This window comes from Kaistella polysaccharea, from assembly GCF_020410745.1.
GTDB lineage: Bacteria > Bacteroidota > Bacteroidia > Flavobacteriales > Weeksellaceae > Kaistella > Kaistella polysaccharea.
In genome coordinates, this window is the sequence record NZ_CP084528.1 from 2,364,530 (window position 1) to 2,479,872 (window position 115,343).

Below are 115,343 nucleotides of genomic sequence, written 5' to 3' on the forward strand. Positions count from 1 at the left end.
GCCATAATTATCCCATATTTTAAACTAACTTTTTTTAGAAAAACCCTCCATTCGCTCGCTGAGCAAACAAATAAGAGATTTCATGTCTACATTGGTAACGATGCCAGTCTGGAAAACCCAGAAAAATTGCTGAAAGAATTTACAGGCAAATTTAATTTTACTTACAAATCATTTGACACAAATCTTGGGGGTACCTCGCTTGTAAAACAATGGGAAAGATGCATTGCTCTAAGCAACGATGAAAAATGGTTGATGATCTTAGGTGATGACGATGTTATGGGTAACAATGTGGTAGAGGAATTTTATGAAGCAATAGCCACTTTTGGAGGTAGTTGTAATGTTGTAAGAAATGCAAGCGTTTTAATTAATGAAAATGAGGAGACCATTTCTAAAATATATAAAAACCCCCTTTATGAAGATGCAATTGCTTCCTATTGTAAAAAGTTAAAAGGAGATAGCAGAGGTTCTTTATCAGAATATATCTATAGAATGAAATCCTACAAAAAATACGGATTTAGGGCGTATGATATGGCCTGGGGAAGTGATGATAGAGCTGTAATTGATTTTTCCGAGGGTAAACCAATATATTCTACTGATGCCGTAGTATATGTTCGAATGTCTGCCATCAATATTTCTGGAAATACGGAGAATGTACAGGAAAAAATAGATGCCCGTCTTGAAGTTACAAAAGATCTTTTGCAAGACTATAGGCATGTAATGACTCAGGACCAAATAAAAACATTTGTCGATCTTTATGAATTTTTAATTTATAAATCTAATAAATTAAATATTGAGCATTTTTTCTATTTTATGAAGATATCAATAAAATATTTTGGACTTCCTTATTCTATTAAAATTCTGAAATCTTCGATTCATAAATTGTACAGTAGAAAATAGTTACTATGGCAGAGGAAAAATTGATTTCAGTAATAGTCCCCGTTTATAATGCTGATAAATATCTGATAAAATGTTTAGATTCTATTATTTATCAATCCTATCAAAATCTTGAAATAATTATTATAGACGATGGTTCCCGCGATGGTTCTGGGGAAATTTGCGATAGATATGCACAGCTTGACAATAGAATTAAAGTGTACCATATTCACAATTCAGGGGTCTCAGCTGCCAGAAATTTGGCTCTTGATTTGGCAACTGGGACTTATATCGCATTTATTGACTCGGATGATACCGTTCATCCTGATTATATTCTAGAATTATATAAAGTAGCAGAGAAAAAACAGGCTGACATTGTTTGCTGTGGTTATGAGTATATGGATCAATACACAACCTACAGCCATAATGATTTTAAAGATCTTGATAATACACGTGAAAGTTTTGTTGAGCGTGTTTTGAGTAATACGGGAGGTACGATCTGCTCAAAATTATTTAGATTCGCAATAATCACAGATCATGACTTAAGGTTTGATACAAACTTAAAAATGCGGGAAGATTTAATTTTTAGTTTAGAATTTGCCTTTTTGTCTAAAAATTTTTTTTACGTTGAAAGCTATTATTACAACTATAACGGTATGAATGAAGTGAGTTTAAGTAAAGTAGATCATACTGAAACTAGAATAGATGTACATAAAATAATTTTAAAAATTCTTAATAAAAATAACTTTTCGCCAAGTCTTCAAGAGGACATCATAAATAACAGAATAAAAGAAATTTTACTGGGTGGAATACGGGAAAATATGCGGTCGGAAAATCCTATTCATGGTTTAAATATTTTTTATAAACACAGGGAAATTGCCAATTTACTTTCGGAATTAAAAATCGATGGATTTAAAGAGGCGTTGTTATATGGACCTGCAAAACTTAGATCTTCATCTGTAACCTATATTATATATAAAATTATTTATGGAAGAAAATAGATTTGCTGGTGAAGTTCCAGTAGCAACTAGCGCACCACTTATAACAGTAATAGTTCCTATTTATAATGTAGAACCATATCTCTCTAAATGTATAGCTTCCATTATAAATCAGATTTACACAAATCTTCAAATTTTACTGGTTAATGATGGTTCCACTGATCGTTGCGGTAAAATATGTGATGACTTTGCTGCCAAAGATCCAAGAATTACAGTATTTCATACTAGCAACCAAGGGCAAAGCAATGCCAGAAATGTCGGCTTGGATACAGCTCAAGGAAAATATGTAAGTTTCATAGATGCAGATGACTGGATTGACAGTGACTTTTACGAAAAAATGTTAGCTTATGGAGAGCATCATCAATTAGATATGTGTGTTTGTTCTCGGAAAAGTGTGGATGAAGAAGGAAATGTAAGTTTACTTTCTGTAAAAGATTCTGCAGATGTATTTCAATCCATAAATCATTATTTTTCTAATTATTTTTTTCAACCATTTACCCCAAGCTCTTGTAATAAACTGTATTTGAGAAAACATATTATTGATCATTCAATCCGTTTTCAATCCGTCAGTTATGTAGGTACAGAAGATACGTTATTTAACTTCGCTTTTTTATTGTATGGAACCAAAATTGGCTCTGTGGATAAGGTATATTATAATCAGTTTATCAGAAGAGGGTCCACAGCGTTAACTTATAAAAAGGGCATTATGCTCAGAACAAAAAATTTAGTAGCTGAATGTTATACATTACTTAAACAAGAAAATAAAAACGATGAGGCACATAACGCCGCCATTGCCTACCTCTTTTTATTTTTTTTTAATTATAATATCAAGCAGATTAAAGATCATTTCAACACAGATGAAATGGAAATCGTAAAAAATGAGATCCAACTGATAAAAAACTCGCCCATCATTCGTAGATTTGCATTGGAAATTCTTAAAAATAAAAAACTAACCGAACTGCTTAAACGGAAAGGATATCAACAAAGCGGCCTTGTTGCCACCAAAGTGCTATACGCTTCAATATATTGCGGTCTGTATCATCTTACATTCAAACTCTTACAAAAAACTTTTAAACTTAATTAGACATCAACTTGTCAAAAAAATCCAATTCTAAATAAAATGCTGCTCTTAAAAATAATAGACATTTCAAAATTTTCTCTCGCTTACTTGCTCTCATATGTAATGCGATTTTTTGGTCTAAGCAAAAACATTTGGATCATTACGGAACGCCCAGCTGAATGTAAAGATAATGGTTATCATTTTTTTAAATACATTCGAGAAAAATACCCAAATCAAAAAACCTATTATGCCATTGATAGGCAGGCTCCTGATTTGAAAAAAATTACAGATCTTGGTCAAGCACTTTATTTTAATAGCTTTAAACATTATCTTTTTTCTTTTCTAGCTACCAGACTCATAGGTGCTTTCAATCCTGTAGGTATTCCGAATTCTTTTTCTTTCTACAAATTTCCCCACCTGGTAAAAGGTAAAAAAGTGTTTTTACAACATGGGATTACAAAGGAATATATAAAATCCCTAACCTACTCTAGTACGCTAGTGGATCTGTTTTGCTGTGGCGCTTTACCAGAATACGATTATGTGCAAGAGTTTTTTGGATATCCAAAAAATGTAGTACAATATGTGGGATTTTGCAGGTATGATAATTTGAATGACTATACCCTAAAAAAACAAATTTTACTTATGCCCACCTGGCGTCAGTTTTTACCCTCCCAAACGTGGAAAATGAAAGGGGTGAAAAATTTTAATGAACTTGAACGTGAGTTTTTAAATAGTGATTATTATGCCCACTATTCTTACTTACTTAAAAATCAAGACTTGTTAGATTTTCTTGAGCGAAACGATTATCTATTAATATTTTATCTGCATCATGAACTTCAGCAATTTACATCACTATTTGAAACCAGCAACAAAAATATTGTTATGGCTAATAATAGTGATTATGATGTTCAACTTCTTTTAAAAGAATCTGAATTTTTAATTACGGATTACTCAAGTGTAGCCTTTGATTTTGCTTATATGAATAAACCAATGGTTTATTATCAATTTGACGAAGAAGAATATTATAAATCACATTACAATAAAGGATATTTTGATTATGAGAGTATGGGATTTGGTGCGGTCGCAAGACAAGAGACTGATTTAGTTAAAGCTCTTATTAATAGTTTTGACACTCAGAAAATGCAATTTTATAATGATGAGATGTTTACTAAAAGGACTCATGATTTTTTCACACTCAGAGATACTTTAAACTGTAAACGAACTTTTGATGCTGTTTTGTATTTATAGTTCTTCAAAATGTCTTGAAAACAAAATTAAGTGTCCTAAAATTTCTTTTTATATAATTTATTATTACCCACAATATTTTGTGATTCTAATGTATATTAGCGGTTGATTTTAATATCATTAGAATGAAAATACTTTTACTGTTTGGCAATAATTTGTTTCGATACCAAAAGCAAATTTTGTCAGAACTTTCTCTTCTTGACGATCTGGAAATTTACGCGATATGTAATAACTACAGTGCAAAAATCCCAAAAGATTCAAAATTTATAAAATTAATTAATGAGCGATTTCCCGTCATTAAAGTCAATCCCCATTTATTTGAAAGTACTGCTCAATTTATTGCAGCTTCAAAATCAATAAAAAGGTATGAAGAGAATCTGATTTATGATTATGTGATAAATTTTTGTAATCTATCAGTATTTAATGACTTACAGGTTAAGTACGCGTGCGTGATAAAATTAGATATTGATATTAAAAATTGGTATTCTGCAAGTATAAACAAATCAGATTATACAACGATCAATATTTTAAAATCTAGTGATAATCAAAATTTTTCCCCTTTTAAATCAATGTCGTTTACTACACAAATTGGCATTTACAATAATCGGGATAAAGCGTTTTATTATTTTTCTTATTTAATAAAAAGTGTTTTTAATGGCAACAGGTATCCAGATAAAGGAGCGATAAAAACTGATTATAACTTTTTTAAAAGAATAAATCATCATATTGATCATTTAAAGATTATTTATTTAAGGAAATTTTCAAACGTTCACTTTAACTGGAAATTAGCGATATTGAAGAATAACGAACCAGTTGTAATAACGGACGAAATCAATGCTTTTTGGGCAGATCCTTTTATCATAAATCACTCGGATAATAATTGGATATTTTTTGAAGAATTAGATCATAAAAAAAAATTAGGTAAAATTTCTCTGATAAATTTAAAAGAAAATAAGCCTTTTAAAAAGGAAGTCGTATTAGAAAAGCCCTACCACCTCTCTTTTCCTAATGTCTTTGAAATAGGAGATCAATATTTTATGATGCCGGAAGAAAGTGCCAGTAATAACCAAAATATTTACAAGGCTGAAAAATTTCCCACTCAATGGGAACATTATAGAACTATTTTAAAAAATAAGAAAGTAGTTGATCCTGTTTTCATTTTACATAATCAGAAATATTGGCTTTTCTTTAATGAGATAGAGAATTTTGAATATGATAATAATGAAAGGTTAAATTTATATTATTCTGATGATTTGTTTTCTGACCATTGGGTGAGTCATCCACAAAATCCCATAATAATTGATAAAGCGAAGGCGCGAAATGCGGGGAAGATTATGAAGGAGAATGAAGAATACATTAGAGTTGCTCAGGATTGTAAAGATGGGTATGGCCAAAATATTTCTAAAAATAGAATTACAGAACTTTCTGAAAAAATATATACTGAAGAAAAGTTACCTACAACTTGGGATTTTGAAAAGTATAATGGATTTCATACAATTAATGTTGATGGTGATATTACAGTGATAGATTTATTGGTAAAAGAATGAAATTCTAGAAACTTACTATTATAATATCTTTAAAAATCTGTTGGTTATTGGTATAACCGAACCTTTATATTTAAGATTGGGCTTTAATGAATTCATTTTTATGTTAATTTTCTTAAATTTGCGATCGCAAAGATTAAAAAATAAGTGTGAATATGTTTGAGTATGCTATATATTTCCTTTTGATAAATCTTTTAGTTTATAAATTGTTCTTTTAATATAAATCTATATTAGTACAATAACTCCAGTGGCTACAATGTTTAGTAGGAGTAATTATTATCCGCTTTTTATTAGAGAAAATTCCAAAAATTTTTATGAAAATATTATATGTAACAAACGGCATTACCGGTTCTGGCGGACTTGAGAGAGTTCTATCAATTAAAGCCTCAAAGCTCGCGGATAATTTTGGCTATGAAGTACATATACTAACGTTAAATGAAAAAGGAAGACAACCTTTTTTTACTTTTTCAAAAAACATAAATTTTCATTCAATTGGAGTGGGGGGAAATCCTCTATTTTATTTTTTACAATATAGAAAGGGAATTCAAAAAACTATTGATGAGATAAAACCGGGTATTATTTCAGTGTGTGATGACGCTTTAAAAGGTTTTTTGCTACCACAGATCATTCATACCAAGGCAAAATGGATTCATGAAAGCCACGCCTCGATGGTCTTAGGAGATCAGGGGAAAGGTGTCCCTTTTACGAAGAAAATACAACATGAATTAAAGCAATTTTTAGGCAAGGCTTTTTCAAAAATTATATTATTAACGGAAGGAAATCAAAAAGAATGGGCAATAAATAATCTGGTCGTCATACCTAATCCCTTGCCTTTTCAAATGACTGTAACGTCAACACTTCAACATAAAAAAATCATAGCGGTTGGTAGTTACAGCTATAATAAAGGATATGACTTATTGTTAAACATTTGGGCGCCTCTCGAAAAAGACTTTCCAGATTGGGAACTCAATGTTTACGGAAGAGGTACCCATGAAAATCTACAGCCCGAAGCCGAAAAATTGGCTTTAGAAAACATTCACTTTAATGCGCCGGTTTCTTTTATAGAAAAAAAGTATTTGGAATCCTCATTGTTTGTTTTGCCTTCGCGCTCCGAAGGATTTGGTATGGTACTCATAGAAGCCATGACTTGCGGTTTACCTGTCGTCAGTTTCGATTGTCCGAATGGGCCGAAAGATATTATCACCAACAACGAAGATGGCTTCCTTATAGAGAATGGTAACATTGACCAGTTTGTTGAAAAAGTAAGATTTTTGATCTGCGATTTTGAACTTCGCCAAAGGATGAGTAAAGCAGCAAAAGAAAAAGCGAAAAAATACGAAGCGACCGCAATTGTGAAGCAATGGGATGCATTGTTCAGATCTCTCTGATACTTCTCGTAAAAAATTATTGATTTAGAAGCCATAAATTATAGCATTAATCTAAGTTGACGATTTGGATTCTTAAACTTCATTTAATTAAAACTTCTTCTGACATTCCTATAAATTTTAATTTCGAAACTTTTGAGAGGGTTCCAGAGTGATAAAAGTAGGATAAAGCATTAGTTTTACAGGAAGTTTTTTAGGTTAAAACCAGCCTTTTTAATCTTATAGAGTTGCGATCACCCAAAAATCTTAAATGTAGGCAATAAAAGCAACTCTTAATTAAAAAATCTTTATTTTTGTCCCCTACAGCCAACATTAACATCCAACTTCCATTGAAAATCCTCTACAATACAGATCAAATCTTTCTTCACGGTGGCATTGAAAAGGTCATGGCAACCAAAGCCAATTATTTTGCCAGCCAAAATGGGGTAGAGGTATATATCGTAACAACTGAGCAAGGTCAGAATGCGGGCTGCTATCCATTAGATGAGAAGATAAAGCTTATCGACTTAGGAGTTGATTATAATCGCTCTAAATCCTATTTTTCCGGTGAAAACCTACGGAAAGCATTTCTTCATTTTAAGAAGCAAAGAAAGCTGTTTAAAGAACTGCAACCGGACGTCATAATATCACCGAATTACAATTTTGACCATTACTGGCTGCCTTTTATTTTTTCAAGAGCTAAAGTAATTAAAGAAAGGCACAGTTCCCGATTCTTTGAAGCCAAACAAAGAAATAAAACCTCCTTAAAAACAAAACTCCTATTTTGGTTCAATGATTATATTGACGGTCTTTACGATCGAATCATCGTTTTGAATGAAGACGAAAAAACCTATGTTAATTCTGGCAATGCATTTGTAATTCCTAATCCTGTAGAGCACACAAATTTATATGCTGACCTTTCAAAAAAACAGGTATTAGCGGCAGGCCGAATTTCACCAGTGAAAGCTTTTGATCAGTTGATAGAGGCTTGGGCTTTGATTCAGCTCGATTTTCCCGACTGGCAACTGCATATTTACGGCCAGGATTACTTGGGTACACAGGAGAAATTGGAACAATTGGTCGCAAAACATGATTTGCATAGTGTGCTTAAATTTAAAGGGAGCGTAAATAATTTGCTCGAAACCATGACTGACTATAGTATTTACGCCATGACTTCTGATACCGAATGTTTTCCGATGGTTTTATTAGAAGCTCTTTCTGTTGGAATGCCCGTTGTTTCCTATGATTCTCCAAATGGTCCGCGGAATATTTTAATTGATGGTGAAGATTCATTTCTCACTCCTTCTAAAAATATACCTATTTTTGCTGAGAAATTAAAAATCCTGATGGAAAATGCAAATTTGCGCTGTGAAATGGGGGGAAAAGGTATGAAAAATGTAGAACGTTTTAGTCTCGAAAAAGTAATGCAGCAATGGAAGGATTTATTTCAATCATTAAGGTAAGGTGCGCATTTTTTTAAAATCAGAATCTCAAAATGAGATCATCGAGAAAAGTTTAATTTTGCAATCTAACATCTAACATCTAACATCTTTGTTCGACTGGATTCCCTTAAGCAGCTACACAGCAATTTATTATCACTTCATGTTTTTCCTGATGGTAATTATTTTGTGGCATTCAACTCAAAATGATATTTTCTCCGAAGATACGCGCAGATTTTCACAAATATTCGGTTTTTGCCTGCTTGCTTTAATTTGTTTTTACATGGGAAATAGACCCGTAAGTGGTAAATATTTTATTGATATGGGTACCTATGCTCAAATTTACAGGAAAGTACAATCTGGTGAGACTTTCATAATTACTTCAGACTATTTATTTAATTACTTCATGATTGCCTGTACGAAAATTATGAACGAGCGGTGGTTCTTTTTTCTATGTGCACTGATTTATACAATTCCTTGCTATATCTTTTCCAAAAAATATTGTGGCACTTATTGGTATTTTGTTTTTTTTATGTTTGTAGGGTCATTTTCATTTTGGGCTTATGGAACCAATGGCATTCGAAATGGAATGGCCACCGCAATATTTATTTTAGCACTATGTTTTTATAAAAAGAAAATAATATTATATATATTAATTATAATTTCTTATTTTATCCATAGTTCTCTAATCATTCCGATTGCAGGTTTTGCAGTTGCAGGATTTCACAAAAACCCTAAAACTTATTTGATTATATGGTTAGCGGCCATTCCGCTTTCTCTGGTCGGAGGGAGTTTTTGGGAAGGATTTTTTGGCGGATTAGGGTTTGGTGACGATACGCGTGCAGAAGACTATTTAACAAAAGGAAATATAAATAATGATACTTTTGCGTCAACAGGATTTAGGTGGGACTTTGTATTTTATTCTTCCTTCGCCGTTTTTGCAGGTTGGTATTTTATTTTTAAGAAGAAAATCACCGATACATTTTATATTCATCTCTGGGGAACCTTTATGATTGCAAATGCGTTCTGGATTTTAATCATTAGAGCTAATTTCTCCAATAGATTTGCCTATTTATCCTGGTTTCTTATGGCTCCCATAATTGCGTATCCACTTTTGAGATATAAAATGTTTCCAAATCAGTATCGTATTATTGGTGGCGTGATAGCACTGTATTACTTATTCACTTATTTAATGTTTATAAAAGGGTAATGAAAAAAATACTTTCTATAATTATACCATGTTATAATGTTGAAAAATATATAGTCACATGTCTAGAATCAGTTTATTCAACTGGGCTCCACGAAGAGAAGTTTGAGGTAATTCTTGTTGATGATGAGTCTCCGGATCAGGTGGTTAAAATTGCGTCTGATTATTTGGTGGAAAAGACAAATTATAAAATAATAAGACAAACAAATAGGGGTTTAGGTGGCGCTAGAAATACAGGCATTAAAAATGCTTCAGGCAAGTATATTATTTTTTTGGATCCCGATGATACCTTAGTTTTACGAAATTATAATTTTTTAGAAAATTGCAATGCCGACATTGTTCAACTTGCATCTGAAAATATATCAATTTATGGTGACGTTATCTCAGCATATAATCCTCCTGACATTAAAAATATTACAGGAAGAAAATTTTGGTTGAATAATTTGATTATGCCATCAGCATGTAATAAGATTTACCTAAGAAGTTTTCTTAATAAATATAGTTTGGAATTTAAAGACCATCTCTATAGTGAGGATATTGAATTTAACGCGCGTGCTTTTTTCTATGCTCAACATGTAACAGTCAAAGGTATTTTAATTCAGCGATTTTTGCAGTCACCTAATTCAATTACTAGAAATAAGAGTATCACAAGTAGGAAAAAGCTTTTTGATGATCTATTTAACATTATAAAATATCTTGTAATATTTAAAAAAGATAATTCAAAGTCATTAGAGGATAAAAAGTATTTTGATAAAATTATTAGTGATGTTGGTCTAGGTGTACTAAATTTGGGATTACGAAATTCAATCGAAAAATCTGAAATAATTAGAGTGAGACGTTTTCTATTAGATAATAAAATCCCTATTTTCACGATTGTATATGATAATAAAAATAAAAACCTGTTTAAATATATTTTGCGCATGCCATTCTCAATTAACTTATTAAAATTGATATTTACAAAATGAGAGTTCTCCAGGTGATAGATAGCCTACCATCCACTAGTGGTGGAGCGAGGTTTGTAGGTAAGTTGGTGCAAAAACTGGTTGAAAGAAAAATTGATTGCCACCTTTTACTTATTGATGGTGCCAATTCTCACTTTTTGGATGAGTTACATTTAGCAAATATAAAAATTATTTCTTTAGATATTAATGTGAAAAACAGATATCGTTTTACGTATGTTAGAAAAATCGCTGCTTTAATGGCGGAATATGACATAGTACATGTTCATATTTTTCCGGCTTCCTATTTAGTGGCTTTTGCATCTTTGTTTACAAAATATAATATACCAATCGTATTTACGGAACACAATGCCTATAATCGACGAGCGACACACAAGGTTTTTAAATTTGCAGAAAAATTTGTGTATAGTAGATTCTCCAAAATCGTGGGCATTTCTTCCGCAGTGGAGTTTTTCATTAAAAGCCATTTAGGTATTAGGGGAGATAAGATTGAAGTTATTGATAACGGTGTTGATTTCAATTCCATCAATAATAGTTCAATGGCCAATAGGTCGGATTTTAACCTTTCACCTACAGATATTATTTTGCTTATGTCGGCGAGATTTGCAGATCAAAAAGATCAAGGTACGGTAATAAGAGCGCTGGCAGGCTTGCCGGAAAATTATAAATTATTATTTGCCGGAGATGGGCCTAACCTCGAAAAATATAGAAAATACGCAGAGGACTTAGGTGTTCTTCCACGGGTGAGGTTCTTGGGATCAAGAAGTGATATATTTCAAATTATTAAGATGTCCGATGTTAATATCTTAAGTTCGCATTATGAGGGCTTTGGGCTCTCTGCGGTTGAGGCAATGTCAGCGGCAAAACCAATTATTGCCACAAATGTGCCTGGTGTAGCTGAGGTGGTGGAGGGCGCTGGTTTGCTTTTTAATGTAGGTGATCATGAGAAGTTAACATCGTTACTTTTTCACTTAGGTACTGATCGTCTTTTTTACAACGATATTGCGGAGCGGTGCTTTGAGAGATCTAAATTATATGATATAGAGATTATGACCGATAAATATATTAAAGTTTATGAAGCTGTTTTAAAAGAAAATAATGGTAATTAAAAAGAAATTATTTATCGTCACCACCGTCCCTATGTCTTTTGTTTTTTTTAAAGGGCAACTTCTGAAATTACGAGAGAAATTTGATGTTACCCTTATTTCATCTCCAGAGAGCGCTTTGTACGAAACAGCAGATTTTAACAAAGTAAAAAGTCATGGTATAAAGATGGCTAGAGAAATTTCTTTATTTTCTGATCTGGTAAGCCTTTTTAAATTATTGCTTTATTTTTATAAAAATCGGCCTGATCTGCTGCACGCAAATACTCCCAAAGGAAGTTTTTTGTCTCTTTCGGCAGCTTGGTTTTGCAAAGTTCCTACGAGAATTTATTATGTTCATGGATTACGGTATCAGGGAACGAACGGCCTTAAGAAAAAGCTACTGATGAGCATGGAGAGAATTTCATGTTTTTTTGCAACCGATATTATTGCAGTGAGTAAAGGGGTACGAGAGGTGCTGCATACCGACAAAATAACAAAGGAAAAAATCAAAGTAATTTGGAACGGCAGCGCAAATGGAATCGATCTTAATTATTTTGATCCAAACCATTCTGACGTTAAGAATATACGACCGACGTTCGCAATTGCAGAAGATGATTTTGTATTCGGCTTCTTAGGGAGACTGGTTCGTGATAAGGGCATCAATGAACTTGTAGAAGCATTTAATCAATTAAATGGGGAGTACTCGAAAATTAAATTACTGCTGGTGGGTAGTTATGAAGACCATTTGGATCCATTACGAGAAGAAACGATTTCAGTAATTAAAAGAAACAATAATATCATTGAAGCAGGCGTACAATATGATGTTCGGTCCTATTTAAATGCGATGGACCTATTTGTATTTCCATCGTATAGAGAAGGCTTCGGGATTGTTTTAATGGAAGCAGCCGCGATGAACGTTCCTGCAATCTCTTCTGATATTATAGGCTGTAACGAAATTATTGAAGATCATGTGAACGGGTTTTTAATTCCGCCAAAAAATCACACGGTGCTCTATGAAAAAATGAAATATGCACTTGAAAACAAAGATACGATTACTACCATGTCACAGGTACCCAGAGATCTAATAAGCGCCAAATTTGAACAACGCAGGCTCTGGGAAGAGCTCCTTAAATTTTACGATAAAATAGCTTATTAAATGTATAAAAACTTCTTCAAAAGACTTATTGATTTTACAGCGGCACTGGTGGGCTTCCTTCTCATCAGTCCTGTTTTTCTTTTTGTTCTCATCGGTCTTTCTGTTGCCAACAAAGGCAAACCTTTCTTTTTTCAACGTCGTCCCGGGAAAGAAGAGCGGCTCTTCAACATCATAAAGTTTAAAACCATGAACGATGACAAAGATTCAGCAGGTCAATTGCTGCCTGACGAACAACGGCTTACGGCTCTTGGTAACTTCGTGCGTAAAACCTCCCTCGATGAAATTCCCCAGCTTATAAATGTCGTCAAGGGTGATATGAGTCTGATCGGACCACGACCTTTATTGCCTGATTATTTGCCATACTACAATGATTTGCAAAAACGTAGACACGAAGTCCGACCAGGAATTTCCGGATGGGCACAGGTCAATGGACGAAACGCCATTAGTTGGGAGCAAAAATTCACCTATGACGTTTGGTACGTAGATCACCTTTCCTTTTTTATCGATGTGAAAATTATATTTCTAACTTTGAAGAAAATAGTAAAAACTGATGGTATCACAGCTGATGGACATGCAACAATGCCCCGTTTTGATAACCAAGATAAATATTAATTTAGAATAATATGGAAAAAAATATTTTAGTTACAGGTGCTGGAGCACTGTTAGGTCAAGGCATTCTACGTCTACTAAATATCGCCGATTTCCCCAAAAAAATTTACACTGCTGATCCAGATCCGAGATCTACTGGTCACTGGTTGGGAGATTTTGCCATCACCATTCCCAAAGTTTCAGACGCAAATTATATTGACGCGTTAAAAAAAGTAGTTGCTGCGTACAAAATTGACGCAATTCTGGTTGGAACTGATGTTGAACTTCCTATTCTGGCTCAATATAAAAAAGAATTTCAGGAATATTTCAATTGTAATGTGATCGTTAGTAGTGAAGAGGTCATTGAGATAGCAAATGATAAATTCCTCACAGCTGAATTTTTAGAACAAAATAATTTTCCTTTTCCATTCTCGGTAATGGCTGATAGTAAAGCTAAGCTCTCCGAAATCGAGGAAAAGCTCGGATTTCCTTTGTTTGCTAAACCTTTTGATGGTGCGCGCTCTTTAGGTATTAAAAAAATTCATGATCATGCAGAGTTAATGGAGATTTACGATCCTGAAAGTAATCTTGTTGTTCAGCAATATCTAGATGAAACTGAGGGCGAATTTACGTGTGGCTGTTTAGTACTTGGAGGCAAATGCGTTGCAATCGTTTCTTTAAAAAGAGACTTACGGGACGGCAATACGTATAGAGCTTACCGTGATGAGCACACGTCAAAATACGATGAGTTTATTATTCCCATAGCGGAAAAACTGAATCCCGACGGACCGGTAAACTTTCAGTTTAGAATCGCCAATGGTAAACCGGTTATTTTTGAGATCAACGGGCGTTTTAGCGGAACTACACCGATTAGACATTTTTTTGGGTTTAATGAAGTAGAAGCAGTTCTTAAATTTTATCTTTTCGATGAAAAGGTAGAACAGCCAAATTTGCGAAAGGGAATCGTAATGAGAACCTGGTCTGACCTTTTTATTGATGAAAACCAAATTGAGAGCCTCAAAGAAAACAATATTTTAGAAGATCCAAGAGCGGAATTCTTTAATTTTAATTTAGAGAAATAAAATATGAAAAATGCTGTAGTGGTTGGCGCAAATGGTTTTATAGGGAGTGTTATAGTTAATAAACTGATTGAACGCGGTTTGAAAGTTTATGCGGTGTACAATACTAATATTGATCGTATCAATTTAAAAGCAACGGTCATCACCAATGAAGAAGTTCTAAAATTATCGTTAATTCCTGATCTGATCTTCTTTCTAACAGGAAATTACGCCACACCCTATTCTGAGTTATTAGAAATGAATAACATGCTGTATACGTATGTTAAAAAATTTCCCAGTAGCAAATTAGTTTACGTATCTAGTGCCAATGTATATGGAGATGCGAATTGGTCAATTGTCGAAAATTCTCCTTTTGTCAATCCCGGAACTTATGCGCTATCAAAATTAGCAGGGGAATTTATAGTTCAGTCACTGGAGCGTTATTCAATTGTACGTTTAGCCTACGTATATGGCCCGAAAATGACCAATACATCTTTTATTCCAAGCCTAATTAAATCTGCAAGAAATCATAATAAAATCACCTTATTCGGCGAGGGCGAAAGAGAACAAGACTATATTTATGTTGATGATGCTGCCGACCTTTGCATAATGGCTGCAAACACTCATACTAATGATATTTACTTAGGTGCAACTGGAAAATCAACCTCCAATTTGGAAGTTGCTAATGAAATTAAAAAATTTATAAATTGTGAAATAGTATTAACAGGAACTGAGAATGCTTCTTCGTTTTATTTTGATCCTTCTTTGACATTTAAAAAATTAAACTGGAAGCCGGCAACATCTTTATCTCAAGGTATTAAAAATATTGTAGCATGATAGTAACGGTCTTTGGAGATGTTCATGGCAATTTAGTTGCTTTGGAAAAATTATTTCAAATAGAGAAGGATGATACCGATCTTTTTATTTCTCATGGCGATATTGTCAACTACGGTCCGTGGAGTAATGAATGTGTAGCGTTTTTGAATAAAATCCCTAATATTAAGCTATTAAAGGGCAATCATGAGGAGTTTTTTATTGCTGGAGAATATGAGGGTAAAAATGAGGTGGCACAAGCCTTCTTCCAATTTTGCTATCCGAAATTTGATGCTGAATTAATTAACAATATCTCTAATTTTGATGATCACATTTCAGTGGGAGATTATACCATTAGGCATACTTTAGGAAACCAATATATTTTCGCCGACACCAATATTGAAAATCTTGAAATAGAGACAAATTATATGTTCGGTCACTCACATCAGCAATTTAAAAGAGATAAGAACTCTTACTTCTTGTACAATACGGGAAGTATTGGTCAGAATAGAAGTCTGCTCAACTTGTCCTGTTATTTAAAATATGACACCGACAAAAACACGGTTGAAATGAAAAGTTTTGTTCATGATATTGGAAAAGTGATTCAGGAAATGGAAAGTCAAAACTATCCTCAAATTTGTCTTGATTATTATAAATCTAAGAAGTTATTTTGATAATCTTTACTACCGTCTAATTCCTCACAAAACCCATAAAATTCTCTAAATCGTTGATTTTAAAACGTCTCTTTGATATCCTCTTTTCTCTTCTCGGACTTCTTCTTGTAAGTCCGCTTCTTCTGGTGATGGTGCTCATTGCTGCGATCGATACGAAATCGAACGGCCTTTTTCTGCAACAGCGCATCGGACAATATGGAAAATCCTTTCGCATTGTCAAGTTGCGCAGCATGTGCGCTGAAACGCACTCCATCTCTACTTTCGGAAAATTCCTCCGCAAATCGAAAATAGATGAACTTCCCCAGCTCTACAATGTTTTAAGGGGTGACATGAGTTTCGTCGGTCCACGCCCTGATATTCCTGGGTATTATGATAACTTAAAGGGAGAAAACCGAAAGATATTAGAGTTAAAACCGGGACTCACTTCTGAGGCCAGTCTGAAATACTATGATGAAGATTCACTTCTCGCGCAACAGGAAGATCCTTTACGCTATAATGATACTATTCTTTTTCCGGATAAGGTGCGCATGAATCTGGAGTACTATTATACGCGCAGTTTCTTGGGTGATCTGCGCATCATCGCAAAGACTTTGTGGCGACAGTTCTAGTGCGACACTTCGAGTAGCGCAAAGCACGAATCAAGAAGTATTTTTGCTGAAGGTCTCGATATAATTTTCCTTCGCTGTGCTGCGGAAAACCACTCGACCTGACGCTGGAGCTTAATTGATAATGTCATCATTTCGAGTAGCGCAACGCGCGTATCGAGAAGTATTTTTAATAAAAAGGTCTCGATATAATTTTCCTTCGCTGTGCTCCAGAAAATCACTCGATCTGACGCTGGAGCTAAATTGATAATGTTATCATTTCGAGTAGCGCAACGCACGTATCGAGAAGTATTTTTAATAAAAAATCTCAATATAATTTTCCTTTGCTTCGCTTAGAAAATCACTCAAATTTTACCGAACAAACCTATAGAATTTCTTTATTTTACTTTTTATCTTGACATAAAAAGTAACAAAAAGGTCAAGACTGGATTTATTTACTAAAAAATTAAAATTTATTCTAACAAAATCTCCAAACTTGCGCGGATCGTTAGATTATATCTTGAATAGCGACTATTGCCGCGCTTCGGACACTGGAGATTTTTATGCCTTATCTATTGAAAATTTTAACAGGAATAAATTTCAATTTTTATTAACGTAAATAACTCCTAAGTCAATCTTAAAAGCTTAAAATTTGTTGTCGTATCATTTCGAGTAGCGCAACAAAGTGAAGCGTATCGAGAAGATAATTATATAAAGGTCTCGATACAATTTTCCTCCGCTTTGCTCCAGAAAACCACTCGACCTGACGCGTCGTTTTGACAAGCAACGTTCGTCACTTCGAGTAGCGCAACGCGCGTATCGAGAAGTGTTTCTATAAATTGGTCTCGATACAATTTTCCTTACTTTGCTTCGGAAAACCACTCAACCAGACGCTGCCACTTAATTAATAATGCCGTCACTTCGAGTAGCGCAACGCGCTTATCGAGAAGTATTTTTAATGAAAGGTCTCGATACAATTTTTCTCCGCTGTGCTGCGGAAAACCACCCGACCTGACGCGTTATTTTGACAAGTAACGTTCGTCACTTCGAGTAGCGCAACGCGCGTATCGAGAAGTATTTCTATAAAGAGGTCTCGATACAATTTTTCTCCGCTTTGCTACGCAAAACCACTCGACCTGACGAAAGATTGAGATCAGAAACATTCGTCACTTCGAGTGCGGCGCGCAGCGACGTATATCGAGAAGTACATTAAAATCCTACTTTTTAAAATTCTTTCTGGCCAGATTAGTCAGATCCTCAAATCGCCCCTCAATCAAAGCCTGTTTTTTAGCGTGGGACCACTTTTTAATTTTCTTTTCGAATTCGATTGCTAGATTGATATCCATAAATTGGCAGTAGAATACAAGTTCCACTGGAAGTCTTCTCGATGTATAAGATCCGTCGTATTTCCCCTGCTGATGCTCCGCCAATCGCTGCTCAATATTTGCTGTTACACCAACATAAAAAGTATGATCAGCACATTCTAAAATATAAACGAACGATGTTTGCATAGTCGTGGTGTTTGCATAAAATTAGCAAATAGTTTTAAAAGGTATCGATACAATTTTCCTCCGCTTTGCTGCGGAAAACCACTCTATCTGACGTGTCATTTTCAGAAACAACGTTCGTCACTTCAAGTAGCACAACGCCAGTATCGAGAAGTATTTTTGCTGAAGGTCTCGATCCAATTTTCCTATGCTTTTGCTACAGAAAACCACTCGATCTGACGCGTCGTTTTGACAAGCAGCGTTCGTCACTTGGAGTAGGGCAACGCGCGTATGGAGAAGTCTTTTTAATAAAGAGGTCTCGATATAATTTTCCTTCGCTTTGCTCCAGAAAACCACTCGACCTGACGCGTCATTTTGACATGCAATGTTCGTCACTTCGAGTGCGGCGCGCAGCGACGTGTATCGAGAAGTATTTTAATGAAAGATCTCGATACAATTTTCCTCCGCTTTGCTCCAGAAAACCACTCGACCTGACGAGTCATTTTGAGAAGTAACGTTCGTCACTTCGAGTGCGGCGCGCAGCGACGTGTATCGAGAAGTATATTAAGATCCTACTTTTTAAAATTCTTTCTGGCCAGATTAGGCAGATCCTCAAATCGACCCTCAATCAAAGCCTGTTTTTTAGCGTGGGACCACTTTTTAATTTTCTTTTCGAATTCGATAGCGAGATTGATATCCATAAATTGGCAGTAGAATACTAGTTCCACTGGAAGTCTTCTCGATGTATAAGATCCGTCGTATTTCCCCTGCTGATGCTCCTCTAATCGCTGCTCAATATTTACTGTTACACCAACATAAAAAGTATGATCAGCACATTCTAAAATATAAACGAAAGAAGTTTGCATAGTCGTGGTGTTTACATAAAATTAGGAAAAAGTTTTAAAAGATCTCGATACAATTTTCCTTCGCTTTGCGGCGGAAAACCACCCGACCTGACGCGTCTTTAGATAATTAGCATTCGTCACTTCGAGTAGCGCAACGCGTATCGAGAAGTATTTTTAATGAAAGGTCTCGATACAATTTTCCTCCGCTTTGCTCCAGAAAACCACTCGACCTGACGAACTTTTAATCACCACATTACCGAATCACCACATCACCACATCACCACATCAACATCAACCCATCATTTAAAAGCCTCCACCACTTCATCTACCGTTACTTTTCCAAAATATTCGGTCAAATCAACAGATTGCAAAAGTTTTTCAACCGCATCAGTTTCGTGTTTTTGGCCCACGAGTAAGGTTTCTAATTCTTCAAGGGGTTTGGATGCAAAGAAATCACCGAAGATTTTTGCTTTTTCGATAAGTCCGTGAACGACATCGAGGTGGACTTCAATAAAACCCGCCGGGATTTTAATCGCTTTCTTAAAATTATACTGCGGCGAAAATCCAAAGTTCCAGTCCCAGGTTTCGTATTTTTCTTTTTGGAGCTGCTCGATGCCCGCAATATCTTCTGGTGTTAAAGTGTAGGTTTCCGCCTTTGGATTGTTATTGCGAATTTCATCCAGGAGCCATATCTTCAGTTGATTGGTTGTCGTGTCGGCGGGCAGATAATCGATCAGATTCGTCACGCGCGACCGCGTAGATTTAATGGCTTTGTCAATGAATTTTAGGGGGTTTACTTTCAGCGCATCGCTCAAAACTGCCATTTCAGAATTGAGTAAAATAGTGCCGTGCTGGATTATCTTACCGTGGCGCGCCAGTTTGGCGTTGCCACTGAATTTCTTGCCGTTTACAAGAAGGTCGTTTCTTCCTTTGAGTTCTGCAGGCACGCCCAGTTTATTAAGCATCGTGAGAACCGGTTTTGTAAAGACAGAAAAATCCCCGAAATCATTTTTTCCCAATAGCGTGTGGAAGGAAAAGTTCAGGTTTCCCAGATCGTGGTAAACCGTTCCGCCACCCGACATGCGGCGCACGACTTTGATGTCTTTCTCCCGTACATAATCCAGATTGATTTCTGCCAGCGTATTCTGGAACTTCCCTACGATGATGGAAGGTGCATTTACATAGAGTAAGAAAATATCTTCGGTTGGAAAACGGGTGAGCAGATATTCTTCAGAAGCGATATTGAAATAGGCATTGGTGGAAGGCGAGTCGATGAGGAGCATAGGTTATTTTAATGCAAAAATAAAGAATCTGTGTGAAACCCTAAAATGATGATTAATATGCAAATTGTGGAAAAAAAGTTTTCAAATCTAAATTTTAAGGAGATGTAAATCTTAATACAAATTATATAATACTATTTATTCCTTATTATAAAACAATATAAATTAAATATTTGCCAATAAGTATGATTCATAGGGTAAGAATTTAATAAATCATGCATTAGTTGACCAAATATTTTGATATTAAAAAAAAATTGTTATACGAATGGAATTTATTTAATTATATTTGTAACCTTAAACAAATGTTATGAAATCAAAAATTATTTTTTTAAAAGACTTTCCTACCGGGAATAAGCTTTTTCTTTCTTTCGTCTTCACCTTATTTTTTGCACTTTTTTCCGCGCAGCAAATTGGTGATTATAAATCTATTACCTCCGGTAATTGGGAGACTACAACGACTTGGGGGGTTTGGAATGGGTCAAATTACGTGTTTAACAATACTTCTCCGAGTAATACTACGAAGTCGGTAACAATTGGTACTAATACAGTCGTGACGGTTGCAACAGAAACTATTGTGAGCATTGGAGAATTAATAGTAAATGGTAGACTGAAACTAAATGCAAATTTAAATTTAGTTAACGGGACTACACAAAATTTGACTATCAAGACTGAAAGTACTGCCTTTCCAAAAGCAGAGATTTATTGGGACGCTGCTGTTCGCCTTACGATTCCTGAAGGTGCTGGAGTTTTTATTGATCTTAACAGTAATGGAGGTGCCTTAGGGCTTACAAGCAGTGGGTCTAATGGATGTACTAATAATTCTGAATTTTACATTGGAACAGCCATCTATGCCAAATGTACAGGAAAGGGGAATACGCCACGTCTATTTAGCGATGTAAACACGGCTGGAGGAACACCGAAAGCGGCGCCTTCTTCTGATTTGTATCTCCTTTGTAAGGGAACAGTAGCAAATATTACTGGAGGACCTAATGGGATGACATCGTACACATGGACCTATCCAAAAAATGTAGCTACAGGACCAAATATCAATAATACAACCGGGACATCCTCAATTCAGAACTTGGGTGCAGTAACTTTTACAGCTGGTGGAAATCATACATTTACGCTAAAAATAACAACTCCTGCAATTGATGGAAATCCATCAGTTTCTAACACCCAATCAATTGTTATCAAAGTAGAAAATATTCGTACCTACACAGGTGGTGCATGGGATGGCGGCAGTACGCTTCCAAAATTTGAATCCATAATTATAAATGATAATTACGTAGTTTCAACTTCGATGGATGTTTGTAACTGTACGATCAATTCGGGAAAAACTTTAACGGTTAATGCCGCTAAACATATCAATATAAGTAATGATTTAATCAATAATGGGACTTTACACATCTCCCCTACAGCCTTTGTTGATGTTAAAAATAACGTAAATAATGCCGGTTTCCTTAATGTGACACCGAATAGTTATTTGAAAGTTAATAACAATATCACTAATACCGCACCGACTGAGCCGGGATTCAATATTCAGAACGATGGAAATTTAATCCAGGTACTAGATACAGGAACTTATACAGGAACAGGGAAGTTTATTGTATACCGTGACTCCCGGATGTCGAAAAATAATTACACCTATTGGAGCAGTCCCGTAAAAGCACAAAAATTAGTAGATTTCTCTCCGAATACTGCTACTAGTAGATTTTATCAGTACATTACTTCAACAGATCTATTCGCCACAGTGGGCAACGCAACTAATTTTAAGCTTGGAAAAGGGTATGCTATAATGGCACCAAGTACGTATACAGAAAAGCAAACCTTTACCGGTATTTTCAAGGGAGCTGCTCACACCGGAACTATTACGAGTGATGAAAATCTGTCCGCAGCAGGAAATGGTTATAACTTAGTTGGAAATCCTTACCCTTCAAATATTGATTTCGATTTATTGTATAGTCAAAACGATGATAGGATATATCATACTGCTTATTTCTGGACGAATGTAGATCCGTATAGAAAAGGAACAACCAATGGTGATACTGCTTACGCAGGAAATGGATATGCAATTTATAACGGAACAGGAGGTGTGGCTGCTACGTCTCCTGCTACCTCTCCAGTTCCTGGACCTGGTATGACCTCGCCTGTACCCACCAAATTTATTAAATTGGGGCAAGGATTTATCGTAAAAGCAAAAGTTGCACTACCACTTAAATTTAGTAACTCAATCCGGGTTGAAACTGACACTTACTTCTTCAACATGAGTAAAATGGCCTCTAAAGACCGTTTCTGGTTGAAATTAACAACACCAGCAGAAAATGTAAATACTATTTTAATAGGATATGTTCCTGAGGCGACCAATGGTTTTGAATGGGATTATGATTCGCCACTTTTTGCTGTAGGTTCAGATTCGTTCTACAGTATTTTAGATGACGAAAAGTTGGGAATTCAAGGCCGTGCTTATCCACTGGACACTCAAGATGTAGTGATGCTAGGAACCAAACATTTTGAAACGGGGAAATACACCATCAGTTTAAGTGAAAAAGAAGGTATTTTTGCCGGGGAACAAAGTATTTACCTAAAAGATAAAGACGCGAAAACATTAACTGATTTAAGCAAAGGTGATTATACCTTCACCGCAGCGGCCGGTGAGTACACCAACCGTTTTGAAATTGTATACTTAACAACTACCATGGGAGTAGGGAATGATGTTAAAAAAGGAGTAGAGGTTTACCGTGATGGTTCTGACTTCGTCATGAGATCTTCTGCGAAAAACATTACAACCTACGAATTGTATGATATGAGTGGCAGAATGATCATGAATCAGAAAACGAATGCAAAAGAAATTCGTTTCGGTGCAGATCAATTGCTGAAAGGTGCTTATATTCTAAATGCGCAGCTGGACGGTGGCGAACGCGTGGTTAGAAAAATAATCAAATAAACAATTTATTAAATAGTTGAAGAAAGGATGAGTGGTTGCTCATCCTTTTTTTGTGGGAATAATCGGTCTGTGTACCCAAAAGTCTAAATTATTTTGTTAATGCTTTAAATTTAGCGGACAGACAATTGAGTGGAGCAGGTGAAAAAAAAGAAAAATAACTGCAAATTTATATAAATGTGGAATTTCCTCATTTTTTTCGTTAAAAAATAGAGTAAGCTGAAAAGATTGCAGCTTTGCGTTGTGTTTTAATAAATATTTTAATAAAGGGCATGTGATAATGTACTTTCACACCTTTGAAGGTTTCAAAAATAAAAAGTATTTTTGCGACCTGAACAAATAAAAATCAATGTGGGGTCTTCACAATCGACGCCGTAATAAAATGCAATTATGATTAAAAAACAACTATTTTCTATAGTTCCCGTATTTTTGGGAATTATGGCTTTTTCCCAGACCAATTTGAATACTTCAGGTTGTAACACCATTCCTGTACTTACGGCCATAAATACTTTCGAAGGAGGAACTCAAAGTCTAGCGGCTACTGGTACTTTTACTAAGGTGAGTGGTAATAGTAAGGGTAATGGAAGTCTTCCAAATAATTTACCCGGCGGAAACGGAAATGGTGGGTTACGAATTTATGGTAAAGGTGGTGACAATGAAACACATCCTTTGTATACTTCTGCTCAGACCTCGTGGTACACAAGAGGAACAACTACGGCTGTTACATTCGGTAGTGTTAACGTTATCAATCGCACCAACAGAGTGATCACATTTAATCTTGCGGCATTCGGAACAACTACAGGTACGATATTCGGCGCAGCAGATTTAGTTAAATTGGAAGTAAGAATACCAGGTTCAACTGAATATTCCTCAGAAATCATAGTTACAGGGAATGGAGCTACGGGAGACGGTTCAAGATTTGACTTCGCAAGTGGTTCTACTTTTACTGAAACGTATGATGGAAATAAAATTCCTACAACCATAGCGGGTACTTACAATGTAATTAAGCTACAATTGCCAGATAATGTGAATTTTAACAATTTAGATTTCAGGATTACGGCAACATCTACTGACGATACCAAATTATGGTTAATCGATGACGTAAAAGTAACCGACGGTGCTTCTCCGGTAACAAAGACCTATTCAGCAGGAGTCTGGAAAAATGCTAATGGCACTACCGGTATTGCGCCTACATTTTATGAAAAGGCAATTATTGAAGGGGCGTTTACTGGAAGTTTTACCGCGTGCGAATGTGAAGTTAAAACAACTGGATCTGTAACGATACCTTCTAATGATATCGTTACGTTGAATAGCAAGTTGGTGAATAATGGAATATTCACTGTAGAAAGCGACGGTAACTTTATCCAGATTGACAATGCTGCAGTTAACACAGGGAATATTGTGGTGAAACGTAATTCATCCATGCAGAAGAATGATTATACGTACTGGAGTAGTCCGGTTGCAGGTCAGGAATTAAAAGGATTTTCCCCCAAGACCAGTGCTACCAGATTTTATAAATATGATGAGCCGACGAATTTGTTTGTAACGGTTCCATCTGCTGGAGTTAATTTTGTTCCCGGTCGAGGATATGCAATTATGGCACCGTCAGACTATACTACGACTCTACAGACTTTTGAAGGTAAGTTCACAGGAGTTGCGAATAATGGCGTAATCACGTCTCCAGTTACATTCAGCGGATCTGCTAATCAGGGCTATAATTTAGTTGGAAACCCTTATCCATCAAATATTGATTTTGAGAAATTGCATTCTTTAAACAGTGGCACTATTCCTTTAATTGCATATTTCTGGAGGAATACTGATCGCAACAGGAAGGGCTCTACCAATGGAAATACAGACTATCGTGGTAATGGTTATGCCATGTATAACGGTACAGGTGGAAATCCGGAAACAAACGGTGGCGCAGCACCTACCCAATTCATTAAAGTGGGACAGGGCTTCATCGTCAAGGCAGGGATTACCAAAGATCTAATTTTTAACAATACAGTTAGAAATGGAAAAGACACCAGTATCTTCTTTAGCAAAAATGCGGCTTCTGATAAGGACCGTTTCTGGCTAACGTTAACAAGTCCCTCTAATAATGTAAATACGGTATTGATTGGATATGTTCCAAATGCAACAAATGAGTTTGAATTGGGTTACGATGCACCTTTATTGGCTATAGGATCAGATTCTTTTTATACCATTTTGGGAGACGAAAAATTAGGAATTCAAGGTAAAAGTTATCCCTTAACGAAAGAAGATGTAGTTGCTTTAGGAACTAAACATTTTGAAAGTGGTAAGTATACTATCAGTTTAGGGAATAAAGAAGGGATATTTGCAACTGGGCAAAACATTTATTTAAAAGATAAAGAAACCAAGATTACAACAAATCTAAGTGAAGGCGATTATACTTTTAATGTTAATGCGGGTGAGTTTTCAAACCGTTTTGAAATCGTTTATTCAGCTAGTGCCGCTTTAGGAGTTGGGGTTGATGCAAAGGCAGGAACTCAACTATATAGAGAAGGTCAGGATTTTGTAGGTCGTTCAGCGAAAAAGATTACAGGCTTTGAATTGTTTGATATGAGTGGTAGAATGATTATGAATCAGAAGACGAATGCAAAAGAAATTCGATTTAGCGCTGCTGGTTTATTGAGTGGTACCTATATTTTGAATGCCCAATTAGAAGGTGGAGAACGCTTTTCTAAAAAGTTGATCAAATAACAGATTTTCTTTAATTTATAAAAAGGATGAGTGAAGGCTCATCCTTTTTTTTATTGCTTAAATAAAACAGGCACTAAATAAATTTATATTTTTATATAATCTAGTGATAGTCGGTATTATATAAATTATAACCATATTTATATAATTATTAATGCATATTAGTTTAAAATAAAATGAAAAAAGTGATTTAGTGATAAAAATAAATTTGTAGTTTTGTCTTCTAATTCACTGATTATGAAAACAATTCTATTTTTGACCTCATATCGTATTTTTCAAAAAACATCGCCAAATTTAGGAGACAAACTATGTAAAAAATACTTGTTTGGTATTCTTTTGCTTTTGACCTTTTTATTTAGCGGTGCATCGAATATTCATCCCAAATTCCGGATGGATATTCTCTCTTCTGAAAATGTGCACCAAGATTTACCATTAACAATCGTTGCACCTTCGGAAACTGTTATTTTAAAGTCGGTCAATGAATTTACCACAAATGATTACAAGACAGTGGGCGGTTCTGGACAATTGTGGTCTGATCCTGCGATCTGGCAAAAATATAATGGAAGTAATGGTTGGAATGCTGCAGGTGCAGATGGCATTCCACCTACGACTGCGAATGTCCATATCTTCGGGTCTGTAAATAGTGACGGTGTTCGCACAGCCAATCAAATCATCATCGAGACAGGTGGAATACTGACTGTTTCGGGTGCCATGGTTTCAGCAACTAAAACGCTTGTAAGGTCAGGCGGCTCATTGCGATTAAATGCGCCCCTGACGAATAACGGTATTTTTGAAATTGACGATCAGGGAACAGTCAATTTAAATTATACTACTGCGAGCGGGACATCGGCCCTCTGGAATGGAATAGAAAATTTTCATAACGGCTCAAAACTTACTATTCAAAACTGGAATTATACTGCGGCAAATGGGGCAAACCGTCTTATTCAGAATCCCAGTCAAATTTCGGCAAATTCAGACAGTTATTATTTCGGAAATTTGATCATTACGGGTGAAGTGGCTTCTAAATTTGTTCTCATCAATGGAGCACAAAACATTAATTTATGTCAAAATGATTTCACCGCTAACGGAATAGGGAAGAATATTATCTTTACAGAGGATGCAGCAAGGATCACTGTAGGTGGTGATGTGAATATTAAGGATGGACAGTTAAGCTTTGCAGCAACGGGCACAGGTGATCCTACTTTAACAATTGGAGGAAATCTTAATATCATTAAAGGTATATTTAATCTCAATCAAACAAACTCAGACACATCATTGGCGACGGTAAATGTTATGGGTAATTATTTCGTAGGTTTAGAAGGAGTGGTAACCAGTACAGACACTAACAGTACTTTTAATTTTGCAGGAAAAGCTAGAGGTAGTACCGATGAAAACATTCAGAGCATCGATTTTCATGGATCAGCACTTTCTTTAAATAACGCTATTAACTATTTTATCACCGATGGGGCTTACGTGAAATTGAAGAATCAAGATTTCATGGTGGGTAGTGGTTCAAAAGTATTTGTGCAAAGCAACGGCTCTCTAGATTTTGGCTTCAATAATTCCACCGCCTTAAATCTAACGAGAATTCCAACCCAAAGTAGTTTTACATCAGGTCAATTTTTTGAAGCGCAGACAGGAAGCACCTTGAAAATTTCTTCACCAGATGGTATTAATACGGGTGTAAGTAATTATTTAGGGAATGTGAAAATAGGAGCTACCAGTTCCGACAGAATATTTAGCTCCGGAGCAAACTATCACTTTCAAGGAAAATCTAATCCTGACCAGGTGCTGGCGGTAGGAGCCGATCAGCTTTCCGGCAACGGATTACCTACTGCCGAGTTGACTGGTAATATAATCATTGATCTTGATACCAAAAGTATAGGCAAAGATGATGTGAGTTTTCAGTCCATAGGAATTCATAAATTCATGTCGGCCGGAAGTTTAAAGATTATTAAAGGAAAAGTTATTGATAATGCCGGGAATGGTTTTGAGGATGAGCCAGGAAATAACGGGAATTTTGTTATGATGGGCGGTCGGTATAAAATATCGCGCGGTGGTACGCAACCTGGTTTAGGTGGTTCCTATAATTTAACTTGTGGTGTCATAGAATTCGCAGGCAATTCTTCCCTTTCAATAAGAGCTGGAAGTCCCAAATATTTGAATTTGGAAATTTCTGGAACAAATGTTTCGGCTGGTACTGGTTTGAATTCAGGTTTAACTTTTCAGCAGGGAGGTACCTTTACAATAAAAGAGGGTGGAGTACTAAAAGTTAGTAACCTTGAAGGTTTTGCAGGTAACACTTCTTCGGCAATTAAAAATAGCGGAGCGCTTTCATCTTTAATTCTCGCACCCAATTCTACGATCGACTACAACAGAAATATTTTGGATGAGGTGCAAAAAGTTACATCCCATCCTGTGACATTACCGGTAGGATTCCATTATCAAAATCTAACAATCTCTGGGAAAAGCAAAAAAATAGCAATCGCAAATACAAATATTAAGGGACCGGTTGTGGTGAAAACTGAAGGCATATTTGAGATCCCAACTCCAACTGTTATTACTGCACTTGATCAGATAAATGTGGAAAATGGCGGTACATTTATTTTAAATAATGATACTAACTTAATGCAATCCTCAGCTACTCTTCAAAACGATTATATTCAGAACACGGGAAATATTACGATGGTTCGTAATTCTCCAATGAAAAAGAATAATTATACCTATTGGAGCAGTCCTGTTTCGGGCGCTAATTTAAAAGAGTTCTCCCCAGATACAAGTATAGCTCGTTTTTACGAATACTCAGAACCTACTAATTTATTTCAAGCGGTATCGGCGGCCAGCAGCTTCATTCCTGCAAGAGGATATGCGATCATGGCTCCTAAACATTACACGTTGAATCAAATACAGATTTTTAACGGTGCTTTTAAAGGAGTGCCAAACAATGGTATTCAAGCTGATGGCAAAAATTTAGAATTCCCCCTTTCATTAAGTAGTGGTAGTAATCAAGGTTTCAATTTAGTTGGGAATCCCTACCCATCAAATATCGATTTTGAGAAACTTTTTGAATTGAATATGGATAAGATATACAATACAGTGTATTTTTGGACCAATGTGGATCCGAATAGACCAGGCTCTGAATATGGTAACACTAATTATAGTGGTAACGCTTATGCAATTTACAATGGAACTGGTGGAGTTTCGTCAACAGCAGCGATTGGGTATGCGGGACCGGAAGGGCCAATTCCTACACAATATATTAAAGTAGGTCAGGGTTTTATTGTCAAAGCTAAAAGAGATGGTCCGCTAATATTTAATAATTCCATAAGAAATACCTCAGGCGCCGGTCACTTTTTTAGCAAGAATGTGAGAGATAAAATTGAAAAAGACCGATTCTGGCTCAAATTGACCTCGCCAGCAAATAATGTGAGTATGCTACTGATTGGTTATGTTGAGGGAGCAACTCAGGAATTTGAATGGGATTATGATGCCCCTTTATTCACATTAGGTTCTGACTCGTTCTACAGTATTTTGGATGATAAAAAATTAGGTATTCAGGGAAGGTCTTTTCCTTTAACTGATAATGACGTAGTTAAACTGGGAACCAAACATTTTGAAGCGGGTGAGTATACGATTAGTTTAGGTACAAAAGAAGGTGTTTTTTCTACTGCTCAAAAAATTTATCTTAAGGATAACGATAAAAATATTATCATAGATCTTAGTGAGGGAGAATATTCTTTTAATTCTACTTCGGGAGAGTTTACGAGTCGTTTTGAAATTATATACCGAACGGAGAATATATTAAGTACCGAAAATCTAATGATCGAAAATTTAACGATATATAGAGATGGAGAAGATGTAGTCGTTCGACTCAATCCTAAAAATATTCAACGTGTTGAAGTCTTTGATATGAGTGGCAGATTAATTTTAAAAAATGATAATTGCAGGGACGATGTTCGTTTTAATGTGAGCAATATCATAAAAGGCACGTATATTGTAAAAGTGATTACCGATGCAGGGAGGACCTTGACCAAGAAATTTAGAAATGATTAATCAATACATTTCAATTTAAATAAATGTTATATCTTTGTAAAAATATTAAATGATGCGCAACCTATTTGCAATGTTCTCTCTCTTATTTTCAGTTTTATACTTTGCTCAGGCGGGTGCAAACCCTTTTGCTGGTGAAAATACGAACAATAATTCGTCTAACCGCTATTCCAGTCCTCAAGAATTAGGAAAAAATAATGGAAATGGTAACGGTAACGGAACTCCAGGTATTCCCAATGAACACGCGAGTGAAACGGGGAAAGAAAATGCTGCAGGAGGTCCTGCAGATCCTCCAAATCCCCTACCTATCGATGATTAATTCCCGTATTTATTTTGGTAGCCGTAGGAATGATCGTTTATCAAACCCGTTCAATGAAAAATGTGCAGTCTTAAGACTTATTTTTAAATCTTATTGGTCTTTCTCCTTCTTCTTTTCGTTTGGTGGTTAATATCAAGCCCACTTTTGGGCAAAAATAAATAATGAAAGAAAAAATATGGTTATCGTCTCCCCACATGGGTGGACGGGAAATGAAATATATAAAAGACGCCTTCGATGAAAATTGGATTGCGCCTTTAGGTCCTAATGTCAACGGTCTGGAAAATGACCTTGAAAAATTCTTTGATCAGGATGTTCACGTTGCCGCGCTGAGTTCCGGTACTGCTGCACTTCATCTTTCTCTTATTCTTTTAGGCGTAGAACCTGGTGATTATGTGATTTGCCAGAGTTTAACTTTTTCTGCCTCTGCGAACCCTATCGCTTATATCGGTGCTAAACCCATTTTCGTCGATAGTGAAAAAGATACCTGGAATCTTTGTCCCGACGCAGTGGAAGAGGCCATTAAATTTGGTATTTCTGAAGGTAAAAAACCAAAAGCCATTATCGCAGTAGCACTTTACGGGATTTCTTATAAAGTCGATGAAATTACAGCGCTTTCTAAAAAATACGATATTCCAGTGATTGAAGATGCCGCCGAAGCTTTGGGCAGTATGTACAAAAATCAAAAATGTGGAACGTTCGGTGATCTTGGTGTGATTAGTTTTAATGGAAATAAAATCATAACCACTTCTGGTGGTGGTGCATTAACTTTAAGAGACAAAGCATTCAAAAAGAAAGCGGTCTTCCTTTCTACTCAAGCCAAAGACGACGCACCTCACTATGAGCATACGACCATTGGTTATAATTACCGAATGAGTAATGTTTGCGCAGGAATTGGTCGCGGACAAATGGAGGTTTTGGAAGAAAGAGTTGCCCAAAGAAGAGCCAATCATGATTTTTACGAGAAACTTTTTAAAGACAATCCGCACGTTAGTTTACACAAAGAGCCTAACGAAGATTATTTTGCCAATTATTGGTTAAGTGTTGTTCAGATCAATCCTTCTTCGCCGGTGAGTGTAGAGGATATTATGGAACGATTCCAGGCAGAAAATATTGAAACGCGCCCGATCTGGAAACCCATGCACTTGCAGCCTGTATTTCAGGATGAAGCATATTTCGGTTCAGATTTAGCAGAAAAATTATTTAACAACGGAATGTGTTTGCCTTCCGCTTCAAATATGACTGATAACGACCGAAAACGAATTGCCGAAGTAATTCAGGAGATATTCGGTTAAAATTTCCTTCCTTTAAAAACTAATTTTACTCTTGCTACAAAAACAAATTAATAACCTAAATATGCTACTGATCACGTCGACGACAGGTCTTAATTTTTAATTGTTTTTCTCAATGAGCATTCGTAAAGTTCTACACAACAAAATTTACAGCGGAGACAATCTGGTTAACATTTCCGATATTCGGTATTTGCCTCGTTGGGTGATTTTGGTGTTGGATATTTGTATTTTAGCTGTAGCCATTTATTTTTCCTGCTATATTATTGAAAGGTTGAGCTTTGGTTCAACAAAAGTGTTCTATAACGATGTGCACATGTATCTTTTGATCATCAGCATTTCGGTATTTTTTATGTTTATGTTCCGTACGTACGCGGGAATTATTCGGCATTCCACTTTTATTGATTTATTCAAACTTTTTCTTGCTATTTTCTCTACAACGCTTGTCGTAGGACTTGTCAGTTTTGGCTACTTTCTCCTGGAGGGAAAACGGATGATTTATATGTCTATTCCCTTTTTGGTTTTATTTTCTGCCAGTTCGTTTATTCTGCTTTTTCTATTTAGATTAACGGTAAAAGAATTTTTTCATATTGTTCGGGAATTTCGCCGCAGCAGTTTAAAGAAAAGAATTTTAGTCCTTGGAATTGATGAACAGTCAGTGGCAATAGCGCGCGCAGTTTTAGACAATCCAAATCTTCCCTATCAAATTGCAGGATTTGTGACCCAAAGAACAGATTCAAAAAGAGCAAGTTTACTTGGGAAGCCCATCTATAGCAGAGAACGTATTGAAAACAGCACCAAACAGCAATTGGTGATCGACGGAATTTTGCTTATGAAAGAGATGCTGGGCAAAGAAGAAATGAATTCTTGGGTGAATCTTTTCTTAGAAAAAGATCTCCAGATTTTTAAAGCGCCCGCTTTGCAAAAACTTCGTAATAATGAAGATGGTAATCTGAAAGCGCTTCAAATTGAAGATTTACTGAACAGAAAACCGATCAAAATTGAAAATGAAGACGTGAAACAGCGCCACTTCGGAAAAACAATTTTGGTTACCGGTGGAGCTGGATCTATTGGAAGTGAAATAGTACGTCAGGTTGCGCTTTTCGAACCAGAATTAATTGTGGTACTAGATCAGGCAGAAACACCTTTGTACGAAATTGAAATGGAAATGCGCGAAGCTTTTCCCATGCTTTCTTTTAAATTTGTCTTGGCAGATATTTCTAATAAACACAGGATAGAGCCGCTATTCCAGAAATATCAGTTTTCAATGGTGTATCATGCGGCTGCGTATAAGCACGTTCCGCTGATTGAGGAAAATCCGCACGAAGCGATTTTGGTGAATATTTTAGGAACTAAAAATTTATCCACCTTAGCCTCGCAATATAAAGTCAATCGTTTTGTAATGATTTCGACGGATAAAGCCGTCAAACCCACGAACGTAATGGGCGCCAGTAAGCGGACCGCAGAGTTGTTTGTACAGGCATTACAAAATACACGCAACAACCAAACTAAATTTATCACCACCAGATTCGGAAATGTATTGGGGTCTAATGGATCTGTTATCCCACATTTTAAGCGCCAGATTGAAAACGGCGGTCCAGTAACCATTACACATCCTGAAATTGTCCGCTATTTTATGACGATTCCAGAAGCTTGTGATTTGGTTTTACAAGCGGGAACAATGGGTAAAGGAGGGGAGATTTTTGTTTTTGATATGGGTGAGCCCGTTAAAATTATCGACTTAGCAACCCGCATGATCAAACTTTCCGGATTTGAACCAAATATCGATATTAAAATTATTTATACAGGACTACGTCCAGGCGAAAAACTATATGAGGAATTGTTGAGTGACGATGCTAAAACATTGCCAACGCACCACGAGAAAATAATGATCTCGAAAGATCCGATTATGGATTTTGTAACCATAGAGCGGTATGCAAATCAAATTATTCGCGCAACCATGCGTCGGGAAAAAGTAGAAGTGGTGCAGATTTTAAAAGATATTGTTCCCGATTATAAAAGCAATAATTCCATTTACGAAGTCTTGGACAAGTAATATAGAATTGTATATTTGCAGAAATACATAATTTTGTAATGAGCAGGAAATTATTGGTAGCATTTGTGGGTGTCTTTTTCTTTTTAAGTTCGTGCAAGACGCGGGAGAAAGCAGACGATCTGAATTATATGCAGAATGCTGATCAGATTGCAACTGAAGCTTCTGCGGCTTCAAGATACTCAACCATCCAAAAAGGTGATCAGCTCGTAATTTTCGTAAGTGCAAAAAATATGGAAGTGGTTAAGCCTTTTAACCAGGCATACTATTCCTCTCAAAACTCAATTTCTACAACACCTTCTACTACTAATTCGACCGAAAAAACCTATTTGGTGAACTCCGATGGAGATATCGATTTCCCTATTCTTGGTACCATTAATACCACTGATAAAACTTTAGAAGAAGTAAAAAACGACCTTACACAGCGTATTACAGCTTATGTAAAAAATCCGACGGTAAGTCTCCGTTTGGCTAATTTCAAAGTTACCGTTTTAGGCGAAGTTGCGCGTCCCGGACAATATGCCATGCCTGAAGTTAATCCGACCTTGCTCAGCGCAATCGGTATTGCCGGTGATCTGACGATGTACGGGAAAAGAAATGATATTCTGATCGTACGGAATGTAGACGGTCAGCCGACGAAGGAAAGACTTAATTTGCTGGATTCCAATTTCATCAATTCTCCGTATTTTTATCTTAAACAAGGTGATGTGGTTTATGTCTCTTCCAACGAAACGAAGGAAAAAATCGCACGTCAGGATCCCAATACGAGTATTTATATTGCAGTAGCTGGTACTATCATTGGTCTGGCGGGTATTTTCATTACGATTTTCAAAAAATAAATAATGAGTCAAAGCACAAACGTCGACGTCGATGCTCCGAAAGATATCAATATTAATGAACTGATAAAACCCTATACCAGACGTTGGCTGTGGTTTTTGCTTTCTGTACTTGCAGTAGTTTTAGCAACCTATATTTATCTTAAAATCACGGAACCGTCTTATAAAATCGATTCTACGGTTCTCATTAAAGATGCTAAAAAATCGCCCGCTGGTGGATTAGGAGCGCTTTCTGATTTGTCTGGTTTTGGAAATATGGCCACGAACAGCATCGAAAATGAAATTGAGGTTTTCAAATCAAAAAAGTTGATGACTGATGCGGTGTCGCGTTTGGGATTACAAACAACTCTTTTTTCAAAGAAAAACTTCCGTACGACTGAATTATATGGAGAAACAGCTCCCGTTCTCATTCAGGTAATCAACGAAAAAGAATATGAAAAGCCCATTAACGAACCGGTTCAGATCATCATTAATGGCGACAAAATTGAACTGGTTTCGCCCGAACTTTCTACTAACATTGTAACTACTTTTAATAAAACGATAAGTCTGCCGTACGCCAATATTTTAATACGCAAAAATCCCGCAGCTGATCCCTCCAAGATTAAAGATTTGGGAGACCTAATGTTTAATTTTTCGACAATAGAACAGGCGGTCAATCGATTTCAGAAAGCGACTGAAGTTGATTTGGTAGATAAAGATGCGACAGTGATTGGCTTATCAATAAAATATCCAGCTAAGGAAAAAGCTAAAGATCTCCTCAATAAATTGATTGAAGCATATAATAACGACGCTACCAGTGATAAAAACTCCGAATCTAAGAAAACAAAAGATTTTATCGATGACCGAATTGCCATTATTGCAAGTGAACTGGGAGATGTTGAATCTCAAAAAGAAACGTTTAAAAGGGCGAACAACATTACTGATATTCCGACTGAAGCAACGTTAAGTCTGGAAACATCTGCGAAAGCCCGCCAACAACTTTTAGAAACAGAAACAGAACTAAGTTTAACAAACAATCTGATTTCTTATATGAAAGGATTAGGAAACAACCAAACTTTACCGTCTAGTGTGGGTTTGAGCAATCCAACGGCATCTGTAAATATTAATGCGTACAATCAATTAATCCTTGAACGAAACGGCCTTCTGGAAAATGCGACGCCTCAAAATCCTGTTGTGGCTGATCTGACGAAACAAATTAATAATCTACGCTCTTCGGTAATGGACGGTTTGGTGAAATCCCGAACGGCCTTACAGACGACCATTAATGACATTCAATCTGAACAAAATACAATAAGGGCGAAAATTTCCAAAATACCGGCGCAGGAAAAAATGTTCCGCAGTATCGAACGGCAACAGCAAATTAAGGAAAATCTCTATTTAATCCTCTTAGAAAAACGGGAAGAAACGGCCATTAATTTAGCCATGACGGCACCGAAAGCGCGCGTTTTGGATGCTGCCTACGCCTCGGAAAAACCAGTATCTCCACGAAAAATGCTGTTTTTAGGTGGTGCTGTTATTTTAGGACTTTTACTGCCATTTGCGTTTATTTATATTACAGAACTTTTGGACAATAAAGTCCGCTCCAAACATGATCTGGAAAAACTTTCTCCCGCTCCGATTGTTGGTGAACTGCCGCGCGTCGGTAAAGGAGAAAATGAAATTGTACAGGTTAATGATTTGTCGCCAATGTCTGAAGCCTTCCGAATTTTGATTACGAATATGAATTTCATGTTGCCGAAGAAAGAGAAGGGGAAAGTCGTTTTTGTAACTTCTACGATCAAGGGCGAAGGCAAAACTTTCACCTCTGTCAACCTAGCATTGACTTTGGCGTCACCAAAAAATAAAGTCATCATCATTGGTGCGGATATTCGAAATCCTCAGCTTCAACGGTATAATCCTGCCAGAAAAGGGCTGGATGGTTTAACAGAATTCCTTTATAATACTGAAGAAAAGCTGCAAGATATTGTTCATGTTTCTACCTTCAATCCTTATTTAGATGTGATTTATTCTGGAAGTATTCCGCCGAACCCGACAGAATTGCTCTCTAACGGTCGATACGAAATGCTCGTTGATTTGCTGAAAGTGCAATACGATTATATCATCATCGACACTGCTCCGCTTATGCTGGTGACCGATACTTTATTATCTTCTGACATGGCTGATGCAACGCTTTACGTAACGCGATCTGGCTTTACTGATAAACCGCTTATTGATTTTGCCAATAAGCAAATTGAAACCAAAAAAATTAGAAATGTCGGCTTTGTATTAAACGATGTTGACAAGAATAATTTTGGATATGGTAATAAATATGGGTACGGATATCAGGCGGAAGAAAAGGGTTTTTTCGGAAAACTTAAGGATAAGTTTTAAGTAAGATGGCGATTGTAAGAACTTAGTAATTTATTTCGATAGAATTTATCAACTCACCCCTTCTGGAATATTGTAGAATATTATGAAACCTACGCTTATTAATTTACCGAAAATAGTCGATCCTAGGGGAAATTTATCTTTTTTTGAAAATTCCCATCAAGTGCCTTTTCAAATTGAGCGCACCTACTGGATATATGATGTGCCAGGTGGAGAGAAAAGAGGAAGTCATGCTTTCAAAGAACAACAGGAATTTATTATCGCTCTTTCCGGAAGTTTTGATGTGATCCTGCATGATGGAATCGAAGAACAATGTTTTACGCTGAATCGGTCGTATTATGGTCTTTACGTTCCAAAAATGTGCTGGCGCCGACTGGATAATTTTTCCACCAATTCATTGGCACTTATCGTGTCAGATAGAATGTACTCTGAAAATGATTATATTCGTGATTTCGAGGAATTTAAAAAGTTCAAGAATGAAGAATAAATCAGTATTCGACTGTTCCGTGATCGAATTGGGTAAAATTAGTTTTGCAGAGGGAAATTTGACCGTGGTAGAAAATTCGTCAGATTTTCCTTTTGAAGTTAAACGGGTTTTTTACTTATATGATATTGCAGGAGGAGAAAGCAGGGGAGCTCACGCACATGTTGAATGTCACCAGTTTCTAATAGCCGCTTCTGGCAGTTTTGAAGTTTCATTGGATGATGGGAAATTTAAGCGGCAGGTATTTCTGAATCGTCCTGATTTTGGTCTTCATATTCCTCCGGGGGTTTGGGCTTCTGAATTAAATTTTTCGTCTGGTGCTATTTGTTTGGTTTTGGCTTCCACTATCTTTGATGAAAGCGACTATATTCGAGATTATAATGATTTCTTAAAACAGATCCATGAATAAAATTCACCCATTGGCAGAGGTACAAAGTCCTTCAGTTGGTGAGGGAACTTTTGTCTGGCAATATTCCATCATTTTAGAAGACGCGGTAATCGGAACAAATTGTAATATCAATTGTCATGTTTTTATTGAAAATGACGTTATTATCGGTAACAATGTTACGGTGAAACCTGGTGTTCAGATATGGGACGGATTGCGCATCGAGGATGATGTTTTTATTGGGCCAAACGTAACATTCACAAACGATCCATTTCCAAGATCAAAACAGTACCAGAAAAATGTACAACGTACCCTGATTTGTAAAGGAGTAAGTATTGGCGCTAATGCTACAATTTTAGGAGGCGTAACAGTGGGGGAAAATTCAATGATTGGAGCAGGAAGTGTGGTCACTAAAAATATACCCTCAAATGAACTGTGGGTAGGAAACCCAGCCCGTAAAGTAAAAAACATAAGTAATGATTAAATTTCTTGATTTACAGAAAATAAATCTGGTACACCAAGACGAAATTGAAAATAAATTACTAGAAGTCTTCCGCAGTGGTTGGTATCTGTTAGGAAACGAAGTGAAAAATTTCGAAGATAATCTGGCAAAATATATAGGAAGTACTCATGCAATTGGTGTTGCCAATGGTTTGGATGCTTTAAGACTCATTCTTCGGGCGTACATTGAAAATGGAGTGATGCAGAAAGGAGACGAGATTATTGTTCCTGCAAATACCTACATTGCCTCAATTTTAGCGATTTCGGATAACGGACTGGTTCCTGTTTTAGTTGAGCCTACACTGGATACTTATAATATTGACGTTTCGGAAATTGAGCAGAAAATTACCCCTAAAACAAAGGGAATTTTAATTGTTCACCTTTACGGTAGAGCAGTTTGGTCAGAGGAATTACAAAAAATTGCCACAAATAACGGCTTAAAAATAATTGAGGATAATGCGCAATCTATTGGCGCAAGCTGGAACGGAATTAAAACGGGTAATATAGGAGACGCAGCCGGTTTTAGTTTTTATCCCGGTAAAAACTTAGGTGCTTTAGGAGATGCTGGCGCGGTAACTACCAACGATGAAAATCTCGCAAACACCATTCGAGCAGTTGCCAATTATGGTTCCACTGAAAAATATGTAAACTTATATCAGGGACTTAACTCGCGACTCGATGAAATTCAGGCCGCAGTTCTTTCCGTTAAGATAAAGTACATTGATTCTGAAAATATGCGTAGAAAGGAAATTGCCGAAATGTATCTCTCAGGAATAAAAAATCCTAAAATTGTATTGCCGGAAAGTCCTCAAAACAAAAATGAACACGTTTGGCACCTGTTTGTAATTAGATCCTCCGAAAGAGAAGAATTACAAAAATATTTGGCTGAAAAGGACATACAAACCCTCATCCACTATCCAATTCCGCCTCACCAGCAAAAAGCGTATAAAGCCCTAAATGACCTCACATTTCCTATAACCGAAAAAATTCATGCTGAGGTGCTAAGTTTACCGATCTCACCAGTTTTAGATGATCAGGAAATTAGTACTATAATTGCCGCCCTCAACGACTTTTAGATGATTAAAAAATTTAAGAATCTACTCACCTCTGACCTGATCAAAGTTTTTTCGTTGACTAGTCTTTCAACGGTAATTAAACTCTTAACAAGTTACATCACCGTGAAGGTGGTGGCTGCATTGGTTGGTCCTGCGGGAATTGCGCTTATAGGACAATTACAAAATTTCACCACAATTTTCGCGACTTTAGGTTCTGGCGGAATTAATAATGGAGTGGTGAGATATGTTTCCGAATTTAAAGGTGAGAAATCTTCATTTAAAAAATATATCCAAAATGGCCTGAAAATAACGATTTATCTGTCGATCTTTTCTGGAGGTCTTCTCATTCTTTTCAGTTCCTTTCTCAGTCAGTGGGTTTTATTGGATCATCAATACTATTATGTTTTCGTATTTTTAGGCTGTAGTCTTTTGTTCCTTTCCTTGAATAATTTTTTGCTTTCAATACTTAATGGTTTACAGGAATTTAAAAAGTTTGTAATCATCAACATTACAACAAGTATAATTGGACTGTTATTCACCGTTTTTTTAGTGATGAATTACAACCTGCGAGGCGCCTTAGTCGCTACGGTAACTTACCAAAGTGTAGTTTTTTTTGGCACTGTCTTTTTTCTTAAGAAAGTAAATTGGTTTAGCAAAGCATATCTGTGGGGAAAAATGAACAGAGAGATCGTAAAAAAATATTTTTCCTATTCTCTTATGGCTCTCGTTTCAGCCGCAACGATTCCCGTTTCTCAACTTCTGGTACGCGGTTATCTTATTCAGGAATTTACGGTTGAAAAAGCAGGTTTCTGGGAAGGAATGAATAGAATTTCTGGTTTGTATCTTATGCTTTTTACCACCTCATTTAGCGTCTATTACCTTCCTAAATTATCTGAATTAAAAAGCCACCATCTTCTACGAAAGGAAATTTTAAACACCTATAAAATCATTACTCCCTTAATTTGTATCAGTTTACTACTTATTTATTTACTAAAAGATGTGGTAATTAATGTTCTCTTTACAAAGGAATTTTACCCTATGAAAGAACTTTTTTTGTGGCAACTCGCGGGCGATTTTTTTAAAATTATGAGCTGGATTCTTGCATTCTTGATGGTTGCTAAATCAATGACAAAAATTTACATCATTACCGAAATTATTTTTTCTGGTTTATTAGTAGTTTTGTCTTATTACTTTATTAATAAATATGGAGTCATTGGCGCAACACAGTCGTACTGTCTAAATTACTTTATTTACTTTGTCGTAATGGTCATCATCTTTAGAAAATTGTTATTTAAAACCAATTTAAATTCAGCTGCAACATGAAAATAATAATTCCGCTTGTAGGAACATTTGGAAAAGCTGGTGGTTGGCGGGTGATTTCAGAGTTGGCGAATCACTGGATTGCGCAGGGTCATGAAGTCGTCTTTTTTTCTCATATTAAATCTGAGGGTCCGTATTTTCCTACAAGGGCAAAAATTTTTTACTTTGATAATCAGGGTAAAATGTTTAATGATTTTAATAACAATCATCCTAAAGCACTGCTAGGACCTTTTGGAATACGAAGGATGTTGCGGAACATTTTAAACAAACAAGAAGCAGATATAGTGTTGGCAACCCATTGCTTAACTGCTCACCCTGTAAGATATTCCACCATAAAAGCTAAAAAGTTTTACTACGTTCAGGCATATGAGCCGGAATATTATTATAAGAAAGATATTAAATCACGAGTCTATAAACAAATTAGTAAAAACTCATATCACTTGGGATTGAATATCATTGTAAATGCTCCTATGTATCTTGATTATAAAGATATCAAGGCGGATAAATTCGTTTTTCCCGGTGTAGATTTTAATGTATTTAAACCAACCAAACAGCTACAACAGAAAAAAATAATTATTGGAACTATTGGAAGATTAGAAGCATACAAAGGCACCTCATATGTCCTCGAAGCTTTTAAATTACTTCGAAAAGAAATGGGCGATAAACTAGAGCTTCATATTGCATTTGGTGATGATTCGCTGAAAAGTGAAGACGGAATTGTACTGCACATACCTCAGGGAGATCAGGAGCTAGCAGAATATTATAACAGCCTTACGATGTATGTATGTGCAGGACTGGTTCAACTAGAGGCTGTTCATTATCCGGTTATAGAATCCATGGCCTGCAAAGTTCCGGTAATTACGACGGGTTATTTACCAGCTAACGATGATAATTCCTGGAAAGTTCCTGTGAAGAATGCGAACGAAATTAAAAATAGAGTCCTTGAAGTTCTTGAAAATGAAAAAGAAACAATAAGGAAGATAGAACAGGCATTCCTAGATGTACAGCAATTTGAAAGTAAAGCGGTGGCTGCGAAAATGTTAAATTATTTTAAAGAATAATGATTCAAAGCATAATTTTCGGTTTTATCTTACTATCCTTCATCTCGATATTCCGACCAGTTGCAAAAGTCGAAAAATATATTGTCATTTTTTGCGGCCTTGTTATGCTTTTATTCGCGGGTTTCCGAGAAGACAGTTTTGATTATATTATCTACGAACTGCTTTTTGAAAATTATGAAACCATAAGTGTTGAGCCAGCATTTAAAACGATTTCTTATCTCGTCACCCAGTTTACGGAAGATATCAGATATCTCTTTCTCATCTTTGCTTTTTTAGGAGTGAGTTTAAAATTAAAAGGAATTACTACGTTGAGTAATTTCGTGCTGCTGTCCTTAGTTGTTTATGTGAGTAATTTTTACCTTTTACATGAAATGACGCAAATTAGAGCAGGTGTTGCGTCTGCTTTTTTACTCCTTTCCATTAAACCCAATATGGAGCGGGATTTAAAGAAATTTCTTCTGTTTGCAATACTCGGTTTTTTATTCCATTATTCTGCGTTATTAATCCTTCCGCTCTGGTTTTTGCCTAAAAAGATAAATGTCAAAATATTAGGAATTTCTATTTTTTTGGGATACGCCTCTTTTTTTCTGGGTTTAAATTTTGTACGAATTATCCCTATTCCAGGCATACAGGAAAAGATAGAGGCTTATCTTACCCTGCAGGAAATGAATAATGAGGAGATAAACGTGTTCGGTTATTTATATCTTTTTCGGATATTGATCTTTTATGTTCTGCTTTTTAATTATAAGAAGTTTTCAAAATATAACATCTATTTTCCGCTGCTTCTTAATATGTATGCCATATCTCTTGTGGTGTTTACTGTTTTTGGTAAAATACCAGCTTTTTCCAGCCGTATCAGCGAAATGTTGGGTGTTGTTGAAATTATTTTAATTCCCATGTTGGTTTATTTATTTAGAGTTCAAATATTGGGACGACTCTTAGTTGTTTTGGTCGCACTCGTTTTTTTATTGGTCAATCTTTTCTATGTTGAATTAATTTTTGATATATGATTGCTGCAGTAACTATTCTTTATAATCCGCAACCTGATGTACTTCAAAATATCGAAACGTATATCGAACACGTAGATAAATTATACCTCATCGACAATTCCGATGCGTCAAATGAGCAAATGCTCCAGCGGATAAATGCTCCAGAAAAGGTTGTTTATATTTTTAATAATGAAAATTTAGGAATCGCCAGCGCTTTAAATATAGGGTGTAAAACTGCCATAAAAGATGGTTTTGAGTGGATATTGACGATGGATCAAGACAGTAAAATATTAACGTTAGAGAAATTTTTTAAGGATGCCCTTGATCCTGATAATAAAACAGCGCTATATTATCCGACCTACATCATAAATGGTGCTCCATACCAGTATCAAATTTTGGAGAATGAAAAACCCGTGGTCGTCATGACCTCCGGAAATATTCTTAATTTAGAAGCTTATACCGCAGTAAGTGGTTTTGAAGATAAATTATTCATTGATTATGTAGATATTGATTTCTGCTTAAAATTAAAATTAAATGGCTACCAACTCAAAGAATTAGAAGGATATAAAATTGCCCATGAATTGGGAAAATCAAAACTCAAACAAAATCTTTTATTTAAAATTTTATTGACCAATCACCCCTTAATCAGGAGGTATTATATTACGAGAAATAAATTTTATATGCTTAAAACGTATAAAAATATAACAACTTTTTATGACAAAGAAAAATATTCACTTTTAAAAGAGTTGGTCAAAATAATATTATTTGAAGATGAGAAGGTGCAGAAACTAAAAATAATGTACACGGCTTACGAAGATTTTAAGATGAATAAATTCGGCAAAAAGAGATGAAGAATTCAGTGTGTATCGCAACTTATAATGGAGAACGGTTTATTCAGGAGCAAATCGCGTCAATTTTGCCACAGCTTCAAAATGATGATGAATTAATTATTTCCGATGATTATTCGACTGATCGAACGATTGAAATTATAGAATCTTTCCGTGAAGATAGAATTAAAATTATCTTCAATAAAACTGAAAAAGGATATACCAATAATTTTGAAAATGCTATAAAACATGCTTCTGGAGACTTTATCTATCTGTCAGATCAGGATGATGTTTGGTTACCACATAAAATTGAAGTGTTTAGCCACGAATTTGAGCACCACGATTTTCTGGTTAGTAATGCTAAAATTGTAAACGAGGAATTAGAAAGTCTTGATTCTCAAACCTACTTTGATCTCCGTGGTATGAGTACAGGCTTTCTGAGTGATTTGATTAAAACCAAGAGCTTAGGATGTTGTATGGCATTTAATAAAAAAGTTTTACAGAGAATTTTACCTTTTCCGCCAGATAAAAAGTTATGTCCACACGATTTTTGGATTTTGCTAATTTCAGAATTTTATTATCGATCAAAAGTAATTAAAGAACCATTGGTTTTATATCGCAGACACGGAAATACAACATCTACAGGCGGTGCAAAAAGCAGCAGTTCATTGTCATTTATGATAAAATTTAGATTATATTGCTTGGTTCATGTCCTGAAAAGATATTAAATTAACCACCTAATTGACACGGGAATTGTGAACTTCATCTAATTGAATTGTAGCATATTATAATGCCAGGTGTTTTAGAACTGGTAAAGGCTTTTAAAATTATATTCCGTCTGAGGAAATAAAATAAAAGCTTTGAACACCAAAAAATGGGAGAAAATTTAAAATGAAAAATATACTCATCACCGGCGGAGCGGGTTTTATAGGATCAAATTTGGCCTTAAAATTAATATCAAAAGGTTATACCGTAACTGTTTTAGATAATTTATCTCCACAAATCCATGGTGAAAATCCGACCGAAAACTCACCCCTTTTTCTCAGCATTAAAGACCACGTTAAATTAATTTACGGAACGGTTACCAATATTGAAGATTGGAAAAAAGCGCTGGAAGGTCAGGATGCCATCATTCACTATGCTGCTGAAACCGGCACTGGACAATCCATGTACGAAGTTCAAAAATATGTGGATGTAAATATTACGGGAACTTCTTTGATGCTTGATTTGTTGGTAAATGGCAGTTACAAAATTAAGAAAGTAATTGTCGCCTCTTCGCGCTCGATTTATGGTGAAGGAAAATATATCAGTAAAGAATTGGGCGCGGTGTATCCGAAGCACAGAATTTCCAAAGATATGGATCAAAAAGATTTTGAACCTAATTATCCGAATTCGTCTGCGCTTACTTTGGTGGCTACAGATGAAGACTCTAAAATTCACCCATCTTCCGTGTATGGCATTACCAAACAAAATCAAGAACAAATGGTGCTTACCGTCTGCCCAACAATCGGAATCGCCGGCGTTGCGTTTCGTTATCAAAATGTGTATGGCCCCGGACAATCATTAAAAAACCCCTACACCGGAATTCTTTCCATATTTTCAACACAGATTAAAAACGGAAATGCAATAACGATATTTGAAGATGGTAAAGAAAGCCGCGATTTCGTTTTCATTGATGACGTGGTCGAGGCAACAATTTTAGGCTTGGAAAAAGAGGAGGCAAACAATGAAGTTTTTAATGTCGGAACGGGTGTAGCCATCGATGTAATGTCGGTTGCTAAAGGGCTTTCTAAGAATTATGGCATTGATGTTCCCATTGCAATATCGGGAAATTACAGATTAGGAGATATTCGGCATAACTTTGCCGATTTGGCTAAAATTAAATCTTTCTTAGGATTTGAACCGAAAGTAAGTTTTGAGGAAGGATTAAAAAAATTTACAGATTGGGTGAATACGCAGGAAATTCAGGAAGATAAATACGAACAATCGATGGAAGAGATGAAATCAAAAGGATTGTATAAATAATTCAGGATGCTGCAAGGTAAAAGGGTTTTGTTGATATCGGTTAAGTTTTTTTATTATGAAGAACTTATAAAAAAAGAATTGGAAAATCAAGGAGCTCTAGTCGATCTTTTCGACGAACGGCCTTCCAATTCATTTTTTACAAAAGCAATTTTACGGATCAAAAAAGAGTTATATACCGTTAAAATTAATGAATATTTTAAAGCGATTATAGAAAAAATTAAGGATTATAAATACGATTACTTCTTACTTATAAAAGGGGAAGCTACTCCAGCGTTTTTTCTGGAATTTATAAAATCAAATAATCCGGGAATCAAATTTATTTTTTATACCTATGATTCGTTTAATAACAATTCTAATGGCTTTGGTATTTTAAAGTATTTCGATTATAAATATACATTTGACAGCAAAGATGCCGTGAAATATAAAATGAAATTTCGTCCTTTGTTTTTTGCTCCTGATTACGGACTTTTAAACCAAATTGATAAAAAATTTGACTATGATTTAGCATTTATCGGAACTGCTCATTCAGACCGTTACATGATCTGTGAGTCCGCAAGAAATTGGTGTGAAAAAAATAATTTTACGATGTTTACCTATTATTTTTCTCCCAGTAAAACTTTGTTTAAGTTTAAAAAACTTACTGAAAAAGATTTTAGAACCTTTGATCCGGCAAAAATATCTTTCAGAAGTCTGAAGCACAAGGAAATTGTGGATATTTATAAAAAATCTAAAGTCATACTGGATATTACTCATAAAGGCCAAAATGGTTTAACAATGCGAACTTTCGAAACTTTGGGCGCGGGTAGAAAATTAATTACAACCAATCCCGAAATAAAAACATATCCTTTTTATGATCCACAAAATATTTGGGTCATCGAAAGAGGAAATGTACAATTCGACAAGAAATTCTTTGAAACAGACTTTAAAGAAATTAATGACCAGCTACGACAAACGATGTCTCTTGAAGGCTGGGTTAACGAAATATTTACAATGAAAAATCCTGGCTATTGGGATACAGTCCTTGAACATAAAATATGAAAGTAGTAATTTTCGGAAGTTCCGGTTTTGTCGGAAAAAACCTTACACGCTCTTTACAAAAAGACTTCGAAATTCAAGAATTATCGGTTCGTGAAAATAGGTGGGAAACTAAAATTGATCAGGAGACAGAAGTGTTCATCAATTTAATCGGTAAAGCGCACGACAACAAAAAAAAGGCCTCTGAAGAGGACTATTATTTTTCAAATATAAAACTGGCGCAAGATATTTTTGAAGTATTTATAAATTCGACAGCATCCTTACTGATTTACATCAGTTCGGTGGCGGCAATTCAGGAGTTCTCGGCCGAAAAACCTTTAACTGAAAACGATGATTGTTTCCCAGTTTCTCCCTATGGGAAAACAAAAAGAACAGCCGAAGAATGGCTACAAAGTCAAACCGTACCTGGCTACAAAAAAGTAATTATCCTTCGACCACCGATGATTCACGGGCCTGGTGATAAAGGGAATTTGGGTTTATTATATAAAATCATTTCCACTGGCCTGCCTTATCCGCTTGCAGCCTTTAAAAATGAAAGGTCATTTATTGGTATCGAAAACTTTAATTTTTACATCGCTAAAATTATTGAAAATAGACATTTGCTACACAGTGGTATTTACCACATTTCAGATAACGAACCATTGTCAACCACAGCAATAGTTAAAGTCATAAAAGAAGTCTTAGAAGTGAAAAATTCTGAGATTGCGGTGCCAAAATTCCTCATTAATGGGGTGGCTACAATCGGAGATTTTTTACCTTTGCCCTTAAACACTAAAAGATTGCAAAAAATGACTTCTTCTTTGGTTATTTCTAATCACAAAATAAACCAGTTGCTTCGTATGACGAAATTACCTTTTACCGCCGAAGAAGGTTTACGAAAGACCATCAAAAGCTTTAGAAAGTAATGGAATATATTATCGTTACCGCGGTGTTTTTTGTACTTCTGATGGTGTATTTTAGGATCGCGACCAAGTATAATATCATAGATCACCCTAACCACCGCACTTCGCATTCTGATATTACGGTCCGTGGAGGAGGCATCATTTTCCCAATCGCTTATTTACTATTCATTGGGACAGAAATGTTTTTTAATTCGGATGGTTTATATGGTGCTGAGGATCAGCCTAACTTTTTTGTTTTTGGGGCAGGATTTTTACTCATTACTATTTTAAGTTTTGTTGATGATCTCGTCGATCTTCCTACAAAAACCCGTTTAATTTTTCACTTTATTGCGGTGACTTTACTGCTTCATTTTGTTAATGGATTTACAATTTTGCCGATCTGGGAGCTTCCCTTCGTTTATATCCTCGCTATCGGCATTTTGAATGCCTATAATTTTATGGATGGTATTAATGGAATATCCGGAGTCTACAGTTTGGTGATTTTAGGTTCTTTATGGTATGTGAATCAGGAAATTGCGCCTTTCATCTTAAAAGATTTTATTGTATACCCGACGTTAGCCTGTATCGTTTTTCTTTTTTTTAATTTCCGTAAAAGAGCCAAATGCTTTCTGGGCGATGTCGGAAGTATGGGAATCGCTTTTTGGATTATCGCGCTTATTGCGATGCTGATTATAAAAACAGGAGATTTTAAATGGTTGCTTTTTTTAAGTCTATATGGAATTGATACCGTAATAACGATCGTTGAACGAATAAAAAGACGCGAAAATATTTTAGAAGCCCACCGCCGCCACTTATATCAGCTTTTTGTGAATGAACAAAAACAGTCTCATCTAACCGTGAGCTTACTGTATGGATTATTTCAACTTTTAATTAATATTTTTGTGATTTTGTCAGGCTTAAATACTTGGTTTATATTTGCAATGATTCTAATTCCAACTGCCATCTTGTATATTTTTCTTAAATTAAATATTTTAAAGAAATCCTTAATAAAACAATCTTAATGAAGATCAAACCAACGCCACTCCAGGACTGCTATATTATTGAACCGACAATTTTCGAAGATGAGCGGGGATATTTTTTTGAAAAATTTAACGAAAAGAAATTTGAAGATCTAACAGGTTTAAATGGTCATTTTGTGCAGGATAATATTTCAAAATCATCTTATGGTGTTTTGCGCGGACTTCATTTACAGAAAGGCGAACATGCACAAGCAAAACTCGTTTCCTGTTTAGAAGGTTCTGTGTGGGATGTCGCTGTAGATTTACGACCAGATTCGCCGACTTTTGGGAAGTGGTTCGGTATCGAATTGTCTGCAGAAAATAAATTGCAGTTTTATGTGCCGCGCGGCTTCGGACATGGCTTTTCGGTCCTAACTGAAACAGCTGTTTTTGCTTATAAATGCGATAATTTTTATAATAAAGACTCCGAAGGTGGAGTTTCCTATAACGATCAAGATTTAAATATCGACTGGAAATTACCCGAAGCGGATGTACTACTTTCGGAAAAAGATAAAATTCAACCTACCTTTGCAGCACACAACTTTTAGAAAAATAAATATGAAAAATATAATTATTACCGGTGGTGCCGGCTTTATCGGCTCTCATGTTGTTCGCGAGTTCGTTAAAAATCATCCGGAGACACAAATTATCAATTTAGATGCTTTAACCTACGCAGGTAATCTGGAGAATTTAAAAGACATTGAAAATGAACCCAATTACATTTTCGAAAAAGCAGACATTACCAATGTTGATGAATTGAGAAAGGTTTTTGAAAAGTATAATCCAGATGCGATTGTTCACTTAGCGGCAGAAAGCCATGTGGATCGAAGTATTGAAGATCCAAGCGCGTTCATTAATACGAATGTCAACGGAACTGCAAACCTTTTAAATTTAGCCAGAGAATTTTGGACTTTAAATCCGGACCATCAGCATGGGAATTATCCAGATGAAACCCGTAAAAATCTTTTTTATCATGTTTCTACAGATGAGGTATATGGAAGTCTAGGCGAAACCGGTTTCTTTTTAGAAACTACAGCCTACGATCCGCAATCGCCTTATTCGGCTAGTAAAGCAGCTTCTGATCATTTGGTGCGCGCTTATGGAAATACGTATGGAATGCCATTTATCCTTTCTAACTGCTCCAATAATTATGGTCCGAATCACTTTCCGGAGAAATTGATTCCCTTATGCATTTCTAATATTCTGAATGGAAAGCCACTTCCTATTTATGGAGATGGAAAATACACTAGAGATTGGTTGTATGTGATTGATCATGCGAAAGCAATTCATCAAATATTCTATGAAGCAAAAACCGGAGAAACCTATAATATTGGTGGTTTTAATGAATGGCAAAATATTGATTTGGTAAAAGAACTGATCAAGCAAATGGATGAGAAATTAGGAAATCCTGCAGGTCATTCAGAAAAATTAATTACCTACGTTAAAGATAGACCCGGACACGATTTACGGTACGCCATAGATGCAACCAAACTGAACAAAGAATTAGGTTGGATGCCAAGCGTAACTTTCGAACAGGGATTAGGTAAAACAATCGACTGGTTTCTGGAAAACAAAGAATGGCTGGATCACGTCACAAGCGGCGATTATCAAAAATATTACGACAAACAATACTCTTAAGATGAAAGGAATTATTCTCGCCGGCGGTTCCGGTACACGACTTTACCCCTTAACTATAGCGGTAAGTAAGCAGCTGATGCCGGTTTACGATAAACCCATGATTTATTATCCTTTGTCAACATTGCTTTTGGCGGGGATTAAGGATATTTTAATTATTACGACGCCTCATGATCAGGAGGGTTTTATCAAACTTTTGGGTAACGGATCCTCGATTGGCTGTAATATTCAATATAAAATACAACCAAGTCCTGATGGATTAGCGCAAGCATTCATCTTGGGTGAAGAATTTATCGGCGATGATTCCGTGGCTTTGGTTCTTGGAGATAATATATTTTATGGAACTGGATTGGCGCAACTGCTTGCCAGTAAAGCTTCAGTAAAAGGTGGATGTGTCTTCGCCTACCAAGTTTCAGATCCTGAACGATATGGAGTTGTTGAATTTGATGAAAATTTAAAAGCAATTTCCATCGAGGAAAAACCAGAAAATCCAAAATCAAATTTTGCTGTACCGGGATTATATTTCTATGATAATTCGGTAGTGGAATATGCTAAGAATTTAAAACCATCTGTACGTGGAGAATTAGAAATTACGGACATTAACCGAATCTATCTTGAAAAAGGAGATTTAGAAGTTGGCGTAATGTCTCGCGGCACTGCGTGGTTAGATACCGGAACGTTTGATTCATTACACGAAGCTTCGGAGTTCGTAAAGGTTTTAGAAAAAAGACAAGGTTTTAAGATTTCTTGTATTGAAGAAATTGCTTATAAAAAAGGATTTATCAATAAAGAACAACTCCTTGAATCTGCTAAAAAATATGGAAAAAGTGGCTATGGAGATTATTTGAAGAAATTAGTCGACTAACATTTTTCCCGTTAAAAAAAGGAAGAGCATGCGTAGAGTATGCTCTTTTTTTGGTTTAAATTTTACTGAAAAGTGGATCACATGATTTAAATTTTCAACATGCGAACTGCTGCAACGCAGTGTTTCTTGGTTTTTTTTATATATTTACGTCATGGCTGAAATATTTATTATCGGGATCTGTCTTATTTTATTGATATCCTACCTTTTTGATATTACCACAAAATTCACAAAAATTCCTTCTGTAATCTTATTGCTTGCAACAGGTTGGATGCTCAACCAGATCGGTGGTTTGTACAATATTATCATCCCAAACCTAAATGTAATCTTGCCAATTTTAGGAACGGTCGGACTGATACTCATAGTTTTGGAAGGTTCCCTGGAACTTGAACTCAACAGATCTACCCAAAATTTAGTAAAAAAATCCGCAGTTATTGCACTCGTTCCTTTGGTTATTATTGCTCTTGGGTTTTCTGCATTTTTGTATTATGAATGGAATCTTTCCTTTAAACAAAGTTTGATCAATATTATTCCCTTTTGTATTATCAGCAGTTCCATCGCGATACCCAGCGCCATTAATCTATCGCGGGAAAAGCGGCAGTTTATAACTTATGAGAGCAGTCTTTCTGATATTATCGGAGTCCTCTTCTTTAATTTTGCAACTTTTGGTACTGCGATTACGCTAACTGGAGCCTTCCATTTTGCGGGTCAGTTTATGTTGATGCTTGTAATTTCCGTGGTTGCGTCGCTTGTACTTGCGGTTCTTTTGGCTAAAATTGATCATCATATCAAATACGGTCCAATCATCATTTTAAACATTCTCATTTACCAGGTGGCAAAAATTTACCATTTACCAGCGTTAATATTTATTCTCTTTTTCGGTCTCGTTCTGGGAAATGTTGATGAAATGCGGAACCTTAAATTTTTACGGAATGTCCGTTTTACAAAACTTACCCGTGAAGTGCAGCATTTTAAAGATGTGGTTATCGAAGCGACTTTTATCGTACGAACCCTTTTCTTCATCGTATTTGGTTTTGTTTTAAAAACTGAAGATATTATCAATACCGATTCTTTGGTTTGGTCTGTTTCAATTGTGGTCGTAATTTATGTATTGCGCGCAATCTTTCTCAAACTCGGGAAAATGGATTTACAACCTTTGTTCTATATCGCACCACGCGGCTTAATTACGGTCCTTTTATTTTTAAGCATTACCCCAAAAGACCGTTTTCCCTATCTCAATGAATCCGTGGTTATTCAGGTCATTTTATTGACCACATTTGTAATGATGATCGGCCTTTTATTCGAGAAAAAAATCAATCCTGAAATGCTCAAGTTTTCTAAATTTAAAAAAGACGTTGAGGCACCTGAATAATTTTTCGCTTTTATATGCTTATCTTTGCGCCCAATAAATTTTATAATGCGCACAAAATCAGTCGGAAAAAAGAAAATAAATATTGTAACCTTAGGATGTTCAAAAAACGTCTATGATTCTGAAGTCTTAATGGGGCAACTTAAGGCGAATGGAAAAGACGTTGTTCATGAAGATAAAGGTGACATCGTGGTCATCAATACTTGTGGTTTTATCGATAATGCAAAAGAGGAATCTATCAATACCATTTTGGAATTTGTAGAAGCTAAAAATCGGGGAGAAGTAGAAAAGGTTTTCGTTACCGGATGTTTGTCAGAAAGATACAAGCCCGATTTAATCCGGGAGATTCCTGATGTTGATCAGTATTTTGGTACTCGTGATTTACCCCTTTTGTTAAAGCAGTTAGGAGCCGATTACAAACACGAATTGGTTGGCGAAAGAATGACAACTACTCCTAAACATTACGCTTATTTAAAGATTGCTGAAGGTTGCGACAGACCGTGTTCTTTTTGTGCTATTCCTTTAATGCGCGGAAAAAATATTTCTACACCAATTGAAAACCTGATTATAGAAGCTGAAAAATTGGCTAAAAAAGGCGTTAAAGAACTTATTTTAATTGCTCAGGATTTAACGTATTACGGTTTAGATCTTTATAAAAAGCGCGCGCTTGGCGATTTGCTTTTACGTCTTGTAAAAGTGGAAGGAATTGAATGGATTCGTTTGCATTACGCGTTTCCAACAGGTTTTCCGGAAGATGTTTTGGATATTATAAGAGATGAACCAAAAGTTTGTAATTATATAGATATTCCTTTACAGCACATCAATTCTGATTTGTTGAAAGCTATGAAACGTGGCACAACGCATGAAAAAACAAATGCTTTGCTGGCCAAGTTTCGGGAGAAAGTTCCTAATATGGCGATCCGTACCACACTTATTGTGGGTTTCCCCGGAGAGACTGAAGAGAAATTTCAGGAAATGAAAGAATGGGTTCGGGAGCAAAGATTTGATCGTTTGGGATGTTTTACCTATTCTCACGAAGAAAATACAACGGCCTATGTTTTAGAAGACGATGTGCCTCAAGAAGTAAAAGAAGCCAGAGTTGAAGAAATTATGGAATTGCAATCGCAGATTTCTTGGGAAAAGAATCAGGAAAAGATTGGGCAGGTTTTCCGATGTGTGTTTGACCGAAAAGAAGGCAATTATTTTGTCGGCCGTACCGAATTTGATTCACCCGATGTAGACAATACAGTTTTGGTTTCTGCTGAAAACACCTATTTATCTCTCGGAGAATTTGCTGATATTAAAATTACCAGCGCAGAAGAATTCGATTTATACGGTGAGCTCGTTTGGTAATTAGCATTTTTAAGTTGATTTTTTATCAGATCGACAAAAATATTTGTAATAAAAATACTTTTAGAATTTCTAAAAGTATTTTTTGTTTAAGTGATTGGTATTTAGTCTTTTATCTCTAAAAATGTATAGATACTATGCGGTGGTTAGTTAATAAAATTAACATTTACTACTCAATTTTAACACAAATTAAGAACCTTCGTGAAAAGCCACTATTAGCGACTATCCAATGATTGTTAACAAAAAATTAACAATTCATTAACGGAGTTTAACGGTTCAAAAGTTGTGTAAGTCAATTTCGGAATAAATTTGCAGAGTCAAAACCAATAAAAATAATTCAAAATGATGAAAAGAGGAATACTCCTAATCATAATGATGATTTCAACACTTGGTATCTTTTCTTTCAAAAATGATACCAACGATGCTAAAAAGACAAGTTTTGCTTCTTTCTATCACGATAAGTTCAACGGTAGAAAAACTGCAAGCGGAGATATTTTTAGTAATTCGAAATTAACTGCCGCCAATAGAACACTTCCATTCGGCACCAAAGTAAAAGTAACCAACCTAAGATCAGGAAAAAGTGTAATAGTAGAAATAAACGACCGCGGTCCTTTCCATTCATCTCGCGCACTCGATCTTACAAAGGCAGCATTTAAAGCGATCGGTAATCCTTCCAGAGGTACCATGCCTGTTGAATACGAAATCATAGATTACGATTTATAACGTAAAATTTAAAAAATCAAAAGCCGTTTAGTCAATAGGACCAAACGGCTTTTTTTATGTTCAATATTTTGATTTTGTGATGAAGAATTCTTTTCGTCACAATTTTAATTAAGACAATTCTACCATTACAGGACAGTGGTCAGAGTGAACAGCTTCCTTCAGAATGACTGCGCGCGAGAGTCGGTCTTTTAAAGCGTACGAAACAAAATTATAGTCCAATCTCCAGCCTTTATTTCTTGCACGTGAATTTTGGCGATAACTCCACCAGGAATAGTTTTCTGGTTGGTTGTTAAAGTATCGGAAACTGTCGATGAGCTCACATTCTTCAATAAATTGAGTAAGCCATTCTCTTTCCATAGGCAAAAATCCGGAGACATTTTTTAAACCTTCCGGGTTGTGAATGTCGATCTCCTGATGGCAAATATTAAAATCACCACAAATTACAAGATTAGGAATGGTTTTCTTTAATGTTTTAATGTATTCCAAAAAGTCGTAGCAGAACTTCATTTTAAAAACGAGTCTGCCATTATTTGAAGCTGATGGAACATAGACGGAAATCACTGAAAAATCTTCAAAATCCGCACGCATAATTCTTCCTTCTGAATCGTAATGTTCAATACCGCATCCGTATTCTACATGTATCGGTTTCACTTTAGAAGCGATTCCGACGCCGGAATATCCTTTCTTTTGGGCAGAATGCCAATAACTGAAGTATCCGACCTTTTCTAAACTTTCGATGTCAATCTGATCATTGCCAGCTTTGCTCTCCTGAATGCAGATTACATCTGGATCAGCGACTTGCAGCCAGCCCACAAAATCTTTTGTAAAAGCGGCGCGAATTCCGTTGACGTTATATGATATTATTCTCATAAATTTTTTAATATTTTCAAAAATACAATTTGTTTGCGGCTTTTTGCAATCGCAATATTCCATAAAAAAGCGGGAAAAATCAAAGATCTTTCCCGCCTCAGAAACCCAAACTAAATAAACTATGAAAAACTATTTGGGCTCCATTACGCAAATCGGAATGATACATTCTTCCAGAGAAATCCCGCCATGTTGGTAGGTTTCTTTGTAGTAATTTACAAAATGATTATAATTTTTTGGATAGGCTAAAAAGATATTATTCTTTGCGAAAATATATTTTGAACTTAAATTTCCTTTCGGTAAAAAAAGTTTTTCTGGATTCGAAATTGCCCAAACATCATTTTTCTCATACGTTAAACTTCTTCCCGTTTTGTACCGGATATTTGTAGAAGTTTCGCGGTCACCCACGACTTTACTCGGCTTTTTAACATAAATGGTTCCGTGGTCTGTTGTCAACACGAGTTTATACCCGCTTTCTGCAGCCATTTTGATAATTTTTAGCAAAGAGGAATTTTCAAACCAATTATAAGTCAGCGACCGGAAGGTTTTATCATCACGGATCAATTGATTCACAATCACATTATCAGTTTTTGCATGCGAAAGAATATCGATAAAATTGTACACAATCACCAGTAAATCATTGTTTTTGTGTTGGTTGAAATCATCCAGAATTTTACGTTCGAAATCTGCATTTAAAATTTTCAGATATTTCATGCTTTTTCCAGACAAACCTAAGCGTTTCATTTGATCTTCCAGAAAATCGCGTTCGTGCTCATTTTTATTACCTTCTTCGTTATCATTAAACCAATAATCAGGAAATCTCTTTTCAATTTCGGAGGGCATTAAACCTGCAAAAAAAGAATTACGCGCATATTGAGTCGCCGTTGGTAAAATGCTGTAGTAATAATCCTCTGAAGTTTTTTGGTAAAATTTAGTGAAAAGAGGTTCAATGACTTTCCATTGATCGTACCGCAGATTATCCACCATCAACAGAAGAACTTTGTCTTTTTCAACTTCTGGTTTTACTTTATCTTTAAATAAAGTGTGGCTCATCATCGGTTTATCAGAGGAATTTAACCAATCTTCATAGTTGTTTTCTATAAATTTAGAAAACTGAATATTGGCTTCCTCTTTTTGAGATTGTAACAGATCAGAAAATTCACTATCAAATACTTTATCAAATTTAATTTCCCAGTTCAATATTTTCTTATAATACTCTGCCCATTCCTGATACGTTCTTAAGTAAGAAAGTTCCATCGAAAGATTCCGGAATTCCTGCTGATATTCTAAAATTGTTTTTTGCTCAACCAAAGTTTCTTCCTGAAGATTCTTTTTTAAAGACAATAAAACCTGGTTGGGATTTACTGGTTTTAAAATATAATCGGCAATTTGAGAGCCGATCGCTTGTTCCATGATGAGTTCCTCTTCATTTTTAGTGACCATTACAATTTTTATAGCAGAGTCAATATTTTTAATCATCGGAATTGCTTCCAAACCAGAGATTCCTGGCATATTTTCATCTAGAAGTGCCAACGCAAAATTTTCTTTTTCAATGAGTTCCAGTGCTTCATTTACATTATTTACGGGCGTAATCTGGTACCCTTTGTTTTCTAAAAATACAATATGTGGTTTTAGTAAATCTACTTCATCATCAATCCAAATAAGTTTTGACATACATTTTTTGTTTATTAAAATTTAGGAGAACAAGGCAATCAGTTTAATTGATAAAGTGATCGATTTGGTCTCGGCCTCAAAAATACAACCATTAACTGCCAACTTTTCTTTAAAACCAAGTTAAACTTCCGTTAATTTTATTGATCAAAACTTCGATATTTTTGGGAAAAGAATTAATCAAAATGATTTCAAATATTCCGTCCTTATCATATGCTTTAAAACAAATATGTAAATTTGTAGGGTTCTATACGCAATTAAAAAGCCGATGGAATTTAGATTATGACCAATAAATTTAAAATTATCAACGATCCCGTTCACGGATTTATTAGTATTCCGCACGAAATTCTTTTTGATGTTATTGAACATCCTTATTTTCAGCGATTACGCCGGATTTCCCAAACTGGACTTTTAAACCTCATTTTCCCTGGCGCTACACATACGCGTTTTCATCATGCTTTGGGCGCGATGCATTTGATGTTTACCGCTTTAGAAACATTAAAACTAAAAGGCGTCGCTATTTCAAAAGAAGAAGAAAAAGGGGCAATGTTGGCAATTTTACTTCATGACGTTGGACACGGCCCTTTTTCTCACGCGTTGGAAAATATGTTGATGGATGATTGGCACCATGAAAAACTGTCCTTATTATTAATGCGAAAAATGAATATCGAATTTGAGGGCCAGCTCTCTACTGCGATCGAAATGTTTCAGGGGAAATATCACCGTAAATTTTTCAATCAGCTGATATCTTCTCAACTTGATGTAGACCGCTTGGATTATTTAAAACGAGACAGTTTTTACACGGGAGTTTCAGAAGGAAATGTGAACACGCAGCGAATCATTTCGATGATGAATGTTTCGCAGGATGAATTGGTAATTGATGCGAAAGGTATTTATTCTATTGAAAATTTCTTAACTGCTCGAATGTTCATGTATTGGCAGGTTTATTACCATAAAACAGCAGCCATCGCGGAGTTTTTACTCGTCAAGATTTTATCACGCGCAAAAATATTGGTTTCGCAGGGTAAAGATCTTCTGGCCTCCGAAAACTTAAGTTATTTTCTGCGTAAAAATAAGTTTGAAAGTGCCACCGAAGAAGACTTGCAGCGCTTTACCGAATTAGATGATAATGATGTTATTCAGGCGATGAAATTCTGGTCGAAGAATGATGATGTTGTTTTGGCTTACCTCTGCAATTGCGTTATCAAAAGAAATTTCCCTCGAACAGTCATTTCCTCGCAGCCTTTTCCAGCGGAGTTCATTCAGGAAAAAAAACAACTTACAGATAAGAAGTATGGTCTTGGTGCTGGTGAAGAATTGGTGAATCAGCTTTCCCGTCACCTTTTGCCTTACAATTCTGAGGAACAGTCTATTTTCTTGCTGCAGAAAAACGGTGAAAAAATACGGTTAGATTATTCTGAAAACCAAATTCTTTCTTCTTTTATAAGTCAGCCAAACACCAAATATATATTGGCTTTTCCCCGGGAAATTTAAGTAAAGTTAACAGAGGTGGTTTTAATAGCGAAAATTTGACTTAATGTAGCTTCACTAAGATTTATTTTCACGTACACCTAACTGACTGACTATATTGTTCAGTAATAAGTGTTTGAACCTATTAAAATTCATAAAAATTATAAAAAGAGAAAAAATATTTCATAATTTCCTATATTTGCAAGATATGGAGTTTACCGCGTCGCAGATTGCAAGTTTTATCAACGGTCGAATCATAGGAAATGACCAAGCCATTATTAAAGGAGTGGCGCCCATAGAAAGTGCGGAAGGAGGACATCTGTCTTTTGTTGCGCAATCGAGATTTGTTGATCAAATCCCAAATTCTAAATGTTCTGTTATTATTGTTTCCGAAAAACTTTTAACGGATATTCCGTATCAACCTACTATTATCGCTGTTGAAGATGCTTATCTGTCTTTTCAGGTTCTGATGAATCTTTATCAGGAAATGCAGGATAGAAAGTCCGGAATTGAAGATGGAGTAGTGTGTCATGAAACCGCCACATTAGGCGAAAATGTCTACGTCGGTGCTTTTACCTGCATAAGTGAAAAGGTAAAAATAGGAGCAGGCAGCCAAATATATCCGCAGGTTTATATTGGTAAAAATGTAAAAATAGGCAAAAACTGTGTTTTGTACAGTGGCGTACGAATCTACGACTATTGTGTTATTGGCGATAACTGTATCATCCATTCAAATTCCGTAATCGGATCTGATGGTTTCGGATTTCAGCCCACGAAAGATGGCTATCAAAAAATTCCCCAACTCGGTAATGTTATTCTTGAAGATCATGTAGAAATCGGCAGTAACTGCAGTATTGACCGCGGTACTATCGGTTCGACGATCATCGGTAAAGGAACTAAAATCGACAATCTTATTCAAATTGCGCACAATGTGAAAATTGGCCAACACAACGTAATTGCAGCGCAGGCAGGTATTGCAGGTTCTACAGTTATTGGAGATTGGAATCAAATTGGCGGTCAAGCCGGAATAGCCGGTCATATTCAAATTGGAAATCAAGTAAAAATACAAGCCCAAAGTGGGGTGAACAAAAAACCCAAAGACGGGGAAAGTCTCTACGGCTCACCAGCAATTAATGCAAGTGACTACAGACGGAATTACGTGCATTTCCGCAACTTTACCGATATCGTAAAACGAATAAATAATCTTGAGCTCAACTCAAAAGATAACACTAATGAGTGATAAACAAAAAACGTTAAATGAAGAAGTTTCCCTGTCGGGAATCGGACTTCATACAGGTCGTGAGGTGACCTTAACTATAAAACCTGCAAAAGAAAATACAGGTTTTGTTTTTATAAGAACTGATCTGGAGGGAACTCCTCATATCGAAGCTGATGTCAATTATGTAACGACCACAGAACGTGGTACTACTTTAGAAAAATTGGGCGTACGCATTCATACTTGCGAACACCTTCTAGCTGCCTTGGTAGGTTGCGATATTGATAATGCAATATTGGAAATGAACAGCGCAGAACCACCAATTTTAGATGGTTCTTCTAAGTTTTTTGTGGAAGCTATCGAAAAGGCGGGTATTGTAGAACAAGGCGCAGTGCGGGAATATTTAATTGTAAAAGATGTTTTAAGTTACAGCGATCCTGCGACTGGTTCAGAAATTACCATTATTCCTTCTGATTCTTACGAAGTGACGACCATGGTAGATTTTGGAACCAAAGTTTTGGGAACCCAAAATGCTACGCTGAAAGATATTTCCGAATTTAAAACTGAGATTTCTGCCGCACGAACTTTTAGCTTTCTGCATGAATTAGAAATGCTGTTGGATGCCGGACTTATTAAAGGTGGCGATATTTCCAACGCAATTGTTTACGTTGATAAAGAACTTACCCACGAAACATCGGAAAAGTTAAAAAAAGCTTTCGGAAAAGATGAAGTTTCTATTCGCCCGAATGGAATTTTAGATAATCTGACTTTAAATTATCCCAACGAAGCTGCCCGTCACAAATTATTAGATGTGATCGGAGATTTAGCTTTAGTCGGCGTTAAAATTAAAGGTAAAGTTATTGCCAATAAACCTGGTCATTTTGTTAATACGCAGTTTGCTAAAAAACTGAACAGACAGTGGAAGTTGCAAAAAAAGAAAAATGTTCCAGATATCGACATAAACAAAGAACCGGTTTATGATATTAATGGAATTATGCGGTTGATGCCCCATCGCCCACCATTTCTTTTAATCGATAAAATTTTAGAATTGTCTGATTCTCATGTGGTTGGGTTGAAAAACGTTACCATGAATGAGCCCTATTTCGTCGGACATTTTCCAAAAGAACCTGTAATGCCCGGTGTTCTGCAGGTGGAAGCTTTAGCGCAGACGGGAGGAATTCTTGTTTTGGCAAGCGTGCCCGATCCGGAAAATTATTCTACTTATTTTATTAAAATGGACAAAGTAAAATTCAAGAAAAAAGTGGTGCCGGGAGATACCATGATATTTAAAATTGAATTGATTTCGCCTATCAGAAGAGGTATTGTACACATGCAAGGCTTCGGTTATGTAGGCGACAGTGTCGTGGTAGAAGCAGAATTGATGGCTCAGGTGGCAAAAAATAAAGCGGATTAAATGATTCACCAATTAGCTGCCGTAGATAAGCGAGCAATCATCAGCAAAAACGTTACCATAGAACCGTTTACAACAATTGCTGGCGATGTAGAGATCGGAGAAGGAACCTGGATTGGTCCTAATGTTACCATTATGGATGGAGCACGCATCGGAAAAAATTGTAGAATTTTTCCGGGAACGGTAATTTCTGCAATTCCGCAGGATTTGAAATTCGACGGTGAAGATACGCAGGCAATTATTGGTGACGGAACTACTTTACGCGAATGTGTTACGGTAAATCGGGGTACGAAAGCTTTAGGTCACACCAAGCTTGGGAAAGACTGCCTAATTATGGCAACTTCGCATATCGCTCACGATTGTATCATCGGTAATAATGTGATTATTGTAAATGGCTGCGGTATCGCGGGTCATGTGGAAATAGGAGATTATACGGTAATGGGCGGACTTTCTGCGGTACATCAGTTCGGTAAGATCGGTAAGCATGTGATGATTTCTGGCGGGACCTTGGTTCGGAAAGATATTCCTCCTTATGTGAAAGTTGCGAGAGAACCGATGACCTACGCTGGTATTAATTCAGTTGGTCTTCGACGAAGAGGATTTACCAATGACAAAATTTTCGAAATTCAAAAAATTTACCGGGCAATTTTTCAGATGAAACTTAATGTTTCTCAAGCATCAAGCTATATTGAAAAAGAAATGTTGCCTACTCTGGAACGCGACGAAATTCTGGAATTTATCCGAAATTCTCCACGTGGAATTGTTAAAGGCTACGGAACAAGCAAAGATTAAATAAATAAACAACTGAAAATTAATTTTCAACTACAACTATCACCATAAATGGCAACAAGCAACGATATTAAAAAAGGAATGTGTATTGAATTCAGCAACGATATTTTTAAAATTATCGAATTCATGCACGTAAAACCAGGGAAAGGACCAGCCTTCGTACGAACCAAAATGAAATCGGTAACCAACGGAAAAGTATTGGAGAATACTTTTTCTGCAGGTCACAAGATTGATGAGGTAAAAGTGATCACCCGTAAATTTCAATATTTATATGAAGATGATAACGGCTTTCATTTTATGAATAATGAAGATTTCTCCCAAATATATTTGGATAAAGAAATGATTGAAAACGCACAGTTTATGAAAGCTGGCGAAGAAGTTACCATCATCTTGAAAGATTCTGACGAGTCTCCCTTATCAGCGGAAATCCCGCCAACAGTTTATCTTGAAGTTACGGAAGCTGATCCAGGTGTAAAAGGGAATACCGCGACAAACGCACTTAAAAATGCAATCGTAGAAACTGGTGCCCGCGTTATGGTGCCTTTGTTCATCGAAGCAGGCGATAAAATTAAAGTAAATACCGAAGACGGATCTTACTTAGAAAGAGTAAAATAATTTAGCAACAAAAATCGATGATTTTTACAAAACCACAAACTCTTAAATCCATTTCAGAAATTATTGGCGCTAAAATAATTGGTGACGAAAATTTACCTGTTCTGGGAACCAATGAAATTCATCGGGTAAAAAGTGGGGAAATTGTTTTTGTAAATCATCCGAAATATTACGATAAAGCCCTCAATTCTGCCGCAACGATTATTTTAATTGATAAAGAAGTTGATTGTCCGCAAGGAAAAGGCCTGTTGATTTCCGATGATCCTTTCCGCGATTTTAATAGAATCAATACGCACTTTACAAAGATTATCCATTTCGGCGAAACCCTTCACGAATTAGAAGTCGGTGACAGAACGCAGATTCATTCTTCCGTAGTGATCGGCAATAATGTGAAAATCGGAAATGACTGTATTATTTATCCTAATGTAGTGATTGGAGATCGAACGGTAATTGGCGACAACGTCATCATTCAGTCCAACACGGTTTTAGGCGGCGATGCCTTTTATTACAGAAAACTGGACGGAAATTATGACCGTTTAATTTCAGTTGGAAATGTCATCATTGAAAATAATGTGGAAATCGGAAACAACTGTACCATCGATCGCGGCGTTACAGACTCCACCATCATTGGTGAAGGGTCAGTTTTAGACAATCTGATCCAGATCGGTCATGATACAACTATCGGAAAAAGATGTCTCATCGCCTCCCAAACCGGAATCGCAGGATGTTGCATTATCGAAGATGAGGTGACTATTTGGGGACAGGTCGGTATGGCGTCTGGTGTAAGAGTAGAATCGGGTACGGTACTTTTAGCAAAATGCGGTGTAAATCGGGATCTTAAAAAGGGAACTTATTTTGGATCTATAGCAGAAGAATTTAAGCAGTATCTGCGCAAGGAAATCAAACTCAAAAATTTGAAATAACGCTTTCTGTTCCTCTTTAATTCAATAATTATTGAGTAATTTTGTAAGCATTAAAATTAAAATAAATTTAAAAAATAAAAGATGTCAGTATTAGTAAACAAAGATTCTAAAGTAATCGTACAGGGTTTTACCGGAAACGAAGGAACTTTCCATGCAGGTCAAATGATTGAATACGGAACCAACGTTGTAGGTGGAGTTACGCCAGGAAAAGGTGGATCTGAACATTTAGGAAAACCAGTATTTAATACGGTTGCAGATGCAGTAGAAAAAGCGGGAGCTAATGTGAGTATTATTTTCGTACCGCCAGCATTCGCGGCTGATGCGATTATGGAAGCTGCAGAAGCTGGAATCAAAGTAATTGTATGTATTACGGAAGGAATTCCGGTTGAAGATATGGTGAAGGTAAAAGCGTACCTTGCTGACAAAGATAGCAGATTGATCGGACCAAACTGTCCGGGAATTATTACTTCTGATGAAGCGAAAATAGGTATTATGCCAGGTTTCGTTTTCAAAAAAGGGAAAGTAGGAATCGTTTCAAAATCAGGAACTTTAACTTACGAAGCTGCTGACCAGGTTGTAAAAGCAGGTTATGGAGTTTCTACGGCGATCGGAATTGGTGGTGATCCAATTATCGGAACGACTACAAAAGAAGCTTTGGAACTTTTTATTAATGATCCAGAAACTGAAGCGGTAGTGATGATCGGTGAAATCGGTGGTAACTTAGAAGCTGAAGCTGCAAGATGGTACAAAGAAAGTGGTTCTAAAAAACCAGTTGTAGGATTTATCGCGGGACAAACTGCACCAAAAGGAAGAACAATGGGGCACGCAGGTGCGATCGTTGGCGGCGATGAAGATACTGCTCAAGCTAAAATGGCTATTATGAGAGAAAACGGAATCAACGTTGTAGATTCTCCAGCAGAAATCGGCGCAACGGTAGCGAAAGTTTTAGGATAAGACACAAAAGACAAGTGGTATGAAAAGAATAATTTTAACTTCGGCATTGGTTGCTTCTGTTGCATTGTCCGCTCAGATCGATTTGAGCAGTACGCGTTTCGGTGTAACTGGTGGCGCGACTTATTCCCGTGTGACGAATGCACATAATCCTTCTGGACCCCTGTTTTCGGGGTACGGTGGAGTACTGGCCTTAATTCCCGTCGACAATAATGATCAGTTTTTTTTACAGCCTGGCGTAGAATACTTAGGTGCGGGCGAATCTGGACGAAATAAAGACTTCAAAGGAGCCAGCGGATATGACGCGGTTTATGCGAATAACTATATTAGCGTTCCGATTTATTTTAAAGCTTACTTTTCTGAAGCTGAATCTGAGTTTTTCGCAATGGCAGGTCCGAAATTTAATTTTTTGGTGAGTCAAAAGACGACAGATCTCCCCTCATCGAGACCTTATTATGCTGTTGATCAATTACCGGAATACCCTGGTGTAAACGGTAAAGCAAGTAGTTTTAATATGGCAGTTGGTTTTGGACTTGGATTTTCTTATCTAAGAAGACTTGAAATTACAGCACGCTATGATTTAGGACTTACAAATACTTATAAAGGATTGATGAACGAGCCCGGAACAGATCCGAGTATCGCGAAGAAGAAATCTGAACAGGTTTTAAGCGTGGGATTAAGCTATATCTTTAACTAAAATTTGGGCGTTAAATTGACCTTTTTTTAGGAGCCGGGAACCTGCTTTCAACTCTATCTTTTGCTCCGCTGCGCTGCGCAAAAGGATGCCGTTTCAATCAGGGCTAGAGATTAGTTCTACATCAAACAAATCAATTACTATAAAAAATTCCATCAATTTATTTTGATGGAATTTTTATTTTGGGAAAATTAGGCGTTTAATCGGCAAATTCTTTTTAAAGACGAATAATTTTTCTACAACTTTGAAAACATTGGCGCTCGCTTCACTCGCGCTCTTTCAAATTTCCAAAAACTTGCAGTTTTACCGGCGAATATTTTTTACCACGAATATTTTTTCTATAGCTTTGAAAACATTGACGCTCGCTTCGCTCGCGCTTTTTCAAATTTCCAAAAACTTGCAGTTTTACCGGCAAATTTTTTTTAAAGATGAAAATTTTTCTACAACTTTGAAAACATTGACGCTCGCTTCGCTCGCGCTTTTTCAAATTTCCAAAAACTTGCAGTCTTACCGGCAAATTTTTTTTAAAGATGAAAATTTTTCTACAACTTTGAAAACATTGACGCTCGCTTCGCTCGCGCTCTTTCCTACTTTCTTAATATTACACGTCAAAAGAAAGTTTGCTTTATCACAACTCGCGGAAACATCCGATATTTGCTCATACTTGAGACCCAATTAACCAACTGAAATTTCACTTTATTAATGAAAAAATTAATAATAGTATTTTTTTTAATATCCAGTTTTATGTTCTCTCAAGAATATTTTTTCTTGGATAGTTTAAAAACAGAATTTAAAGTAAATAAATACACTTTAGAAACTAAGGACTTGTATAACATCAATAAAAATATTGATGTATTTAATGTATTTATATCAAAAAATAATATTTTGCTGTTGTCCGTTTTGCCCGATTTAGACGAAAAGATATTACCTGGCTTAGACGAAAGAGGTAACAATTGGAAGGTAATAGATTCAGCTGATTTTAAGAACCAAATAATTTCAAACAGTAAACTTCGTACCTTAATTTTTGATTGGAAAACTGAAAATAAACCTGAAAATAAAACGCTAAAATATAAAATCATAAAAAGGTTAAACGGTCAATATTATGTTTCAAAATTTTGCTTAACAGAATTTTTCAGTATTTCAAAACTTAAATCCCCACTAATAACTTCTTATGGAACTATTAATACAGAGGAAAAAAAAGTGACTATAAGAGAAATGCAGAGAAGCTTGAAAGAACAGTTACCAAATGAAGATTTTATAATGGATATTAGAAATAATAGCCCTATCAGATATATTGATAATACATTTGTTTTCAGAAACTATTTGTCAAAAGAATTAAATGTTAATGGTTTTAAAGCCTTTCAATTTTGGACTTTTGATGGTTGGTGGGGACATGATGGATATAATGAATATAGAGGAATTGATAGATTCGTATATATCCCAGAGAAAGGAATTGTTGGTGGATCTTACGATTTTTACTTCAGATGGAGACCCAAAATTTCCAGCACTAATTATTTTACGGTCTCTACTGAAAAATTATGGAACAATATTATTAATGAAAAAGTAATGATTGCTCAGGAATTGTTGCATTAATCTCACCAGAACTTTTTTACGCCTAAAATTGTTAATTTTTTGACCTTTAAATTAGCAAGTATTTGGTTGGAAGTTTTCGAGCCTGCGCTTTATTTTCCGGAAATTATGATTGAAAAAAATTCCATCAATGAAAATTGATGGAATTTTACTTTTTTACAAAAATTTGCATTTAGAGCGGTAATTTTCTAACTTCTAATCCATTTCCAAAGTTCCTTAGCACTCGCTTTATTCCCGTACATTAAAATTCCCACACGATATACTTTCGCCGCAATATAAACCATTAACAATGTTGAAAGTAAAAGCAGCAATACAGAAACCAAAATCTGCCACATCGGAACTCCAAAAGGAATTCTCGCAATCATGGCAACTGGCGAAGTAAATGGAATCATCGACAACCAGAACCCGAGCGGTCCTTCCGGATTATTCATAATGGTGAAACTGCCGTACATTCCCAACATTAGGGGAATAATAGCAAATAAGGTAAACTGCTGTGTTTCGGTTTCGTTGTCTACAGCCGACCCGATGGCCGCATACATTGAACTGTAAAAAATATATCCCAATAAAAAGAAAATAATAAATACACCGATGATTACGGGAACATTCATATCTAAAAGAATATGGGAAACTTCGCCGGCAGTTTGTTTAAAATCAAATTTCTGAATCATTTCCGCAGACTGTTCACCACCTGGAATTTGATTTTTCATTGCGCCCAATCCTGTATTTAAAAATAAGGCGCCTAAAACTGCCATCGTAATCCAAATACTAAATTGCGTTAAAGCCACCAGAGTAACACCCAAAATTTTACCCATCATCAACTCAAATGGTTTTACGGAAGAAATAATGATTTCTACCACGCGGTTATTTTTTTCTTCTAATACGCTGCGCATTACGCGAACACCGTAAATAATGATAAACATAAAAACTGCGTACATAAGAACCATCGCAAGGCCAGATTTTACTCCGAAAGAAAGATCGCTGTCGGAACTTATATTATCGACAACATTTTTGGTATTGAGGTCAAAATTCTTTTCCAGATCAGTCATTTGATCTTCAGAAATGCCAAGTGTTTTTATTTTTTCTTTCCGAATTATTTTTGATAAATCCGAGGCGACACTTGATTTCGTATCAAAACCAATTTTTTTATTGATCAGCAGTTTGGTGTCTTTTTGGAGCTGCTCATAATTGTTATTTTGGAGCGCGGGAATAACCAACAAACCTTCAATACCATCCATGTCCTTTAAAGTGGCTTCTAGCGCGCGCTCGTTTTCGGCCGGTACAAATACATATTTAATCTGAGCGTTACCTTTCAGATTGTTTACAAAAAGTCCGCTTTTATCAACCACGTTAAACGTGCTGGACGTTTCATTGGCTTTGAACATAAAAGCGATCAAAAGGCCAAAACCAATCATTAAAACCGGACCTAAAAGCGTCAGAATGACAAAAGACTTTTTCTTAACCTGCGTTAAATATTCTCTTTTGGTGATCAGAAATATATTTCTCATGAAATTTTTTATTATAATTTAGAGCAGTTTAGAGAACCAGTTCGGTTTTTTGATTTCCACTGACGGCATTAATGAAAACTTCGTTCATACTCGGAATCTTTTCATCAAAAGACCGGATTTTACCAACTTTCATTAATTCATTTAAAAGCAAATGCTGATCGCTGTCGTTTTTTAAATCAAAAGAAATCAATTCATTTTCCGTGGAATAATGATGGATTTCAAATTGTTTTTTAAATTCTTCAAAACGCTCAGAATCAATATCGGCAAGTGTTACATTAAAAATATTCTTCTTAAACTGTTCGCGAACATCAAACACTTTTCCGTCTAAAACTTTGCGCGCTTGATTAATCAGTGCCACATAATCGCACATTTCCTCAACACTTTCCATGCGGTGTGTAGAAAGAATAATCGTAGTTCCGTTTTTCTTTAAATTTAGGATCTGATCTTTGATCATATTCGCATTTACAGGATCAAAACCAGAAAATGGTTCATCTAAAATCAGCAATTTTGGGCGGTGCAAAACGGTCACCACAAACTGTATTTTCTGCGCCATTCCTTTTGAAAGTTCGCTTAGCTTTTTCTTCCACCACTGATCGATCTCCAATTGTTCAAACCAATATTTTGCCTCTTTCAGCGCATCATTTTTGGTCATTCCTTTCAGCTCTCCGAAGTATAGCAGCTGGTCGCCCACAGTCATATTTTTGTACAAACCCCGTTCTTCCGGCATATAACCGATTTGTCGGATATGTTCGGGATTCAGTTTTTGGTTGTTGATAAAAACGTCGCCAGAATCGGCCTGTGTAATCTGGTTAATAATCCGGATAAAAGTTGTTTTTCCTGCACCATTCGGACCCAAAAGTCCATAAATACTGCCTTCCGGTACGTTTATAGAGAAATCCTCCAACGCCAATTTCCTACCAGCGTTATAGGTTTTAGTTACATTTTCTGCTCTCAGCATCTCAACAAGTTTAGGTGATTAGTCCTTTAAAGACGCGAAAAGTTACTGAAATTAACATAAATATTTAGGAGCCGGGAACCTGCTTTCACTACTCGCTTTTTTAGAGATTTCTGCCACGGCTTTTTGCCACCACAAAAATCTCTAAAAAGAGCTCAAACAGGCCGTTCAATCAGGGCTATGTTTTGCGTTAAATCAAGAATTTCGTATTTCAGTCGATACAGAATTTTTTGAGCTGACCATAATTAAAAAAAGCCAAATCTTAACTTGGCTCTTTCTACTTTTTACTAGGCTCTTATCTAATTTACAAATTCAAAATCTTTATAAAACGCATCAGCTTCTGCAATCACGCCATCCATTTCTTCTAAAGTAAAAACCTCCAAAAACTTTCGTCGGAAATCTTTAAAATGCGGAATACCACGGAAATAATTTCCGTAATGTTGTCGCATTTCTATTAAACCTAATCGTTCGCCTTTCCAGTCTTTGCTCCATTCCGCATGTTGACGTACGGCTTCTAATCTTTGTGTAATTGTAGGTTCCGGAAGTACTTCTCCGGTTGCAAAGAAATGTTTCACTTCATTGAAAATCCAAGGATAACCAATCGCGCCGCGGCCAATCATAATCCCGTCGCAATCATATTTGTTTTTATATTCCCAAGCTTTTTGCGCCGAGTCGATATCGCCATTTCCAAAAATAGGAATTTCAATATTTGGATTATTTTTAACGGCGTGAATGTAATTCCAGTCCGCTTCGCCTTTGTACATTTGAGCGCGTGTTCTGGCGTGAATAGTCAACGCTTTTACACCAACTTCCTGTAATCTTTCGGCAACTTCCATAATATTGATGCTTTCGGTATCCCAACCCAAACGGGTTTTCACCGTCACCGGAAGATGTGTAGAATTAACAACCGCTTTTGTCAAGCGAATCATCAGATCAATATCTTTCAAAACTCCTGCACCTGCGCCTTTGCAAACCACTTTTTTTACCGGGCAGCCAAAATTAATATCCACGATATCAGGATTTACGGCTTCTACAATTTTTGCAGAAAGAGCCATCGCTTCTTCATCTCCACCAAAGATCTGAATTCCGACAGGTCTCTCGTAATCGAAAATATCGAGTTTTTTCATGCTTTTCATGGCATCTCGAATTAGTCCTTCCGAAGAAATAAATTCCGAATACATCATATCTGCACCGTGCATTTTACATAATTTTCGAAAAGGCGGATCCGACACATCTTCCATTGGTGCAAGAAGCAACGGAAATTCGGGCAGCGATATATTGCCGATTTTTATCATGGTGCAAAGATATTAATTATGAAAATAAAAAATGAAAAACAAAATTCCACAAAATTGGGCGGGAAAACAGCGAAATATTTTGTTTTAAAAATTAATCAAAATCGTGGTGCGTGTCATCTTTAGAATTCCTGTATACAAACCACATTCCTATGGTTAAGCCGATAACGCCAGCAAGTGCGGTCATTAGCGCGCGTTCTATTTTATCAGGTTGAGTGTTTCCGATATAATTAAAGAGAAATAAGATAATGAAAGTGATTGCAGCAATGACCGCAAATTTTGTACTTTTTATATTCATAGATAATTTTTATGAAGATCGGTCCGAAATTTAAAGTAGAATTTATTCTGTGGAGAAATTAATCGGAGGTAGAAAATTTTTTACCAAATAATTTTGGAATAAAAATATTAAATTTTATTTTAAACTTTCCAAGAGTTCAGAAGCCATCGTAATATCTTTGCCTTCTTTTTGCGCCAGACTTTTTGCCAGTTCTGCGTAGGTTTTTGCATCTGATTTTCTACCAGATTTCGCGTAAAGTTTAGCCAGAATATAGGTACTTTCCGCACTCTCTGAATTCATAACTCCTTTCTCAGCCCATTCCTGTGCTTTTTTTAGTGCATCTTTATTTTCAACATGTTCACTGAACAACCACGCTGCTTTCAATAATTCTTGAGCGTCGAAATCGTTGGAGTTTTTATAATAAGCCAAAGCTGCTTTTTCATACTCTGGAAAATTTCCGACGTTTTCGTAGTAGATGACTTTCATTCTGGAGAGGGCAGTTTCCGCTTCTTTTTGTCCAATAATCGGAATGGCATTTTTATAAAAATAAACATCGTCAATAATACCGGTTTTCTGATTCAGAGAATTTTCCATCACCTTGGATATCTTGATATTTGAATCAAACTGATTGTAAATATCTTCAGACATCACTTTTGAAATATTCTCTTTTTTATCTTTAAAAATCTGGTAATTTACATCACTTGGTGACTTTAAAAAATAGAGAAGCATACCAACGTCCTCGCGGGTAAATTCATCATTTTTTTTATTTTTAAAATATCTTTCAGAAGCTTTTTTCGCCAGTTCGTAATCACTTTGCGAATATCGTTTCATCATATTTAGTAAAAACCCCGGATCGCTTTCTCCCTTCTGAAATAGATCGTTCATTGCGCTGTCTGTCAATTTTGGATCATTCGCTTCTTTTCCAATCATCAAAAAATCTGCTTCGCCCATGTAACCGTAGTTTTGCATGATTAATTCCCCGTCACCATTAATGAAAAGAAAAGATGGATAGGAGCGAACGCCGTATTTGGCAGCAATATCACGACCTTCCCCTTTTTCCATGTCAAAACGAGCGTTGATGAAATTGGCATCATAATAGGCCTTCACGGCAGGAAGTGTGAAAATATTTTTCTCCATCAGTTTACATGGTCCGCACCAGGAAGCGTAAGCATCCATAAAGACCAGTTTTTTTTCTTTTTTTGCTTTCGCTAAAATTTCTTTAAAAGAGGTGGTTTCAAAATTTATTGTTTCTTGAGAAAAAGAAACGAGATAGACCAATAGAAAGAGGGTGGAAAGTATTTTTTTCATGTCGTAAAATTCAGTGCAAAGGTAATTAAAAATTAAAAGGCCTTTTTTATTATCAAATAAAACCAAAATTGGCGGCCGTTTTTTGATTCAGTTTTAAGGCTTTTGTTAAAATAGAGAATACAACATTGATATTCTTCAAAAAAAATTCCTTTTCTACAAAATAGAAAAGGAATTGATTTGTACAATTTTATTATTCAGGTTTATAACCATCTTTCAAAGTAACCGTTCGGTTAAACACGAGCTTTTCTGCCGTTGAATCCCGGTCTTTCGTAAAGTAACCAATTCTTTGGAACTGATACGGATGGCCGATTTCTGCATTTTCTAAGCTTGGTTCTGCAAATCCATCAACGACTGTTAAACTTTCTGGATTGATAAACTGCATGAAATCCATTTCTTTTTCCGCATCGGGTTGCATCGTTGTAAATAAGCGGTCGTAAATTCGCACCTCGATTGGAAGCGCGTGTTTTGCCGAAACCCAGTGAAGCGTACCTTTTACTTTTCTCAAACTTTCTTCAGACCCACTTCCGGATTTACTTTTCTCATCGTAGGTTGCATAAATAGTTGTGATTTCACCATTTTCATCTTTATCTACACGATCTGCTTTGATAATATAGGCTGATTTCAGACGAACTTCGCCACCTAATTTCAAACGGAAAAATTTCTTATTGCCTTCTTCTTTAAAATCTTCTTTTTCAATATATAATTCTCTAGAAAAGGGAACTTTTCGTGTTCCGGCATTTTCGTCTTCAGGATTATTTTCAGTTTCTAACCATTCCTCTTCATTTTCCGGATAATTAGTGATGATCAGTTTTACGGGATCAACAACTGCCATGACGCGGGTTGCAATTTTATTCAAATCTTCCCTTACAAAAAATTCCAGTAACTGAATGTCGATAAGATTTTCTCTTTTCGCAACGCCGACTCTTTCAATAAAATTTTTAATGGAACTTGGCGTAAAACCTAACCTTCGCATTCCAGAAATGGTTGGCATTCTTGGATCATCCCAACCTGTAACTGCCTTCTCAGCGACGAGTCTTTGTAATTTTCTTTTGGAAGTGATCATGTAAGAAACATTCATTCTCGCGAATTCACGTTGTTTGTTTCTGACAGTATCCTGGGCATAAACCTGATCCAAATACCAGTCATATAACGGACGATGATTTTCAAATTCCAGAGAACATAAAGAGTGTGAAATCTGTTCAATATAATCAGATTCACCATGTGCCCAATCATACATCGGGTAAATTTTCCATTTGTCGCCCGTTCGGTGGTGCGGTCTTTTTAAAATTCGGTACATGACAGGATCACGCATATTCATATTCGGAGAAGTCATATCAATTTTTGCGCGAAGTGACATGGAACCTTCCTCAAATTCTCCGCTTTTCATTTTTTCGAAAAGCGCCAAACTTTCTTCAGTCGAACGATTTCTAAAAGGCGACTCAACTCCCTCTTCGAAAGGGTTTTTCCGTTGTTCGGTAATGATTTCTGAAGGTTGCTCGTCTACATACGCTTTCCCATCTTTAATCATCTGAAGCGCCCACTCGTACAATTGGTCAAAATAATCAGATGCATATAATTCCTGATCATATTTAAAACCTAACCATTCAATATCGGCTTTTATAGAATCAACGAATTCCTGTTCTTCTTTTTCCGGATTCGTATCGTCGAAACGAAGATTTACTGGCGCGCCATATTTTTCGCCCAAACCAAAATTTATGCAAATCGCTTTGGTGTGACCTACGTGCAGATAACCATTGGGCTCTGGCGGGAAACGAAAACGCAATTTATCTTTCGGGAAACCATTGGCTAAATCTTCTTCTATAATATGCTCAATAAAGTTGAGGGGTTTTTTATCTTCTTCCATGGGATTGTTCATCCCGCAAATTTAGGCAAAAGTGAGGAAAAGAAAAAGATGTAAATGCGGGGTTTTGTACACTAACAAATTCGAGATGATAATTTTTTTACGAATTAATCATTTATTTAATTTCATTGAATATCAATATTTTATAACTTTACTCTTTAAATAGAGATGTTACTTTTAAATTTTTATTTGGTGAAAATACGACCGAGGTAAAATATATTTATAAAATAAAAACGTAATTTGCCAGCGAAAAAATAAATGTAGGACTGAAAAGCCTGCAAAAAAACACAAATTTTGAAAAGGTAACGAACAAAAAAAAGAACTGTACAAAATGCAGAAGAAATTATTTTTTTTAATATACACCTTTTTACTTTTCAATTTTCATCTATCTGGTCAGCAGTACAGCAAGCCGAAAATTATTGATGTACTTGGAAGAGACAAAGCGGAAATTTCTTGTGGATATCCGTTAAATGGAAACTGTCTGGATTTAAAAGTAGTAGATGTTCCTGCTTTATATGAAACTACTTCTTATAATGTTTCTACGGTTACTTATTCTCCACCGTCTGCTTTCAATGCCGGAACGAAATTGAACGCTGATGCTGATGATTCATTCATTAATAAAATTACAATTCCGTTTGATTTCTGTTATTTTGGAACCAGTTACAGTGATGTGGTTGTCGGCAGTAATGGTGTAATTACTTTTGATAATGCACAGGTCGGAAATCCGAATTACCCAAATGTTGTCAATTCTAATCCCAGTATAACACTACCTCAAAACAGTATTTTCGGCGTTTACAGCGATTTAATTTTCTCTAAAAATGACGATTCGGAAATTTACTATAACGTTGTGGGCACAGCACCTACTCGAAAATTCATTGTTAGTTTTTATAAAGGAACCATTGTCGGTTGTGACGGTTCAGCTGTAACATCGCAAATTGTATTGTCTGAAGGTTCTAATATTGTAGAAATTTTTGTAGAAAGTAAACCCGCTCCTTGTCCGGAGGCAAAATTTAAAAATTCCCTTTTAGGAATTATTAATGGGGATGGAACTTTAGGCTATTCACCAGCGAATAGAAATACTGGGGTTTGGAGTGCCCAAAGAGAAGCGTATAGGTTTACGCCAGCAGGTACCGCGGTTACGCCACAATATTCTTGGTTTAACGCAGCAAAAGAAATTATTGGAAGAGGCCAAACGATATCAGTGTGTCCCGATAAAAATGAGGTATACACGGTAAAAATTGAATATCCTATTTGTGGCACTGCACCTTCAATATTAGAAGATGATTTTCCCGTAAACTTTGCGGCTGATTACCCGGTTTTAAAGGATTTTACAAACGTTTTTTGTGGAGGTACCTCTCAAGTCGTGAATTTAAATGATTTTAGAAAAAATCTTACAAGTCAAGATCCCGCGAATTTAAATTTCACTTATTATTTGACGCCCGACGACGCTAAAAATAAAACTAATCCGATATTGACACCTGATGCTTTTACTGTTAACAATGTACCGGTGTATGTTCGGGCGGAAAACAAATCTGACCAAAACTGTTTTCAAACTGCGGTTTTAAATTTGTCGCTTATTTCCACGAGTTTACTTACCAATACCGTTTCGCTCTGTGATACTAATAATGACGGAATTGAAAATAATTTCGATTTAACCACCTTGGATGGGCAACTTTTCACGTTACCGATTAACGGGAAGCTTCATTATTTTCTATCTAAAGCAGAGGCTGATAGCAATACCAATGAAGTTACAAAAACCAATTTAACCAGTACGACAGAATTCTTTGTAAAATACGAAGCCACGAATTGCTCTTATGTATTCGGACCCATAAAAATTAATTTCTTACCTGCGCCAGCTGTTCCAGCTCCAATAAATTATCCAGCTTTTACTACATGCGATGAACTAAGAGATTATGTTGAACCATTTGATTTTCTCAAGAATTTAGGTCCATTAATACCTCACGATCCCACAGCGATTTTGAGTTTCTTTGAAGTTGAAGCAGATGCCTATTCAGATATAGATTCTAATTTAAAAACTATTCACGACGGACAATATCCCATTTTTGTTCGTATACGAATTCCCGGTCAGACTTGCTTTAGTGTCGCCACCGTGAATTTAGACATTACTTTTAATAAAGTTGAGGCAGTTAATGCCGCGGAATCGGTATGCTTTAATGGAACACCATCTGTTGTTTCGGTTGATTTAAATCAATATGGTCCGCAAATGCTCAAGCAAAATTCTGGCAGTATTACGATCAATTATTTTGGAAATTCTGATGATGCAATAATGAACAGGAACCCTATTGGTCCTGTGCAAAATGTTTCCATCAATAGTAATTTTGTTACGAAAGTTTTTTACGTACGGTTTACAGATTCTACGGGATGTTATGCGGTAAAGACGCTGCAGTTAAATCTTATAAATATTATAATCGACGCTGATCCCGTGGTCTGTGATTTTAATCTCGATGGACAAGAAACGGTTACCTTGGCAACTCTAGATCGGCAGATTATCGGTTCCCAAGAAGCTACTGTAACGTACTTTGGGACTGAAGCGGAAGCCCGAGCAACAGGTAATGCCGGTGCTCTCACTACATATCTTGTGAAGACCGGTGATAATAAAATTTTTGTAAGAGTGGTTTCCAGTTGTTCAATCGAGGTAAGGGAAATCAATATCACCTTGGGCGCAACGCCAGTGATCGTTTCTACTTTAACACCGAGTATCGGAACTATTTGTGACAACAATAATGATGGTAAAGAGCAATTTGATATCACTCAGTTCGAATCCCAAATCTCTACCGATGCTGGTCATAGTTTCAAATACTATACAACCTTTAATGCTGCCGATAATTCTTTATCAGGATTTATCTCTAATCCGTTCCTATTTTCAGTGAAAGGAAGTACTATAGTTTATGTTAAAGTTTCTAATAAAGGTGGTTGCTATTCGGTGGCAACTTTAAATTTAAACATCAATTTCAAACCGGTTATCGTATTAAAATCAAAAATGATTGAACCGTTAAAAAAATGTGATTTCAATCAAGATGCTAACGAATCATTTAATTTAGATGAGGCGATAACGCAATTGTTTATTCCCGCAGACAATACTTATTCATTGAGTCAATTAACAGTTACCTATTATAAATTAAAAGCTGACGCAGAAAGCGGAAATCCAGCAAAAAAACTCCCATCAACATACCTAACAAGCGCAACTGGATTAACTACGGTTTGGGCAAGATTTACGTCGATTACAGAATCGTGTTATTCTGTAGCTCCCATCGATTTACTGACTGCTATTCCACCAAAAGCAAAAGTGAGTGCAGAAATTGCGGTATGTGACAATAATCTGGATGGTGTTTTTGAGGTAGATTTAACTCAGGATTACACTATTTATATAAACGATGTAAAGAATTTTACTTTTACCTTTCATAAAACTCAGGCAGAAGCAAAAGATTTAAACAGCATACCAATTGCAAATCCTCAGTCATTTACCTTTCCAGCCTCGCTGACCGGAATTTGGGTTCGCGTGGAAAACGCACCTGGCTGCTTTGATACACTTCCTGTAAAATTTAAATACGGCAATAAAGCAGTAGTGAATAAAGGTCCATTTACAATTACAAACATCTGTGATGCTGGCAATGATGGAACAGAAACAATAGATCTAACTCAGCTTGAAAAGAATATTTTTAGCGGTGTTGCAACTTTTGAATATTATGAAACCTTGGCTGATTTAAATAATGGAAAACCAATTTCCTCACCGGCAAGCTATATTTATACTGAAACTTCTACGCCGAAAAAAGTATTTGTTAAAGTGAGTACGACTGGTTTATGTCCTGAAAAGGTAGAAATTAATATTAGTCTAAAGAAAACCCCGATGTTTAAAATTCAAGATCAATATTTCTGTCTCGCAGAACCAGCAAATATTAAACCTGATTATTCCGGTCATAATATTATGAAGTACGAATGGATCGATCCTAGTGGTCAGGTTGTTTCGACAACTGCTGACCTTTTAAATGTTAAAACAGCTGGTCTCTACAAGATCAATGTAACCGCTGCCAACGGTTGTACATTCTCTACTGAATTTAATGTTAAACCCTACATCGTTCCGGTAATTACCAGTGTGATACTAAATGGTAAAATTTTTACGGTAACTGCAACAGGTGACAAGCCAATTCTGTATTCCAGCGATGGAATTAATTTTCAACCCAGCAATACATTTAACGCTGATAATTTACCATTCGGTGTAAATACTTTTTATGTGAAATTCCAAGGTTCTGAATGTATTGGAGATCCCAAAAGCGGTCTGAAACTGCAAAATGCATTTACTCCGAATTCTGATGGTATTAATGACACCTGGATCATCGACGGACTTACTCTCTTTAAAGGTGAAAAATTGAATCTAAAAGTTTACAACAGGTATCAGGAAAAAATTTATGAAGAGGAAAGTTCTACGCGTCTGGAATGGGACGGTAAAACGCTATCGCGTGTTGTCGCTACAGATTCTTATTGGTACGTTCTCACGTTGCCAGATGGGACAGTCTACACCGGTTGGGTATTGCTAAAAAATAGAAATTAGACCTGTATTTCTTCTCGTTCCTTTTAATTTTTAGCATGTAATTCTCAGAAAGAAATTTCAGTTCAATATCTTTGCAAAATGATAGTATACGATATTGTAATAATTGGTGGCGGACCAATTGGTTTAAATTGTGCGTTGCAGGCCGAAAAAGCTGGTCTTTCTTATCTAATTATTGAAAAAGGCACCATCGTAAATTCACTCTACAATTACCCTTTATACATGACCTTTTTTTCAACCGCAGATAAATTGGAAATTGCCAATATTCCTTTTATTTCTACGGCACCAAAACCCGGCAGGAGAGATGCGTTGGAGTATTACCAGGGAATTGCGCGACAACGGAATATCAATATCAATTTGTACGAAGAGGTTTTAAAAATCAGGCAAGCGGAAAGCTTTCTGATTGAAACCAATAAAGATAAATATCACGCAAAAAATGTAATTATTGCGACCGGATTTTATGATATTCCAAATAAAATGGAGGTAAAAGGCGAAGATCTGCCGAAAGTAAAACATTATTACTCTGAACCTTATCCTTATGCGAATCAAAAAATTGCGGTCATTGGTTCCAGTAATTCTGCCGTTGACGCCGCTTTAGAAACCTACAGAAAAGGAGCAGAAGTTACCATGATTGTGAGACATTCTGAAATTTCTAAAAGTGTAAAATATTGGGTAAAACCGGATATTATCAACCGAATTAACGAAGGAAGTATTACTGCTCATTTCAATGCAGAAGTTGTCGAAATCACGCCCGGAACTATTCTATTTAAAGATGAAAATCAAGAATTACATGAAATTGAAAACGATTTTGTTTTAGCAATGACAGGTTATCTGCCCAATTTTGAATTTCTAAAAAATTCGGGAATCGAACTTCAGGGAGAATGTCTAAAACCTTTGTATAACGAAGCTATAATGGAATCTAATGTTCCAGGATTATACCTTGCTGGTGTTGTTTGTGGTGGCAAAGACACGCATCTGTGGTTTATAGAAAACTCAAGAATTCATGCCGAAATAATTGTGAATCATATTTTAAATAAGAATTAAAACATCATTTTCAGATTATCGCATCATCAGTTGATCACCATGCAGCACCAACCGCGTTTCTAAATTATTGGTAAATAATCCGCCTGTTCCTAAACCCTGCGGAATTTTCGGCTTTTTTGTAAAAGTGTATTGTGCGATAGCATTCAGACCTACATTACTTTCTAATGCCGACGTAATCCACCATCCAATTCCTAAACTTTCTGCGAATGAAATCCATTCATCCGTACCTGAAAAACCGCCAACTAAAGAAGGTTTCAAAATAATGTATTGCGGTTTGATCTGGTTTAAAAGATCCTTTTTATCATCGAAATTAAGAACTCCAATCAACTCTTCATCCAACGCGATCGGTATTGGCGTATTTCTGCAAAGTTCAGCCATTTCCGAATGCTGCCCTGCTTTGATCGGTTGTTCGATGGAATGAACGTCCAAATCTGAAAGTGCTCTCAAAACGGTTTTCGCTTCTTCAAAAGTAAAACCACCGTTGGCGTCAACTCTTAATTCCAGTTCATCTTTCGAAAATTTGTTACGCAATTCCTTAATAATTTCTTTTTCTGATTTCCAGTCAACGCCGATTTTCAGTTTGATGCAGTTGAAACCTTCCTTAAGTTTTTCCTCAATTTGCTGTTTCATAAAATCTGCGTCTCCCATCCAAATCAAACCATTGATTTTTATGGAATCATATCCTTCAGAAAAATCACTCGGAAAATAAATATCTTCTCCATTTTTCAAATTGAGCATCGCCTGCTCATACCCAAACCAAATCGATGGAAAATGTAAAAGTTCTTTTCGCAGGACTTTCTTATTTTCATTAATGTTTTCACACAGCCATTGTAGCATTTCCTCATATTCAGGAATATCTTCATAGCTGAGTCCGCGAAAAATTCCACATTCCCCAATTCCTTTTTTATCGTCTTCGCTAATTTCCAGGAAAAAAGTCTCTTTCGTAGTAAGCACACCGCGAGACGTTCCGCTGGCTTGCTTGAAATTTAATGAATAGGGTTTAAATGTAGCTGTTTTCATAAAAAAAGTCAGAGCACGCTCTGACCAAGTTAGGTTGTGATATTTTTAGTTTTCGGCCGCAGCGCTCATAAATTCTTCCGCTTTTTCTACCATTTCGTAGCTTCCACAGAAGAAAGGAACGCGCTGGTGCAATTCCGTTGGTTCAATTTCCATAATTCTTTCGAAACCATTCGTGCATTTTCCGCCCGCCTGTTCTGCGATAAAAGCCATCGGATTACATTCGTACAACAGACGAAGTTTTCCATTCGGAGACTGCGAGGTGGAAGGATAAATATAAATGCCGCCTTTGATCATATTCCGGTGGAAATCCGAAACCAAACTTCCGATATATCTTGAAGTATACGGACGTTCTTCCTCTTCGCGCTGGCAATATTTGATGTAATTTTTCACGCCTTGTGGAAATTTAATATAATTTCCTTCATTTATAGAGTAAATTTTTCCGGTGCGGGAAAACGTCATGTTTGGGTGGGAAAGATAATATGTTCCTAAACTTGGATCGAGTGTAAAACCATTTACGCCGTTTCCTGTTGTGAAAACGATCATTGTTGATGATCCGTAAACTACATATCCAGCCGCAATTTGATTCACTCCTTTTTGTAAGAAATCTTCCAAAACAACAGGTGTTCCTGGTTCAGAAACCCTTCTGTAAATAGAAAAAATAGTTCCTACAGAAACATTTACATCAATATTTGAAGAACCATCCAAAGGATCAATCAATACTACATATTTGCTTAAGTGCGCATTATGACTTTCTGGAATGGTAATGAAATCATCGTTTTCTTCTGAAGCAATACCGCAAACGACTTCTCTTTGAGAAAGCGCTTCGATAAAAATTTCATTGGCCAAAACATCCAGTTTCTGTTGTTCTTCACCTTGAATATTATCATTTCCTGCTTTACCGATAATATTGGCAATTCCAGCTTTATTTACCTGGCGATTCACCATTTTAGAGGCCAAACGAATTGCACTTAGCAGGCGAGAAAGTTCCCCCGTAGAGTACATGAAATCTTCTTGTTTATCGATGATAAATTCACCAAGAGTTTGGAACGACTGATCTGACATTTTTTTGCTTTTTGGGTTTTCACAAATTTCGGAAAATTCTTTCGATATTGCAGTATAAGTTTTGCCAAATTACCTGCAAAATCCTTTAATAAAATAAGTTTTAATCATAAAAAGAGATGCTAATTTGACCGTTTTTTTTATTCGCGTGAAATTGATAATTTTGACTGCTGATTTCTGCGGGTTTCAGTTTGTTTAAAATTAATGGTAACCAATTGAAATCGAAGTGTTTGGATGAAAGTGTTTAAGTTTGGTGGCGCATCGGTAAAAGATGCAGAAGGAATAAAAAATGTAGCAGTCGTCCTCGAAACTCAGGGATTCGACGGATGTCTTGTGGTAGTTTCAGCAATGGGAAAGACCACAAATGCTTTGGAGAAAGTAGTAGAGACTTATTTTGAAAAGCAAGATTTTCAAATCAAACTTGAAGAAATAAAGCAACATCATCTTAATATCGCAAAAGAGCTTTTCACGCCTGATCATTCTGTTTTTAAAAGAATCAGTGATTTTTTTGAAGAAGCCAACTCCTTCTTGCAAAGAAATAAATCGCCTCATTATAATTTTGTTTACGATCAGGTCGTAAGTTCGGGAGAAATGGTGTCCTCTATTATTTTGAGTAATTATCTGCAAGAAATTGGTTTTAATAATTCTTGGTGCGATGCGCGGGAATATCTTAAAACAGACACTAATTATCGGGAAGCGAATATCAATTGGGAAGAAACTGAAAAACGGATAAGTAGTCTCAATCCTAATCAATGTTACGTCACTCAGGGTTTTATCGGCTCGGATGAAAATAGTTTTACCGTGACTTTGGGTCGCGAAGGATCTGATTATTCGGCGGCAATTTTTGCCTATTGCCTTAATGCGGAGGCCATGACGATTTGGAAAGACGTGCCTGGCGTAATGACCGGAGATCCAAGAAAATTTCAAAATGTGTCACTTCTTGAAAATATTTCTTACGAAGAAGCTATTGAGATGGCTTATTACGGCGCCTCGGTTATTCACCCGAAAACCTTGCAGCCATTGAAGCAGAAAAATATTCCTTTTTTCGTGAAATCATTTTTAGAACCCACAAAAAAAGGCACGAAAGTCGGCTCAAATTTGGAGAAAAATCACCAGGAATCTTTTATTTTAAAAGAAAATCAGCATTTACTGCGAATTGCCACCCGTGATTTTTCCTTCATCGCTGAGGAACATTTAAGCCTAATATTTTCCTTACTCGCAAAGCATAAAATAAAAATTTCGCTGATGCAGAATTCGGCAATTTCCCTGGATCTTTGCGTGGAAGATATGTATGGTTTGATCGATCATCTCCTGACAGATCTTACAACAGGTTTCAAAACTGAGCTGATTCGCAACGTGTCACTTTATACGATTCGAAATGCTAAATTGGAGGAATCAACTAAATTTTACCAGAACAAAAATGTATTGCTGGAGCAGGTTTCCCAGAAAATAATACAGGTTGTCATTAATTAATTGCCTATGAGCCTTATTTCTAAAAATGATCTGATAAAAGCTTCAGGTCTTAGCAAACTGGGGATTTTGAGCAGTCCGGCAGCGTCGATGGTGATGCGACTTACCAGAATTAATGAAGTCAATAAGATGTATGACGTTCTGAAAGATAAAAAAGGAAAAGATTTTTTCGATTCTTTTGTGCGTTATCGGGATTTGAAATACATTGTTTTCGAAGAAGATTTGGCTCGCATTCCCAAAAGTGGGCCTTTTATTTTAGTTTCCAATCATCCATTAGGTGGAATCGATGGAATTTTGATGACTAAAATTTTAAGTGAGATTCGTCCTGATTTCAAAATAATGGGCAATTTCCTCCTCGAGAAAATCGAACCGATGAAACCGTACGTTATTTCGGTAAATCCCTTTGAAAACAGAAAAGAGCTGAGAAACAGTTCCACGGGAATGCGGGAAACGTTGAAACATTTGGAAAATGGAGGTTGTATAGGGATTTTTCCGGCGGGCGAAGTGTCCAACAAGAATAATAAATTCAATGAAATCCGCGATAAAAAATGGGAGCTTCCATCCTTAAAATTAATTAAGATCGCGAAAGTTCCTGTAGTTCCCATGTATTTTCATGCGAAAAACAGCCGCCTCTTTTATCAGGTTGCGAAACTTCATCCAGATTTGCAGACGCTTTTACTTCCGTCTGAAATGATGAATAAACGGGAAAAACCAATTCGGATACGTTTTGGAAAACCGGTTTCTGTAAAAATGCTTTTAGATCATGATTCTGTGGAAGAAATGGGCGAGTTTCTTCAAAAGAAAATCTACATGCTGAAATCCTATTACGAAAAACGGAAATCACTGGCAGAACGGCTTAATATTCCTAATCTTAAACTAAACTTTCCCATCCAGAAAGAAGGAAATATCGTGCAGAATATTATCGATGAAACTCCGCGCGAGGATATTTTAAAAGAAATTGAGACGCTTCAAAAAGCAGATAAAATGCTTTTTCGAAATGGCAATTATGAAATATTTTTTGCACAATATGCTGATATTCCCTCTATAATGCGGGAAATTGGACGACAGCGAGAACTTACTTTTCGTAAAATAGGCGAGGGCAGCAATCTCCCTTTCGATCTTGATGAATATGATGAGCATTATCACCATCTTTTTCTTTGGGACAGTGCGGGCGGAAAATTAGTTGGTGCATACCGCATGGCTTTGGGTGCCGAAGTCATGAAAAAACACGGTTTGGACGGTTTTTATACCAGTTCACTTTTTGAATTTGATCCTGAACTTCAACCCTTTTTCCGAAAAGTAATTGAAATGGGCCGCGCCTATATCTCTACGGAATATCAGCAAAAGCCTTTACCACTTTTTCTTTTGTGGCGTGGAATTGTACATGTGTGCTTGCGGAATCCGGATCATAAATTCCTCATGGGTGGCGTAAGTATTTCCGATAAATTTTCGGAATTTTCAAAATCGCTGATGATTGAATTTATGCGTTCAAACTATTATGATTCTGCCGTAGCACAATATATTCACCCGAAACATGAATTTAAAGTTCATTTAAAAGAGCGCGACAAACACCTCTTTTTTGATGAGGTTGAATCTGACCTAAATAAATTGGATAAAATCATTGATGATCTGGAGCCGGAAATGCGTCTGCCCGTCCTCATTAAGAAATACATCAAGCAAAATGCGAAAGTGATTTCCTTTAATGTAGATCCGAGTTTCAATGATGCGATCGATGGTTTAATGTACATTCGAATCAGTGAATTGCCAGACAGTACGATAAAGCCTGTGCTGGAAGAAATGAGTGAACAAATCCGCCGGGAAGAAAATAATGTTCCTGATAATCAATAATCTCAGCCTTTAAGAGAAAAATATAGGAAAATCATTTGTGTAGTAAGTATAAAGTTGCTATTTTTGCACCACTCAATTAACGAAAGGTCTCTTAGCTCAGTTGGTAGAGCAATGGATTGAAAATCCATGTGTCCCTGGTTCGATTCCTGGAGAGACCACTTTTTTTAAAAGATAAAACGTACAGTTTCAATACTTTACGTTTTTTTTTGTCTTTTTTTTATTATAAACTTCCACATAACTCCCACAATTAGTTTAAAATTTTTATTCAAAGGTTGTAATTTATTCATATTAGCTAAAATGATAATATTAATAACTATTGATAAATGATATTGCCACCTAATCGGTAAGTTTTTCCCCCATAATTTTTTTTTATTACTAGTCCCCTATATTAAATAAGTCAAATGATAATTTTTAATCTGGAATAATTTACAATATAAATGTGCTATCTATAGTATGTTGTAAAGCCCTGATATTAAAGTTATTTTTGAATATAAAGAATAATGAGTTGCGAACAAAATCACGTATTTCAATAAAATTTGGCGAAAAAGTTAGAGAAATTCGTCTTTCAAGAAATCTTTCTCAAGAGAAACTGGCTCACATGGCAGATGTACATCGAACGTACATCGGAATGGTTGAACGTGCAGAAAAAAATATAACTCTGGTTAATATTGAGAAAATTGCTAACGCATTAAATTTAGAAATAAAAGAATTATTTTAAATGGCAAAAATACAGGAACTATTAGAGGGTAAAGGTGACCTTATAGATTATAAGCAGATATTAATAGACAATCCATGGATTGCCAAAAAAAATCAAAAATGTATTTTAAGTCCAGATAGTGATGGATTATTATGTGGTCTTTTTATGTCTCATTATTTAAATTGGGAAATTGTAGGTTTCTACGATGGTAAAGTTTGTGTTCTAAAGGATGGAATATCTGCTTACGATGATGATGTTTGCTTCTTAGATATTGAAATATATAGACAAGGTATTAAGAGTATGGGACATCATATGCTTTCAATTTATAATTCTGCAAAACCATCTGATTGGAATGAAAAATTTAAGAATTGTATTCAGCCAAATTTATTGCGAGGGTATGATAGAAATAGTTTTAGGTTAAAGTATCCCTTATCAACAATCCACTTACTGATAGGTATCTTAGAAAGCGAAATTGAGATAGATGTTGCCGAAAGTGCTATATTTCCTTTATTATTCGTAGATGGCACCTATAAAGTTATGTTTTCTTATCCAGAAAATGTTCTCAACTGGTGGAAATATTTAAGAGTGCAGACCACGTCCAAACTACTAAGACATATTTTCATGGGAGAAGATTATACAGCTTATCGATTAATGATAGAGATGGATAATTTCTTTAGAGAAAGAGATGAAATATCATGCAAAATAAAAAAAGAGCGAGGTGATAAATTAGTGATATCAAATAGAAATAGTAGCCATCGAAATTTTATTAAAGAAGGGGATTTATATAAATTTGAAGAAGATACGAGAGACAAGTGTATCAAGTTTTTAAAACTTTTAGAAAAACATACTAAGTGGAGATTTGATAAAAATAATTGGAATTTTGAAAAAATGAATCTAATGCAATTTACAAAATCTGATTTTAAAGGTGAAAACTGGACAATTACAAAAGTTAATCATAAGAAATTTATGGATTTAAATCCATTGTCATGGGCTATGACTTCGTCAGATAACGTTGAATTTACAAAGGAATATCCTGACAAACTTATTTAAAAATCGAGTTTTGGCTGCGATTTTTCGATATTAATTCTGTCAGTACTTATTTTAACATATTCTTCGGAAATATCAAAACCAATGAAATTTCTTTGTGTTTTGAGTGCCGCAACTGCTGTCGACCCTGAACCCATAAATGGGTCTAGCACTATGCCTCCTAGAGGACAAAAAACCTGTATGAAATCGAGTGGAATTTTGTCAGGAAATACTGCGGGGTGCTTACGTTTTAAAGGATTTTTATCCCCAGCCATTAAATAATCCCAAACTGTACCAGGACATTTTGTTAAGTTTATAGGTCTTGTTACAAGTGAAGTCGTCTCTCCATTCGTTTTTCTATTTCCACTTCCAGTTAATATTTTGCCTCCGTGTTTAGAAGGTATTTTTATTGGCTCTTTGTCAAAGAATTGAGGTCTCTTACCTTTTAAAAAAATTGGCATGTATTCATGGTCAACACGAAATCTTTTTGTCCACCAAGCACCTTCTGTTCCATGTTTCCTGTAAATTACTGTCTCAAAAAGCTTGAAACCGATGTTATCGCACCAGTCAATAATAGTTCTAAATGAAGTTAAGGATTTACCAAAATCTTTTGTTTGGTCTTGGATAACCATTACTGCTATACCTCCGTCTTTCAAAACTCTATAAATTTCAGTCCCAGTTAAGTGCAAGTCAAAAGAAAAACCGTTATAATCTCTTAAGCTATCATAGGGGGGGGAAGTCACTACTAAATCTACTGAATTATCAGGAATTTTTCTCATACCCTCAACACAATCCATAGAATAAACTTTATTTATTTCTAACTCTCCTAACTTCATTTTAATTTATTTGTTGCTATTAATAGTATGCAAATATAAGTGCATTTAACTTAATTATAAATTACCTAACCATTACATTTTGAGAATAATAGACATTAACGTTAAATATCAATATACTATGCCTATTAATGTAAAAAAAATAATTTAAATTAGTTCGATGTTTTATACTTTTTATAAGTTAGCAAATTAAAAATATTTTTTTTAGATAGTAATCATTATACCTAGATAATTTCAGTGATTGCTTATAATAGATAGAGATTTCAACAAAAACACCTAATATTAAAAAAGTAACAGACTTGTTTGCTAAGTTTTAAAAATATGAAATAAACAATTGGTTGTCTATTTGTAGATTTTAACTTAATGGTAATTAATAAGAAATGTGCTTTTTTATTTTTAAATATTATGCTCAGATTTTATTTGCCTCACAATTCTTTCAAATTGTTCGTCTGAAAGTTCATCTATAGTGCTACCTACAGAGCGCAAAGTTGGGACGACAAACTTTGCCATATCAAGGAGAAATTTAAATTTTTCTTTCGCTTCCAAATCGTCAAACGCTTGGTCGAGGTCTTCGATTCGGTTTCCGACAAATTCGGTGAAATAGTCTCGTATTTCTATAGTGGTTTTGTTCTTACTGCCCTTAGGTCTGCCTTTGCTCAATTTATTGCCTTTTTCAAACATACTATTTAGTTTAATGTTAGAACATTGTTAAATTAACATGGAAGGAATGCCCTTTCGATTTCGTCGATTGCTCTTTTAGAAAAAAAACCATTTAGTTTTTTGCCATCACATTTCAAATGGTCTTTTATCTTTATCGCAAAACTATTCTCATAACTATAAGTTCTGTACTCTGGGTGATTGGTCGGTTTTATCCAAATGTTTTTGCGCAATTCTGAAATTGTTTCTGGAGAAATCCCGCACAAAGTTTTTTCTATTTTCCTCGCTACTTCGTCGGTCGGTTTTTCTGAGGGTAGAATTCCGTAGAATATTTTTAAGAAATATTTGATGTTCAACCTTTCAACTGTTTTAACCTCATCAGAGGATAACGAGTGACTTTTAATTAGACCTACTTCCCATTTTAGAAACTCAACTTCTTTTAGCTCTTCCTGTGTAATTGGCTCGTAATCATAGCCGACCATTTTGCAGAACTCTCGACCTTCTTCTCGAAGTCTGAAAAGAAGTTGAAAACGCATTTTAGAGAATAGCATATCTAATTTCTTGTTGTATTGTTCTTGTTTTATCTTTTGTAGAATCTCAATTCGATTAGTAGTTGCTTTCATAATTATTGTTATCGATTTCTTTTTTTTTATCAACTTAAATAGGTATTAATAAGTTTTCAATTCTGGAAGTTTTACTGCTTATGTTTTAAGGAGTTCTTTTAATTATGTATCTAGCAAAAATGCGTTTTCCAAGTTTATCATTAACGAGTAGTTTTTACCTAAAACCTCATTTGTAGTTTCTATGAATGTTTTCTGTGTGGAATTTGCATCTTTCGTAAGTGAGGTAATTTTATCTATCATTTTACATTTGACTATGTGGTTATAATTATCCTTTAAATCTATATTTTTATAATATTTTTGCCGCTCATCTCTAAATTTATTTCTATTTTCATGACTTATAATCCCACTCCAAAATTCGCAGTTATTCACTGTGTCTTTAAGATTTATGTTTAGTATCAATACATTTTGCCATTCATTAATAAGGGACTGGAATAAGTAATTGTAAGTATGCAAATTTGTTAAATCAGTTACAGTAAAAATTCCAAGCATTTTTATGTTTTTACTTTGTTTGGTTTTAACTTCAAAGCGGAATATGTTTCTATCAATTCTGTATTGTGGGAATTCTACAAATTGTAATCCTTTCGCATAAGCCTTAATTTCTTTATATTTTGTTGATTTTGATATTTTAAAATATTCGATTGCATGATGAGGAACTATGAATGGTGTTTTTTTTATATAGAGGATACCGCTTATTAAGTTTTCTATTTGTAAGCCAGTATTTAAGTTTAAGCCATATTCTAAATTAACTATCTTAAAGTCCCTAAATTCAGTTACTCTAATACCAATTTTAATGAATGTTTCTGTGATGACTTTGATACATTGTACAGGCGAAAAATCATTACCATTATGTAAATTATTATTAAATAGATAGTGAGGACTAAAACATATTTCTACATTTCTAAATCCGATATGAATTCCATTCTTATGAATCTTACGAAATTCCAAACGGAATCGTCCAGAACCAGTAGAATAACTGTTGTAATTATTATTTTGAGGTCGATGTTTTTGTAGATTGTTTTCAGCATAGTAAAGCAGCCTATTAATGTAGGTCTGGTTTTCTGTTAATGCTTTTATGAAATCAATCATTTATTCTATCTTTGTTTTTAGATAATTTAGTATTGTATTCTCTTCGTCATATTTACCTCTAATTCCTCTTTATTTCTCTACTATGAATGACCAAATGAAAATTGCCTTATTTGAATTTAATAGAGATGTGAAGGATTTGACTGGAAAGGATTTGGACAAATACGTCGTTACCGTTGCCCGACATAATCCCGACCTTCTTTCTTACATCGTGAAGCATCACAAGCAATTCCGTAAATCTATTATTAAGAATATTGCACAGTTAAGATTTGGTTTTTAATCCAATCCTTTTTGAGGTACTGTAGTTAGATTTTTAAAAATTGAATCTTAACTGGAATGCATTTATTTGAGGTTTGCACGTCTCTCGTTTCGACCATAAAAATTCTAAAAACTCGCACTTTTTTTAGCTCAATTTCTTTGATGATTTGTCTTCTTTTGGGTATTCTTAAACTTTACTAAACTCTTACTTTTTAGTTATGCTTTTGGTGATAACCTCTAAAATTTCTGAACGCTTTAGCATTACTTTGTTACCAATTTTATATGTCTTAAGTTTTCCTTGTTTCGCCCACGCCCAAATTGTGACGTCTGTGACAGACAATAATTCACAAGCTTCTCTTCTTGTTAATAACTCTTCTGGTTCTTTTGGTTTTGATTGCTGAATTATAAATTTTAATTCTCGGACTTCCTTGATTAAACCGTTAATAGCGGCTGGTAGATTTTCAAAAGTGATTGGTTGCATAGCTTAATTTGTTAATATTAATCTGCAAATATTAGTTTCTAACTGCCCCCTATAAGAGCCAAAAATGCCCCAATTAAGGGGCAAGAAAATAAAGAGTTGTTGTTTTTCAAATTATTTTAAAGTCATTTTTATCGTTTCGTATGTTCTTTGTCGCTTTTTAGTAATAGATTTTGCTTCTGACTGTATTCTACCAAATACTAATTTTGAATCCCAATTTGGAAGCCAATCACTAAATGTGGATGCGGTCGTTCCATCTCTCAGAAGTGAGTCTTTCTTTAATGCCCAATAGATAAAATCAAAGTCTACTTTTTTAATATTGTCTTTGTTTATTTCATACCAATTTGAAAAAATATTTTGACCTTTTTTGCTATCAAAAATATGGGAGTTGAATGTTTGTTCTTTCTTTTGATTTGATAAGTGCTTTATAAAACGATTAAGTACTATATATAGAGAATCCAACTTTATAATTCCAACCGTAACTTTTGCTTCATCAAAAAGTGTATTTAATTTTCCTATTAAGACAGGTGCGTACTCTTCTACGCTTACAGAAAACTTATTGGCTTCTCGTTTCAAAATTTGGTCAAAGTCTTCTCTCGTTTCAGCGTTTCTTTTTCGAGGAATAAATTCTTCTTTAGTATCAGTAACTTCATCATTTATTTCAGTCGATTTACCATCGCAATCGAACCAAAGAATCACTTTTTCAGGTTCGTCCTGCACAGATAGTAAATCCCATAGAGTGTAATAATTTATAAGATTTTTGTCGCTATTTTTCATATGTGATTATTTTTAGATAAGGTTAATATTCTCCAGTCTTATATCGCTTTCTGGAAAATAATGCACTCTTCTTTTCTTATCCCTTCTTTTCGTAACCGCTTAACATTTATTTGTAAATAATTTTCAATCAAATTACCAAGCCACGCATTAATATCTTCCTTGGTCGGGACAGTTTCATTTGACATTACTATTGTGTAATAAGACCTTTCGTGATTCCAAAAGAATTGTAGTGTCTTGTTGAAATGTTTTAGAACTTCATTTTTCCCTCTATAATATTTTGAAAATATTTGAATGGTTTCGTCATACTTTTGGTATTATTAGTTAGTTTGCTATTTGTAATGGTGCTATTAAATTGTCTCCAGACAGATTATGATTAAAATAGTCATTCATTAGTGCAGCATTTTCTTCTGTGGAAATTTTAATGTATTCAATAAATTGAGTTTCAGATGAATGTCCTGACAAACTCATTAGTATTGATAGTGGAAGTTTTTTAGACTTATAAAGATTAGTGCAGAATGACCTGCGACAAGTATGACTTGATACTACTTCATATTTTGGATAAATGCCTTTGACTTTCCGAAATATATTATTTCCTTTTTCATCTTTTAATATATTTCCATTTTTATCTGACAACTTAACCATTTTTGATGCCGTAACTTTATTAGTAATCTGTGCAAGTTCAACTACTTCTTTTACATATTCATTGAATTTCTGGTCACTAATTTCGGGTGGGAACTCACCGTCTCTTTTGTCCAAAACAGCTTTTAACTGAGGATGAATACCTATAGAAACTTTTTTTTTAGTTTTCTGTGTTTCGATTGTGATTACTCCCTTTTTTATGTTTTCTGTATCCAATCGCTTGAAGTCACTTATCCTCAATCCCGTCCAAAGTCCTATAATAAATCTATCTCGAACATTATCCAAACGTAAATTATTAGATAAATCTAAATTGAAGATTTTATTAATTTCATCCTCATTTAGATAAATATCTGAAGTGCTTTCTGAAACTCCCACAAATTTGTTTTTCTTTTCAAAATCTAAACATATTGGCAAATCTTCGTCTTTAATTAATCCAAAGAACGTTTTAAGAATTGTCACTGCTTTGCCAGTGGTATTATCGTTGAGATTTTCACAGTTCCTACACCAATGAATAAAATCTTTGTAGAAATCGTTATGAGTTAATTCTTCAAATCTGTAATGTTTTTTTTGATATGATTCAAACTTTTTGAGTTTCGCCAAATTACTCTTGTAACTTTTAATTGTTTGTTGAGAAAGAGGTTTACCAGTTTTAGAATTGATGAGGTTCTTTTTTTCAGATAAATATGCTTGAATCCATTCCGTAAGATAATATTTGGAAGAAGTAGATTCGGTAAAGTCGACACGATTAGAATATGCCTTTATCTGCTCCCTCAACCAGTTTTTATCAAGGGTTAGTGATTTGGGGAAATCATCGTTATAACGTGCAGTAAGGTATGTTCTCAAGTCGGCAAGAAAGCTATTTGTTTGCTCTCTACTATCGTTTATTGTTTGGGTAACATTGTCACCGTTATTTTGAATTATAGTTTTATCTCTAATTTCTTCCTTGTTGGGATTCCAAAGTTTTTTTAAAGTCTGTTTTTCAGTCCAAGCTACCTTGTCAAATCTGCGTCCATCCCGCAGTCTAACAAATATTTTTTTTAAGTCGTTTTCAGTATCGTAAAGAAAGAATTTAATTTTCATTTTCGTCGTATATAATACAAATATAATAAAAAACTCCCACCAAACTCCCACATTTTTTTAATACTGTTTAATATTGCTTAATTATATTAATTACTATTTTGCTTAATTATTATGATAATAACGGCTTTCGCATTAAGATACATTAATAATTATTAGTTGGGTTCGACTTCTGGAGAGACCACAATTAATAAGAATAATATTTCTTAGAGAAACTTAAAAACCCCTTTATTAGGGGTTTTTTGTGTTCTATTCTGATTTATCAGAACTTCTTCAGACTTTTTTTCATCCAAAATTTACCCCTTCTATTTACCCTTCATATTTTCAGGGGAAATTTACATTTTCTTTCTTATTAATTACTGAATACATTTAAAGTGATTATTGACTTCTACTTATTTGAGTCGTTGATTATATGTGAGATTTAATCTAAATTTACAGAAACAAGCAATAATCAATGTCTTTATTTCAGAAAACTGTAATTAATAAATATCTTAATCAGCAAGATAAGAATCTGCTGACTGAAAAGTGGGAAGCTTACAAGTCTCATTTTCACAATCCGATTATTAAGGAAAACATTAGAACTTCTAAAGAAGAACAATATCAAGGTGAGTTTTTGATTGACTTATTTGTGAATGTTTTGGGATATACAAAGAATCCAACACCTGATTATAATCTTGATACTGAACTCAAGAATATTAAAGACAGCAAGAAAGCCGATGGTGGTATTATCATCGACGGAAAAATTATTGGTGTTATCGAACTAAAAGGAACAAATACCACCGACTTATCTAAAGTAGAAGTTCAAGCTTTTGGTTACAAGAACAATCAACCTGATTGTGTTTATATTATTACTTCAAATTTTGAAAAATTAAGATTTTATATTGATAACGCAGTAGAGAATGTGGAGTTTAATCTCTTTCAACTTTCAGAAACTGATTTTCAACTGCTTTACCTTTGCTTAGCTTTTGATAATATTAAAAATGGTATTCCAAAAAGACCTGAAAGATGAATCAGTAAGTCAAGAGGATATTATTACGAAAAAACTTTACAAAGACTATTCGCTTTTCAAAAGAGAGCTTTTTCAGAACCTCACTGAAATTAATCCTGAGTATGAAGCTTTGGAACTTTTCAAAAAATCTCAAAAACTTTTAGATAGATTTCTTTTCTTACTTTTTGCAGAAGATAGATTCCTGTTACCGCCAAATTCTGTAAAATTAATTTTAAATGATTGGGATGATTTACAAGACCGTGACGAAGAGATACCATTATACAACCGTTTTAAGAAGTATTTTAATTATTTGAATACTGGCTTCAAAGGAAAAAGATATGATGTTTTTGCCTACAATGGAGGTTTGTTTAAACCTGATGAAATTTTAGATAATATAAAAATTGATTGTCAATTACTATATAAACATACTTCTAAATTAGCAGAGTATGATTTTGCAAGTGAGGTTGATGTTAATATATTGGGGCATATTTTTGAAAATTCATTAAATGATTTAGATGAAATTAAAGCTCAATTGGAAGGGCAGGAAATTGATAAATCAAAAACTAAGCGAAAGAAAGATGGTGTTTACTACACACCCAAATATATTACAAAGTACATTGTAGATAATACAGTTGGGAAGCTATGCAATGAGAAGAAAGCAGAGTTTGGAATTATTGAAGATGATTACTTCACCGACAAAAAAAGACAGCAAAAAACCAAACAAAATCTTCTCGATAAATTAAATAATTACAGGAATTGGCTATTAGAAATTACCGTATTAGACCCTGCTTGTGGAAGTGGTGCTTTTTTAAACGAAGCTTTAAACTTTTTGATTTTAGAACATAATTATGTGAATGAATTAGAAACCAAAATTGCGGGTGGAAGTATCGTATATTCTTATGATGAAGTTAGTATTTTGGAAAATAATATTTACGGAGTAGATTTGAATGAAGAAAGTGTCGAAATAGCGAAACTTTCTTTGTGGTTACGAACCGCAAAAAAAGACCGAAAACTTAACGATTTAAATGATAAGATAAAATGTGGTAATTCTTTAATTGACGACGCTAAAATCGCGGGAGAGAAAGCATTCGATTGGGAACAAGAATTTCCCCAAATATTTGAAAAAGGAGGTTTTGATGTGGTTGTTGGAAATCCACCTTATGTGAAATTAGAAAGTATAAAAGATGTTTCAGAACAACTTGCAAAACTTAATTACCAAACATTTGCCAAGCGAGGTGATTTGTACGTCTTATTTGTTGAAAAAGCTTTCAATATTGTAAAAGATAAGGGTTTTGTTTCTTTTATTATGCCTAATAAATGGTTACAAGCAGAATATGGGGAGCCTTTGAGAGTGTTTTTTTTAAAACAAAGGTTAACCACATTAATAGATTTTGGAGACTTACAGATATTTCAAGGTGCAACGACTTACCCCTGTATTTTTATAGCTGAAAAAAATACACCAACACAAGAAATTAGTGTTTCGGTTTTAAGTAGAAATGAAGGTGACTTTTATAAAAATATAGAATCTAACAAACAACATTTTTCCCATGGTTCATTTACTGAATCCACCTGGGTAATTAGTTCAAAAAAAGATAAAGCTTTATTAGTAAAGATTCAAAAAGAAAATGTCAGTTTAAAAGAAAGAATTAAGGGTGATGCTTTCCGTGGGGTTCTGACAGGATATTCCGAAGCATTTTTTATTGATATTGAAAAGAGGAATCAAATAGTTAATCAGAATGAGAAATCAAAAGAAATTCTTTTCCCATTCTTACAAGGTAGAGATATTGACAGATATAATTATCCTACGAATTCCAATTATCTCATTGGAACATTTCCCTCTTTCAAAATCGACATTGAAAATTATCCTGCAATAAAAAATCATTTATTATCATTCGGCTACGAACGATTAAACCAAAGCGGAGAGAAAGGTGGGAGGAAAAAAACTTCTAACAAATGGTTTGAAACTCAAGATGCTATTAATTATTGGAAAGAATTTAAGAAGCCTAAAATCATGTATCAGAAATTCATGGTTAAACCTTGTTTTGTTTTTGATGAAGATGGATTTTATTGTAATGATTCAATGTGGATTATTCCAACAGAAGATAAAGGATTATTAACGATATTAAATTCAAAAATGGGATGGTGGCTAATTTCAAAATTCTGCACTCAAATTCAGAACGGTTATCAATTGATTTGGAATTATTTTGGACAGATTCCTGTTCCAAATACTACCAAAGAACTTGGAGAAAAGGCGAATATAATGCTTAGTCTTAATAAAGATTTAGGGGAAATTTCACAAAAGTTTCAGCGGACACTGCAAAGAAAATTTGATTTAGAAAAACTGTCTAAAAAATTAGAGAAATGGTTTGAACTCTCTTTTCAGGAATTCATTAAAGAACTTCAAAAAACAAAATAAAACTTTCACTTTCAGAAGAAGCAGAATGGGAAGATTATTTTAATCAGGAAAAGGAAAAAGCGACAGAAATAGATTCAAAAATAAACCAAACAGATAAAGAAATTGATATGATGGTTTATGAACTTTATGGATTAAGTGATGAGGAGATTGATATTGTAGAGAAAAATTAATATGTCAAAAAAAAGAAATTTAATTAAAGAAATTGATGAGGCGAAGTTCGAAATAATTATGCAGTATAAAGCATCAATTGAATCGGGAAAAATAAAAAGTCAAGACGATTTTGAAAAATCAATATATTTATTAGCAAGTGGAGGGTTGGTTATTTCTCTTCTTGCACTAGATAAAATATTGGATAAAATAGAAATAATTGAGTTTAAATTTTTTTTCATATTTGGATTATTTTGTTTTGTAATTACACTTTTATCCAATCTAATCAGCCATAACAAATCAATCAAAGAATCAGAGAAATTAATTAATAAAATAAATGAAAATCCTGAGTGTATATTTGAAGATGAATTCACAAAAACACTTAACAATGGCAATGCCAAAATAGAATTTCTTAATAAAACTTCCATTGCTGCTACAGTATTAGGAGCGAGTAGTGTTTTAATTTTTCTCACTATAAATTTTATAAATATGAGCGATAAAAATCCGCACCCGAAACCTACACAAACTAAAAAAGAATCTCCAACTATAATAGAAAAAGGGAGAACAATAGTTAGTCCCCCAAAAGTAGTAAAACCCAAAAATGATTAAGATGAAAAAAAAACCAGCAGTAAATCCAAAAATGGAACCTAAAATCTCTAGAGAACAAAATGGACGAACTGCTTCACCACCACCAACACTAGTAATTAAACCAAAAAAAAGCAAATAATTGTCGCAATTATAATAATAGTTTATGAACTTACTTATTTAAGTAATTGAGATACCGATATATTAAAGATAGAGTTCTGTAGGCGTGCTTTAAAAGCTCGGTCTACCTCTTAAAGAAGGGTTACCAATAATAATATTAAATCGGTTTTTAGGGATGAAGGGAGGTGTATTATTAAAATTAATAAGTCGAAAAATATGAAATTAAAATTATTGATTGTCTTTCTTTCAATGTCAATGGTGGGTTGTAAGAAAGAACCCAAAACTATTTTTCCGAATGTTGTCAAAATTATTGAAGTACAAACGATTCCTAATGTGAAAAGTGGTTTCGATGTGGTAATAAATAAAAGATTAAATCCGATAGAGTTAGAAAGCTTAGGAAGAGATTTGTTTCATGAGTATGATGGGAAAAAATATCAAAACTTTTTTGTCAATTATTATCTTGAAAGAATGATAATAGGCAATGGAAGTTATGCTTCAACACATTTTACACCTAATTTAGAAGTGGAAATTACAGGTTTAACTGATGAGGAGATAAATCGTATCGTGGAGAAATTTCATGCTAAAAAACCATTTTACGTCGATGATGGTTGGAAATGCCTTACCAAAATAAAAACTGAAGAAGGAAAATTAACACTTCAAAGAGCATTTGTTGACCCAACAACTGATGATATGACTTTAGATAAGTGGTCTTTGAAAAAAGTTATAAATGGAAGCGATACCCTATATCAAAAAATCAAAAGTGAAACAGGAGAATATTATAGATACAACAGTGATGGTGATTTGGAGTGGTATGATAATCAGGGGTTAGTTGATAAATTGTTGAAAGGATAACCATACGAAACTATTACATTAAAATTTTTTTTGTACTCCAAAATATCTAAAACCCTTTCTATGTTTATTTATATTTACAGAAAGAAGCCGATCTAAGCTTTCGAATATTTGTATAAATTTTCTTCGGCGATATGCTGCGTATATCAAAGCACTAATCGGCAGGAAAATTGTTTCCTTCAGAATCTCATTATCAATCTTAGAATTCAAATTAATAGATGAAACACCAACATACCTATGATGCGCAGGGCAAACAAATCTGTTGCACCGAAGAAGAGAAAATTTACCAAAAAGCCGGCGCCGAGGAATTACTGAAAGAAAAAGCACCTCACGATCATGACGAACATCGTGTTGAAGAGCACGGCGATCATGATGGCCACAATCATGGAACATTCGAAGGCAGCCCTTGGAAGATGTTTCTTCCCAGTATAATTTCTCTTCTTTTACTGCTTATCGCACTCTATTTCGACCATTTTTTAAAGCCCGACTGGTTTACAGGTTGGGTAAGAATCGCGTGGTACGTCGTAGCGTACCTTCCCGTAGGATTACCGGTCTTAAAAGAAGCTTGGGGCAGTATTTTGCAGGGTGCTTTTTTTTCAGAGTTTTTCTTAATGGGACTTGCGACTGTTGGAGCCTTTGCGATTGGCGAATATCCGGAAGGGGTTGCGGTGATGTTATTTTATTCTGTAGGAGAAGTTTTTCAAACCTTGGCGGTGTCCCGAGCACAGGCAAATATCAAAAGTTTACTTGATCAGAGACCCGATGAAGTCACGGTTTTACGTGGAAATAAGCCCGAAATTATCAAAGCAGAGAAAGTTCAAATCGACCAAATTATACAGCTTAAACCTGGGGAGAAATTAGGATTAGATGGGAAATTGCTTTCGGATAAAGCTTCCTTTAACACCGCTGCTCTAACAGGTGAAAGTAAACCAGATACCAAATTAAAAGGCGAAACGGTTTTGGCAGGAATGATCAATTTAAACACTGTAGCGCAAGTGCAAGTAACTACCGCATATACCGACAGTAAGCTGAGTAAAATCCTCGAAATGGTACAGAATGCTACCACTCAAAAAGCGCCAACCGAATTATTCATCAGAAAATTTGCAAAAATATACACGCCAATTGTAGTTTTTCTGGCGATCGCGATTACTTTTCTTCCTTACTTTTTTGTCGCTGATTATGATTTTTCAAACTGGCTGTACCGAGCTCTGATATTTCTCGTAATTTCCTGTCCGTGCGCTTTAGTAATCAGTATTCCGCTCGGATATTTTGGTGGAATTGGTGCCGCGAGTAAGAACGGAATTTTGTTTAAAGGCAGTAACTTTTTAGATGTCATTGCAAACATTAAAAATGTGGTGATGGATAAAACCGGAACCATGACCGAAGGTGTTTTTAAAGTGCAGGAAGTACTCTTTGACAAAGCGTTTAACCAAGCCGAAATATTAGAAATGGTGAATGCCGTCGAAAGTAAAAGCACGCATCCAGTCGCTACGGCAATTCACGAATTTGTAGGCGAAGTGAACACGGACCTGAAAATTGATGAGGTCGAGGAAATTGCAGGTCATGGCTTGAAAGCATCAATAAAGGGTAAAGAATTGCTGGTTGGGAATTTTAAACTGATGGATAAATTCGGAATTGAGTACGATACCGACATCAGTAAAATTGTGTACACGCTAATCGCGATTGCTTACGACCAAAAGTTCGTCGGTTATCTCACCGTTGCGGACAGTATTAAAGAAGACGCAAAACTGACGATTGAAAAACTGAAATCTTTAGGCGTAAAACCTACGATGTTAAGCGGTGACAAAAATTCGGTAGTGCAGTTTGTAGCAAAAGAGTTGGGAATTGAGAATGCTTTTGGAGACTTACTTCCAGAAGATAAAGTGAAGAAACTTCAGGAAATAAAAGCAAGCAATCAAAGTGTAGCTTTTGTTGGCGATGGCGTAAATGATGCGCCGGTAGTTGCATTAAGTGACGTTGGAATCGCCATGGGCGGTCTCGGCAGTGATGCAACCGTAGAAACTGCCGATGTCGTAATTCAGGATGATATGCCGAGTAAAATCCCGATGGCTATTAATATTGGAAAGCAAACACGCAAAATAGTCTGGCAAAATATTTTCCTTGCTTTTGCGGTGAAAGCGGTGGTTCTTGTTTTAGGCGCGGGCGGATTAGCCACCATGTGGGAAGCAGTTTTTGCCGATGTTGGTGTGGCTTTGTTAGCGATTTTGAATGCAGTGAGAATTCAGAGAATGAAGTTTTAAGAATTTTCTAAATACTGACTCTACGCAATTAGTGCTGCGCATTAATTATCTATATAAGTTTTCAATTGCTTTTTTTAAATCTGATCAGTTAGATCTACTTAAAGTGTTTAATAATATTAAAGAAAGTTTAAATAGATTTATTCTAAAAAATTATCTTTGACAACTTTATAAACAATCGTAATCTTAATTAAACTAATGAAAAAAATGGCAATATTATTCTTAATTATTGGAATTGGAAGTTTAGGACTTTCAGCATATTTTTTTACCAGAAAGAAAACTCCAGAATCGTTGGTCGTAGAAAATATTGTGAAAAGTAATGAAGAAGATTTTGATGCCGTCAATAAACAAAAAGGGAACGACTTCGAGGATTACATGATTCAGCTTGTCGGTAACGAAAAGGGCGTGAAATTAGTTAGCAGAAATTCTGACTATCATAAAAATGGTGTATCTGCCTCTGAAAATATGGAGCCAGATTTAAAGTTTAAATCGAATGATGTTCCATTCTCTATAGAATGTAAGTGGCGGAAATCATTTTTTAATGAGGAAGTTTTTTTTGCTAAAAATTATCAAATTAGAAATTATAATAAATATCAAATCGACAGGAAACAAAAAGTCTTTGTAGCTTTTGGGATTGGTGGTAAACCCAATTTTCCAGAAAAATTATTTGTAGTACCTCTATCAAAAATTGCGGAAGAATATATTGACGAAAATGAGATCAAAGAATACCAAGTTAAAACTGCCGACGAAATTATCACAATGGTGAACCAATAATTTTTTTACCAAATTTGCCCCATGATTTTAGAAAAAGAAATTCAGTTTATTCTCGCTCTAGATGCGTTAAAAAATGTAAACCGTCGAAACTTTAATCTCGATGATTCTCGTCGGGAAAATACAGCCGAACACAGTTGGCAAATTGTAGTTTTTGCGCAGATATTATTGCCTTATGCAAAAGATAAGAATAAAATCGATTTATTAAGAGTGATCAGAATGCTTTCCATTCACGATATTGTCGAAATAGAAGCGGGCGATACTTTTATTTTTGATGAAAGTGCAATGACGGGTAAGTATGAAAGGGAATTGGGAGCCGCAAAAAAGACTTTTGGAATTTTAGATGAACCTTTACGTTCAGAGTTTCTGAATCTCTGGATTGAGTTTGAAGCAGAAGAAACACCAGATGCAATTTTTGCCTGTGCAGTAGATCGAATTATGCCTTTTTTATTAAATGTTTACGGTTCTGCTCAAAGTTGGACAGAAGCAGACGTAAAAGTAAATCAAGTGGAAAATATAGTCGGTAAAGCAGTGAAAAGAGCTTCTAAAGAATTGGGCGAAGCGTTTGATATTTTGCTTCAGAAAGCTTTGGATGAAGGAAAGTTGAAAGAATAAAAGTGCTAGACTAATTTATAATCTTACATTCTATTTTTTCCAAAATTCAAAATTCAAAATTCAAAATTTAGAATCTTGAATTCATCATTTAAAATATATTTAAATCCGTTCCAATTCATCACCGCTGATCTTGGTTTTAAAAGTTCCATAGTTCACAGAAACCTTGCCATTCTTCTCAATTTTATCGATGGTTCCCACGCTTGCAGAACCTTTTATCCTCACGCGTTGGCCAACTTTCATCCAAACTGCGCGTTCTTTTAGGCGTTTGTCTTCAAGCTTTTCATTGGTTTCTACTATTTTTTCCTGAACATCAACTTTTTTTAACTGCTGCGTAATTTTGCGCTTAACGATCTGCAGTTTTTTATTTTCATCTTTATCGGCTCCAAATTTTCGGAATTTTTCCTGCTCCAAAATTTTAACGAAATCTGCGACCACCAACTTTCGTGTTTTCCCTTTGATATATGAATCGATAAATCCTTCAATCTTATTTCCAAACTGTAATTTGCGGTGTTCGTCTTCGTAGAGTTTTTGAAAATTAAAGAGCTTTTGCTCCAACTGATCATTTAGTTTTTCCAGATTCTCTTTTTTGTTTTGAGTGGAATCTCTTTTCTCTGCTAAATCAGTTTTGATTTTTTCAACTTCAAATTTTTCCTGCTGTAATTTGACAATCGTTTTATCGAGGTTCAAAATATCATGTTCCACTTTCTTCTTCGCAGATTCAATAATGAATTTTGGAATCTTATTTTTCTCCGCAACTTCAAAAGTGAAGGAACTTCCGGCTTGTCCGACTTCTAATTTATAAAGTGGTTCCAAGGAATTTTCATCAAAAAGCATCGCTGCATTTGTCGCGTTAGGAAGTTGCTCGATGACTAATTTAATATTGGTATAATGCGTGGTGATAATTGAAAAACTTTTCTTGTCGTAGAAAAATTCCAGGAAACTTTCAGCTAATGCGCCACCCAATTCTGGATCAGAACCGGTCCCGAATTCATCGATGAGCAACAATGTTTTTGAGTTGGCTTCCTTAATAATTTTCGCCATTTTCTTCAACCGAGAAGAGTAGGTAGAAAGATGATTTTCAATCGATTGATTATCACCAATGTCGGTCATTAATTTTTCAAAGAAAAACATTTCAGATCTTGGATGAACGGGAACCAAAATTCCACTCTGAATCATCAATTGTAATAATCCCACCGTTTTCAACGTAATCGATTTTCCACCAGCATTTGGACCGGAAATACAGAGAATACGATTTTGTTCCGTTAATGTTAAAGTCTGCGGAAATATTTTTTTCTTTTCAACTTGATTTCTAATCAGCAATAATGGGTGAAACGCGTTCACCAAACGCATGGTGCGATGACGGTTAATTTTGGGTAAAATACCACCTATTTTTTCTGCAAACTTCGCTTTCGCCCGCGTCATATCAAGATCGAAAATGTAAGTTTGATAATCGCTGAGCTGCGGATTAAATTCTGCAATCTCGGTTGTTAACTTTCTTAAAATTTTATCAACTTCTTTTTTCTCTTCTTCAATATCTTCGCGCAGCTTAAATTGATGTTTTACGACTGATTCCGGCTGGATGTACGTAATCGATCCTGTCTTAGAAATACCCAAAACACGACCCGGAACGCGCTTTTTATATCCCGATTTTACGGCTAAAACCCGTTGGTCATCCATAATACTTTCCCGGATATCATCCAGATAATCGGTGGAAGTAAGAGCAGTAAGTGTACGGTTAAAGTTTTCTTGAATGGCTTTCCGGGCATGGGAAATATCTGATCGTAATGTTTTCAGAATCGGTGACGAATCACTTTTAACTTCTCCAAAACGGTTGAACACTTTGTCGATTTTATCTACGATTTCTTTTCGGTATTCTAAATCTTTAACATCATTTTTTAAATTGAGGAATAAATCTTCGTAAACAGGAAAGAATTTTTGGAGTCTTGCGATTTGTTCCGTTAGACTTTTAATCTTTAAAAATGAAGCATTATCTAAACGATAATTTTCAATGACCATCAGCTTAAGTTCCGCTTCGATATCGTCATATTCATTGAAAGGAATCGCGTTGTCACTTTCAAAACTCGATAAATATTCGGCGACTTTTTTTAAGGAAATTTCAGCTTCCTCAATTTCAAAAGGACGAATCGTTGCAATTTTTTCTGCAATTTTTTTTGAGAACGTAAAAGGGGAAATCTCCGCTAAGAGTTCCGGGAATTCAAGTTCGTCTAAGTCTTCTTTTTGTATATGCACACGCAAATTTAACGAGATATTTTGATATTAGTCTACTTTTGTAGTTTCAGCGATTATAATTGTTACCGTTTCAAAACGCAAATCAATTTTAAAATTCACTCAAAATCAGATTAAGAAATTAATATCATTATTTATGACCTGGACAGATATTCTTGCACCCATTAAAAATACAGAATACTTTAAAACCCTTTGGGAAAAGGTACAAAACGAATATTCTACCGAAAAATGCTTTCCACCAAAAGATCAGATTTTTCGCGCTTTAGAATTAACACCTTTTGAAAATATAAATGTAGTAATCATTGGTCAGGATCCGTATCATAATGATAATCAGGCCAATGGATTGTGTTTTTCGGTTTCTGAAGAAGTGACGGCGCCACCGTCACTCAAAAACATTTTCAAAGAATTACATGATGATTTAGGAATAGAAAGAAACCAGAAAGAACTAAATGATTGGGCAGAACAGGGAATTTTTCTCCTAAACGCAACGCTGTCGGTACGGGCGCATTCGCCAAATTCGCACAAAAATTTGGGTTGGGAAAAATTAACTAATTATATGATTAAAGAAATTTCTGATAAAAAAGAAAATGTAGTTTTTATTTTGTGGGGCGCTTTTGCGCAAAAAAAAGAGGAATTGATTGATTGCGATAAACATTTAATCATAAAATCTGCTCATCCTTCTCCCTTTTCTGTGTATCGTGGATTTTACGGCAGTAAACCTTTTTCAAAGGTTAATGATTATTTAAAATCAAAGAATAAAAAACCTATCTCGTGGTAGTTCCGCTTTGAGGTTGATCTGAATTTTTTCCGTCAGATTTCTCAATACGAATGCCGATCTTATAATTTCCTTTTAACGCTTTAAACCCTTTTCCGGCGGTAATCTCCGGAGAAACTTCGATTAATGAAATAGAATAACCGTTAAAATCTTGCATTTTAAAAAAACCTCTTGCGGCATCATTTAACGTACTCAATTCCAAAATTACAGGACGCGTGTACGTTCCCATCAATTCAACTGCAGCCTTCGCATTTCCTTGCCAAATACATTGTACGCCTTTCGGACAGCGGCTATCTTCAATCATTTTTTTAAAGGTGACATTCATATTGTATTCCTTTAAAAATTTATTTTCGCCTTCTTTCAGATAGATAATTTCCGTCTTTTTTGCGGAGGAATTTTCGGATTTTTCCTGTGAAAAGATTACTAAAGTATCATCGATTTTTTTTAAAGAATCAACATTGGCAGATTTTAAATCGGTCTCTGTTTTTTCTAAAGCTTCATTTTTTTCCGCAGCAATTTTCTGTTTTTCGCAGGTTTCTAAAGATAGAAGAGTGAGCGCTATAAATGCAATTTTGGTAAACATGAAATTTAGTTTTTATAAATATCAATTAAAACCACCAAAAACATAGCCACACCTACAATGAAATTAAAACCAGTGCCGTAGAGGAAACCGATTAATGCGCCTTTCGTACTGTTGAACGCTTTTTTCTTGTCTTTAGAATCATGAAGGAGTTCACCGATAAAAACGCCCAAGAACATTCCTATTAAAAAACCAAATGGTATTGGAATAAAAAACATTCCGACCAAAGTACCGATGACCGAGCCGACGCTTCCCCACCGAGTACCTCCGTATTTCCGGTTCGTTCGCGCCGGAATTACATAATTTAAAATCGCAGAAAGTGCCGTAAGGACGACGAAAATCCAGATGTAAATCATAGAAATTGGAGCATCGGTGCCGAATTTATAAATCAACAGCCCACAAAGACTCAATAAAAGTCCAGGTAAAACCGGAAGAAAAGTTCCGATAATTCCCAAAACCAATAAAATAATACTTACAAGTGTGATTAAAGCAGCATCCATCGTTCCTAAATTTTGTTAAATGTACTTATAAATCTGGGAAAGACAAACGGATTTCTTATTTTTGCTACAATGAACAAAGAACTGACTGACACTAAAGATTTCCTACAGAATATAAGCGACTATATTCATTTTTTTGTGAAACAAAATGTGCCTGACACCTGGGTTTTGCTTTCCCAAATATTACTGAAATTTGTCTTTTTTATCGCGATAATTTATTTGGTTGATTTTCTTTTTAAATTGTTAATCAATACGATTTTTAAACTCTTCTTTGATAAGGAAAAATATCCCATTCTAAAATCAATTTATTCCGCAAAAATCACCAATTCTATTTCGCATATTAATGCGTTATTATTTGGAAGTTACGCCGTTTTTTCTATCTTTTACAGACACCCGAAAAGTCATATATTTCTCGAACGACTCATTGGGTTGTTTATCGTACTTGTCATTGCACAATTGCTGCTTCGAAGCGTAACTGCATTTAGAAATTATTTTATTATAAAAAAAGATTATTATAAAATCATCGCCTTAAATGCGGTTTCTCAAACCATTAATATTTTCGGAATATTTGTCTGCTCTGTCATCGCGATCAGTGTGCTGTTTGGAATCAGCAGTTCTGCCATTGTCGGGAGTTTAGGTGCGATCACGGCAGTTTTAGTTTTGGTTTTTCGAGATACAATTCTTGGTTTTGTGACGGGAATCCACGTGGCAACATCGAAGAATCTGAAAGTTGGCGACTGGATCGGTATTCCAAAATACAATATGGAAGGAACCATAATCGACTTAAACCTTCTGACCACAAAAATTGAGAATTTTGATAAAACGATTTCTACAATTCCGACCTATGATTTTTTAACGACTGAAATAAAAAATCTTCAGGTCATGTCCGAAAGCAATACGCGGCGGATTAAAAGATCGATCATTTTTAATATCAAATCTTTTAAATTTTTAGATGAAGAATTGACGCAGCATCTTTCTAAAATTAATTTAATTAAAGATTACCTTACAGAAATGTCTGCTGAAATCAGTAAAGAAAGAAATCCTCTGGAAAATGCGGATCTGATGATTAATGGAAGACAACTAACCAACATCGGACTTTTTAGAGTTTATGCTTTAAATTACCTTAAAAACAATCCAAATGTTGATCAAACCGGAACATTGATGGTTCGACAATTAGAAAATACGCCCCACGGAATGCCGCTGGAAATCTATTGTTTTACCAATGATTCTGCGTGGGAAAGGTACGAAGTAATTATGGCAGATATTTTCGATCATCTTTTGGTCGCCTCCAATGAATTTGATTTGGAGATCATGCAATTCAACAAAATATAAAGCAATGACAAAACTTAGTGTAAATATTAATAAAATTGCCACGCTCAGAAATGCACGCGGCGGAGATTTGCCAAGCGTAACAGAAGCTGCTATAAAATTGCAGGAGTTCGGAGCGCAAGGAATTACCATTCATCCAAGACCCGATCAGAGGCACATTACGCGTAAAGATGTTTATGATTTAAAACCTTTGGTTCACACAGAATTTAATATTGAGGGAAATCCACATCGATCTTTTATCGATATGGTTTTAGAAATAAAACCGGAGCAAGTGACTTTGGTGCCAGATGGCGATGATGCGATCACTTCTAATGCGGGCTGGGATTGTGAAAAACATTTGGGTTTCCTACAAAACGTAATTTCAGAATTTAAAAATGCAGGCATCAGGACTTCCGTATTTTTAGATCCGAATCCTGAAATGGTGAAATTTGCCAGCAAAACCGGAGCTGACCGTATTGAATTATATACAGAATCGTACGCTAAAAACTATTCAGTAAATAAAGAAGAAGCCATTAAATCCTACGTGGAAACGGCTCTAGAAGCTGAAAAATTAGCTTTGGGAATTAATGCCGGTCACGATTTGAGTTTAGAAAATTTGAAATATTTCGCAGATCATATTCCGAATCTCTTAGAAGTTTCGATTGGTCATGCTTTGGTTTCAGAAGCGCTTTATATGGGACTTGAAAATACAGTGCAGGCTTATCTAAAGAGGTTGGCAAAGTGGTAATTTACGTTAAATCATCACTTCTAGGCAGTTATTGATTGGTTTGCTAAACCAATATTTAGTTTAATTTTGAACTTTAAATTTGTTAATGGAAATTCTACACTCAAAAATTTATGGACAGGAAAAAACTGGAATTCCACTTTTGGTTTTTCATGGTTTATTTGGTATGCTCGATAACTGGGGAAGTTTTGGCAAAGAAATGGGCGAGTTTTTCCCCATTCATCTCATTGATTTAAGAAATCACGGCAAAAGTTTTCACTCGCCAGAAATGTCACATGATGATCTTGCGCACGATATTCTACATTACATGGATTTTCACGGGCTTGAAAAAATTAATCTTTTGGGGCATTCGTTGGGGGGAAAAGCAGTGATGCAGTTCGCCGTGAAATATCCGGTAAAAGTGAATAAACTGATCGTTGTAGATATTTCCCCAAAAGCGTATCCGCCTCATCATCAGGGAATCCTGAAGGCGCTTCAAAGTGTGGATTTTACCACCGCAACATCTAGGCAGAAAGTTGAAGAAGTTCTTTGCGAATATATTCCAGAAAAATCGGTCGTTCTTTTCCTAACTAAAAATCTCTACTGGACGGATGATAAAAAACTCAATTGGCGTTTTAATTTAAAAACGTTAGCTGAAAAGTATGAGGAGTTTGTCTCGAATGCAATAAAATTTGGAGTTTTTAGCGGTGAAACTTTATTTATCTCAGGCGAAAAATCCAATTATATTTTGCCACAGGATGAGTTTCAAATAAAGCAGCAATTTCCCAATTCTTCTGTAGTGACTATAAAAAATGCCAGTCATTGGGTTCAGGCAGATAATCCGACAGACTTTAATGAAGTTGTTAAAGATTTTCTCGCCGAAAAATAATTAAAATTAATACGATTATAAGTTACTTATCTAAATTCTACCCTTAATTACTATGGTTTTAGTTACTGGCGCTACTGGAATTCTCGGCCGTGTTATCGTTTTAGATTTACTGAAACGTGGAAGAAGCGTGCGTGCGACGAAAAGACCTTCAAGTAATTTAAAAGAAGTTGAAAATTCCTACCGATTTTACACCGATGATGCTCAAGAATGGTTTCATAAAATTGAATGGATGGATGTCGATTTTGAAGATTCTAATTCTTTGGCAACGGCACTCATTAATATTTCAGAAGTTTATCACTGTGCCGCAAAAGTAAGTTTTCACCCGAATGACCGCCGCGCGATGTATCATACCAATATTGCCGGAACACGAAATCTTCTATTTGCACTTGAAAATTCTGGGGTGAAGAAGTTTTGCTTTGTTAGTTCCACCGCAGTTTTGGATGGTTTTAATGAAAAGGGCGAAGTTACAGAAGATTCCAACTACAACCCGAAATCCAATCATTCACCTTACGCGCGGTCCAAACACTTTTCAGAGATGGAAGTTTGGCGCGCATCTGCGGAAGGTTTGAATACGGTAATAATTAATCCAGGCGTGATTATAGGCAGTGGGAATTGGAATTCCAGCAGCGGCGAGATGTTCGATTCTTTTGTGAAATATCCTTACGCGATGGGTGGCAGTTCGGCGTATGTAGATGTTCGTGATGTTTCTAAAATTGCAGTGACCCTGATGGAGAATAATGATTTTGGGGAAAGATATATTGTAATTTCTGCAACCGAACGACTTCTTAAAGTTTCGAATTTTGTACGTAAAAGACTGGGCAAACGAAAAGCGCAACTCTTACCGGAATTCATTCTGAAGATTGGATATTTTCTTAACATATTTTTGGGCTGGCTTTTCCCAAAACTGCGCATGCTGAATAAAGTAAATTTAGAAACCGTAACTTCCCATCACCTCGTTTCCAATGAAAAAATACGGGAGAAACTGGATTATGAATTTATTTCTGTTTTCGACAGTCTAGATTTCCACTTGAATAATTACATATCAGATCATCAACCATAATGAACATTGCAGAATTTTTAAATGTCAATACTGAAAAATTTCCTTCAAAACCCGCTATTGGTTTCAAAAAGAAGGAAAAATGGATAGAAATCACCTGGTCGGATTTTCGGCGTTTGGTTTTTAAAACAGCAAATGCATTGCGGGAAGCCGGAATTAGCGATGGCGATCGCGTCGCAATTTATTCCGATAATTCTGCGGAATGGATTGTTTTTGATCTTGCAATCTTATCAATAGGTGCGATTACAGTTCCGATTTATTCTACCAACAATAAAGAGCAGGCAGAATATATTTTGGAGGAATCAGAATGTAAAATCATTCTGGTAGGTAATCAGGAACAGTATGATGCAGCATTTGAAATCCTAAATAAATCTCACCTTCTTCACCAAATTATTGTGGCAAAAAAAGCCATTTGGATCAAGAAAGAGGCGAGTCAGTATATGGAAGATTTCATTAAAAATACGGATGATAATTTAGATATTTCGCCGAAAGAAGATGGGGATTTAGCGACAATTATTTATACTTCTGGCACAACAGGTGTTCCAAAAGGCGTAATGTTGACACACGGAAATTTCCATCAGTCAGTTGAAGCACACTTCGATTTTTTTAAATTTAAAAATTTCGAGAATGAAACTTCACTCGCATTTTTACCGCTTACTCATATTTTCGAAAGAAGCTGGACTTTATTGGCTTTATCAGGTGGTGCAAAAGTATATTTCCTGGAAAATACAAAACTCATCGCAAGTGCATTAGCGGAAATAAAACCCACCATTATGTGCGCTGTGCCGAGGTTTTATCAAAAGATTTATGCCAGCGTTCATGAAATGGCAAACACCAGTTCACCTACGAAGAAGAAGATTTTCACCTGGGCACTCGACACGGGAACTGAAGTTGCAGAACTGCGAAGATTGAATAAAGAAATTCCTTTTTCTTTACAGATTAAAAATTCCCTTGCCGGCATGTTGGTTTTTAATAAGATCAAAAATAAGATGGGCGGAAAACTTTGGTTTATGCCATGTGGTGGTGCATCCGTCTCGGCTGAAGTTACCAGATTTTTCGAAGCGATGGGCATTCATATCACTGTCGGTTACGGCCTTACCGAAACTACGGCGACTTTAACCGCTTTCCCTTTTCACCATTTTGAACATGGTTCTGCAGGTGTTCCGTTTGGAGGTACCCAAATTAAAATTGGAGAAAATGATGAAATATTAGCCAAAGGAAGAGGAATTATGAAAGGCTATTATAAAAAACCAAATGAAACTGCGGAAGTTTTTACCGAAGATGGCTGGTTCCGAACCGGTGACGCAGGTAAATTTGATCCAGCTGGTAATTTAATTATTACAGACAGAATTAAAGATTTAATGAAAACATCAAATGGGAAATATGTGGCCCCACAACCCATTGAAAATCTTCTTTCTAACAATAATTACATCAACCAAGCCATGCTTATTGCAGAAGGGAAACCTTATGTCACGGCCATGATTATTCCAAACTTTGAAGCTTTGCAGGATCAACTTTCGAAAATGAATATTCCATTTACAACCTGGAAAGAAGTCGTAAATATGGACAAGATTAAAGAATTTTATCGGCTTAAAATTGATGAAATTCAGCAAAATCTTTCAGGATTTGAAAAAGTTAAGAAATTCGTTTTAATGCCGTCGGAATTTGAAATTAATAGTGGTGAGATTACGCCAACACTGAAAGTAAAAAGAAACGTAGTGATGCAGAAATATGCAGATTTGGTCGAAAAAATGTACACTTCTTAAGTATATTTATTATTTTTTTTAAAGCAAACATCGATAAGAATGAGTGAATTCTCTGGAAATAAATCCTTCAAAATTAGTAACCAAAAGGTTACTGAAAGTTGTCCTTCTAATATTGCCTTAATAAAATATTGGGGTAAATATGAAAATCAAATCCCTGCCAATCCCAGTATAAGTTATACTTTGGATATGTGCAAGACGAATACCCAAATGGAGTTTTTACCAGATGAAAAATTCTCAGTACAGACATTTCTATCCGGAAAAGAAGAACCGAAGTTCGCAGAAAAAATTGAAAAATATTTTAAGAATATTCAAGAATACTTGCCTTGGATTTTGAACGGTAAATATATTATTAAAACAGAAAACACTTTTCCTCATAGTTCTGGAATTGCAAGTTCAGCCTCGGGATTTGGCGCAATTGCGAAGTGTCTGATGAGGTTAGACGATACTTTTACGGGTTGTAATAATGAAGATTTTGCCTTGAAAAAAGCCAGTTTTTTAGCACGTTTAGGAAGTGGTAGCGCGTGTAGAAGTATATATGACGGACTTGTCGTTTGGGGCGAAACAGAAGAAGTTACAGGCAGTTCTGATTTTTTTGCCGTAAAATATCCGAATGATGATGTTGATGAGATTTTTCGCAGTTTTAACGACTGGGTTTTGCTTATTCACGAAGGTGAGAAATCGGTGAGTTCCACGGTAGGACATGGATTGATGAATACAAATCCGTACGCAGAACGCCGTTTTCAGGAAGCCCATGAAAATTTTTCAAAGATTAAAACGATCCTGCGAAATGGTGATCTGAAAAGTTTTATTAAGCTTGTAGAACATGAAGCCCTTACGCTTCACGCTATGATGATGATCAGCGATCCTGCATTTATTTTAATGAAAACCGGTACATTAGCAGTAATCAATAAGATTTGGGACTTTCGAAAAGAAACAGATTTGCCGCTCTTCTTCACCCTAGATGCCGGCGCAAATGTGCATCTGCTTTTCCCTGCTAATGAAAATGAGGATTTAATTCAGGAATTCATCATCAAAGAACTCTTACAACATACCCAAAATAACGGAGTTGTAAAAGACGTAATGAAATTTTAAAAAGAAAACTATTTTTTAACCGATAGGCGGCTCATCATGTGAAGTACATAAATCACAATGATACCAAGAACTGCTGCAGAAATGGAGAGGATGAATTTTGAATTTTCCTCATGCCAAAAACCCAGATTCCATTCCATACTATAAAGGTTGAATCCGATAAAAATTACAAAAAGAGCTAAGAAGATTTTATAAAAGAGTTGCATTTTTCTTGATTAAAATTTAACGTAAGTTGAAAAGAGTTGTGCGAAATTAGCGGTAAATAATTTAATGGAAATCGCCAATAAAATAATTCCGAAAACCTTTTGTAAAACCTGAAGCGTTCCGTCGCCCAATTTGTTTTCCAGCCAGTTCGCTGATTTCAGCACCAAATATACGAAAATTGTATTGAGAATAATCCCCGCAATAATGTTGATATCATGATATTCTGCTCTCAAAGAAAGTGTTGTTGTTAATGTTCCTGCGCCAGCAATAAGTGGAAATGCAATGGGCACGATGGAAGCGGATTTAGATTCGGTATTTTTCTGAATTTCAATACCTAATATCATCTCTATTGCGATGATAAAAATTACAAATGCTCCTGCAATGGCAAATGAATTAACATCTACACCAATTAGTTTCAAAATATTATTACCAATAAATAGAAATGAAATCATTAAAATCCCTGCTACAATCGTTGCGCGTTCTGCTTCAATTTTTCCAAATTTCTTTTTCAAGCCAACAATAATTGGGACCGATCCAACGATATCAATAACTGCGAAAAGAATCATGGTTGCAGTAAGGGTCTCTTTTAGGGAGAAAAATTCTAGCATTTTCTGGATTTATTAATTTCGCAAAAATATAAAAAATAAATGATTATTTGTTAATTTCCGAATAGATTGTTTTAATCGCTTCAAACAGGTCATTTATTTCCTCTTCAGAATGGATCGGGGAGAATTTCTCCATCTGAATACGTTCCCCAAGAATTCTATATTTTTCGGTTAAATGCTGGCCTTTTGCAGATTCCAGTTTTCTTTTAAATGTTTTTTCATCCTCCGCGTCGTAGCGTAATTTTGTTTCCTTGTTCAATTCGTCATAGGCAGAGAAAAACTTTGAAAAATCATTTTGGTCTTTCAGGATTTTTAAATATTCAATGTTTTCTTCAAAGTGATTCACCATGTTTTTCCTTACGAGTTCTTCGGTATCAGCTATTGATGTGGATACAAGTGGCAACGGCACCGTCAATTTTTTCTGCTTTTTCTTTTCCTTTTTGCGGAGAACGAGGAAAAATAATGCCGCAAAAGTGCTGAGTAAGGCTAAATTTCCAAAAACAACTTTCCAATTGATGGTATCTCTTTCTTTTACTTTCAAATGTTGCGTTTGTAGAACGGGCGTGTTTACAGTTTCAAGAACGGTGTTTGTATAATCATTAACTCTTTCTAAAGTCGACTTTGCTTCTGCAATCTGTTCTGGTGTTTTAATATCTAATCGGAGTTCTTGCGCGCCTAAATCCGTATATTTTTTTAAAGTTGGATCAAAAAACGAAAAGTCTTCAAATTTTAAGGAAATTAGCCCTGCTTTTTTAGGAACCACAACGTATTCTGCAATGACAGCGCCAGTAAGTCCGCTTTCCTTTGCGGAGGATTGCGTAGTTAATTTTGGTTCGTAAAAAATGTAATCTGTAGATTTTGAAAGTTCTGGAAGCACAAGTGATTCAATATTTCCTTTGCCAGAAACCTTTAATACAATGTTTAAAGGTTTGTCGATTTCGAAAATTTCACCTTCATTTTTGTTACTTAATTCTATTGCGAATCTGCCAACTGCATTTTTGAAATGGTGGGGCATTCCACTCGGCAGTTTTTTTACATTGAGTTTTACAGCGTTTGAAGAAATTTTGAGCGGTGTCGATTTCGGAGAAAAAGAGGCTGAAATAGGATCAATTTCTATCGAACCAGATTCCTTTGGAAAAATCATAAATGTTCCAATAACCTGCGAAGCTATTCCCTGACGTGATTCGATCTCAGATTTCGTGTGAGAAACCTGCTTCACATTCATGTTTTTCTGTGGTGCAACTTGTACATTTCCAACTTTTCTGAAGTTGTTATAGTTGCGGCTGTATGCACGTAAAATTGCTTTTACAGGTTGATTTTTATAAACTTCTTTATCCTGCACTTCTAAATTAAGGTAAAGATCATTGGTATCTGCATTATCTGCCACGGAGCTATTACGGTCAGCATCTTTAACGATTACGTCAAAAGGTTCCGTTTTGTAAATTTTGCCGTTAACGGTGACGAGGACAGAGCCAATCTTCACCTTTCCCGCTTGCTTTGGCGCAAGAACCCACTGATAGACCAGTTGGTCGATAACATTTCCTTTCTGACGGTCAACTTCAATGATGTTACGCTCCGATGCGGATCCAATCATATCAAATTTAGATAAATCAGGTGCCTGAAGCGGAGTTTCCTGTTCCATATTTTCTCCGCTGATTTCCAAAAGGACAGTCAATTTAAAGCGCTGGTTCACTTTCAAATCTTTAACTTCAGAAATCGCCAGTTTAACCTGACCGTAACCAAGCACTGTTAGAAGAAGAAATAATATGTGGGGAATTTTATGTTGCATTACCAGTCCTTCTCGTTGCTCTGCGGCATAGAGTAGGAGTTTTTATTAAGAATTCTTTTGGCTGTTTCGCGTTCTTTATTTCCAACGCGGTTTAGGATCGCGTCCTCTAAATCTTTTGGCATTTTATTACCAGAGTTATCGCTTTTTCCATCGTTTTGATCTTTTC

At 35.4% G+C, this 115,343-nt stretch carries 99 protein-coding genes, 1 tRNA gene and 1 pseudogene (2 of these 101 running past the window's edge); 74 read left to right on the top strand and 27 right to left on the bottom strand.

Going from position 1 to position 115,343, the window contains the following annotated elements; translation table 11 throughout:
* The 16 genes from LC814_RS10985 to LC814_RS11060 form a co-directional block, all read left to right on the top strand.
* On the top strand, positions 1-897 hold the 3' portion of the coding sequence (locus LC814_RS10985; RefSeq protein WP_226063970.1) for a glycosyltransferase. Its footprint begins 6 nt before the window's first position; only the last 897 of its 903 coding nucleotides appear in the window; its start codon lies beyond the left edge, outside the window; the stop codon is at positions 895-897.
* A gap of 5 nt (positions 898-902) precedes the next feature.
* The gene (locus LC814_RS10990) at positions 903-1,874 is read left to right on the top strand and encodes a glycosyltransferase family 2 protein (RefSeq protein ID WP_226063971.1); all 972 of its coding nucleotides are present in this window, start codon (positions 903-905) and stop codon (positions 1,872-1,874) included.
* Positions 1,861-2,955, top strand: coding sequence for a glycosyltransferase family 2 protein (locus LC814_RS10995; protein ID WP_226063972.1), 1,095 nt, complete (start codon positions 1,861-1,863; stop codon positions 2,953-2,955). Before LC814_RS10990 ends, LC814_RS10995 begins: the two co-directional genes overlap by 14 nt.
* A 36-nt stretch (positions 2,956-2,991) precedes the next feature.
* The gene (locus LC814_RS11000; RefSeq protein ID WP_226063973.1) at positions 2,992-4,179 is read left to right on the top strand and encodes a CDP-glycerol glycerophosphotransferase family protein; all 1,188 of its coding nucleotides are present in this window, start codon (positions 2,992-2,994) and stop codon (positions 4,177-4,179) included.
* Between the two features lie 122 nt (positions 4,180-4,301).
* Complete coding sequence (locus LC814_RS11005; RefSeq protein ID WP_226063974.1) at positions 4,302-5,723, top strand: glucosamine inositolphosphorylceramide transferase family protein; 1,422 nt, start codon at positions 4,302-4,304, stop codon at positions 5,721-5,723.
* Between the two features lie 311 nt (positions 5,724-6,034).
* The gene (locus LC814_RS11010; RefSeq protein ID WP_226063975.1) at positions 6,035-7,108 is read left to right on the top strand and encodes a glycosyltransferase family 4 protein; all 1,074 of its coding nucleotides are present in this window, start codon (positions 6,035-6,037) and stop codon (positions 7,106-7,108) included.
* Between the two features lie 290 nt (positions 7,109-7,398).
* Positions 7,399-8,547, top strand: coding sequence for a glycosyltransferase family 4 protein (locus LC814_RS11015; RefSeq protein WP_226063976.1), 1,149 nt, complete (start codon positions 7,399-7,401; stop codon positions 8,545-8,547).
* A 151-nt stretch (positions 8,548-8,698) separates the two neighbouring features.
* Entirely contained in the window at positions 8,699-9,733 is a 1,035-nt protein-coding gene (locus LC814_RS11020; protein WP_375373408.1) for an EpsG family protein, read from the top strand.
* Positions 9,733-10,695, top strand: coding sequence for a glycosyltransferase family 2 protein (locus tag LC814_RS11025; protein WP_226063978.1), 963 nt, complete (start codon positions 9,733-9,735; stop codon positions 10,693-10,695). The genes LC814_RS11020 and LC814_RS11025 overlap by 1 nt, the downstream gene beginning before the upstream one ends.
* The gene (locus LC814_RS11030; protein ID WP_226063979.1) at positions 10,692-11,798 is read left to right on the top strand and encodes a glycosyltransferase; all 1,107 of its coding nucleotides are present in this window, start codon (positions 10,692-10,694) and stop codon (positions 11,796-11,798) included. The genes LC814_RS11025 and LC814_RS11030 overlap by 4 nt, the downstream gene beginning before the upstream one ends.
* Positions 11,788-12,930 (top strand): glycosyltransferase family 4 protein, encoded by a 1,143-nt coding sequence (locus LC814_RS11035; RefSeq protein WP_226063980.1) that lies wholly within the window; start codon positions 11,788-11,790, stop codon positions 12,928-12,930. The genes LC814_RS11030 and LC814_RS11035 overlap by 11 nt, the downstream gene beginning before the upstream one ends.
* Positions 12,931-13,542 (top strand): sugar transferase, encoded by a 612-nt coding sequence (locus LC814_RS11040; protein WP_226063981.1) that lies wholly within the window; start codon positions 12,931-12,933, stop codon positions 13,540-13,542.
* An 11-nt stretch (positions 13,543-13,553) separates the two neighbouring features.
* Positions 13,554-14,600 (top strand): ATP-grasp domain-containing protein, encoded by a 1,047-nt coding sequence (locus tag LC814_RS11045; RefSeq protein WP_226063982.1) that lies wholly within the window; start codon positions 13,554-13,556, stop codon positions 14,598-14,600.
* A gap of 3 nt (positions 14,601-14,603) precedes the next feature.
* Positions 14,604-15,413: an NAD-dependent epimerase/dehydratase family protein gene (locus LC814_RS11050; RefSeq protein WP_226063983.1), complete on the top strand. Its 810-nt coding sequence runs from the start codon at positions 14,604-14,606 to the stop codon at positions 15,411-15,413.
* Positions 15,410-16,063 carry a metallophosphoesterase family protein gene (locus LC814_RS11055; protein ID WP_226063984.1) on the top strand — a complete coding sequence of 218 codons (654 nt, stop codon included), beginning with the start codon at positions 15,410-15,412 and terminating at the stop codon, positions 16,061-16,063. Before LC814_RS11050 ends, LC814_RS11055 begins: the two co-directional genes overlap by 4 nt.
* 53 nt (positions 16,064-16,116) lie before the next feature.
* Complete coding sequence (locus LC814_RS11060) at positions 16,117-16,671, top strand: sugar transferase (RefSeq protein ID WP_226063985.1); 555 nt, start codon at positions 16,117-16,119, stop codon at positions 16,669-16,671.
* A 1,193-nt stretch (positions 16,672-17,864) separates the two neighbouring features.
* Here the strand turns inward: LC814_RS11060 and LC814_RS11065 are convergent.
* The 3 genes from LC814_RS11065 to lplA form a co-directional block, all read right to left on the bottom strand.
* The gene (locus tag LC814_RS11065) at positions 17,865-18,158 is read right to left on the bottom strand and encodes a GIY-YIG nuclease family protein (protein WP_226063986.1); all 294 of its coding nucleotides are present in this window, start codon (positions 18,156-18,158) and stop codon (positions 17,865-17,867) included.
* A 548-nt stretch (positions 18,159-18,706) separates the two neighbouring features.
* Complete coding sequence (locus tag LC814_RS11070; RefSeq protein ID WP_226063987.1) at positions 18,707-19,000, bottom strand: GIY-YIG nuclease family protein; 294 nt, start codon at positions 18,998-19,000, stop codon at positions 18,707-18,709.
* A gap of 278 nt (positions 19,001-19,278) precedes the next feature.
* Positions 19,279-20,262 (bottom strand): lipoate--protein ligase, encoded by a 984-nt coding sequence (lplA, locus tag LC814_RS11075; protein ID WP_226063988.1) that lies wholly within the window; start codon positions 20,260-20,262, stop codon positions 19,279-19,281.
* A 304-nt stretch (positions 20,263-20,566) separates the two neighbouring features.
* On the opposite strand from lplA, the gene LC814_RS11080 reads away from it, so the two are divergent.
* The 27 genes from LC814_RS11080 to LC814_RS11210 all read left to right on the top strand — a co-directional run bounded on the left by LC814_RS11080 (position 20,567) and on the right by LC814_RS11210 (position 54,350).
* The gene (locus LC814_RS11080) at positions 20,567-23,203 is read left to right on the top strand and encodes a T9SS type A sorting domain-containing protein (RefSeq protein ID WP_226063989.1); all 2,637 of its coding nucleotides are present in this window, start codon (positions 20,567-20,569) and stop codon (positions 23,201-23,203) included.
* A 387-nt stretch (positions 23,204-23,590) separates the two neighbouring features.
* Positions 23,591-25,921 carry a RemA C-terminal-like gliding motility protein gene (locus LC814_RS11085; RefSeq protein ID WP_226063990.1) on the top strand — a complete coding sequence of 777 codons (2,331 nt, stop codon included), beginning with the start codon at positions 23,591-23,593 and terminating at the stop codon, positions 25,919-25,921.
* 234 nt (positions 25,922-26,155) lie between these two features.
* Positions 26,156-29,971 (top strand): T9SS type A sorting domain-containing protein, encoded by a 3,816-nt coding sequence (locus LC814_RS11090; RefSeq protein ID WP_226063991.1) that lies wholly within the window; start codon positions 26,156-26,158, stop codon positions 29,969-29,971.
* Between the two features lie 49 nt (positions 29,972-30,020).
* A complete protein-coding gene (locus LC814_RS11095) occupies positions 30,021-30,287 on the top strand; it encodes a hypothetical protein (protein ID WP_226063992.1) in 267 nt (88 codons plus the stop codon).
* 161 nt (positions 30,288-30,448) lie between these two features.
* A complete protein-coding gene (locus LC814_RS11100) occupies positions 30,449-31,579 on the top strand; it encodes a DegT/DnrJ/EryC1/StrS family aminotransferase (RefSeq protein ID WP_226063993.1) in 1,131 nt (376 codons plus the stop codon).
* 112 nt (positions 31,580-31,691) lie between these two features.
* Positions 31,692-33,629 (top strand): nucleoside-diphosphate sugar epimerase/dehydratase, encoded by a 1,938-nt coding sequence (locus tag LC814_RS11105; protein WP_226063994.1) that lies wholly within the window; start codon positions 31,692-31,694, stop codon positions 33,627-33,629.
* A 38-nt stretch (positions 33,630-33,667) separates the two neighbouring features.
* Positions 33,668-34,465 (top strand): polysaccharide biosynthesis/export family protein, encoded by a 798-nt coding sequence (locus tag LC814_RS11110; RefSeq protein ID WP_226063995.1) that lies wholly within the window; start codon positions 33,668-33,670, stop codon positions 34,463-34,465.
* A gap of 3 nt (positions 34,466-34,468) precedes the next feature.
* Positions 34,469-36,832 (top strand): GumC family protein, encoded by a 2,364-nt coding sequence (locus LC814_RS11115; protein WP_226063996.1) that lies wholly within the window; start codon positions 34,469-34,471, stop codon positions 36,830-36,832.
* Positions 36,833-36,914: 82 nt separating this feature from the next.
* A complete protein-coding gene (locus LC814_RS11120) occupies positions 36,915-37,316 on the top strand; it encodes a sugar 3,4-ketoisomerase (protein WP_375373397.1) in 402 nt (133 codons plus the stop codon).
* On the top strand, positions 37,306-37,722 hold the full coding sequence (locus LC814_RS11125) for a sugar 3,4-ketoisomerase (protein ID WP_226063997.1): 417 nt from the start codon (positions 37,306-37,308) through the stop codon (positions 37,720-37,722). The genes LC814_RS11120 and LC814_RS11125 overlap by 11 nt, the downstream gene beginning before the upstream one ends.
* Positions 37,715-38,182 carry an acyltransferase gene (locus LC814_RS11130; protein WP_226063998.1) on the top strand — a complete coding sequence of 156 codons (468 nt, stop codon included), beginning with the start codon at positions 37,715-37,717 and terminating at the stop codon, positions 38,180-38,182. The genes LC814_RS11125 and LC814_RS11130 overlap by 8 nt, the downstream gene beginning before the upstream one ends.
* Entirely contained in the window at positions 38,175-39,275 is a 1,101-nt protein-coding gene (locus tag LC814_RS11135) for a DegT/DnrJ/EryC1/StrS family aminotransferase (protein ID WP_226063999.1), read from the top strand. Before LC814_RS11130 ends, LC814_RS11135 begins: the two co-directional genes overlap by 8 nt.
* On the top strand, positions 39,276-40,577 hold the full coding sequence (locus LC814_RS11140) for an O-antigen translocase (protein WP_226064000.1): 1,302 nt from the start codon (positions 39,276-39,278) through the stop codon (positions 40,575-40,577). It begins immediately after the preceding gene.
* Positions 40,574-41,635, top strand: coding sequence for a glycosyltransferase family 4 protein (locus LC814_RS11145; protein WP_226064001.1), 1,062 nt, complete (start codon positions 40,574-40,576; stop codon positions 41,633-41,635). The genes LC814_RS11140 and LC814_RS11145 overlap by 4 nt, the downstream gene beginning before the upstream one ends.
* Positions 41,635-42,645: an EpsG family protein gene (locus LC814_RS11150; protein WP_226064002.1), complete on the top strand. Its 1,011-nt coding sequence runs from the start codon at positions 41,635-41,637 to the stop codon at positions 42,643-42,645. Before LC814_RS11145 ends, LC814_RS11150 begins: the two co-directional genes overlap by 1 nt.
* On the top strand, positions 42,642-43,475 hold the full coding sequence (locus LC814_RS11155) for a glycosyltransferase (protein WP_226064003.1): 834 nt from the start codon (positions 42,642-42,644) through the stop codon (positions 43,473-43,475). Before LC814_RS11150 ends, LC814_RS11155 begins: the two co-directional genes overlap by 4 nt.
* A complete protein-coding gene (locus LC814_RS11160; protein ID WP_226064004.1) occupies positions 43,472-44,179 on the top strand; it encodes a glycosyltransferase in 708 nt (235 codons plus the stop codon). The genes LC814_RS11155 and LC814_RS11160 overlap by 4 nt, the downstream gene beginning before the upstream one ends.
* Positions 44,180-44,342: 163 nt before the next feature.
* Positions 44,343-45,476, top strand: coding sequence for an NAD-dependent epimerase/dehydratase family protein (locus LC814_RS11165; protein ID WP_226064005.1), 1,134 nt, complete (start codon positions 44,343-44,345; stop codon positions 45,474-45,476).
* A 6-nt stretch (positions 45,477-45,482) separates the two neighbouring features.
* A complete protein-coding gene (locus LC814_RS11170; protein WP_511190241.1) occupies positions 45,483-46,514 on the top strand; it encodes a WaaS/CpsH family glycosyltransferase in 1,032 nt (343 codons plus the stop codon).
* Positions 46,511-47,416, top strand: a complete 906-nt coding sequence (locus LC814_RS11175; RefSeq protein ID WP_226064007.1) for an NAD-dependent epimerase/dehydratase family protein — start codon at positions 46,511-46,513, stop codon at positions 47,414-47,416. Before LC814_RS11170 ends, LC814_RS11175 begins: the two co-directional genes overlap by 4 nt.
* Complete coding sequence (locus LC814_RS11180; protein WP_226064008.1) at positions 47,416-48,414, top strand: MraY family glycosyltransferase; 999 nt, start codon at positions 47,416-47,418, stop codon at positions 48,412-48,414. The genes LC814_RS11175 and LC814_RS11180 overlap by 1 nt, the downstream gene beginning before the upstream one ends.
* Positions 48,414-48,959, top strand: coding sequence for a dTDP-4-dehydrorhamnose 3,5-epimerase (gene rfbC, locus LC814_RS11185; protein WP_226064009.1), 546 nt, complete (start codon positions 48,414-48,416; stop codon positions 48,957-48,959). Before LC814_RS11180 ends, rfbC begins: the two co-directional genes overlap by 1 nt.
* Positions 48,960-48,969: 10 nt before the next feature.
* Positions 48,970-50,049, top strand: coding sequence for a dTDP-glucose 4,6-dehydratase (gene rfbB, locus LC814_RS11190; protein WP_226064010.1), 1,080 nt, complete (start codon positions 48,970-48,972; stop codon positions 50,047-50,049).
* Between the two features lies 1 nt (position 50,050).
* Positions 50,051-50,911, top strand: a complete 861-nt coding sequence (gene rfbA / locus LC814_RS11195) for a glucose-1-phosphate thymidylyltransferase RfbA (RefSeq protein WP_226064011.1) — start codon at positions 50,051-50,053, stop codon at positions 50,909-50,911.
* A 151-nt stretch (positions 50,912-51,062) separates the two neighbouring features.
* Positions 51,063-52,280 (top strand): cation:proton antiporter, encoded by a 1,218-nt coding sequence (locus LC814_RS11200; RefSeq protein ID WP_226064012.1) that lies wholly within the window; start codon positions 51,063-51,065, stop codon positions 52,278-52,280.
* A gap of 45 nt (positions 52,281-52,325) precedes the next feature.
* Positions 52,326-53,630, top strand: a complete 1,305-nt coding sequence (gene rimO, locus LC814_RS11205; RefSeq protein ID WP_226064013.1) for a 30S ribosomal protein S12 methylthiotransferase RimO — start codon at positions 52,326-52,328, stop codon at positions 53,628-53,630.
* 339 nt (positions 53,631-53,969) lie between these two features.
* Positions 53,970-54,350: a septal ring lytic transglycosylase RlpA family protein gene (locus LC814_RS11210; protein ID WP_226064014.1), complete on the top strand. Its 381-nt coding sequence runs from the start codon at positions 53,970-53,972 to the stop codon at positions 54,348-54,350.
* Between the two features lie 108 nt (positions 54,351-54,458).
* Here the strand turns inward: LC814_RS11210 and LC814_RS11215 are convergent, their stop codons facing one another.
* Both LC814_RS11215 and porX read right to left on the bottom strand, forming a co-directional pair.
* Positions 54,459-55,220, bottom strand: coding sequence for an exodeoxyribonuclease III (locus tag LC814_RS11215; protein WP_226064015.1), 762 nt, complete (start codon positions 55,218-55,220; stop codon positions 54,459-54,461).
* A 129-nt stretch (positions 55,221-55,349) separates the two neighbouring features.
* A complete protein-coding gene (gene porX, locus LC814_RS11220; protein WP_226064016.1) occupies positions 55,350-56,891 on the bottom strand; it encodes a T9SS response regulator signal transducer PorX in 1,542 nt (513 codons plus the stop codon).
* 279 nt (positions 56,892-57,170) lie between these two features.
* Between porX and LC814_RS11225 the strand changes: the two genes are divergently transcribed.
* The 9 genes from LC814_RS11225 to LC814_RS11265 all read left to right on the top strand — a co-directional run bounded on the left by LC814_RS11225 (position 57,171) and on the right by LC814_RS11265 (position 66,547).
* Positions 57,171-58,382, top strand: coding sequence for an HD domain-containing protein (locus tag LC814_RS11225; RefSeq protein ID WP_226064017.1), 1,212 nt, complete (start codon positions 57,171-57,173; stop codon positions 58,380-58,382).
* 184 nt (positions 58,383-58,566) lie between these two features.
* The gene (gene lpxD, locus LC814_RS11230; protein WP_226064018.1) at positions 58,567-59,598 is read left to right on the top strand and encodes a UDP-3-O-(3-hydroxymyristoyl)glucosamine N-acyltransferase; all 1,032 of its coding nucleotides are present in this window, start codon (positions 58,567-58,569) and stop codon (positions 59,596-59,598) included.
* The gene (locus LC814_RS11235; RefSeq protein ID WP_226064019.1) at positions 59,591-60,988 is read left to right on the top strand and encodes a bifunctional UDP-3-O-[3-hydroxymyristoyl] N-acetylglucosamine deacetylase/3-hydroxyacyl-ACP dehydratase; all 1,398 of its coding nucleotides are present in this window, start codon (positions 59,591-59,593) and stop codon (positions 60,986-60,988) included. The genes lpxD and LC814_RS11235 overlap by 8 nt, the downstream gene beginning before the upstream one ends.
* Positions 60,989-61,777, top strand: a complete 789-nt coding sequence (gene lpxA, locus LC814_RS11240) for an acyl-ACP--UDP-N-acetylglucosamine O-acyltransferase (RefSeq protein ID WP_226064020.1) — start codon at positions 60,989-60,991, stop codon at positions 61,775-61,777. It begins immediately after the preceding gene.
* A gap of 48 nt (positions 61,778-61,825) precedes the next feature.
* Positions 61,826-62,389, top strand: coding sequence for an elongation factor P (gene efp, locus LC814_RS11245; protein ID WP_226064021.1), 564 nt, complete (start codon positions 61,826-61,828; stop codon positions 62,387-62,389).
* Positions 62,390-62,406: 17 nt separating this feature from the next.
* The gene (locus LC814_RS11250) at positions 62,407-63,309 is read left to right on the top strand and encodes a UDP-3-O-(3-hydroxymyristoyl)glucosamine N-acyltransferase (RefSeq protein ID WP_226064022.1); all 903 of its coding nucleotides are present in this window, start codon (positions 62,407-62,409) and stop codon (positions 63,307-63,309) included.
* Between the two features lie 81 nt (positions 63,310-63,390).
* Positions 63,391-64,263 (top strand): succinate--CoA ligase subunit alpha, encoded by an 873-nt coding sequence (sucD, locus tag LC814_RS11255; protein WP_193810710.1) that lies wholly within the window; start codon positions 63,391-63,393, stop codon positions 64,261-64,263.
* A 19-nt stretch (positions 64,264-64,282) separates the two neighbouring features.
* Positions 64,283-64,957, top strand: a complete 675-nt coding sequence (locus tag LC814_RS11260) for a porin family protein (RefSeq protein ID WP_226064023.1) — start codon at positions 64,283-64,285, stop codon at positions 64,955-64,957.
* Positions 64,958-65,656: 699 nt separating this feature from the next.
* Positions 65,657-66,547 (top strand): hypothetical protein, encoded by an 891-nt coding sequence (locus LC814_RS11265; protein ID WP_226064024.1) that lies wholly within the window; start codon positions 65,657-65,659, stop codon positions 66,545-66,547.
* 185 nt (positions 66,548-66,732) lie between these two features.
* Here LC814_RS11265 and LC814_RS11270 read toward each other — a convergent pair whose 3' ends face one another.
* The 6 genes from LC814_RS11270 to LC814_RS11295 form a co-directional block, all read right to left on the bottom strand.
* A complete protein-coding gene (locus LC814_RS11270; RefSeq protein WP_226064025.1) occupies positions 66,733-68,049 on the bottom strand; it encodes an ABC transporter permease in 1,317 nt (438 codons plus the stop codon).
* Positions 68,050-68,077: 28 nt separating this feature from the next.
* Positions 68,078-69,007 (bottom strand): ABC transporter ATP-binding protein, encoded by a 930-nt coding sequence (locus tag LC814_RS11275; protein ID WP_226064026.1) that lies wholly within the window; start codon positions 69,005-69,007, stop codon positions 68,078-68,080.
* 296 nt (positions 69,008-69,303) lie between these two features.
* Positions 69,304-70,299: a tRNA dihydrouridine synthase DusB gene (dusB, locus tag LC814_RS11280; protein WP_226064027.1), complete on the bottom strand. Its 996-nt coding sequence runs from the start codon at positions 70,297-70,299 to the stop codon at positions 69,304-69,306.
* A 91-nt stretch (positions 70,300-70,390) separates the two neighbouring features.
* Positions 70,391-70,594 carry a hypothetical protein gene (locus LC814_RS11285; RefSeq protein WP_226064028.1) on the bottom strand — a complete coding sequence of 68 codons (204 nt, stop codon included), beginning with the start codon at positions 70,592-70,594 and terminating at the stop codon, positions 70,391-70,393.
* A 114-nt stretch (positions 70,595-70,708) separates the two neighbouring features.
* Entirely contained in the window at positions 70,709-71,881 is a 1,173-nt protein-coding gene (locus tag LC814_RS11290; RefSeq protein ID WP_226064029.1) for a thioredoxin family protein, read from the bottom strand.
* Positions 71,882-72,071: 190 nt separating this feature from the next.
* Positions 72,072-73,745: a glutamine--tRNA ligase/YqeY domain fusion protein gene (locus LC814_RS11295; protein ID WP_226065819.1), complete on the bottom strand. Its 1,674-nt coding sequence runs from the start codon at positions 73,743-73,745 to the stop codon at positions 72,072-72,074.
* Positions 73,746-74,073: 328 nt separating this feature from the next.
* On the opposite strand from LC814_RS11295, the gene LC814_RS11300 reads away from it, so the two are divergent.
* Positions 74,074-78,312 carry an FIDD domain-containing protein gene (locus tag LC814_RS11300; RefSeq protein ID WP_226064030.1) on the top strand — a complete coding sequence of 1,413 codons (4,239 nt, stop codon included), beginning with the start codon at positions 74,074-74,076 and terminating at the stop codon, positions 78,310-78,312.
* Positions 78,313-78,390: 78 nt separating this feature from the next.
* On the top strand, positions 78,391-79,353 hold the full coding sequence (locus tag LC814_RS11305; protein ID WP_226064031.1) for a YpdA family putative bacillithiol disulfide reductase: 963 nt from the start codon (positions 78,391-78,393) through the stop codon (positions 79,351-79,353).
* Between the two features lie 15 nt (positions 79,354-79,368).
* Here the strand turns inward: LC814_RS11305 and menC are convergent, their stop codons facing one another.
* Both menC and fbp read right to left on the bottom strand, forming a co-directional pair.
* Positions 79,369-80,373 carry an o-succinylbenzoate synthase gene (gene menC / locus LC814_RS11310; RefSeq protein ID WP_226064032.1) on the bottom strand — a complete coding sequence of 335 codons (1,005 nt, stop codon included), beginning with the start codon at positions 80,371-80,373 and terminating at the stop codon, positions 79,369-79,371.
* 45 nt (positions 80,374-80,418) lie between these two features.
* Complete coding sequence (gene fbp, locus LC814_RS11315) at positions 80,419-81,435, bottom strand: class 1 fructose-bisphosphatase (RefSeq protein WP_226064033.1); 1,017 nt, start codon at positions 81,433-81,435, stop codon at positions 80,419-80,421.
* Between the two features lie 231 nt (positions 81,436-81,666).
* Here fbp and LC814_RS11320 point away from each other — a divergent pair, with 231 nt between their 5' ends.
* The 5 genes from LC814_RS11320 to LC814_RS11340 all read left to right on the top strand — a co-directional run bounded on the left by LC814_RS11320 (position 81,667) and on the right by LC814_RS11340 (position 86,497).
* Positions 81,667-82,905, top strand: coding sequence for an aspartate kinase (locus LC814_RS11320; protein ID WP_226064034.1), 1,239 nt, complete (start codon positions 81,667-81,669; stop codon positions 82,903-82,905).
* 6 nt (positions 82,906-82,911) lie between these two features.
* Positions 82,912-84,750 (top strand): bifunctional lysophospholipid acyltransferase family protein/GNAT family N-acetyltransferase, encoded by a 1,839-nt coding sequence (locus tag LC814_RS11325; protein WP_226064035.1) that lies wholly within the window; start codon positions 82,912-82,914, stop codon positions 84,748-84,750.
* A gap of 85 nt (positions 84,751-84,835) precedes the next feature.
* A tRNA-Phe gene (locus LC814_RS11330) sits at positions 84,836-84,908 on the top strand.
* Between the two features lie 326 nt (positions 84,909-85,234).
* On the top strand, positions 85,235-85,468 hold the full coding sequence (locus LC814_RS11335; RefSeq protein WP_226064036.1) for a helix-turn-helix domain-containing protein: 234 nt from the start codon (positions 85,235-85,237) through the stop codon (positions 85,466-85,468).
* Entirely contained in the window at positions 85,469-86,497 is a 1,029-nt protein-coding gene (locus tag LC814_RS11340) for a hypothetical protein (protein ID WP_226064037.1), read from the top strand.
* Here LC814_RS11340 and LC814_RS11345 read toward each other — a convergent pair.
* From LC814_RS11345 to LC814_RS11360, 4 genes are all read right to left on the bottom strand, one after another.
* On the bottom strand, positions 86,494-87,309 hold the full coding sequence (locus tag LC814_RS11345) for a DNA-methyltransferase (RefSeq protein WP_311135707.1): 816 nt from the start codon (positions 87,307-87,309) through the stop codon (positions 86,494-86,496). The two genes, LC814_RS11340 and LC814_RS11345, sit on opposite strands and share 4 nt — an antisense overlap.
* Before the next feature lie 393 nt (positions 87,310-87,702).
* Complete coding sequence (locus LC814_RS11350) at positions 87,703-87,987, bottom strand: hypothetical protein (RefSeq protein WP_226064038.1); 285 nt, start codon at positions 87,985-87,987, stop codon at positions 87,703-87,705.
* 32 nt (positions 87,988-88,019) lie between these two features.
* Positions 88,020-88,586: a hypothetical protein gene (locus LC814_RS11355; protein ID WP_226064039.1), complete on the bottom strand. Its 567-nt coding sequence runs from the start codon at positions 88,584-88,586 to the stop codon at positions 88,020-88,022.
* A gap of 102 nt (positions 88,587-88,688) precedes the next feature.
* Positions 88,689-89,672 (bottom strand): hypothetical protein, encoded by a 984-nt coding sequence (locus LC814_RS11360; protein ID WP_226064040.1) that lies wholly within the window; start codon positions 89,670-89,672, stop codon positions 88,689-88,691.
* Between the two features lie 94 nt (positions 89,673-89,766).
* On the opposite strand from LC814_RS11360, the gene LC814_RS11365 reads away from it, so the two are divergent.
* A complete protein-coding gene (locus LC814_RS11365; RefSeq protein WP_226064041.1) occupies positions 89,767-89,949 on the top strand; it encodes a hypothetical protein in 183 nt (60 codons plus the stop codon).
* 183 nt (positions 89,950-90,132) lie between these two features.
* Here the strand turns inward: LC814_RS11365 and LC814_RS11370 are convergent, their stop codons facing one another.
* From LC814_RS11370 to LC814_RS11380, 3 genes are all read right to left on the bottom strand, one after another.
* A complete protein-coding gene (locus tag LC814_RS11370; RefSeq protein WP_226064042.1) occupies positions 90,133-90,408 on the bottom strand; it encodes a helix-turn-helix domain-containing protein in 276 nt (91 codons plus the stop codon).
* Between the two features lie 111 nt (positions 90,409-90,519).
* Positions 90,520-91,182 carry a hypothetical protein gene (locus LC814_RS11375; protein ID WP_226064043.1) on the bottom strand — a complete coding sequence of 221 codons (663 nt, stop codon included), beginning with the start codon at positions 91,180-91,182 and terminating at the stop codon, positions 90,520-90,522.
* Positions 91,183-91,503: 321 nt separating this feature from the next.
* The gene (locus tag LC814_RS11380; RefSeq protein ID WP_226064044.1) at positions 91,504-92,901 is read right to left on the bottom strand and encodes a site-specific integrase; all 1,398 of its coding nucleotides are present in this window, start codon (positions 92,899-92,901) and stop codon (positions 91,504-91,506) included.
* Positions 92,902-93,352: 451 nt separating this feature from the next.
* Between LC814_RS11380 and LC814_RS12525 the strand changes: the two genes are divergently transcribed.
* From LC814_RS12525 to LC814_RS11410, 7 genes and pseudogenes are all read left to right on the top strand, one after another.
* The gene (locus tag LC814_RS12525; RefSeq protein ID WP_311135708.1) at positions 93,353-93,907 is read left to right on the top strand and encodes a hypothetical protein; all 555 of its coding nucleotides are present in this window, start codon (positions 93,353-93,355) and stop codon (positions 93,905-93,907) included.
* Positions 93,879-96,472 (top strand): annotated as a pseudogene (locus LC814_RS11385) (Eco57I restriction-modification methylase domain-containing protein). The gene LC814_RS12525 and the pseudogene LC814_RS11385 overlap by 29 nt, the downstream one beginning before the upstream one ends.
* 1 nt (position 96,473) lies before the next feature.
* Positions 96,474-97,058, top strand: a complete 585-nt coding sequence (locus tag LC814_RS11390; protein WP_226064045.1) for a hypothetical protein — start codon at positions 96,474-96,476, stop codon at positions 97,056-97,058.
* Positions 97,059-97,370: 312 nt separating this feature from the next.
* The gene (locus tag LC814_RS11395) at positions 97,371-98,006 is read left to right on the top strand and encodes a hypothetical protein (protein WP_226064046.1); all 636 of its coding nucleotides are present in this window, start codon (positions 97,371-97,373) and stop codon (positions 98,004-98,006) included.
* Positions 98,007-98,221: 215 nt separating this feature from the next.
* Complete coding sequence (locus tag LC814_RS11400; protein WP_226064047.1) at positions 98,222-100,264, top strand: heavy metal translocating P-type ATPase; 2,043 nt, start codon at positions 98,222-98,224, stop codon at positions 100,262-100,264.
* Positions 100,265-100,468: 204 nt separating this feature from the next.
* Positions 100,469-101,035: a putative PDDEXK endonuclease gene (locus LC814_RS11405; protein WP_226064048.1), complete on the top strand. Its 567-nt coding sequence runs from the start codon at positions 100,469-100,471 to the stop codon at positions 101,033-101,035.
* A 21-nt stretch (positions 101,036-101,056) separates the two neighbouring features.
* Complete coding sequence (locus LC814_RS11410; RefSeq protein ID WP_226064049.1) at positions 101,057-101,647, top strand: HD domain-containing protein; 591 nt, start codon at positions 101,057-101,059, stop codon at positions 101,645-101,647.
* A gap of 99 nt (positions 101,648-101,746) precedes the next feature.
* Here the strand turns inward: LC814_RS11410 and LC814_RS11415 are convergent, their stop codons facing one another.
* Positions 101,747-103,897, bottom strand: coding sequence for an endonuclease MutS2 (locus LC814_RS11415; protein ID WP_226064050.1), 2,151 nt, complete (start codon positions 103,895-103,897; stop codon positions 101,747-101,749).
* Between the two features lie 133 nt (positions 103,898-104,030).
* Here LC814_RS11415 and LC814_RS11420 point away from each other — a divergent pair, with 133 nt between their 5' ends.
* Positions 104,031-104,672, top strand: coding sequence for a uracil-DNA glycosylase (locus LC814_RS11420; protein WP_262903714.1), 642 nt, complete (start codon positions 104,031-104,033; stop codon positions 104,670-104,672).
* Here LC814_RS11420 and LC814_RS11425 read toward each other — a convergent pair.
* Both LC814_RS11425 and LC814_RS11430 read right to left on the bottom strand, forming a co-directional pair.
* Positions 104,659-105,252 carry a hypothetical protein gene (locus tag LC814_RS11425; protein ID WP_226064051.1) on the bottom strand — a complete coding sequence of 198 codons (594 nt, stop codon included), beginning with the start codon at positions 105,250-105,252 and terminating at the stop codon, positions 104,659-104,661. The genes LC814_RS11420 and LC814_RS11425 overlap by 14 nt on opposite strands.
* A gap of 5 nt (positions 105,253-105,257) precedes the next feature.
* Positions 105,258-105,749, bottom strand: coding sequence for a DUF456 domain-containing protein (locus LC814_RS11430; protein ID WP_226064052.1), 492 nt, complete (start codon positions 105,747-105,749; stop codon positions 105,258-105,260).
* Positions 105,750-105,818: 69 nt separating this feature from the next.
* Between LC814_RS11430 and LC814_RS11435 the strand changes: the two genes are divergently transcribed.
* The 6 genes from LC814_RS11435 (at position 105,819) to LC814_RS11460 (ending at position 112,582) form a co-directional block, all read left to right on the top strand.
* Positions 105,819-107,078, top strand: coding sequence for a mechanosensitive ion channel family protein (locus LC814_RS11435; RefSeq protein WP_226064053.1), 1,260 nt, complete (start codon positions 105,819-105,821; stop codon positions 107,076-107,078).
* A gap of 4 nt (positions 107,079-107,082) precedes the next feature.
* Positions 107,083-107,802 carry a pyridoxine 5'-phosphate synthase gene (locus tag LC814_RS11440; protein WP_226064054.1) on the top strand — a complete coding sequence of 240 codons (720 nt, stop codon included), beginning with the start codon at positions 107,083-107,085 and terminating at the stop codon, positions 107,800-107,802.
* Positions 107,803-107,887: 85 nt separating this feature from the next.
* Positions 107,888-108,667: an alpha/beta fold hydrolase gene (locus tag LC814_RS11445; protein WP_226064055.1), complete on the top strand. Its 780-nt coding sequence runs from the start codon at positions 107,888-107,890 to the stop codon at positions 108,665-108,667.
* Positions 108,668-108,719: 52 nt separating this feature from the next.
* Complete coding sequence (locus tag LC814_RS11450) at positions 108,720-109,727, top strand: NAD-dependent epimerase/dehydratase family protein (protein WP_226064057.1); 1,008 nt, start codon at positions 108,720-108,722, stop codon at positions 109,725-109,727.
* Positions 109,727-111,490 (top strand): AMP-dependent synthetase/ligase, encoded by a 1,764-nt coding sequence (locus tag LC814_RS11455; RefSeq protein ID WP_226064058.1) that lies wholly within the window; start codon positions 109,727-109,729, stop codon positions 111,488-111,490. Before LC814_RS11450 ends, LC814_RS11455 begins: the two co-directional genes overlap by 1 nt.
* Before the next feature lie 39 nt (positions 111,491-111,529).
* The gene (locus LC814_RS11460; RefSeq protein WP_226064059.1) at positions 111,530-112,582 is read left to right on the top strand and encodes a diphosphomevalonate decarboxylase; all 1,053 of its coding nucleotides are present in this window, start codon (positions 111,530-111,532) and stop codon (positions 112,580-112,582) included.
* An 8-nt stretch (positions 112,583-112,590) separates the two neighbouring features.
* On the opposite strand, the gene LC814_RS11465 is transcribed toward LC814_RS11460, so the two are convergent.
* From LC814_RS11465 to LC814_RS11480, 4 genes are all read right to left on the bottom strand, one after another.
* Entirely contained in the window at positions 112,591-112,719 is a 129-nt protein-coding gene (locus LC814_RS11465) for a hypothetical protein (RefSeq protein ID WP_311135710.1), read from the bottom strand.
* A 75-nt stretch (positions 112,720-112,794) separates the two neighbouring features.
* Complete coding sequence (locus tag LC814_RS11470; RefSeq protein ID WP_226064061.1) at positions 112,795-113,391, bottom strand: MarC family protein; 597 nt, start codon at positions 113,389-113,391, stop codon at positions 112,795-112,797.
* A gap of 43 nt (positions 113,392-113,434) precedes the next feature.
* The gene (locus tag LC814_RS11475; RefSeq protein ID WP_226064062.1) at positions 113,435-115,177 is read right to left on the bottom strand and encodes a BatD family protein; all 1,743 of its coding nucleotides are present in this window, start codon (positions 115,175-115,177) and stop codon (positions 113,435-113,437) included.
* Positions 115,177-115,343, bottom strand: partial view of a tetratricopeptide repeat protein gene (locus tag LC814_RS11480; protein WP_226064063.1) — the final stretch only. Its footprint extends 550 nt past the window's final position; 167 of the gene's 717 nt are visible here — the last part of the coding sequence; its start codon lies off the right edge, out of view — the gene reads right to left on this strand; it ends in the stop codon at positions 115,177-115,179. The genes LC814_RS11475 and LC814_RS11480 overlap by 1 nt, the downstream gene beginning before the upstream one ends.

Excerpts from the sequence above, each read along its gene's own strand:
- lplA (WP_226063988.1), bottom strand. The coding sequence starts at position 20,262 with ATGCTCCTCATCGACTCGCCTTCCACCAATGCCTATTTCAATATCGCT.
- LC814_RS11320 (WP_226064034.1), top strand. The coding sequence starts at position 81,667 with ATGAAAGTGTTTAAGTTTGGTGGCGCATCGGTAAAAGATGCAGAAGGA.
- LC814_RS11090 (WP_226063991.1), top strand. The coding sequence starts at position 26,156 with ATGAAAACAATTCTATTTTTGACCTCATATCGTATTTTTCAAAAAACA.
- rimO (WP_226064013.1), top strand. The coding sequence starts at position 52,326 with ATGCGCACAAAATCAGTCGGAAAAAAGAAAATAAATATTGTAACCTTA.
- LC814_RS11020 (WP_375373408.1), top strand. The coding sequence starts at position 8,699 with ATGGTAATTATTTTGTGGCATTCAACTCAAAATGATATTTTCTCCGAA.
- LC814_RS11465 (WP_311135710.1), bottom strand. The coding sequence starts at position 112,719 with ATGGAATGGAATCTGGGTTTTTGGCATGAGGAAAATTCAAAATTCATC.
- LC814_RS11055 (WP_226063984.1), top strand. The coding sequence starts at position 15,410 with ATGATAGTAACGGTCTTTGGAGATGTTCATGGCAATTTAGTTGCTTTG.
- LC814_RS11005 (WP_226063974.1), top strand. The coding sequence starts at position 4,302 with ATGAAAATACTTTTACTGTTTGGCAATAATTTGTTTCGATACCAAAAG.
- LC814_RS11165 (WP_226064005.1), top strand. The coding sequence starts at position 44,343 with ATGAAAAATATACTCATCACCGGCGGAGCGGGTTTTATAGGATCAAAT.
- LC814_RS11460 (WP_226064059.1), top strand. The coding sequence starts at position 111,530 with ATGAGTGAATTCTCTGGAAATAAATCCTTCAAAATTAGTAACCAAAAG.
- LC814_RS11065 (WP_226063986.1), bottom strand. The coding sequence starts at position 18,158 with ATGCAAACATCGTTCGTTTATATTTTAGAATGTGCTGATCATACTTTT.
- LC814_RS11150 (WP_226064002.1), top strand. The coding sequence starts at position 41,635 with ATGATTCAAAGCATAATTTTCGGTTTTATCTTACTATCCTTCATCTCG.
- LC814_RS11215 (WP_226064015.1), bottom strand. The coding sequence starts at position 55,220 with ATGAGAATAATATCATATAACGTCAACGGAATTCGCGCCGCTTTTACA.
- LC814_RS11440 (WP_226064054.1), top strand. The coding sequence starts at position 107,083 with ATGACAAAACTTAGTGTAAATATTAATAAAATTGCCACGCTCAGAAAT.
- LC814_RS11410 (WP_226064049.1), top strand. The coding sequence starts at position 101,057 with ATGATTTTAGAAAAAGAAATTCAGTTTATTCTCGCTCTAGATGCGTTA.
- LC814_RS11275 (WP_226064026.1), bottom strand. The coding sequence starts at position 69,007 with ATGCTGAGAGCAGAAAATGTAACTAAAACCTATAACGCTGGTAGGAAA.
- LC814_RS11455 (WP_226064058.1), top strand. The coding sequence starts at position 109,727 with ATGAACATTGCAGAATTTTTAAATGTCAATACTGAAAAATTTCCTTCA.
- rfbA (WP_226064011.1), top strand. The coding sequence starts at position 50,051 with ATGAAAGGAATTATTCTCGCCGGCGGTTCCGGTACACGACTTTACCCC.
- LC814_RS11435 (WP_226064053.1), top strand. The coding sequence starts at position 105,819 with ATGAACAAAGAACTGACTGACACTAAAGATTTCCTACAGAATATAAGC.
- LC814_RS11300 (WP_226064030.1), top strand. The coding sequence starts at position 74,074 with ATGCAGAAGAAATTATTTTTTTTAATATACACCTTTTTACTTTTCAAT.
- LC814_RS11010 (WP_226063975.1), top strand. The coding sequence starts at position 6,035 with ATGAAAATATTATATGTAACAAACGGCATTACCGGTTCTGGCGGACTT.
- porX (WP_226064016.1), bottom strand. The coding sequence starts at position 56,891 with ATGTCAAAACTTATTTGGATTGATGATGAAGTAGATTTACTAAAACCA.
- LC814_RS11345 (WP_311135707.1), bottom strand. The coding sequence starts at position 87,309 with ATGAAGTTAGGAGAGTTAGAAATAAATAAAGTTTATTCTATGGATTGT.
- LC814_RS11290 (WP_226064029.1), bottom strand. The coding sequence starts at position 71,881 with ATGAAAAAAATACTTTCCACCCTCTTTCTATTGGTCTATCTCGTTTCT.
- LC814_RS11050 (WP_226063983.1), top strand. The coding sequence starts at position 14,604 with ATGAAAAATGCTGTAGTGGTTGGCGCAAATGGTTTTATAGGGAGTGTT.
- LC814_RS10990 (WP_226063971.1), top strand. The coding sequence starts at position 903 with ATGGCAGAGGAAAAATTGATTTCAGTAATAGTCCCCGTTTATAATGCT.
- LC814_RS11155 (WP_226064003.1), top strand. The coding sequence starts at position 42,642 with ATGATTGCTGCAGTAACTATTCTTTATAATCCGCAACCTGATGTACTT.
- LC814_RS11225 (WP_226064017.1), top strand. The coding sequence starts at position 57,171 with ATGACCAATAAATTTAAAATTATCAACGATCCCGTTCACGGATTTATT.
- LC814_RS11425 (WP_226064051.1), bottom strand. The coding sequence starts at position 105,252 with ATGTTTACCAAAATTGCATTTATAGCGCTCACTCTTCTATCTTTAGAA.
- LC814_RS11110 (WP_226063995.1), top strand. The coding sequence starts at position 33,668 with ATGAGCAGGAAATTATTGGTAGCATTTGTGGGTGTCTTTTTCTTTTTA.
- LC814_RS11355 (WP_226064039.1), bottom strand. The coding sequence starts at position 88,586 with ATGAAAGCAACTACTAATCGAATTGAGATTCTACAAAAGATAAAACAA.
- LC814_RS11370 (WP_226064042.1), bottom strand. The coding sequence starts at position 90,408 with ATGCAACCAATCACTTTTGAAAATCTACCAGCCGCTATTAACGGTTTA.
- LC814_RS11380 (WP_226064044.1), bottom strand. The coding sequence starts at position 92,901 with ATGAAAATTAAATTCTTTCTTTACGATACTGAAAACGACTTAAAAAAA.
- LC814_RS11375 (WP_226064043.1), bottom strand. The coding sequence starts at position 91,182 with ATGAAAAATAGCGACAAAAATCTTATAAATTATTACACTCTATGGGAT.
- LC814_RS11420 (WP_262903714.1), top strand. The coding sequence starts at position 104,031 with ATGACCTGGACAGATATTCTTGCACCCATTAAAAATACAGAATACTTT.
- LC814_RS11080 (WP_226063989.1), top strand. The coding sequence starts at position 20,567 with ATGAAATCAAAAATTATTTTTTTAAAAGACTTTCCTACCGGGAATAAG.
- LC814_RS11430 (WP_226064052.1), bottom strand. The coding sequence starts at position 105,749 with ATGGATGCTGCTTTAATCACACTTGTAAGTATTATTTTATTGGTTTTG.
- fbp (WP_226064033.1), bottom strand. The coding sequence starts at position 81,435 with ATGTCAGATCAGTCGTTCCAAACTCTTGGTGAATTTATCATCGATAAA.
- LC814_RS11260 (WP_226064023.1), top strand. The coding sequence starts at position 64,283 with ATGAAAAGAATAATTTTAACTTCGGCATTGGTTGCTTCTGTTGCATTG.
- LC814_RS11295 (WP_226065819.1), bottom strand. The coding sequence starts at position 73,745 with ATGGAAGAAGATAAAAAACCCCTCAACTTTATTGAGCATATTATAGAA.
- LC814_RS12525 (WP_311135708.1), top strand. The coding sequence starts at position 93,353 with ATGTCTTTATTTCAGAAAACTGTAATTAATAAATATCTTAATCAGCAA.
- LC814_RS11250 (WP_226064022.1), top strand. The coding sequence starts at position 62,407 with ATGATTTTTACAAAACCACAAACTCTTAAATCCATTTCAGAAATTATT.
- LC814_RS11140 (WP_226064000.1), top strand. The coding sequence starts at position 39,276 with ATGATTAAAAAATTTAAGAATCTACTCACCTCTGACCTGATCAAAGTT.
- LC814_RS11175 (WP_226064007.1), top strand. The coding sequence starts at position 46,511 with ATGAAAGTAGTAATTTTCGGAAGTTCCGGTTTTGTCGGAAAAAACCTT.
- LC814_RS11180 (WP_226064008.1), top strand. The coding sequence starts at position 47,416 with ATGGAATATATTATCGTTACCGCGGTGTTTTTTGTACTTCTGATGGTG.
- LC814_RS11000 (WP_226063973.1), top strand. The coding sequence starts at position 2,992 with ATGCTGCTCTTAAAAATAATAGACATTTCAAAATTTTCTCTCGCTTAC.
- dusB (WP_226064027.1), bottom strand. The coding sequence starts at position 70,299 with ATGATAAAAATCGGCAATATATCGCTGCCCGAATTTCCGTTGCTTCTT.
- LC814_RS11325 (WP_226064035.1), top strand. The coding sequence starts at position 82,912 with ATGAGCCTTATTTCTAAAAATGATCTGATAAAAGCTTCAGGTCTTAGC.
- LC814_RS11070 (WP_226063987.1), bottom strand. The coding sequence starts at position 19,000 with ATGCAAACTTCTTTCGTTTATATTTTAGAATGTGCTGATCATACTTTT.
- lpxD (WP_226064018.1), top strand. The coding sequence starts at position 58,567 with ATGGAGTTTACCGCGTCGCAGATTGCAAGTTTTATCAACGGTCGAATC.
- LC814_RS11040 (WP_226063981.1), top strand. The coding sequence starts at position 12,931 with ATGTATAAAAACTTCTTCAAAAGACTTATTGATTTTACAGCGGCACTG.
- LC814_RS11270 (WP_226064025.1), bottom strand. The coding sequence starts at position 68,049 with ATGAGAAATATATTTCTGATCACCAAAAGAGAATATTTAACGCAGGTT.
- rfbC (WP_226064009.1), top strand. The coding sequence starts at position 48,414 with ATGAAGATCAAACCAACGCCACTCCAGGACTGCTATATTATTGAACCG.
- LC814_RS11105 (WP_226063994.1), top strand. The coding sequence starts at position 31,692 with ATGAGCATTCGTAAAGTTCTACACAACAAAATTTACAGCGGAGACAAT.
- LC814_RS11035 (WP_226063980.1), top strand. The coding sequence starts at position 11,788 with ATGGTAATTAAAAAGAAATTATTTATCGTCACCACCGTCCCTATGTCT.
- LC814_RS11095 (WP_226063992.1), top strand. The coding sequence starts at position 30,021 with ATGATGCGCAACCTATTTGCAATGTTCTCTCTCTTATTTTCAGTTTTA.
- menC (WP_226064032.1), bottom strand. The coding sequence starts at position 80,373 with ATGAAAACAGCTACATTTAAACCCTATTCATTAAATTTCAAGCAAGCC.
- LC814_RS11265 (WP_226064024.1), top strand. The coding sequence starts at position 65,657 with ATGAAAAAATTAATAATAGTATTTTTTTTAATATCCAGTTTTATGTTC.
- LC814_RS11390 (WP_226064045.1), top strand. The coding sequence starts at position 96,474 with ATGTCAAAAAAAAGAAATTTAATTAAAGAAATTGATGAGGCGAAGTTC.
- LC814_RS11160 (WP_226064004.1), top strand. The coding sequence starts at position 43,472 with ATGAAGAATTCAGTGTGTATCGCAACTTATAATGGAGAACGGTTTATT.
- LC814_RS11450 (WP_226064057.1), top strand. The coding sequence starts at position 108,720 with ATGGTTTTAGTTACTGGCGCTACTGGAATTCTCGGCCGTGTTATCGTT.
- LC814_RS11350 (WP_226064038.1), bottom strand. The coding sequence starts at position 87,987 with ATGTTTGAAAAAGGCAATAAATTGAGCAAAGGCAGACCTAAGGGCAGT.
- LC814_RS11285 (WP_226064028.1), bottom strand. The coding sequence starts at position 70,594 with ATGAATATAAAAAGTACAAAATTTGCGGTCATTGCTGCAATCACTTTC.
- LC814_RS11115 (WP_226063996.1), top strand. The coding sequence starts at position 34,469 with ATGAGTCAAAGCACAAACGTCGACGTCGATGCTCCGAAAGATATCAAT.
- LC814_RS11025 (WP_226063978.1), top strand. The coding sequence starts at position 9,733 with ATGAAAAAAATACTTTCTATAATTATACCATGTTATAATGTTGAAAAA.
- LC814_RS11085 (WP_226063990.1), top strand. The coding sequence starts at position 23,591 with ATGATTAAAAAACAACTATTTTCTATAGTTCCCGTATTTTTGGGAATT.
- sucD (WP_193810710.1), top strand. The coding sequence starts at position 63,391 with ATGTCAGTATTAGTAAACAAAGATTCTAAAGTAATCGTACAGGGTTTT.
- efp (WP_226064021.1), top strand. The coding sequence starts at position 61,826 with ATGGCAACAAGCAACGATATTAAAAAAGGAATGTGTATTGAATTCAGC.
- LC814_RS10995 (WP_226063972.1), top strand. The coding sequence starts at position 1,861 with ATGGAAGAAAATAGATTTGCTGGTGAAGTTCCAGTAGCAACTAGCGCA.
- LC814_RS11135 (WP_226063999.1), top strand. The coding sequence starts at position 38,175 with ATGATTAAATTTCTTGATTTACAGAAAATAAATCTGGTACACCAAGAC.
- LC814_RS11365 (WP_226064041.1), top strand. The coding sequence starts at position 89,767 with ATGAAAATTGCCTTATTTGAATTTAATAGAGATGTGAAGGATTTGACT.
- LC814_RS11445 (WP_226064055.1), top strand. The coding sequence starts at position 107,888 with ATGGAAATTCTACACTCAAAAATTTATGGACAGGAAAAAACTGGAATT.
- LC814_RS11470 (WP_226064061.1), bottom strand. The coding sequence starts at position 113,391 with ATGCTAGAATTTTTCTCCCTAAAAGAGACCCTTACTGCAACCATGATT.
- LC814_RS11030 (WP_226063979.1), top strand. The coding sequence starts at position 10,692 with ATGAGAGTTCTCCAGGTGATAGATAGCCTACCATCCACTAGTGGTGGA.
- LC814_RS11305 (WP_226064031.1), top strand. The coding sequence starts at position 78,391 with ATGATAGTATACGATATTGTAATAATTGGTGGCGGACCAATTGGTTTA.
- LC814_RS11235 (WP_226064019.1), top strand. The coding sequence starts at position 59,591 with ATGAGTGATAAACAAAAAACGTTAAATGAAGAAGTTTCCCTGTCGGGA.
- rfbB (WP_226064010.1), top strand. The coding sequence starts at position 48,970 with ATGAAAAATATAATTATTACCGGTGGTGCCGGCTTTATCGGCTCTCAT.
- LC814_RS11340 (WP_226064037.1), top strand. The coding sequence starts at position 85,469 with ATGGCAAAAATACAGGAACTATTAGAGGGTAAAGGTGACCTTATAGAT.
- LC814_RS11405 (WP_226064048.1), top strand. The coding sequence starts at position 100,469 with ATGGCAATATTATTCTTAATTATTGGAATTGGAAGTTTAGGACTTTCA.
- LC814_RS11360 (WP_226064040.1), bottom strand. The coding sequence starts at position 89,672 with ATGATTGATTTCATAAAAGCATTAACAGAAAACCAGACCTACATTAAT.
- LC814_RS11210 (WP_226064014.1), top strand. The coding sequence starts at position 53,970 with ATGATGAAAAGAGGAATACTCCTAATCATAATGATGATTTCAACACTT.
- LC814_RS11400 (WP_226064047.1), top strand. The coding sequence starts at position 98,222 with ATGAAACACCAACATACCTATGATGCGCAGGGCAAACAAATCTGTTGC.
- LC814_RS11475 (WP_226064062.1), bottom strand. The coding sequence starts at position 115,177 with ATGCAACATAAAATTCCCCACATATTATTTCTTCTTCTAACAGTGCTT.
- LC814_RS11145 (WP_226064001.1), top strand. The coding sequence starts at position 40,574 with ATGAAAATAATAATTCCGCTTGTAGGAACATTTGGAAAAGCTGGTGGT.
- LC814_RS11130 (WP_226063998.1), top strand. The coding sequence starts at position 37,715 with ATGAATAAAATTCACCCATTGGCAGAGGTACAAAGTCCTTCAGTTGGT.
- lpxA (WP_226064020.1), top strand. The coding sequence starts at position 60,989 with ATGATTCACCAATTAGCTGCCGTAGATAAGCGAGCAATCATCAGCAAA.
- LC814_RS11170 (WP_511190241.1), top strand. The coding sequence starts at position 45,483 with ATGCTGCAAGGTAAAAGGGTTTTGTTGATATCGGTTAAGTTTTTTTAT.
- LC814_RS11120 (WP_375373397.1), top strand. The coding sequence starts at position 36,915 with ATGAAACCTACGCTTATTAATTTACCGAAAATAGTCGATCCTAGGGGA.
- LC814_RS11200 (WP_226064012.1), top strand. The coding sequence starts at position 51,063 with ATGGCTGAAATATTTATTATCGGGATCTGTCTTATTTTATTGATATCC.
- LC814_RS11395 (WP_226064046.1), top strand. The coding sequence starts at position 97,371 with ATGAAATTAAAATTATTGATTGTCTTTCTTTCAATGTCAATGGTGGGT.
- LC814_RS11125 (WP_226063997.1), top strand. The coding sequence starts at position 37,306 with ATGAAGAATAAATCAGTATTCGACTGTTCCGTGATCGAATTGGGTAAA.
- LC814_RS11100 (WP_226063993.1), top strand. The coding sequence starts at position 30,449 with ATGAAAGAAAAAATATGGTTATCGTCTCCCCACATGGGTGGACGGGAA.
- LC814_RS11045 (WP_226063982.1), top strand. The coding sequence starts at position 13,554 with ATGGAAAAAAATATTTTAGTTACAGGTGCTGGAGCACTGTTAGGTCAA.